This is a genomic window from Methylocella tundrae (assembly GCF_901905185.1).
Classification (GTDB): Bacteria; Pseudomonadota; Alphaproteobacteria; order Rhizobiales; family Beijerinckiaceae; genus Methylocapsa; species Methylocapsa tundrae.
On the sequence record NZ_CABFMQ020000001.1, the window covers coordinates 1 to 115,343 of the forward strand.

General features: G+C 62.7%; 93 protein-coding genes and 1 pseudogene (1 of these 94 running past the window's edge). 41 read left to right on the forward strand and 53 right to left on the reverse strand.

All coding sequences use genetic code 11. The features are described 5' to 3' along the window. Positions 1–257 precede the first annotated feature (257 nt). Entirely contained in the window at positions 258–668 is a 411-nt protein-coding gene (locus MPC4_RS00005; protein ID WP_174510716.1) for a dihydrofolate reductase, read from the forward strand. Here MPC4_RS00005 and MPC4_RS00010 read toward each other — a convergent pair whose 3' ends face one another. From MPC4_RS00010 to MPC4_RS21440, 7 genes are all read right to left on the reverse strand, one after another. Then, positions 669–1,361 (reverse strand): response regulator, encoded by a 693-nt coding sequence (locus MPC4_RS00010; protein ID WP_174510717.1) that lies wholly within the window; start codon positions 1,359–1,361, stop codon positions 669–671. It lies immediately after the preceding gene. Beyond that, entirely contained in the window at positions 1,358–4,060 is a 2,703-nt protein-coding gene (locus MPC4_RS00015) for a sensor histidine kinase (RefSeq protein WP_174510718.1), read from the reverse strand. Before MPC4_RS00015 ends, MPC4_RS00010 begins: the two co-directional genes overlap by 4 nt. A gap of 85 nt (positions 4,061–4,145) precedes the next feature. Then, positions 4,146–4,751 (reverse strand): potassium-transporting ATPase subunit KdpC, encoded by a 606-nt coding sequence (kdpC, locus tag MPC4_RS00020; RefSeq protein ID WP_174510719.1) that lies wholly within the window; start codon positions 4,749–4,751, stop codon positions 4,146–4,148. Between the two features lie 200 nt (positions 4,752–4,951). Further along, positions 4,952–7,006: a potassium-transporting ATPase subunit KdpB gene (kdpB, locus tag MPC4_RS00025; protein ID WP_174510720.1), complete on the reverse strand. Its 2,055-nt coding sequence runs from the start codon at positions 7,004–7,006 to the stop codon at positions 4,952–4,954. 106 nt (positions 7,007–7,112) lie between these two features. Further along, positions 7,113–8,822, reverse strand: a complete 1,710-nt coding sequence (gene kdpA, locus MPC4_RS00030; RefSeq protein ID WP_174510721.1) for a potassium-transporting ATPase subunit KdpA — start codon at positions 8,820–8,822, stop codon at positions 7,113–7,115. A 72-nt stretch (positions 8,823–8,894) separates the two neighbouring features. Continuing rightward, on the reverse strand, positions 8,895–8,993 hold the full coding sequence (gene kdpF / locus MPC4_RS00035; protein WP_197731985.1) for a K(+)-transporting ATPase subunit F: 99 nt from the start codon (positions 8,991–8,993) through the stop codon (positions 8,895–8,897). Next, on the reverse strand, positions 8,993–9,118 hold the full coding sequence (locus tag MPC4_RS21440; RefSeq protein ID WP_280178172.1) for a hypothetical protein: 126 nt from the start codon (positions 9,116–9,118) through the stop codon (positions 8,993–8,995). The genes kdpF and MPC4_RS21440 overlap by 1 nt, the downstream gene beginning before the upstream one ends. A 149-nt stretch (positions 9,119–9,267) precedes the next feature. On the opposite strand from MPC4_RS21440, the gene MPC4_RS00040 reads away from it, so the two are divergent. Both MPC4_RS00040 and MPC4_RS00045 read left to right on the forward strand, forming a co-directional pair. Continuing rightward, on the forward strand, positions 9,268–9,975 hold the full coding sequence (locus MPC4_RS00040) for an SDR family NAD(P)-dependent oxidoreductase (RefSeq protein ID WP_174510722.1): 708 nt from the start codon (positions 9,268–9,270) through the stop codon (positions 9,973–9,975). Positions 9,976–10,102: 127 nt separating this feature from the next. After that, a complete protein-coding gene (locus MPC4_RS00045; protein ID WP_174510723.1) occupies positions 10,103–10,315 on the forward strand; it encodes a hypothetical protein in 213 nt (70 codons plus the stop codon). A 77-nt stretch (positions 10,316–10,392) separates the two neighbouring features. Here the strand turns inward: MPC4_RS00045 and MPC4_RS00050 are convergent, their stop codons facing one another. Genes MPC4_RS00050 through MPC4_RS00060 form a run of 3 tightly spaced genes read right to left on the reverse strand, consistent with a single transcriptional unit; the run spans position 10,393 to position 12,996 of the window. Then, entirely contained in the window at positions 10,393–10,542 is a 150-nt protein-coding gene (locus MPC4_RS00050) for a DUF2474 domain-containing protein (RefSeq protein ID WP_174510724.1), read from the reverse strand. Further along, positions 10,529–11,536 carry a cytochrome d ubiquinol oxidase subunit II gene (cydB, locus tag MPC4_RS00055; protein ID WP_174510725.1) on the reverse strand — a complete coding sequence of 336 codons (1,008 nt, stop codon included), beginning with the start codon at positions 11,534–11,536 and terminating at the stop codon, positions 10,529–10,531. Before cydB ends, MPC4_RS00050 begins: the two co-directional genes overlap by 14 nt. A 38-nt stretch (positions 11,537–11,574) precedes the next feature. Then, positions 11,575–12,996 (reverse strand): cytochrome ubiquinol oxidase subunit I, encoded by a 1,422-nt coding sequence (locus MPC4_RS00060; RefSeq protein ID WP_174510726.1) that lies wholly within the window; start codon positions 12,994–12,996, stop codon positions 11,575–11,577. Positions 12,997–13,518: 522 nt separating this feature from the next. Here MPC4_RS00060 and MPC4_RS00065 point away from each other — a divergent pair. From MPC4_RS00065 to MPC4_RS00080, 4 genes are all read left to right on the forward strand, one after another. Next, the gene (locus MPC4_RS00065) at positions 13,519–14,070 is read left to right on the forward strand and encodes a 5' nucleotidase, NT5C type (RefSeq protein WP_174510727.1); all 552 of its coding nucleotides are present in this window, start codon (positions 13,519–13,521) and stop codon (positions 14,068–14,070) included. Positions 14,071–14,193: 123 nt separating this feature from the next. Further along, a complete protein-coding gene (locus MPC4_RS00070) occupies positions 14,194–15,324 on the forward strand; it encodes an FUSC family protein (protein ID WP_244628763.1) in 1,131 nt (376 codons plus the stop codon). 240 nt (positions 15,325–15,564) lie between these two features. Next, the gene (locus MPC4_RS00075) at positions 15,565–16,026 is read left to right on the forward strand and encodes a (2Fe-2S)-binding protein (protein WP_134490146.1); all 462 of its coding nucleotides are present in this window, start codon (positions 15,565–15,567) and stop codon (positions 16,024–16,026) included. Between the two features lie 4 nt (positions 16,027–16,030). Beyond that, the gene (locus MPC4_RS00080; RefSeq protein ID WP_174510728.1) at positions 16,031–18,208 is read left to right on the forward strand and encodes a xanthine dehydrogenase family protein molybdopterin-binding subunit; all 2,178 of its coding nucleotides are present in this window, start codon (positions 16,031–16,033) and stop codon (positions 18,206–18,208) included. A 133-nt stretch (positions 18,209–18,341) separates the two neighbouring features. Here MPC4_RS00080 and MPC4_RS00085 read toward each other — a convergent pair whose 3' ends face one another. The 3 genes from MPC4_RS00085 to MPC4_RS00095 form a co-directional block, all read right to left on the reverse strand. Beyond that, positions 18,342–20,018, reverse strand: coding sequence for a response regulator (locus MPC4_RS00085; protein ID WP_174510729.1), 1,677 nt, complete (start codon positions 20,016–20,018; stop codon positions 18,342–18,344). 14 nt (positions 20,019–20,032) lie between these two features. Then, positions 20,033–25,375, reverse strand: coding sequence for a HAMP domain-containing protein (locus tag MPC4_RS00090; RefSeq protein ID WP_244628790.1), 5,343 nt, complete (start codon positions 25,373–25,375; stop codon positions 20,033–20,035). 456 nt (positions 25,376–25,831) lie between these two features. Next, positions 25,832–27,289 carry a catalase gene (locus tag MPC4_RS00095; protein WP_174510730.1) on the reverse strand — a complete coding sequence of 486 codons (1,458 nt, stop codon included), beginning with the start codon at positions 27,287–27,289 and terminating at the stop codon, positions 25,832–25,834. A gap of 488 nt (positions 27,290–27,777) precedes the next feature. Between MPC4_RS00095 and MPC4_RS00100 the strand changes: the two genes are divergently transcribed. The 5 genes from MPC4_RS00100 to MPC4_RS00120 all read left to right on the forward strand — a co-directional run bounded on the left by MPC4_RS00100 (position 27,778) and on the right by MPC4_RS00120 (position 35,976). Then, positions 27,778–28,965: an efflux RND transporter periplasmic adaptor subunit gene (locus tag MPC4_RS00100; protein ID WP_174510731.1), complete on the forward strand. Its 1,188-nt coding sequence runs from the start codon at positions 27,778–27,780 to the stop codon at positions 28,963–28,965. Between the two features lie 136 nt (positions 28,966–29,101). Further along, complete coding sequence (locus MPC4_RS00105; protein WP_174510732.1) at positions 29,102–32,347, forward strand: efflux RND transporter permease subunit; 3,246 nt, start codon at positions 29,102–29,104, stop codon at positions 32,345–32,347. Positions 32,348–32,684: 337 nt separating this feature from the next. After that, a complete protein-coding gene (locus MPC4_RS00110; RefSeq protein ID WP_174510733.1) occupies positions 32,685–33,161 on the forward strand; it encodes a (2Fe-2S)-binding protein in 477 nt (158 codons plus the stop codon). A gap of 3 nt (positions 33,162–33,164) precedes the next feature. Beyond that, positions 33,165–35,366: a xanthine dehydrogenase family protein molybdopterin-binding subunit gene (locus tag MPC4_RS00115; protein ID WP_174510734.1), complete on the forward strand. Its 2,202-nt coding sequence runs from the start codon at positions 33,165–33,167 to the stop codon at positions 35,364–35,366. 94 nt (positions 35,367–35,460) lie between these two features. Further along, positions 35,461–35,976 (forward strand): winged helix-turn-helix transcriptional regulator, encoded by a 516-nt coding sequence (locus MPC4_RS00120; protein WP_174510735.1) that lies wholly within the window; start codon positions 35,461–35,463, stop codon positions 35,974–35,976. 34 nt (positions 35,977–36,010) lie between these two features. Here the strand turns inward: MPC4_RS00120 and MPC4_RS00125 are convergent, their stop codons facing one another. Beyond that, positions 36,011–39,241, reverse strand: a complete 3,231-nt coding sequence (locus MPC4_RS00125; RefSeq protein WP_174510736.1) for a GH36-type glycosyl hydrolase domain-containing protein — start codon at positions 39,239–39,241, stop codon at positions 36,011–36,013. A gap of 197 nt (positions 39,242–39,438) precedes the next feature. Here MPC4_RS00125 and MPC4_RS00130 point away from each other — a divergent pair, with 197 nt between their 5' ends. Then, positions 39,439–39,651 (forward strand): dodecin, encoded by a 213-nt coding sequence (locus MPC4_RS00130; protein WP_134492532.1) that lies wholly within the window; start codon positions 39,439–39,441, stop codon positions 39,649–39,651. A gap of 52 nt (positions 39,652–39,703) precedes the next feature. Here MPC4_RS00130 and MPC4_RS00135 read toward each other — a convergent pair whose 3' ends face one another. From MPC4_RS00135 to MPC4_RS00155, 5 genes and pseudogenes are all read right to left on the reverse strand, one after another. Next, positions 39,704–40,180 (reverse strand): glutathione peroxidase, encoded by a 477-nt coding sequence (locus MPC4_RS00135; RefSeq protein WP_174510737.1) that lies wholly within the window; start codon positions 40,178–40,180, stop codon positions 39,704–39,706. A 92-nt stretch (positions 40,181–40,272) separates the two neighbouring features. Further along, positions 40,273–40,746: pseudogene (locus MPC4_RS00140) on the reverse strand (glutathione peroxidase); the annotation flags it as partial. A 110-nt stretch (positions 40,747–40,856) separates the two neighbouring features. Next, the gene (locus MPC4_RS00145) at positions 40,857–41,864 is read right to left on the reverse strand and encodes an aldo/keto reductase (protein ID WP_174510739.1); all 1,008 of its coding nucleotides are present in this window, start codon (positions 41,862–41,864) and stop codon (positions 40,857–40,859) included. A 78-nt stretch (positions 41,865–41,942) separates the two neighbouring features. After that, a complete protein-coding gene (locus MPC4_RS00150; protein WP_174510740.1) occupies positions 41,943–43,208 on the reverse strand; it encodes an efflux RND transporter periplasmic adaptor subunit in 1,266 nt (421 codons plus the stop codon). After that, on the reverse strand, positions 43,205–46,390 hold the full coding sequence (locus MPC4_RS00155) for an efflux RND transporter permease subunit (protein WP_174510741.1): 3,186 nt from the start codon (positions 46,388–46,390) through the stop codon (positions 43,205–43,207). Before MPC4_RS00155 ends, MPC4_RS00150 begins: the two co-directional genes overlap by 4 nt. 83 nt (positions 46,391–46,473) lie before the next feature. Between MPC4_RS00155 and MPC4_RS00160 the strand changes: the two genes are divergently transcribed. Further along, on the forward strand, positions 46,474–47,133 hold the full coding sequence (locus tag MPC4_RS00160) for a TetR/AcrR family transcriptional regulator (RefSeq protein WP_174510742.1): 660 nt from the start codon (positions 46,474–46,476) through the stop codon (positions 47,131–47,133). Between the two features lie 6 nt (positions 47,134–47,139). On the opposite strand, the gene MPC4_RS00165 is transcribed toward MPC4_RS00160, so the two are convergent. Then, positions 47,140–48,153 carry a zinc-binding alcohol dehydrogenase family protein gene (locus tag MPC4_RS00165; protein WP_174510743.1) on the reverse strand — a complete coding sequence of 338 codons (1,014 nt, stop codon included), beginning with the start codon at positions 48,151–48,153 and terminating at the stop codon, positions 47,140–47,142. Between the two features lie 348 nt (positions 48,154–48,501). Between MPC4_RS00165 and MPC4_RS00170 the strand changes: the two genes are divergently transcribed. From MPC4_RS00170 to MPC4_RS00180, 3 genes are all read left to right on the forward strand, one after another. Then, a complete protein-coding gene (locus MPC4_RS00170; protein WP_174510744.1) occupies positions 48,502–48,909 on the forward strand; it encodes a GlcG/HbpS family heme-binding protein in 408 nt (135 codons plus the stop codon). A gap of 210 nt (positions 48,910–49,119) precedes the next feature. After that, on the forward strand, positions 49,120–49,476 hold the full coding sequence (locus tag MPC4_RS00175; protein WP_134490117.1) for a hypothetical protein: 357 nt from the start codon (positions 49,120–49,122) through the stop codon (positions 49,474–49,476). Positions 49,477–49,544: 68 nt separating this feature from the next. Beyond that, positions 49,545–51,104: a cyclic nucleotide-binding domain-containing protein gene (locus tag MPC4_RS00180; RefSeq protein ID WP_174510745.1), complete on the forward strand. Its 1,560-nt coding sequence runs from the start codon at positions 49,545–49,547 to the stop codon at positions 51,102–51,104. A 28-nt stretch (positions 51,105–51,132) separates the two neighbouring features. On the opposite strand, the gene MPC4_RS00185 is transcribed toward MPC4_RS00180, so the two are convergent. After that, the gene (locus tag MPC4_RS00185; RefSeq protein ID WP_134490113.1) at positions 51,133–51,474 is read right to left on the reverse strand and encodes a DUF5335 domain-containing protein; all 342 of its coding nucleotides are present in this window, start codon (positions 51,472–51,474) and stop codon (positions 51,133–51,135) included. A gap of 259 nt (positions 51,475–51,733) precedes the next feature. Between MPC4_RS00185 and MPC4_RS00190 the strand changes: the two genes are divergently transcribed. Both MPC4_RS00190 and MPC4_RS00195 read left to right on the forward strand, forming a co-directional pair. Beyond that, positions 51,734–52,732 carry a zinc-dependent alcohol dehydrogenase family protein gene (locus MPC4_RS00190; protein ID WP_174510746.1) on the forward strand — a complete coding sequence of 333 codons (999 nt, stop codon included), beginning with the start codon at positions 51,734–51,736 and terminating at the stop codon, positions 52,730–52,732. Positions 52,733–52,741: 9 nt separating this feature from the next. Further along, complete coding sequence (locus MPC4_RS00195) at positions 52,742–53,248, forward strand: DUF6790 family protein (protein WP_174510747.1); 507 nt, start codon at positions 52,742–52,744, stop codon at positions 53,246–53,248. 3 nt (positions 53,249–53,251) lie between these two features. On the opposite strand, the gene MPC4_RS00200 is transcribed toward MPC4_RS00195, so the two are convergent. Beyond that, positions 53,252–53,914 (reverse strand): histidine phosphatase family protein, encoded by a 663-nt coding sequence (locus tag MPC4_RS00200; RefSeq protein ID WP_174510748.1) that lies wholly within the window; start codon positions 53,912–53,914, stop codon positions 53,252–53,254. 152 nt (positions 53,915–54,066) lie between these two features. On the opposite strand from MPC4_RS00200, the gene MPC4_RS00205 reads away from it, so the two are divergent. Beyond that, positions 54,067–54,489, forward strand: a complete 423-nt coding sequence (locus MPC4_RS00205) for a hypothetical protein (protein WP_174510749.1) — start codon at positions 54,067–54,069, stop codon at positions 54,487–54,489. A 69-nt stretch (positions 54,490–54,558) separates the two neighbouring features. Here MPC4_RS00205 and MPC4_RS00210 read toward each other — a convergent pair whose 3' ends face one another. The 3 genes from MPC4_RS00210 to MPC4_RS00220 all read right to left on the reverse strand — a co-directional run bounded on the left by MPC4_RS00210 (position 54,559) and on the right by MPC4_RS00220 (position 59,093). Continuing rightward, positions 54,559–56,079: an efflux transporter outer membrane subunit gene (locus MPC4_RS00210; protein ID WP_174510750.1), complete on the reverse strand. Its 1,521-nt coding sequence runs from the start codon at positions 56,077–56,079 to the stop codon at positions 54,559–54,561. Between the two features lie 174 nt (positions 56,080–56,253). Next, complete coding sequence (locus MPC4_RS00215; protein ID WP_174510751.1) at positions 56,254–57,921, reverse strand: DHA2 family efflux MFS transporter permease subunit; 1,668 nt, start codon at positions 57,919–57,921, stop codon at positions 56,254–56,256. Next, positions 57,918–59,093, reverse strand: coding sequence for an HlyD family secretion protein (locus MPC4_RS00220; RefSeq protein ID WP_174510752.1), 1,176 nt, complete (start codon positions 59,091–59,093; stop codon positions 57,918–57,920). The genes MPC4_RS00215 and MPC4_RS00220 overlap by 4 nt, the downstream gene beginning before the upstream one ends. Positions 59,094–59,224: 131 nt before the next feature. On the opposite strand from MPC4_RS00220, the gene MPC4_RS00225 reads away from it, so the two are divergent. Beyond that, entirely contained in the window at positions 59,225–59,842 is a 618-nt protein-coding gene (locus MPC4_RS00225) for a TetR/AcrR family transcriptional regulator (protein ID WP_174510753.1), read from the forward strand. On the opposite strand, the gene MPC4_RS00230 is transcribed toward MPC4_RS00225, so the two are convergent. The 4 genes from MPC4_RS00230 to MPC4_RS00245 all read right to left on the reverse strand — a co-directional run bounded on the left by MPC4_RS00230 (position 59,830) and on the right by MPC4_RS00245 (position 64,381). Next, positions 59,830–60,501 (reverse strand): LutC/YkgG family protein, encoded by a 672-nt coding sequence (locus MPC4_RS00230; protein ID WP_174510754.1) that lies wholly within the window; start codon positions 60,499–60,501, stop codon positions 59,830–59,832. The two genes, MPC4_RS00225 and MPC4_RS00230, sit on opposite strands and share 13 nt — an antisense overlap. Then, a complete protein-coding gene (locus MPC4_RS00235; protein WP_174510755.1) occupies positions 60,498–61,928 on the reverse strand; it encodes a LutB/LldF family L-lactate oxidation iron-sulfur protein in 1,431 nt (476 codons plus the stop codon). Before MPC4_RS00235 ends, MPC4_RS00230 begins: the two co-directional genes overlap by 4 nt. 3 nt (positions 61,929–61,931) lie before the next feature. Continuing rightward, positions 61,932–62,684 carry a (Fe-S)-binding protein gene (locus tag MPC4_RS00240; protein WP_174510756.1) on the reverse strand — a complete coding sequence of 251 codons (753 nt, stop codon included), beginning with the start codon at positions 62,682–62,684 and terminating at the stop codon, positions 61,932–61,934. 65 nt (positions 62,685–62,749) lie between these two features. Further along, positions 62,750–64,381, reverse strand: coding sequence for an L-lactate permease (locus tag MPC4_RS00245; protein WP_174510757.1), 1,632 nt, complete (start codon positions 64,379–64,381; stop codon positions 62,750–62,752). A 708-nt stretch (positions 64,382–65,089) separates the two neighbouring features. Between MPC4_RS00245 and MPC4_RS00250 the strand changes: the two genes are divergently transcribed. Both MPC4_RS00250 and cysI read left to right on the forward strand, forming a co-directional pair. Beyond that, positions 65,090–66,946: an assimilatory sulfite reductase (NADPH) flavoprotein subunit gene (locus tag MPC4_RS00250; RefSeq protein ID WP_174510758.1), complete on the forward strand. Its 1,857-nt coding sequence runs from the start codon at positions 65,090–65,092 to the stop codon at positions 66,944–66,946. A gap of 10 nt (positions 66,947–66,956) precedes the next feature. Then, positions 66,957–68,693: an assimilatory sulfite reductase (NADPH) hemoprotein subunit gene (gene cysI / locus MPC4_RS00255; RefSeq protein ID WP_174510759.1), complete on the forward strand. Its 1,737-nt coding sequence runs from the start codon at positions 66,957–66,959 to the stop codon at positions 68,691–68,693. Positions 68,694–68,768: 75 nt separating this feature from the next. Here the strand turns inward: cysI and MPC4_RS00260 are convergent, their stop codons facing one another. From MPC4_RS00260 to MPC4_RS00280, 5 genes are all read right to left on the reverse strand, one after another. Next, complete coding sequence (locus MPC4_RS00260; protein ID WP_174510760.1) at positions 68,769–69,704, reverse strand: AEC family transporter; 936 nt, start codon at positions 69,702–69,704, stop codon at positions 68,769–68,771. Between the two features lie 87 nt (positions 69,705–69,791). Further along, entirely contained in the window at positions 69,792–70,829 is a 1,038-nt protein-coding gene (locus tag MPC4_RS00265; protein ID WP_174510761.1) for a hypothetical protein, read from the reverse strand. A 144-nt stretch (positions 70,830–70,973) separates the two neighbouring features. Beyond that, entirely contained in the window at positions 70,974–71,918 is a 945-nt protein-coding gene (gene epsC / locus MPC4_RS00270; RefSeq protein ID WP_174510762.1) for a serine O-acetyltransferase EpsC, read from the reverse strand. Between the two features lie 110 nt (positions 71,919–72,028). Beyond that, positions 72,029–73,282: an MFS transporter gene (locus MPC4_RS00275; protein ID WP_174510763.1), complete on the reverse strand. Its 1,254-nt coding sequence runs from the start codon at positions 73,280–73,282 to the stop codon at positions 72,029–72,031. 483 nt (positions 73,283–73,765) lie between these two features. Beyond that, positions 73,766–75,361 (reverse strand): hypothetical protein, encoded by a 1,596-nt coding sequence (locus MPC4_RS00280; protein WP_174510764.1) that lies wholly within the window; start codon positions 75,359–75,361, stop codon positions 73,766–73,768. A 342-nt stretch (positions 75,362–75,703) separates the two neighbouring features. Here MPC4_RS00280 and MPC4_RS00285 point away from each other — a divergent pair, with 342 nt between their 5' ends. The 6 genes from MPC4_RS00285 to MPC4_RS00310 all read left to right on the forward strand — a co-directional run bounded on the left by MPC4_RS00285 (position 75,704) and on the right by MPC4_RS00310 (position 83,494). Next, a complete protein-coding gene (locus MPC4_RS00285) occupies positions 75,704–77,377 on the forward strand; it encodes an FAD-dependent oxidoreductase (RefSeq protein WP_174510765.1) in 1,674 nt (557 codons plus the stop codon). 50 nt (positions 77,378–77,427) lie between these two features. After that, positions 77,428–77,892, forward strand: coding sequence for a host attachment protein (locus MPC4_RS00290; RefSeq protein ID WP_174510766.1), 465 nt, complete (start codon positions 77,428–77,430; stop codon positions 77,890–77,892). 367 nt (positions 77,893–78,259) lie between these two features. After that, positions 78,260–79,690: an ethanolamine permease gene (eat, locus tag MPC4_RS00295; protein ID WP_134490073.1), complete on the forward strand. Its 1,431-nt coding sequence runs from the start codon at positions 78,260–78,262 to the stop codon at positions 79,688–79,690. Between the two features lie 21 nt (positions 79,691–79,711). Beyond that, complete coding sequence (locus tag MPC4_RS00300; protein ID WP_174510767.1) at positions 79,712–81,100, forward strand: ethanolamine ammonia-lyase subunit EutB; 1,389 nt, start codon at positions 79,712–79,714, stop codon at positions 81,098–81,100. A gap of 17 nt (positions 81,101–81,117) precedes the next feature. Continuing rightward, positions 81,118–81,951, forward strand: a complete 834-nt coding sequence (eutC, locus tag MPC4_RS00305; RefSeq protein WP_174510768.1) for an ethanolamine ammonia-lyase subunit EutC — start codon at positions 81,118–81,120, stop codon at positions 81,949–81,951. A gap of 181 nt (positions 81,952–82,132) precedes the next feature. Beyond that, positions 82,133–83,494, forward strand: coding sequence for an Nramp family divalent metal transporter (locus MPC4_RS00310; RefSeq protein WP_244628764.1), 1,362 nt, complete (start codon positions 82,133–82,135; stop codon positions 83,492–83,494). Between the two features lie 7 nt (positions 83,495–83,501). On the opposite strand, the gene clcA is transcribed toward MPC4_RS00310, so the two are convergent. Further along, positions 83,502–84,824: a H(+)/Cl(-) exchange transporter ClcA gene (gene clcA, locus MPC4_RS00315; RefSeq protein ID WP_174510769.1), complete on the reverse strand. Its 1,323-nt coding sequence runs from the start codon at positions 84,822–84,824 to the stop codon at positions 83,502–83,504. 29 nt (positions 84,825–84,853) lie between these two features. Then, positions 84,854–85,456 (reverse strand): 5-formyltetrahydrofolate cyclo-ligase, encoded by a 603-nt coding sequence (locus MPC4_RS00320; protein ID WP_174510770.1) that lies wholly within the window; start codon positions 85,454–85,456, stop codon positions 84,854–84,856. Positions 85,457–85,614: 158 nt separating this feature from the next. On the opposite strand from MPC4_RS00320, the gene MPC4_RS00325 reads away from it, so the two are divergent. Continuing rightward, complete coding sequence (locus tag MPC4_RS00325) at positions 85,615–86,058, forward strand: RrF2 family transcriptional regulator (protein WP_174510771.1); 444 nt, start codon at positions 85,615–85,617, stop codon at positions 86,056–86,058. A 109-nt stretch (positions 86,059–86,167) separates the two neighbouring features. Beyond that, on the forward strand, positions 86,168–87,391 hold the full coding sequence (gene hmpA, locus MPC4_RS00330) for an NO-inducible flavohemoprotein (RefSeq protein ID WP_174510772.1): 1,224 nt from the start codon (positions 86,168–86,170) through the stop codon (positions 87,389–87,391). Positions 87,392–87,408: 17 nt separating this feature from the next. On the opposite strand, the gene MPC4_RS00335 is transcribed toward hmpA, so the two are convergent. From MPC4_RS00335 to pncA, 3 genes are read right to left on the reverse strand one after another with little or no spacing between them, the layout of a single operon-like run. Next, complete coding sequence (locus MPC4_RS00335; protein WP_134490058.1) at positions 87,409–88,170, reverse strand: ABC transporter permease; 762 nt, start codon at positions 88,168–88,170, stop codon at positions 87,409–87,411. Then, complete coding sequence (locus MPC4_RS00340) at positions 88,167–89,093, reverse strand: ABC transporter ATP-binding protein (protein WP_210253567.1); 927 nt, start codon at positions 89,091–89,093, stop codon at positions 88,167–88,169. Before MPC4_RS00340 ends, MPC4_RS00335 begins: the two co-directional genes overlap by 4 nt. Positions 89,094–89,119: 26 nt before the next feature. Beyond that, complete coding sequence (pncA, locus tag MPC4_RS00345; protein ID WP_174510774.1) at positions 89,120–89,755, reverse strand: bifunctional nicotinamidase/pyrazinamidase; 636 nt, start codon at positions 89,753–89,755, stop codon at positions 89,120–89,122. Positions 89,756–89,954: 199 nt separating this feature from the next. Between pncA and MPC4_RS00350 the strand changes: the two genes are divergently transcribed. Then, entirely contained in the window at positions 89,955–90,395 is a 441-nt protein-coding gene (locus MPC4_RS00350) for a 4a-hydroxytetrahydrobiopterin dehydratase (protein WP_174511076.1), read from the forward strand. A gap of 513 nt (positions 90,396–90,908) precedes the next feature. Here the strand turns inward: MPC4_RS00350 and MPC4_RS00355 are convergent. From MPC4_RS00355 to MPC4_RS00370, 4 genes are read right to left on the reverse strand one after another with little or no spacing between them, the layout of a single operon-like run. Next, positions 90,909–91,712 carry a formylmethanofuran dehydrogenase subunit C gene (locus tag MPC4_RS00355; RefSeq protein WP_174510775.1) on the reverse strand — a complete coding sequence of 268 codons (804 nt, stop codon included), beginning with the start codon at positions 91,710–91,712 and terminating at the stop codon, positions 90,909–90,911. Continuing rightward, positions 91,709–92,617 (reverse strand): formylmethanofuran--tetrahydromethanopterin N-formyltransferase, encoded by a 909-nt coding sequence (gene fhcD / locus MPC4_RS00360; protein WP_174510776.1) that lies wholly within the window; start codon positions 92,615–92,617, stop codon positions 91,709–91,711. The genes MPC4_RS00355 and fhcD overlap by 4 nt, the downstream gene beginning before the upstream one ends. Next, positions 92,605–94,233, reverse strand: coding sequence for a formylmethanofuran dehydrogenase subunit A (locus MPC4_RS00365; RefSeq protein WP_174510777.1), 1,629 nt, complete (start codon positions 94,231–94,233; stop codon positions 92,605–92,607). Before MPC4_RS00365 ends, fhcD begins: the two co-directional genes overlap by 13 nt. Further along, entirely contained in the window at positions 94,234–95,322 is a 1,089-nt protein-coding gene (locus MPC4_RS00370) for a molybdopterin-binding domain-containing protein (protein WP_174510778.1), read from the reverse strand. Between the two features lie 578 nt (positions 95,323–95,900). On the opposite strand from MPC4_RS00370, the gene MPC4_RS00375 reads away from it, so the two are divergent. The 7 genes from MPC4_RS00375 (at position 95,901) to MPC4_RS00405 (ending at position 102,528) form a co-directional block, all read left to right on the forward strand. Beyond that, positions 95,901–96,146 (forward strand): hypothetical protein, encoded by a 246-nt coding sequence (locus MPC4_RS00375; RefSeq protein WP_174510779.1) that lies wholly within the window; start codon positions 95,901–95,903, stop codon positions 96,144–96,146. A gap of 244 nt (positions 96,147–96,390) precedes the next feature. Beyond that, the gene (gene pabB, locus MPC4_RS00380; RefSeq protein WP_174510780.1) at positions 96,391–97,755 is read left to right on the forward strand and encodes an aminodeoxychorismate synthase component I; all 1,365 of its coding nucleotides are present in this window, start codon (positions 96,391–96,393) and stop codon (positions 97,753–97,755) included. Further along, positions 97,752–98,351: an anthranilate synthase component II gene (locus MPC4_RS00385; RefSeq protein ID WP_174510781.1), complete on the forward strand. Its 600-nt coding sequence runs from the start codon at positions 97,752–97,754 to the stop codon at positions 98,349–98,351. The genes pabB and MPC4_RS00385 overlap by 4 nt, the downstream gene beginning before the upstream one ends. A 279-nt stretch (positions 98,352–98,630) precedes the next feature. Then, positions 98,631–99,815 (forward strand): (5-formylfuran-3-yl)methyl phosphate synthase, encoded by a 1,185-nt coding sequence (locus MPC4_RS00390; RefSeq protein ID WP_174510782.1) that lies wholly within the window; start codon positions 98,631–98,633, stop codon positions 99,813–99,815. After that, positions 99,812–100,450: an amino acid kinase family protein gene (locus tag MPC4_RS00395; protein WP_174510783.1), complete on the forward strand. Its 639-nt coding sequence runs from the start codon at positions 99,812–99,814 to the stop codon at positions 100,448–100,450. Before MPC4_RS00390 ends, MPC4_RS00395 begins: the two co-directional genes overlap by 4 nt. A 45-nt stretch (positions 100,451–100,495) precedes the next feature. Further along, complete coding sequence (locus tag MPC4_RS00400; RefSeq protein ID WP_174510784.1) at positions 100,496–101,884, forward strand: DUF6513 domain-containing protein; 1,389 nt, start codon at positions 100,496–100,498, stop codon at positions 101,882–101,884. Between the two features lie 80 nt (positions 101,885–101,964). Beyond that, entirely contained in the window at positions 101,965–102,528 is a 564-nt protein-coding gene (locus MPC4_RS00405) for a DUF447 domain-containing protein (RefSeq protein ID WP_174510785.1), read from the forward strand. Here MPC4_RS00405 and MPC4_RS00410 read toward each other — a convergent pair. Then, the gene (locus MPC4_RS00410; protein WP_174510786.1) at positions 102,513–103,550 is read right to left on the reverse strand and encodes a hydantoinase/oxoprolinase family protein; all 1,038 of its coding nucleotides are present in this window, start codon (positions 103,548–103,550) and stop codon (positions 102,513–102,515) included. The two genes, MPC4_RS00405 and MPC4_RS00410, sit on opposite strands and share 16 nt — an antisense overlap. 230 nt (positions 103,551–103,780) lie before the next feature. Here MPC4_RS00410 and MPC4_RS00415 point away from each other — a divergent pair, with 230 nt between their 5' ends. Next, a complete protein-coding gene (locus tag MPC4_RS00415) occupies positions 103,781–104,518 on the forward strand; it encodes a HisA/HisF-related TIM barrel protein (protein ID WP_174510787.1) in 738 nt (245 codons plus the stop codon). A 140-nt stretch (positions 104,519–104,658) separates the two neighbouring features. Here MPC4_RS00415 and fae read toward each other — a convergent pair whose 3' ends face one another. From fae to MPC4_RS00460, 9 genes are all read right to left on the reverse strand, one after another. Then, on the reverse strand, positions 104,659–105,168 hold the full coding sequence (gene fae, locus MPC4_RS00420) for a formaldehyde-activating enzyme (RefSeq protein WP_134490033.1): 510 nt from the start codon (positions 105,166–105,168) through the stop codon (positions 104,659–104,661). 171 nt (positions 105,169–105,339) lie between these two features. Further along, positions 105,340–106,224 (reverse strand): triphosphoribosyl-dephospho-CoA synthase, encoded by an 885-nt coding sequence (locus MPC4_RS00425; protein ID WP_174510788.1) that lies wholly within the window; start codon positions 106,222–106,224, stop codon positions 105,340–105,342. Then, positions 106,221–107,189 (reverse strand): RimK family alpha-L-glutamate ligase, encoded by a 969-nt coding sequence (locus MPC4_RS00430; RefSeq protein ID WP_174510789.1) that lies wholly within the window; start codon positions 107,187–107,189, stop codon positions 106,221–106,223. Before MPC4_RS00430 ends, MPC4_RS00425 begins: the two co-directional genes overlap by 4 nt. Further along, complete coding sequence (gene mch, locus MPC4_RS00435; RefSeq protein WP_244628791.1) at positions 107,173–108,087, reverse strand: methenyltetrahydromethanopterin cyclohydrolase; 915 nt, start codon at positions 108,085–108,087, stop codon at positions 107,173–107,175. Before mch ends, MPC4_RS00430 begins: the two co-directional genes overlap by 17 nt. Positions 108,088–108,137: 50 nt before the next feature. Beyond that, on the reverse strand, positions 108,138–109,286 hold the full coding sequence (locus tag MPC4_RS00440; protein WP_174510790.1) for an ATP-grasp domain-containing protein: 1,149 nt from the start codon (positions 109,284–109,286) through the stop codon (positions 108,138–108,140). Then, entirely contained in the window at positions 109,279–110,166 is an 888-nt protein-coding gene (locus MPC4_RS00445) for an NAD(P)-dependent methylenetetrahydromethanopterin dehydrogenase (protein ID WP_174510791.1), read from the reverse strand. The genes MPC4_RS00440 and MPC4_RS00445 overlap by 8 nt, the downstream gene beginning before the upstream one ends. An 11-nt stretch (positions 110,167–110,177) precedes the next feature. Beyond that, a complete protein-coding gene (locus MPC4_RS00450; protein ID WP_174510792.1) occupies positions 110,178–111,149 on the reverse strand; it encodes a beta-ribofuranosylaminobenzene 5'-phosphate synthase family protein in 972 nt (323 codons plus the stop codon). A 161-nt stretch (positions 111,150–111,310) separates the two neighbouring features. Continuing rightward, positions 111,311–112,027 carry a glutathione S-transferase gene (locus MPC4_RS00455; protein WP_174510793.1) on the reverse strand — a complete coding sequence of 239 codons (717 nt, stop codon included), beginning with the start codon at positions 112,025–112,027 and terminating at the stop codon, positions 111,311–111,313. A gap of 59 nt (positions 112,028–112,086) precedes the next feature. Next, positions 112,087–114,426, reverse strand: a complete 2,340-nt coding sequence (locus tag MPC4_RS00460; RefSeq protein ID WP_174510794.1) for a tetratricopeptide repeat protein — start codon at positions 114,424–114,426, stop codon at positions 112,087–112,089. 240 nt (positions 114,427–114,666) lie between these two features. On the opposite strand from MPC4_RS00460, the gene MPC4_RS00465 reads away from it, so the two are divergent. Next, positions 114,667–115,343: the start of an autotransporter outer membrane beta-barrel domain-containing protein gene (locus MPC4_RS00465; RefSeq protein WP_174510795.1), read on the forward strand. Its footprint extends 850 nt past the window's final position; 677 of the gene's 1,527 nt are visible here — the first part of the coding sequence; it begins with the start codon at positions 114,667–114,669; its stop codon lies off the right edge, out of view.

Here is a 115,343-nt window from a genome sequence, read left to right on the forward strand (position 1 = left end):
CACAACCGCCGGAGAAGCCTATGAATGCGCCGTCGCCAGAAGCTTCGCCGCAAGCCTCTACAGCGCACTCATCCAAGCCAGCCAGCAATACGCCCTTTGGGTTCAGCTCAAAGACGAGGCTTGAAGCGAAATCACCCCAGGCCATGAGAGCGCCGCCGGTTGCGCGCTCCCGCCATTGCCCTTAGAGACTGTCCCCTTCGATCAACGCTCAGGCGGGTTTTTCGTCCGCGTGGCCGGCATTCTTCTTGGAGACAATGATGGGCGAAGTTCGCGTGATTTGCGCCATCGGACAGCGGGGACAACTCGGCCTCAACGGCGCCCTGCCCTGGGAGGGCAATCCCGGCCGTGAGTATAGGGCCGACGTCGCGCGATTTTTCGAGCTGACCAAGGGCCATGTGCTGATCGCGGGCCCATGCACGATCGGCTCTTTTCCCGACTGGGCGCGACCCGGACGGACGCTCGTCGTGGTGCGGTCGACCGACGATCCAAAGTCGGTTCTGGAGCGCTTCAGCGACCGGCTCGTTTTCATCGGAGGGGGACCGCCCGTGTGGCGGGCGTATGCGCCCTTTGTCCAGCATTGGGACGTGACGAGGCTCCCTTATGATGGCGAGGCCGATCGCTATTTCGATCCCGCCTGGCTGACTGCGGCCGCATCGCGGGCTGACTAGTCAGAGGTCGCCGCCGACGAATCTGTAGCCGATCGAGGGCTCGGTCTGGATGACGCGGGGATTGGCGGGATCGGCTTCGATCTTGCCCCGCAGCTGGCCGATGAAAACGCGCAGATATTGCGTGTCCTCGACGTGCGCCGGACCCCACACCGAGCCGAGCAGCTGGCGATGAGTGACGACGCGTCCGGCGTGACGCACGAGAATGGCGAGGAGGTCATATTCGGTCGGCGTCAGCCGCACCGGCTCGCCATTTCGGGTGACGATGCGCCTCAGCGTGTCGACCTTGAGCCCGTCCACTTCGACGTGCAAGCTTTCGCCGGCGTCATGGGCCTTATGGCGAAGCGCGGCGCGGATGCGGGCGATGAGTTCGCCGACGCCAAAAGGCTTTTCGACGTAATCGTCGGCGCCGAGATCGAGCGCCGCGATCTTTTCGCTCTCGCGGTCGCGCGCCGACAGGACGATGATCGGCGCCTGAGACCAGGCGCGAACCTCCTTGATGATCTCCTTGCCGTCCATGTCAGGCAGGCCAAGATCGAGGATGATCACGTCAGGCGCGGAGACGGCGATCGCCTTCAGCGCCTTTGCTCCCGTATCGGCGCTCAGAACTTCATAGCCCGCGGCCTTCAGCGCGGGCATCAGAAACCTTTGGATCTGCGGCTCGTCGTCGACGACGAGAATGCGATCGAGGTTCACGGCGGGCTCCTTTCGCCGACATTGGCGTCGGCGGCGGGCAGGCGAATGACGATGCGCGTCCCGCGCTTGCGAACAGCCGGGCTCTCCGCCTTGATCGAGCCGCCCATGGCTTCGATAAAGCCGCGGCTGATCGAAAGTCCGAGCCCTGTCCCGGCGACGCGGCCATCCACCTTGCCGCGGCGAACGAATTTGTCGAAGATTCTCTCAAGATCGGCCGGGGGCACTCCTTTGCCGAGATCCGTGACGCTGATCACGACATCGCCCCCGTCGCGCCGGGCGAATATCGAGGTCGGCGCATCGGCGCCGCCATATTTATTAGCGTTGTCGATCAGATTGAACAGCACCTGTTGCAGCAGCGCCCCGTCTCCCCGCACGAGAGGCAGATCAAGGGCGAGGCTAACCTCGATCGCGCGTTCGGGAAAGGCCTTTCGGCCGCGATCGGCCGCCGCCCGGATCACATCGCAGACATCGACCCAGTCGCGCTTCGGCCTGAGCGCGCCGCCTTCGAGACGGGTCATGTCCAAAAGATTGGAGACGAAGCGCGAAAGGCGCCCCGCTTCTTCCTCGATTGAGGCGAGAAGATCATCGTGGCTGGCGGCGCTCATTTTTTCGCCAAGCTGGCGCAAGGTGGTGACGGCGCCGATGATCGAGGACAGGGGCGTGCGCAGATCATGCGAGAGCGAGGACAAAAGCGCGGAATTCAGCTTCTCGCTCTGCTTCAGCGCCGCCGTTTTGGCGCTCTCCCGCGTCAACAGGGCGCGGTCGAGCGCAATCGCGGTCTGATCGAGCAAAGCGGCGAGTTCGCGCTCCTCTCCCGCCTCGAGCGGCGGCGTCGCCTTGCCTTGCCGGAAGCCGCAGACGCCAATGACGCCGCGCGGCGTCAAAAGGGGGCGGAACTGGAACGCGAGATTCGGCAGCGTTCCGCTGCCGCGGCCGGCGGGCTCCGCTTTGTCCAGCGCCCAGCGCGCCGCCGTCATTTCCGTGCCGTCGAGCGTGACGTCCGGCGGCCAGCTGAGCTTGACCTGAAGCTCGCCGTCCTCCGGCAAGAGCAGCACGACGTCGGCCTTCAGCGCGTTGCGCAAATGCGAGGCGCTCGCCCAGAGAACGTCGTCGAGCTTGACCGCGCCCGAAAGTTTTCGCGAAAATTCGTAGAGCGCCTGCGTGCTGGCGGAGCGCTTGCGCACGGTCTCCGCCTGGTCGTGGATGCGTCCGGCGAGTCCGCCGGCGAGAACGGCGACGATCAGGAAAAGGATGAGCGCGAAAAATTCATGCGGCTCGGCTATCGTCAAGGTATAGACCGGCGGAATGAAAAAGAAATTATAGGCGAAGAAAGAGAGAGCGGCCGCGCTGATGGCGTACCAGCGCCCGAAATAGATGGCGCAAAGCAGGACGGCCATCATGAACAGCATCGAAACATTGGGCAGTTTGACGATCAGCTGAAGACCGAGCCCGATCAGAACCGCGCCGGCGACAGAGCCGGCGGTGGCGAGCGCGGCGATCGAGCCGAACTTGAAGGCCGGCAGGCGCCACCGTGGCGCGCTGCTTGGCTCAACCTCCTCATCGGCGATGATATGCACGCCAATATCGCTCGCCTGACGCATGATGGCGTCGCTGAGGCATTTGCCGCGCAGGTGCGACCACCAGCCGGCGGCCGATCGGCCAAGCACGATCTGCGTGACGTTCTCGCGCCGCGCGATGCGCAAGATCTCAGTGGCGAAGTCAGACGCGCTGACGCGCATGGTCTCCGCGCCAAGCCGCTCGGCGAGGCGCAAGGTCTCGTCGATGCGGGCGTTATCGGCGCGGGGATTGAGCTCTTCGCCCGCGCGTTCGAGATGCACCGCGGTCCAGGGCGCATTGAGCCCGTCGGCGAGCCGGCTCGCGGCGCGCACCAGCTTTTCCGATGAGCTTTGAGGACCGACGCAGACGAGCAGGCGCTCGGCGGTCGCCCAAGGGCCTTCGATGACGTTCTGGCGCAGGAAGTCGACCATCTGGTCGTCGACGCGGTCCGCCGTGCGGCGCAGCGCCAGTTCGCGCAGGGCGGTGAGCGTTCCCGGCTTGAAGAAGCCGTCGATCGCGCGGCGCGCATTGTCCGGCACATAAACCTTGCCGTCCTTGAGGCGCTGGATCAGTTCCGCCGGCGTGATGTCGACGACGATGACTTCGTCGGCGAGCTTCAGCACGCTGTCCGGCACGGTTTCGCGCACGGCGACGCCGGTGATGCGGGCGACGACGTCGGAGAGGCCTTCAAGATGCTGGATGTTCATCGCCGTCCAGACGTCGATGCCGGCGCGGATCAGCTCCTCGACGTCCTGGTAGCGCTTCGGATGACGGCTTTCGGGCGCGTTGGTGTGCGCCAGCTCGTCGACGATGATAATGCCGGGTTTGCGCGCCAGCGCCGCGTCAATGTCGAATTCCTCGATCGTCTGGCCCCGATAGGGGACAGTGCGGCGCGGCAGGACCTCGAGCCCTTCGAGCAGTCCCGCCGTTTCGGCGCGGCCATGGGTCTCGACAAGGCCGACGACGATGTCGGAGGCGGCCTTGAGGCTCTGCGCGCGGGCCAGCATGGCGAAGGTCTTGCCGACGCCGGGCGCGGCGCCGAGAAAGACGGTGAGCTTGCCCCGCGCCTCCTTGCTCGCCAGCGCCAGAAGCGCATCGGGGTCGGGCCGCTGCTTTTCACCCTTGCGTTCAGAGCCCGCCATTTCCCAATCCAGCTTTGCGCCATCTCCAGGCTGATCCCGGCGACGTTGCGATCAGCGGCGCGCGTCAGGATCAGCCCAATTTTTGCTAGCTGCCCTTCATGCCGTCGAGCGCCAGATTCAGCTCCAGAACATTGACGCGCGGCTCGCCGATAACGCCAAGGAGGCGCCCTGATGTGGTGGCGTCGACGAGCGCGGCGACCTTGGCTTCCGGCAGGTTACGCGCCTTGGCGACGCGCGCAACCTGCGCTTTCGCATAGGCCGGCGAAATATCGGGATCAAGGCCGGAGCCGGACGTCGTCACCGCATCGGCCGGGATGGGGCCGGCAAGACCCTGGCCGCGCAGTGTTTCTATATCGGCCTTGACGCGGTCGATCAGCTTGGCCGAGGTCGGGCCAAGGTTTGAGCCAGAGGAGTTATCGGCGTTATAGGGCGCGTCGATCGTCTTCGTCGAATCATTCGGGTCGGCTGCGCTGGTCGCCGATGGGCGGCTATGGAAATAGACGTCTTTCGTAAAGTTTTGCCCGATGAGGCTCGATCCGACGATGACGTCGCCGTTTTTGACAAGGCTGCCATTGGCGGTGCCGGGAAGGGCGATCGCTGCGAAGCCTGTGAGAGCGAAGGGATAAATGACGCCGGTCAGGACCGTGAACAGCGCCAGCATGACAAGGGCCGGTCGAAGATGTTGCAACATTTGTCTCTCCTTTAAGGATGGCGATCCCAAACGCGGCCAACCATCCTGTGTAGTCCGTTTATTCAGAGCATGACGATCGTCGTGATCTAGAGCGCTTTCCGATCGAATGGGGTCATTCGATCGATCAGAAATCGCTCCAGATTCAAAAGCTTGAGCATATTCTTGCCGATCAGATCGAACCGATCTAATCGGAATATGCTCTAGGCCAGATGCGCCGCCGAGACGATGAGATCTATCAGTTTGATGCCCATGAAGGGCGCGATGAGGCCGCCGACGCCGTAGACCAGGAGATTGCGGCGCAGCAGCGCGGCGGCGCCGACGGGCTTATATTCGACGCCCTTGAGCGCCAGCGGAATCAGGGCGACGATGATCAGCGCGTTGAAGATCACCGCCGAGAGAATCGCCGACTTCGGCGAGGCGAGATGCATGATGTTGAGGGCGCTGAGCTCCGGATAGGTCGCAACGAACAGGGCAGGCAGAATGGCGAAATATTTGGCGACGTCGTTCGCGACCGAAAAGGTCGTCAGCGATCCGCGCGTCATCAGAAGCTGCTTGCCGATGCCGACGATCTCGATGAGCTTCGTCGGATTGCTGTCGAGATCGACCATATTGCCGGCCTCGCGCGCCGCCTGCGTGCCGGTCTGCATGGCGACGCCAACGTCGGCCTGGGCGAGAGCCGGCGCGTCATTGGCGCCGTCGCCGCACATGGCGATGAGCCGGCCGCCCGTCTGCTCCTTGCGGATATAGGCGAGCTTGTCCTCTGGCGTCGCCTCGGCGATGAAATCATCGACGCCCGCCTCCGAGGCAATGGCCGCGGCGGTGATCGGATTATCGCCCGTCACCATCACGGTGCGGATGCCCATGGCGCGTAGTTCGGCGAAGCGCTCCTTGATGTCGGGCTTCACGACGTCCTTCAGATGAATGACGCCGAGCAGGATGCCGTTTTCGCTGACGCCGAGCGGCGTGCCGCCGGAGCGCGCGATCTTGTCGACCGCCTGGCGGAAAGCGAATGGCGGGGCATCCGTGCTGATTCCGGCGAGCTTCAAGATCGCGTCGACCGCGCCCTTGCGGATCGAGCGGCCGTCGAGATCAATGCCGGAGAGCCGGGTCTGCGCCGAGAAGGGGATGATCTTCGCGGGCCTCAAGGAAAGGTCCGGCTCCGCGACGCCATATTCCGTCTTGGCGAGGGCGACGATCGAGCGTCCTTCCGGCGTCTCGTCGGCAAGGCTTGCGAGCAGAATGGCTTCCGCCATGCGGCCGTCGTCGACGCCGGGAACGGTGAAGAATTCCGTCGCGAGGCGATTGCCATAGGTGATGGTGCCGGTCTTGTCGAGGAGAAGCGTGTCGACGTCGCCGGCGGCCTCCACCGCGCGGCCCGAAGTTGCGACGACATTGAAGCGGATCAGCCTGTCCATGCCGGCGATGCCGATCGCCGACAGAAGGCCGCCGATCGTCGTCGGGATCAGCGTGACGAGCAGCGCGACGAGCACGACGACCGAAAGCGCCGTCGCCGAATAATTGGCAAGGCCCCAGAGCGTGACGACTGCGATCAGGAAGATGAGCGTAAGCCCGGAGAGCAGGATCGACAGGGCGAGCTCATTCGGCGTTTTCTGGCGTTCGGCGCCCTCGACGAGAGCGATCATGCGGTCGATGAAGGAAGAGCCCGGCTCGCTTGTGATCTTCACCTTGATCCAGTCGGACAGCACCATCGTGCCGCCGGTCACGGCGGAGCGGTCGCCGCCGGATTCGCGAATAACCGGCGCCGATTCGCCGGTGATGGCGCTTTCATTGACGGAGGCGAGGCCCTCGACGATCGTGCCGTCGCCGGGGATCAGCTCGCCGGCCTCGACGACGACAATGTCGCCGAGCTTCAGCTGCGTCGCCGGGACGCTCTTGTAGGCCTGGATCGGGGAAGCGGCCGAGGGCAGCCGCTTGGCGACGAGATCCGACTTCGTGCGACGCAGGCTTTCCGCCTGCGCCTTGCCGCGCCCTTCCGCCACCGCCTCGGCGAAGGTCGCAAACAGCACGGTGAACCAAAGCCATGCGGCGATCTGCCCGGAGAAGAAGGGATCGTCGACATGAAGGACAAGATCCTTGATCCAAAGCACCGTCACCAGCGCGGCGACGGCTTCGGTGACGAAGATCACGGGATTGCGCAGCAATTGGCGCGGATCGAGCTTGATGAAGGCGTCTTTGAGCGCGGCCGCGAGGAGCGGCGCGTTGAACAATGACGTTGAACGGGTTTCAGTGGACATAGCGAAATTCCTTTAAGGCGCATCTCGAACCACGAGAGCTTGAGTATCGCGATCATCCTTTGAGGCGCCGCTTGCGCGGCTCCTCAGGATGAGGGGCCGCCTCGGGTTAAAAGGTCTTGCCGGCGAGCATCAGCACATGTTCGACGATTGGTCCCAGCGCCAGGGCCGGGAAATATTGCAGGCCGCCGACGATCAAGATGACGCCGACGAGAAGGCCGACGAACAGGACCGCGTCGGTCGGGAATGTGCCGGCGGACTCAGGCACTTTGACCTTGGCCGCCAGCGATCCGGCAATCGCCATCACGGGAACGACATAGCCGAACCGGCCTGCCATCATGGCGATCCCGAGAGTCGTGTTGAACCAGGGCGTGTTGGCGTTGAGGCCGGCGAAGGCTGAACCGTTGTTGCCGACGGCTGACGAGTAGGCGTAGAGGATTTCGGTGAGGCCATGGGGCCCCGCATTGGCGAGGCTCGCGAGCGCTACCGGCAGCATCGCCGAGATGGCGGTGAAGGAGAGGATCGCGAGCGGCAGGATCAGCACCGCGAGCATGGCGAATTTCATTTCGCGCGTCTCGATCTTCTTGCCGAGAAATTCCGGCGTGCGGCCGACCATGAGACCGGCGATGAAGACGGTGAGGATGGCGAAGACGAGAATGCCGTAAAGCCCCGACCCGACGCCGCCCGGCAGCACTTCGCCGAGCTGGATGAGGAACAGGGGCGCAAGGCCGCCGAGCGGGGTCAGCGAGGCGTGCATGGCGTTGACGGCGCCGCAGGAAAGTCCTGTCGTCACGGCGACGAACAGCGCCGTCATGGCCTGCCCGAAGCGCATTTCCTTGCCTTCGAGATTGCCCGCCGAAGGATCGACTCCGAGCGCCGTCAGAAGCGGATTGCCATAGGTCTCCGCCGCATAGACGAGGACGACGCCGGCGATCAGCAAGACGCCCATGGCGGCGAGCAGAGCGTAGCCTTGACGGGCCTTTCCGACCATCTGGCCAAAGGCGATGACCAGCGCCGAGGAGATCGCCAGCATGCTGAAGATTTGCAGGAAGTTCGAAAGCGCGTTGGGGTTCTCGAATGGGTGCGCGGAATTGACGTTGAGGAATCCGCCGCCGTTGGTGCCGAGCTGCTTGATCGCTTCCTGGCTCGCCATCGGACCCATGGCGAGGGTCTGTTTGGCGCCTTCGAGAGTTGTGGCGTCGACCGCGCCGGTCAAGGTTTGCGGCACGCCGAGCGCGAGAAAACAAAGCGCGACGACGATCGCCAGCGGCAGCAGAACGTAAAGCGTCGTGCGCGTCAGATCGACCCAGAAATTGCCGAGCGTTGCAACGCCCGACCGGGCGAAGGCGCGGGTTAGGGCGAGGGCGAGAGCGATGCCGGTGGCGGCCGAGAGGAAATTATGAACCGTGAGGCCGACCATCTGGCTGAAGTTGCTCATGGTCGTCTCGCCGCCATAGGCCTGCCAGTTGGTGTTGGTGAGAAAGCTCACCGCCGTGTTGAAGGCGAGATCGGGGGTGAGATTGTCGAAGTTCTGCGGATTTAGCGGCAGATAGACCTGCAGGCGCAAAATCGCGTAGAGGGAGGCGAAACCCGCGGCGCTGAAAATCAGCATCGCGAAGGTATAGGCGAGCCAGCCTTGCTCCTTTGTCGGATCGACGCCGGCGGCTTTGTAAAAGACGCGCTCGAGCGGGCCGAGCACGGGAGACAGAAACGTTTTATCGCCGGAAAAGACGTGGGCCATATAGAGCCCGAGCGGCTTCAGCGAGATGAGCAGAACGGCGATGAGAAGGCCGATCTGAAGCCAGCCATTGAGGGACATATTGTAAAACTCCGGACTTGCGGGGGCGCCATAACGCCATTGGCTGATCGTGAGCGTCGCTCAGTTCGGCCTTTAGAAGCGCTCCGGCTTCAGAAGCGTGATGAGCAGATAGACGCCGAGCGCAACCGCGACGGCGAGGCCAAGGAGCGGCTCGAACATGAAGCCCTCCATCAGATGCGGTTGAGAGCGCGCGCGTAGACGCACAGCAATGCGATGGAGCCGAAGCCCAAAGCGAGGAAGATGACGTCGAACATGAAAAACCTCCATCCATTCGGCGCGCCGTCCGGCTGCGCCAATTCAAAGGATCACGAGGCAACATGGCGCTCGACGCCTCAAGAGTCGATCGGGAAGGCGCGCGCCGAGTCTAAGGATCTCGTAAAGATCGGCGTGGGTGCGTTTGATCCCCGAGCGCTCTATTGATCTCTCTCCAACGAAGGAGCTTGCCATGCCAAAATCGTCCAAAACCTTGCCCACGGCGCTGATCGTCGGCGCCTCGCGCGGCCTTGGCTTCGCGATCGCGCAGACCTACCTCGAGCGTGGCTGGCGCGTGATCGCCACCGTGCGCGGAAAGGCGCGCACGGCGTTGCATGATCTGGCGGCGAAGGCCGAAGGCCTGCTTGAAGTCGAAACCCTGGACATCGCCGTTCCGGCCGAGGTCGCCGCGCTGCGCAAGCGGCTGGCCGGGCGAAGGCTCGATCTTTTGTTCGTCAACGCCGGGGTGCTCGATGAGCCGGTCAAAACCATCGCGGACATATCGACGGAGGAATTCAACCGCATCATGGTGACGAACGCCCTCAGCCCGCTTCGCGTCATCGAGGCGCTGGAGGAATTGGTCCCGCCAGCCGGAACGATCGGCGTCATGTCGTCTGGGCTTGGCAGCGTCGCCAATAATACGAATGGAGGCTATGAAACCTACCGCGCCAGCAAGGCGGCGCTGAACACGCTGATGCGGTCTTTCGCCGCCCGACATGCGCGCGATCCGCGCGCGCTTTTGATCATGGATCCGGGCTGGGTGCGCACCGACATGGGCGGCCCTGACGCTCAATTGAGCGTCGAGGAGAGCATTCCGAGCCTCGTCGACGTCATCACCGCGCAATCCGGCAAGAAGGGCTTGCAATATCTCGATTATCGCGGCCGGACCGTCGCGTGGTGAGCGCTCCAGGTCGATCCTCGCCTATCGATCTGCCCATCGAAACATGTTAACGATCGATCGGCTCTAAGGAGCAAAAGTGCTTGCGCTTCGGCCGTCGGCGATTTCTCAACGTGAAACGGAGACTTCGATGAGTGATTCCTCGCCCATACATGCTCTCAGGGCCAATCTTGAAGCCGCGCGCCTTCAGGCTGTGGAAGAATTGGCGGCAAAAGGCGCGTCGCTTAGCCCCGATGGACTGCAAAAACTTGCGAGCCTGCAATTGGCTTTGACGGCCGTTCGCGAAGAAATCGAGGCGCATGATGTCAAGATCGGCGGCGGCGGCGAAGTGCCCCTGAAATAGCAAGGGACCCGGGCCGAGGACTTGGGAGCGCGGTAGCCTGAAGCGGCCGCGCTTTTTTCATGAGGCTTTGATTGTTGTCAGGCGCGCAGGCCCGCCGCGGTGAGGATGGCGCGAAGGATCAGAGCCACGATTGCGAGCGCGCCGACGCTCAGCGCCCAGATAAGGACGAACCAGCCGACGCGGCGAAGCCAGCCTTTGCCGCTTGCCCGCGGCTCAATGATAGCCATCTCCGACTTTCACCTTGCCGCGGAACACATAGTACGACCATGCCGTGTAGGTGAGGATGATCGGCACGATGAACAAGGCGCCGACAAGGGCGAAGCCGAGGCTTTGCGGCGGCCCGGCGGCGGCCCTGATCGAGACATCGGGCGGAATGATGTTCGGCCACATGCTGATGCCGAGCCCGCTATAGCCGAGGAAAAGAAGCGCCAGCGCGAGAAGAAATGGCGTCGAATGAGTCTCGCGCTTCAGGAAATGCAGAATGCCAAGGCTCGCCGCCAGCACGAGAATGGGGACGGGCGAGAAAAAGATGAGGTTCGGAAATGTGAACCAGCGCGCCGCCACATCGGCGTGGGTGAGCGGCGTCCAGATGCTGACGACGACGATCACGCCGAGCAGCGTCAGCGTGATCGGCCGGGCGAGTTCGATCATGCGCCGCTGAAGGTCTCCTTCGGTCTTCATGATCAGCCAGGTGCTGCCAAGCAGTGCATAAGCGACTAGTAGTCCAAGGCCGGTAAACAGGCTGAATGGCGTCAGCCAGTCGAAGGCGCCGCCGATGTAGGACGGCCCTTCGACCTTGAATCCGTTGATGACGGCGCCAAGCGCGACGCCCTGGAAGAAGGTCGCGATATAGGAGCCCCACGCAAAGGCGTGGTCCCAGAACCATTTGTGCTCTTCATCCGCCTTGAAGCGGAACTCGAAGGCGACGCCGCGCCAGATCAGCCCAGCGAGCATCAGAACGAGCGGCAGATAAAGCGCGCTGAGCAGGAAGGAATAGGCGAGCGGAAAGGCGGCGAGAAGGCCGGCGCCGCCGAGCACGAGCCAGGTTTCATTGCCGTCCCAGACGGGGGCGACGGTGTTCACCATGCAATCGCGATCGTTCCTGTCCTTGACGAAGGGGAACAGGATGCCGATGCCGAGGTCGAAGCCGTCCATGACGACATACATCATGAGGCCGAAGGCGATGATGACCGCCCAGATGATCGGAAGATCAATTCCCATGCGAGATCTCCTGGAGCAAAGTCAATACGCGGCGGACGTCATGGGGATGCGTCCGGCGCGGCAGAAAAGGGGCGCGAGGGACGCGCATTCAGTGGCGTGTCGGCGCTGAGATCGATCGCGGGAGCGGGACTTTCCGGGCCGAGATCCTGCGGGCCGGCGGCGACGAGTCTCAGCATGTAGAAAAGGCCGGTGCCGAAGACGATGAAATACATCACGATGAAGACGCCAAGCGTCAGGCTCAGCGCCAGCACGGAATGGTTCGAGACGCCGTCCCTGGTGTGCATGACGCCATAGACGACCCAGGGTTGCCGTCCGATCTCCGTCGTCAGCCAGCCGGCGAGAATGGCGAGGATGCCGCTTGGACCCATCAACACCGCAAAGCGCAGAAACCATCGCGTGTCGTAGAGATCGCCCTTGATGCGAAGCCAGAGACTCGCAAGGCCAAGCAGCAGCATCAGCACGCCAAGGCCGACCATGATGCGGAAAGTCCAGAACACGACGGTCGAATCGGGCCGGTCTTCGGCGGGAAAATCGGCGAGACCGCGAAACTGATCGTCCCACGTATGGGTGAGGATGAGGCTTCCAAGATGAGGAATTTCGAGCGCATATTTGGTCGTCTCGGACTTCATGTCCGGCCAGCCAAAGAGAATCAGCGGCACGGCCTCGCCAGGCTTGTTGCGCCAATGGCCCTCAATCGCGGCGATCTTCGCGGGCTGATATTTCAGCGTGTTGAGCCCATGCTGATCGCCGGCCTCGATCTGGATCGGCGCCACGATCAGCGCCATCCACATCGCCATCGACAGCATTTTTCGCACGCGAGCGGTGTCGTTGCCCTTCAACAGGTGCCAGGCGCCCGCCGCGCCGACGAACAGCGCCGTCGCGAGGTAGGCCGCGATCGTCATGTGGACGAGGCGATAGGGGAAGGACGGATTGAAGATGACGTCCAGCCAGTCGGTCGGAACGACGCGGCCGGCCTCGATGACGAAGCCTTGCGGCGTCTGCATCCAGCTGTTCGACGCCAAAATCCAGGTCGCCGAGACGAGCGTGCCGGCGGCCACCATCAGGGTCGCGAAAAAATGCAGGCCCGGACCCACCTTGTTCCAGCCAAAGAGCGCGACGCCCAGAAAGCCGGCTTCGAGAAAGAAGGCGGTCAGCACCTCATAGGCGAGAAGGGGACCCGTGACGCCGCCCGCGAAAGCAGAAAAATAGCTCCAGTTGGTGCCGAACTGATAGGCCATGACGAGCCCTGAGACGACGCCCATGGCGAAGTTCACAGCGAAGATTTTAGACCAGAAGTGATAGAGATCGCGGTAGACGCGGTCTTTCTTCCAGAGCCACAGCCCTTCGAGAACGGCGAGATAGCTGGCGAGGCCGATGGTGATCGCTGGGAAGATGATGTGAAAGGAAACCGTGAAGCCGAACTGGATCCGAGCAAGATCGAGGGCGTCTAGGCCAAGCATTGCAGATCTCTTTCGTTCATGCGCCGCCGCGCGCCGCCGTCTATTTGCTGGAGCGCCAACCTGCGCCGCGAATTTTGGGACGAAGTAGACGCCGATTTCGTGAACAAAATGCGAAAGGGCGACAAAATAGAGCCATGTTCCGATTCCGCGAATCGGACGATGCTTTGCGCATCTACTGTAACCGAGTTTCGCGCCATTGTATCGGCGCAGAGTTGGAAAATAGTCGCCCCTCGACGGGCGGTGACCCTTTCGAGCATGTTTTTGCCGTAGAATTCAATTCAAAATCCCGTTTCGGCTGTTTTGAGGACGCGGCTTGAAGTCGCGGCCCGGCGCTTGCGCGGCTCAGGGGTTTGATTTTGTCCGATCTCGTGGCGATGAGCGCGCGAAAAAGCCGCGATCCTTCCGGCAGCGGGTTCAAATCTTAAGTCGATCGGGTGGTTGTCTTTGCGGCGATGTCATGATCCTGATCGATGATCTGCGCCATAGAAGGCGGCGACAAACCTTGTGAAATCCGGGAAGCTTATGAACACCATCGCCCTCGATCTCGACGATACGCTGGTCGACACCATCGCCACCTTGCTCGACTGGATCGAGGAGGCGCGCGGCTATCGCGTCGACGAAGCGCGGCTTGCGACCTATCAGCTTGGCGCCGACGAAAAGCAGACGGCCGAGATCGTCGATGCGTTCTATGACGCGGCGGCGCATCATAAAATCAACGCCATAACCGGCGCCGCCGAGGGCTGCCGGACTTTGAAGGAGGCAGGGTTCAACCTCGTCGTCGTGACCGCGCGCAAGCTTGAGGCGGCGCCGGTGACGAATGCATTAGTGGACCGGCTTTTTCCCGGCGTTTTCGCGGATGTTCATTCCGTCGGGCATCACCCGGACAAGGTGAAGGCGCTGCGCGCCGCCGGGGCAAAGCTGCTGATCGATGATAATGCGCGCCAGATCCGGCGCGCGGCGGACGCCGGCATTCCGACAATCCTCTTTGGCAGCCTGCCCTGGAATCGCGATGTCGCCTGGCCCCGTCGCGCGCGCGACTGGGTCGACCTCGTCGCCATGTCAGGGGCGTTTTGACGCCTTATGTGATCGCGCCGGCGCGAAATCGGAGATTGACAGCGCGCGGCTTTGTCAGATTTTTAGCTGCGGCCTCGGTCCCGCCGTCGGCGCGGCCGCGCGCCCTTCTCCGCGGCCGGTGAAATGAACGCCATCATTACATCTTTCTCGAACTCTCTCTCTAAGCCCTGGCGTTGGTTGACCGCCGCGATGCTCTCCCGCCGGGTGGAGCTTCGCCTCGCGGTTCGGGTTACGGTCGCGACACTGTTGACCTATGCGTTGTCGCTGCTGCTGCATGTTCCGCAGGTTCTGTGGACGGTGCTCACGGCTGTCGTGATGTCGCAGCTCAGTCTCGGCAAGTCGCTGAAAACCACGGTCGATTACTTCATCGGCACGCTTGGCGGCGCCGTCTATAGCGGGCTCATCGCCGCCTTCACGCCGCATGATGCAGAACTCGAATTTATGACCGTGCTCGCCGTCTCGATCGGGCCGCTGGCTTTTCTGGCGGCGGTCAAGCCGCAATTCAGCGCCGCGCCATTTACCGCGGTGATGGTTCTCCTCGCGCCGACGATCACGCATGTCCCGCCGCTCGAGTCGGCTTTTTTTCGGGTCATCGAAGTGGCGCTCGGCGGCGCCGTCGCGCTTTTTGTCTCATTTTTTGTGCTGCCCTCCCGCGCCCATCATTTAGGCATCGAGGCCGCGGCCAATATGCTCCGGCTCATGGCGGGCGCGCTGCGCCGATTGCTCGCCGGCTGCGCCGAGCCGCTCGACGTCGCGACGGTCGGTAAGATCCAGGGCGATATCGGACCGGCCATGTCGCGGCTCGAAATCATCGCCGATGAGGCGCGGCGCGAGCGCGTGGCCTATTTTTCGTCGGAGCCCGATCTGAAGCCTCTGCTGCGCCTGCTGCTGCGCGTGCGTCATGACCTCGTCATTATCGGACGCGCGGCCGTTGCGCCGCTCCCCGATGGCTTTCGCGCAAGGCTGGCGCCCTCCATCGCGCGCATCGCCGAAAGCGCCGCGCGATTCCTTGAAGAGAGCGGCGACGCTTTGCTGAGGCGTCCGGCCCCCTCGCTCGTCGAATTTGAGGCGGCCCTCAACGCCTATGAGGCCGAGATCGCCGCCTTGCGTCAGGAAGGATTGACGCGAAGCCTGCCCATCGAGGCTCTGGAGCGTTTGTTCGGCCTCGCCTTCGCATTGGAGCAACTGCATCAGGACCTGAAGGAGCTGGCGCGATGGTCGGCGGATTTCGCGCAGGCCCAGGCGAGACGATGACCCGCCACGGGCCTCGCGCCCTCCGGTCGGACTGAAGGCGCATCAACCGACCGTGAAGCGGCGCGGCTGGCGCACGGGGCGGGGATTGGTTAAGCTGGACGCGCTGTCGCGCTCGGGCGGATTATGCCGCCAGGGCCCAGCGGGTCGGGCTCGCGCTTCTGCGCGCGGCGCGAGTTGGGGCGACGAGATCTCCTCGAACCCTTCCAATCCTTTGTTTCTTCACGCTCCGGAGACAGGTTCATGACCGTGTCATTCTTTCTCAACGACAAAGAGATCGCGCTCGACGCCGATCCAAACATGCCGCTGTTGTGGGCGATCCGCGAAGTCGCTGGCCTGCATGGCACGAAATTCGGCTGCGGCATGGCCCAATGCGGCGCCTGTACCGTGCAGATCGAGGGTCAGGCGCAGCGCTCCTGCGTGACGCCGCTCGAATCCGTGAAAGGCCAGCATGTGCGCACCATAGAGGGGCTCGAAAGCAAGCAGGCCAAAGCCGTGCAAGCGGCCTGGGTCGATCTGCAGGTGCCGCAGTGCGGCTATTGCCAGTCAGGCCAGATCATGTCCGCGACGGCTTTGCTCGAGCAGAACGCCAAGCCGACCGACGCCGACATTAACGACGCGATGCGCGGCAATATCTGCCGGTGCTCGACCTATGTTCGCATCAGGGCCGCGATCCACGCCGCCGCTCACGCGCTGGAGGGCTGAGCCCATGAACGCCATCACAGATGATTTGGCCTCGATGAACCGGCGCGGCGTGCTGAAAGGCGCGGCCTGGACCGGGCTCATCATCGCCTTCAACGTTGCTCTGCCGCAACGGCGCGCCTTCGCGGCGGCTGGATCCGCCGCCGAATTTGCGCCCAACGCTTTCTTGCGCATAGCCCCCGACAACAGCGTCACCGTCATCTCGAAGCATGTCGAATTGGGGCAAGGCGTCTATACCGGGCTCGCCACCATCCTCGCCGAAGAGCTCGGCGCCGACTGGAGCCAGATCAAGGTGGAGAGCGCGCCCGCGGACACGAAGCTCTACGCCAATCTCGCCTTCAAGATGCAAGGCACCGGCGGCAGCACCGCGATCGCTAATTCCTGGATGCAATTGCGTGAGGCGGGCGCTACGGCGCGCGCGATGCTGATCGCCGCCGCCGCCGCTGAATGGGGCGTCCCGGCCGGACAGATAAGCGTCGAGCGCGGCGTCGTCCGCCACGGCCCGAGCAAGCGTGAGGCGTCCTTCGGCGCTCTCGCGGCGCATGCGGCGAATGTTCCGGCGCCGGAGAAGGTCGCGCTGAAGAACCCCAAAGACTTCACGTTGATCGGGACCAGGCTCGCGCGCGTCGACGTGCCGCCGAAAACCAACGGCACGGCGCAATTCACGATCGACGTCGCTATGCCGGGAATGCTGGTGGCGCTCATTAAACGGCCGCCGCTTTTTGGCGCGCGCGTCGCCTCGTTCGATGCGGCTTCGGCCAAAGCCATCCCGGGCGTCGTCGAAGTTCTCGAAGTGCCGGCGGGCGTCGCCGTTGTCGGCAAGAGCTTTTGGGCGGCAAAGCAAGGCCGCGACGCACTGAAGATCGCCTGGGATGACGCCAAAGCGGAAAAGCGCGGCTCCGCGGAGATCCTCGCCGAATATCGCGCGCTGGCGGAACGGCCGGGTAAGCCCGCGCGCGCCGAGGGCGATGCCGGCGGAGCCCTCAAGCACGCGGCGAAGACGGTCGCCGCGACCTTCGAGTTTCCCTATCTCGCCCATGCGCCAATGGAGACGCTCGACGCCGTCGTGCAACTCGGGGCGAATGGCTGCGAGATCTGGGCCGGCGACCAGTTCCAGACGATCGACCAGATGAATGCCGCGGGCGTCGCGGGCCTCAAGCCGGAGGACGTCAAGATCAATACGCTGTTCGCCGGGGGAAGCTTCGGCCGGCGCGCCAACGCCGCGTCCGATTACATCGTCGAAGCGGTTTCGGTCGCCAAGGCGCTCGGCGCGAATGGGGTTCCGGTCAAGCTCCAATGGACGCGCGAGGACGACATCCAGGGCGGCCGCTACCGGCCAGCCTATGTGCATAAGCTCGAAGCCGCGCTCGACAAGAGCGGCGAACTCGTGGGCTGGCGGCACCGCATCGTCGGCCAGTCGATCATGGCGGGCACGCCTTTTGAGGCCTTCATGGTCAAGGACGGCGTTGACGGAACCTCGGTCGAAGGCGCCGCCAATCTGCCCTATGCGATCCCCAATCTGTCGGTCGAACTGACGACTACAAAGACCGGCGTGCCGGTGCTTTGGTGGCGCGTCGTCGGCAGTTCGCACACGGCTTACGCGGTCGAGGCGTTCATCGACGAGGTGGCCGCCGCCGCGGGAAAAGATCCCTTCGCCTTCCGGCAGGCGCTGCTCAGCCACAGCCCGCGCCACAAGGCGGTTCTCGAACTCGCCGCGAAGGCGGCCGGCTGGGGCGATCCGCTGCCGAAGGGCAGGGGCCGCGGCATCGCCGTCGCCGTCGCCTTCGGCACCTATGTCGCGCAGGTCGCGGAAGTGACGGTGGCGGACGGAAAGGTCAAGGTCGATCGCGTCGTCTGCGCCGTCGATTGCGGCGTGCCGGTCAATCCCGACATCATCGCCGCGCAAATGGAGGGCGGCATCGGCTTTGGCCTCGGGGCGGCGCTGTATGGAGCGATCACCCTGAAGGATGGCGCCGTCGAGCAGAGCAACTTCGACGGCTATCAGGTGCTGCGCATCGACGCCATGCCGAAGGTCGAGGTGCATATCGTCCCCTCCGCTGAAGCGCCGACGGGCGTCGGTGAACCGGGCGTTGCGCCGATCGGTCCCGCCGTCGCCAACGCCGTTTTCGCGGCGACCGGCAAGCGCATCCGCGTTCTGCCGTTCGGAGACCTTGGCTCGGCCTGATCGTCGAGATCGCCTGCGGGCCGCCTTATGCGGCTCGCAGAGGGCATGATCCACTGAACAGGATCATGCGTCAAAATAACGGGATAAGGAGCGTGATCGGCTGCATTTTGGAGCCATCATGCTCCAGCCGCCCTCATCGCGACGACGCCTCAGCCATCGCCGCGACAAGTTCATCCTGGCGGAAGGGCTTGGCGAGGCGCGGCAGAGCCTCGCCACCCATAGCAGGCAGCGGAAGCTCGGCGTAGCCGCTCGCCAGCAGAATGGGAACGTCGGGATATTTTTCGCGGACCGAGCGCGCGAGCTCCAGTCCCGTCATGCCGGGCATCGCGTAATCGGTGATGATGAGATCGGGCGAAGCTCCTGACTGCAGGATGCGCAGCGCCTCGGCGCCCGAATGCGCCACGATGACCGAATGGCCGAGATCCTCGAGGATCGACGCGGTTCCGGCGCTGACCAGAACGTCGTCGTCCACCAGCAAGACCGTGCAAGGCGCAAGCCGCAATTCGGGAGCCTTGCGCCCGTCTCCGCCAAAGCGTCTTTGCGTGCCGGGCTCAGCCTGCGGCAGCCAGAGGTCGACTGTCGTGCCGACCCCCACCTCGCTCGAGATCTCGATGGCGCCCCCGGACTGCGCCGCGAGGCCCTGAACCATCGAGAGGCCAAGGCCTGTTCCTTTGGTCGGCCCCTTGGTCGTAAAGAACGGGTCCGCCGCTTTTACGAGCGTCTCCGTATCCATGCCAAAGCCGGCATCGATGACGCTGATGCGGACATAAACCCCAGGGCTCATGCCTTTGCGCGCATTCTGAGCCGTGATGACTTCATTGGACGCGGCGATCATGATGGCGCCGCCGGAGGGCATCGCGTCGCGCGCATTGACCACGAGATTTAATAAAGCCAGCTCGAGCTGGTTGCCGTCGACCCTCGCCAGTTTGAGGTCCGGCGGCAGGCGCTTTTCGATCTGTACGCCGGGCCCCAACGCCCGCGTCAAAAGCTCCTCCATGCCGTGAATGAGCTGCGCGACATCGACGGCTTCCGGCTTCAGCTCCTGCCGCCGGGAGAAGGCAAGCAGACGCTGCGTCAGAGCCGCGCCGCGCTCGGCGCCTTGCATAGCGGTGTCGACGAGGCGTTTCATGCGCGCATCGTCAGGCAGCCTCTTCTTCAGAAGTTCGAGGCTTCCCATCACGGCGGTGAGCAGATTGTTGAAATCATGCGCGACGCCGCCCGTGAGCTGCCCGATGGCGTCCATCTTCTGCGCCTCGAACAATTGCGCCAGCGCCCGCTCACGTTCATGCGTCCGCTCCTCGATGCGCTGCTCGAGGTCCTGATTGAGCCGTTTCAATTGCGCCGTCGAACGCTCGAGCGCGGCCGTGCGCTCCGCGACCCGTGCTTCGAGTTCTGCGTTCAGCCGCTCGAGCTGCCGCGTCTTTTGATGCAGTTCGGCGAAGACTTTGACCTTTGCGCGCAAGACCTCCGGAATGACGGGCACCGGCACATAGTCGACGGCGCCGGCCTCATAGCCGCGCAAAAGGTCCGGATCGGCAATCTGCACCGCCGACACGAAAATAATGGCGACGCGCTGAAACCTTGGATGTTCGCGGATCATGGCGGCGAGCTCGAAGCCGTTGAGTTCGGGCATGCACACGTCGATCAGAATCACCGCGATATCGGTCTTGAGAAGATGCTCGAACGCCTCCCGGGCTGAACCCGCCTTCACCAGATTCTCGTCGAGCTCGCCGAGGATCGCCTCATAGCTCAGAAGCTTTCCCGGCTGGTCGTCGACGAGAAGAATATTCACTTTTTCCTTGGCGTCCATCGCGCTTCTTCCGCCTATCGATGCAGCCACATGCGCAGAACAGCGAGCAACTGTTCGGTGTCGACGGGTTTGGCGAGATAATCCGACGCGCCGGCGTCAAGGCATTTCTCGCGATCGCCCTTCATCGCTCTCGCGGTCAGGGCGACGATCGGAAGACGCCGATGAGCGGCGTCGGCCCGCACGCGCTGGATCGTCTCATAGCCATCCATGTCGGGCATCATAATGTCCATCAGCACGATCGCGATGCCGGGTGTTGATTCGATAATCGAAATCGCCTCGCTCCCATTGGTGGCGGTCAGAACCGTCATGCCTCGCCGCTCAAGAACGCCGCTCAAGGCGAAGATGTTGCGCGCGTCGTCGTCGACCAGCAAGACCGTTCGGCCGATAAGATCCTCATCCGAATCATGCAGCCGTTCAATCAGCGCCTGCTTCGCCGCCGGCAGGCGGGAGACGGCGCGATGCAGGAAAAGCGCCGTCTCATCCAGCAGCCTTTCCGGAGATTCCACACCTTTCACCATGATGCTTCGCGCGATGGAACGCAGCGCCGCATCGTCTTCAATCGAAAGTTCCCGGCCGGTCGAGACGATGACCGGAACGCGCGAGAGAGCCATATCATCGCGCATCTCCTCCAGCACAGCAAAACCCGGCATGTCGGGCAGGGTCAGGTCGAGCACGACGCAATCAATCGTCTGCTCCCGCAACATCGACAAGGCGTCGGCGCCGCTGCCCGTCGTCAGCATTTCGACATCGTCGCCACCGAGCAGTTCGGCCAGCGCAAGCTGCTCCGCCTCATTGGCCGCGACGATCAGAAGTGTTTTCCGCGGCCTGTCCGCGTAATCCTTCAGCCGCGCCATAGCGGCTTCAAGATCGTCAATGTCAAAAGGCTTTCTGACAAAGCCGAAGGCGCCGCGAGAGAGGCTGTGATGACGGTCGTCATCGGCCGTGATGATCTCGACCGGTATGTGGCGTGTGGCGAGGCTTTGCTTCAATTGTCTTAGAACGCTCCAGCCGAGCATGTCAGGCAGAAACACGTCGAGGACGATGGCGGACGGTTGGTGCTGCTCCGCCAGCGCCAGCGCCTCCGCGCCGCGCGCGGCGATGACGGCCTTGAAGCCGCGCTCATGTGCCAATTCCGTCAGGATGCGCGCGTTATGCGCCTCGTTTTCAATAATCAGCAAGACGGCGTCGCCGGGATCGATGCTGTTGCGGTCGTCGGCGGCTTGATCGGAGACGCTATCGGCGCGCGTTGGGGTCTCCGGCGAACTCGATTGAGCCGAGTCCGGACCGTCGAACCGCGAGGACACTTGCGGCGCGGCATAGGCCAACGGCAGATAGAGCGTAAAGACGCTGCCCTCGCCGGGGTTGCTGCGCAGTTGAATCTCTCCGCCGAGCAGATGCGCGAGATCGCGACTGATTGCAAGCCCCAGTCCGGTGCCGCCATATTTGCGGCTGGTTCCTGCGTCGGCCTGCTGAAACGCCTCAAATATGATCCTCTGCTTTTCCGGCGGGATGCCGATCCCCGTGTCCGAAACTTCAAAGGCGACGACGCCTTGCGCATGCTGCAGCGAGACGTTGTCCGCGCTCCAGCCTTGCGTCGCCGGGACGACCGTCAGCTTGACTCCGCCCGAGCCCGTAAATTTGAAAGCGTTGGAAAGCAGATTTTTCAAAATCTGCCGCAAACGCTTGACGTCGGTCACGATGCTGCGGCCGAGCCCCTGCGCGGTCTCGACCTCGAACGCCAGCTCCCGGCTTTCCGCCTCGTGCCGGAACGGCCGCGCGATCGTCTGAAGCAGATGCGCGAAGGAAATCTCTTCCGCATCGACAGAGACCGTTCCTGATTCGATTTTCGAGAGGTCGAGAATGTCGCTGATCAGGTTTAGGAGATCGGTGCCGGCGGCGTGGATCGTTCGGGCGTATTCGACCTGCTTTGCAGATAGATTGCCGTCGGCGTTGTCGCTGAGCTGCTGCCCAAGGATCAGTATGCTGTTGAGAGGGGTGCGCAGCTCGTGGCTCATGTTCGCCAGAAACTCCGACTTGTATTTCGAGGTGAGCGCGAGTTCGCCGGCCTTTTCCTCCAGCGCGCGGCGGGCCTGCTCGATCTGTTGATTCTTCGCCTCGACCTCGATATTGCGCTCCTCGAGCTGTTGCGCCTTCAACTCCAGCTGCTCGTTGGTCTGTTGCAATTCGGTTTGTTGCGACAACAATTCTGAGGCCAGCTGCTGCGATTGCTTCAACAGGCCTTCCGTCTGCATCGTCGCTTCGATGCTGTTCAGCACGATTCCGATGCCGCTCGTCAGTTGGTCGAGAAACGAAATCTGAAGCCCGGTAAAGGCGCTGAGGGAGGCGAGTTCGATGACCGCCTTGACCTGCCCTTCGAACAGAATGGGCAGCACGATGGCGTTTTTGGGCGCCGCCCGAAAAAGCCCCGACCGGATCGGAATCACATTATCGGGCAAATCGGAAAGCAACAAGCGGCGCGCATCCTTGGCGCATTGACCGATCAGCCCCTCGCCAAACTGAAGCCCGCGCGGATAATCGCCGCTTCCCTCGTCGGCATAGGCCGCAAGGAGCGTCAGCCAAGGCGCGCTTTCCCCGTCGACCTGATAGATCACGCCGTGCTGCGCGTCGATCAGCGAGGCGAGCTCGGACAACAGGAGCCGACCCACAGTGGTGAGATCGCGCTGGCCTTGCAGCAGGCTCGTGAAGCGCGCCAGATTTGTTTTCAGCCAGTCCTGCTCTGTGTTGCGGTCGGTTGTCAGCCGCAGGTTGCGGATCATCGTATTGATGTTGTCTTTGAGTTCCGACACCTCGCCGCGCGCATCGACCTGGATGCTGCGCGTAAGATCGCCCTTCGTCACGGCGGTCGCGACTTCCGCGATGGCGCGCACCTGTGTCGTCAAATTCGCCGCGAGAAGGTTGACGTTGCCGGTCAGATCCTTCCAGGTTCCCGCCGCGCCCGGCACATTGGCCTGGCCGCCGAGCCGGCCCTCAACGCCGACCTCGCGCGCGACGCTCGTCACCTGATCGGCGAAAGTCGCCAGCGTATGCGTCATATTGTTGATCGTCTCGGCGAGCGCGGCGACCTCTCCCTTGGAGGCGACGGTGAGATTCTGCTTCAGATCGCCGTTTGCGACCGCCGTCACTACCTTGACGATGCCGCGCACCTGCTCGGTGAGGTTCGCGGCCATGACGTTCACGGTGTCGGTCAGGTCCTTCCAGGTCCCGGCGACGCCCGGCACCTGCGCTTGCCCGCCGAGCTTGCCCTCGGTGCCGACTTCGCGCGCGACGCGCGTCACTTCGCCGGCGAAGGCGTTGAGCTGATCGACCATCGTATTGATGGTGTTCTTGAGCTCGAGGATTTCCCCCTTCACGTCGACGGTGATCTTGCGCGACAGGTCGCCGCGCGCGACGGCGGTCGTCACCTCCGCTATGTTGCGCACCTGAGTCGTAAGGTTGGCCGCGAGTAGATTGACGTTGTCGGTCAGATCTTTCCATGTGCCAGCGACGCCGGGCACGACGGCCTGCCCGCCGAGCCGCCCGTCCGTGCCGACCTCGCGCGCGACGCGCGTCACTTCGCCCGCGAAGGAGCGGAGCTGGTCCACCATCGTGTTCAGCGTTTCCTTCAGCAGCAGGATTTCGCCGCGCACGTCGACGGTGATCTTGCGCGACAGATCGCCGTTGGCAATCGCGGTCGCGACGCCAGCGATATTGCGCACCTGATCCGTCAGATTGCCGGCCATTGAATTCACGTTGTCGGTGAGATCCTTCCAGGTTCCGGCGACGCCCGGCACCTGCGCCTGACCGCCGAGTTTGCCTTCCGTGCCTACTTCGCGCGCGACGCGCGTCACTTCCCCTGCAAATCCGTTGAGCTGATCGACCATGGTGTTGATGGTGTTCTTCAGCTCCAGAATTTCGCCTTTGACGTCGACCGTGATCTTGCGCGAGAGATCGCCGCGGGCGACAGCGGTCGTGACTTCCGCGACATTGCGCACCTGCGCCGTCAGATTCGACGCCATGGAGTTGACGTTCTCGGTCAAGTCCTTCCAGGTTCCGGCGACGCCCGGCACCTGCGCCTGTCCGCCGAGCTTGCCCTCGGTGCCGACTTCGCGCGCGACGCGCGTCACTTCGCCGGCGAAGCCGTTGAGCTGATCGACCATCGTGTTGATCGTCTCTTTCAGCTCCAGAATTTCGCCGCTGACATTGACGGTGATTTTTTTCGACAGGTCGCCGCTGGCCATGGCCATCGACACCGCCGCGATATTGCGGACCTGCGCCGTCAGGTTCGAGGCCATCGAGTTCACATTGTCGGTGAGGTCTTTCCAGGTTCCGGCCACTCCCGGCACCTGCGCCTGTCCGCCGAGGCGCCCTTCGGTGCCGACCTCGCGCGCGACGCGCGTCACTTCGCCGGCAAATCCATTGAGCTGATCGACCATTGTGTTCATGGTCTCTTTCAGCGCAAGGATTTCGCCGGAGACGTCCACCGTAATCTTGCGCGAAAGATCGCCGCGGGCGACAGCCGTCGTGACCTCTGCGATATTGCGCACTTGGGCCGTCAGATTGCCGCACATGGCGTTGACGGAGTCAGTCAGGTCCTTCCACGTTCCAGCGACGCCCGGAACGAGAGCCTGGCCGCCGAGCTTGCCCTCCGTGCCGACTTCCCTGGCGACGCGCGTCACCTCCGATGCGAACGAGCGCAACTGATCGACCATGGTGTTGATCGCTTCTTTCAGCTGCAGGATTTCGCCCCGGACATCGACCGTGATCTTTTTGGACAGGTCGCCATTTGCGACGGCGATGGTCACTTCAGCGATATTACGCACCTGCGCGGTCAGGTTCGAGGCCATTGAGTTGACGCTTTCGGTCAGATCCTTCCAGACGCCGGTCACCTCGCGAACCTGCGCCTGGCCGCCGAGCTTTCCGTCGGTGCCGACTTCGCGCGCGACGCGCGTCACTTCGGAGGTGAAGACGCTGAGCTGCGCGATCATGGCGTTGACGATCGTCGCCGAGCGCAGGAACTCGCCTTGGAGGGGGCGGCCTTTGACGTCGAGGGGCATCGACTGGAGCAAGTCGCCCTTGGCGATCGCGGTGATGGTTTGCGTGACCGCCGTCGTTGGCCACAAGAGATCGTCGATCAGCGTATTGACCGAGCCTTCCATGTCGGACCAGGCGCCATCGCTCAGGCCAAAGCGAACGCGGGTCTCGGTGCGGCCTTCGCGGCCGACGGCTTGGCCGACGCGTTCGAGCTGCCGCGCTATCCGCTCATTGGCTCCGACGATATCGTTGAAGGCGTCGGCGATCTTGCCTTTGATGCCGGTTTCGTTGCGCGGCAGGCGCACGGAAAAATCGCCGCTTCGCATGGTCTGGAGCGCTTCGAGCAATTGATCCAGAACGACGGAGCAGGCCGAAGCATCAAGATCCGCGCTCTTTCCAGTCAATTGTCCGGATTTAGCCTTGGCGTCCTCTTTTGAAAACATCCTCGACATGGTGGCGCTCCCGTCGTCTGCCAGCAATGGCTCAGCAGCGTCAAAGTCTTGACTGTCCGAATATCGCCATTGTGTCGCAGCTTTCCGAGGTCAGCAAGGCGCTTATGACCGCTCGCGCTCGCGCTCGGGGAGGGGAAAAATCGGGGTTCGGCCGCGGCAGCGCTCGCAAGCGCGAGGATGACGCTCGTCATGTGTCTGCCGCCGGCGCGGGATGAAGATGGCGCGTCACTCCGCCCCGCGCAGCTCGGGCTGAGCGGGAGGCGCAAAAATAGCGGCGCAAAAAGAGCGGCGAATGTCGCCGCTCTGTTCACCTATCAGGCTTTTGTCGAATCACTCCGCCGCGAGCTGAACCCCCTGCTTGGCCAAAGCGGAGCGGACGCCGTCGCCATAGGCTTTGTCCGCCTTGTCGAAATGCGCAAGCTGGCGGTCGATGATGAATGTCGGCACGCCGGCCATCGCCTCGGCGATGTTCTGGAAAAGCTGCGCTTTCTGCGAATCCGACATCAGGCGGAAGAGATTGCCGGGCTGCGTATAATCATCATTGCCTTCGCGATGATTGTAGCGCGCGGCGTCGCCCGAGATCGGCAGCGGCGGCTCTTCGGCGACATTGGTCTGAACCGGACCGTTGAAGGAGTTCGGCTCGTAATAAGCGTCGGGATTGTCTGAATAGTCGGACCGCATCGGACCGTCGAGGTGATAGGTGTTGACGGCGTTCTTCGGACGGTTGACCGGCAGCGATTCGTAATGGGTGCCGATCCGATAGCGATGCGCGTCGGCATAGGAGAATATGCGCGCCTGCAGCATTTTGTCGGGCGAGAAGCTGACGCCCGGCACGACATTGGAGGGCGAGAACGAGGATTGCTCGATTTCGGCGAAATAATTTTCCGGGTTCCGGTTGAGCTCGAGCACGCCGACCTCGATCAGCGGGAAATCCCCGTGCGGCCACACTTTTGTCAGGTCGAAAGGATTGAATGGCGTTCTATCGGCCTCCGCTTCCGTCATGATCTGAACGTAAAACCGCCATTTCGGGAAATCGCGCCGCTCGATCGACTCGAAAAGGTCGCGCTGCGCGCTTTCGCGGTCGGTGGCGACCACGGCTTCAGCCTCGCGATTGGTCCAGTTCTTGATGCCTTGCATCGATTTGAAGTGGAATTTAACCCAGTGTCGCTCATTTTGCGCGTTGATGAATGAGTAGGTATGCGATCCAAAGCCATGCATGTGGCGCATGCCCTGAGGAAGGCCGCGATCCGACATCAAAATGGTGACCTGATGCAGGCTTTCCGGGCTCAGCGACCAGAAATCCCACATCGCAGCCGGCGAGCGCATGTTGGTCTTCGGATGGCGCTTTTGCGTATGGATGAAGTCAGGAAATTTCAAGGGATCGCGGACGAAAAATACCGGGGTGTTGTTGCCGACGAGGTCCCAATTGCCTTCTTCGGTATAGAATTTCAGCGCAAAACCGCGCACGTCGCGCTCGGCGTCGGCCGCGCCGCGCTCGCCGGCGACGGTCGAGAAACGCGCCAGCATCTCCGTCTTCTTGCCAATTTCGGAGAACAGCCTGGCCTTGGTATAGCGCGTGATGTCATGCGTGACCGTCAGCGCGCCAAACGCGCCGACGCCCTTGGCGTGCACGGTGCGTTCGGGAATGCGTTCGCGATTTTGATGGGCGAGCTTTTCGAGAAGCTTGTAATCTTCCATCAGCACAGGGCCGCGCGGTCCTGCGGTGATGGAATTCTGATTGTCGGAGACCGGCGCGCCGCCGGTCGTGGTCAGGATCTTGTCGCTCACAGGCTAACTCCTCAGTTGATGGAAACTAGGCTATAGAGGACGGCTCTCGGCGTCGAAGTGGTTGTCTCGATAGTCTTCATTGCCGCGGTCTATGGTCCGCGCCGCCGTGTAGACGGCGGTCCTTGCATGGAGCGGCAATGCGCGCCGCCCCTTTCCGGGCTCTCCGGCAAGGGTCAAGATAGTCCCTCGGTCTGCTGCATATTGTCGCGTTGGACGGCTTCCGGCAAGCACGATTGCAGCGCCCCGCGCATAGCCCCAGCTCCGGAAATGGTTGAACTTGCATATTGCAATCAACTGCATAATTTGCTTTGTTGGCGTTCAAACTGGCGCTTTCGACGCGAGGGCCAGAAGCCGGACCGCGATGCAACCGGCTGAGATCTGCGCCGCCAACGCCACGTCTTTCAAACCGCCGTGAATAAGCTTAATGGCGCCGCTCTTGCCAGATAGGCTGGCGCCGCTCGTTCATGACAGGGTCCTTGGAGTTTCACATGCGGGGCATTCGGTTTTCAGTTTCTCCTTTTGCGCGCGCGATCATCGTCTGCGGCGTCATCGCGGGGGCTCTCGCGGTCCCGCGAGGAGCCTTCGCAGAGGGACCGCCGCCGCCAGCCGTCACGGTCGCGCATCCGCTGGCCAAATCGGTGCCGCGCTGGGACGAATATACCGGCCGGTTCGAGCCGCTTCAGCAGGTCGAGGTGCGCCCGCGCGTATCGGGGGCGGTCGATACGATCAACTTCGTCGACGGCCAGATCGTCAAGACGGGAGATCTGCTTTTCGTCATCGACCCGAGGCCCTATCAGATCGCCGTCGATAGCGCGAAAGCCGACGTCGCCAAAGCGCAGGCGCAAGTCGAAGTCGCCGCCAATGACGTGACGCGGGCGCAGCAGCTGGCCGAGACCCGGGCGATCACCTTGCGCGACGTCGATCAGCGCAAAGCCACTCTCGATGTCGCCCGGGCTCAGCAGCTCAGCGCGGAAGCCGCGCTGCACAACGCCGAACTCAATCTCGAATGGACGCAGGTGCGCGCGCCGATACCCGGCCGCGTCTCTGACCATAAGATCGACATCGGCAATCTGGTGCAGGGCGGCCAGTCGGGGGCGACCCTGCTCACGACCATCGTGACGCTCGACCCGATCCATTTCGTGTTCGACGCGTCGGAGGCTGACTACATCCGCTATGCCCGCCTCGCCACTGCGAAGGAGAGGCCTTCGTCGCGGCAATTCAAAAATCCCGTCATGGTCCGCCTCGCCGATGAAGCCGACTGGAGCCATAGCCACGCGGGCGTCATGGACTTCGTCGACAATCAGCTCAACGCCCGCGCCGGCATCATTCGCGGCCGCGCCATCTTTGAAAACAAGGATCTGTTCCTCCTGCCCGGCACCTTCGGGCGGCTGCGGCTGTTCGGCGGCAACATCAATGCGCTGCTGATTCCCGATTCGACGATAGCGTCGGATCAGGCGAGCAAGATCGTTTTGACGGTCAACGCCGACAACAAGGTCGTGCCAAAAACGGTGACGCTCGGCGCCATGTATCAGGGTTTGCGCGTCATTCTCGCCGGGCTCTCCGAGAACGACCGCGTCGTCATCGAAGGCATCGCCAACCCCTTTGTGCGGCCGGGGGCGGTGGTCGCTCCGAAGGAGGGCGCGATCACCCTTCCGGCGGAGGCGGCCTCGAACTGATGATCGAGTCTTGGTGATCGAGGCCTGACGAAGCGAAGCGCATGGCGGCTCGCTTCGGAGGAAATGCGGCAACATTGAAGGACGAGAGCATTTTTCCGACCGGAGAAGGCTCTGGCGTCAGCGGGCAAGGACGACCATGCGTTTCTCTCATTTCTTCATCGACCGGCCGATCTTCGCCGCGGTGCTTTCGATCATTTTGACGATCGCCGGCGCGATCGCGCAAAGGTCGCTGCCCGTTTCCGAATATCCGGAAATCGCGCCGCCGACGGTGAACATCACGACAATTTACCCAGGCGCCTCCGCCGAGGTTATCGCGGCGACCGTCGCGACGCCGATCGAGCAGCAGGTCAACGGCGTCGACGACATGCTCTACATCACCTCGCAATCGACGGGCGACGGGAAGCTCTCGATCAACGTCGTTTTCAAGCCGGGAACCAACGTCGATCAGGCGCAGGTGCTGGTGCAAAACCGCGTCGCGATCGCCACCCCGCGGCTGCCTCAGGAAGTCATCCGGCAGGGCGTGACCGTGCAGAAGTCCTCGCCCGACCTCATGATGGTCGTCCATATGATCTCGCCCGACGGCTCGCGCGATCAGAAATATATCTCGAACTATGCGACGCTCCATCTCAAGGACCAGCTCGCGCGGGTCGACGGCGTGGGCGACGTCCAGATTTTTGGCGCGCGCGACTATTCGATGCGCGTCTGGCTCGATCCGGGCAAAGTCGCGGCGCGCGGCCTCACCGCCGGCGAGGTCGTCGCCGCGCTGCAGGCCGCCAATCTTCAGGTCGCCGCCGGCGCCATTAACCAGCCGCCGGTGTCTTCGCCGGCAGCCTTTCAGCTGGCCGTTCAAACGCTCGGGCGCCTCAGCGATCCAGCGCAGTTCGGAGACATTGTGCTCAGATCGGACGGCGATGGTTACGTGCGGCTGCGCGACGTCGCCCGCATCGAGCTTGGGGCGCAGGACTATACGGTCAACGCCTATCTCGACCGTGACGTCGCAACGGCGATGGTGGTCTTCCAGCGGCCGGGGTCGAATGCTCTGGCGACCGCGGCGCTGGTCAAGGCCGCCATGGAGACGGCGAAAAAGGATTTCCCGCCGGGCATCGACTATACGGTCGTCTATAATCCGACGGAGTTTATTCAGCAGTCGGTCGATGAAGTCGTGCACACGCTTTTTGAGGCGGTCGGGCTCGTCGTCATCGTCGTCGTCGTGTTCCTGCAGACGTGGCGCGCCGCGATCATTCCGGTGATCGCCATTCCGGTTTCGCTGATCGGCTGTTTCCTGTTCATGAGCGGCGTTGGACTAACTTTCAACACGCTATCCCTCTTTGGTCTTGTGCTGGCGATCGGCATTGTCGTCGATGATGCAATCGTCGTCGTCGAAAATGTCGAGCGCTACCTTGAACATGGCATGGACCCGAAGGACGCGGCGCATAAGACAATGGACGAGGTCGGCGGCGCATTGCTCGCGATCGCCCTTGTGCTTTGCGCGGTGTTCATCCCGACGGCCTTCATTACCGGCCTGCAGGGCGCTTTCTACAAGCAGTTCGCGATCACCATCGCCAGCGCGACCCTGATTTCCGCCTTCGTCTCCCTGACCTTGTCTCCGGCCCTCGCCGCCATTCTGCTCAAGCGGCGCGAAGGGGCGCCGAAGACATCGGGGCTGATCTACTGGCTCTCGACGCCCCTGCGCTGGTTTTTCGCAGCCTTCAACTGGGCGTTCGAAAAGCTCAGCAATGGCTATGGCGCGTTGACGGCGAGGCTCATCAGGGTCGGCTTCGTGTCGCTGATTATCTACGGCGGCCTCATCTATTTCGCCTTCGACCTTCTGAACAAGACTCCGACGGGACTCATTCCGCCGCTCGATCGCGGCTATCTCATCGCCGCGTTCCAGCTGCCGCCCGGCTCTTCGCTCGACCGCACCGACAAAGTGCTGCGCGACGCGACCGACATCATCCTGCACCGGGAGGGCGTTGAGCACGCCGTTGTTTTCGCCGGCTTCGACGGAGCGACCTTCACCAACGCCACCAACACTGGCGTTATCTTCGTCGCGTTGCAGCCCTTCGAGGAGCGCGTCAAGAAAGGTCTGACGGCGGCGAAAATCCTCGCTGACGTGCGCCAGCACATCGGCGTGCTCACAGACGCCTTCGCTTTCGTGCTGGAGCCACCATCCGTTCCCGGCATCGGCACCGGCGGCGGCCTCAAGGGTTATGTTCAAGATCGCGCCGGCCGCGGCCTGCCGGCGCTGGAAAACGCGACCTGGGGCCTTGTCGGCGCGATCGCCGCCAATCCCGGCTTCGCTCAACCCTTTACGCTGTTCAATACGAAAACGCCGCAGATCTACGCCGACATCGACCGCACCAAGGCGGAGTTGCTCGGCGTTCCGATTTCGCGCGTCTTCGAAGCCCTGTCCGTCTATATGGGATCGGCCTATATCAACGACTTCAACATTCTGGGGCGCACCTATCAGGTCACCGCGCAGGCTGACAACCCGTTCCGGCTGACGACGCGGGACGTCGCGAATCTCAAGACCCGCAACGCCAGCTGCGATATGGTGCCGATCGGCTCGGTCGCGACGCTGAACGACACCACCGGACCGTTCCGCGTGACGCGTTACAATCTTTTCCCGGCGGCGGAAGTCCAGGTCAGCCTCGCCCGCGGCTTCTCTTCGGGTCAGGGCATTGCGGCTGTCGAGGCTCTCGCGAAAGAGAAGTTGCCGCAAGGTTTCGGCTTCGAATGGACAGAGATCGCGCTGCAGGAAAAGCTTGCCGGCAATACGGCGATCCTCGCTTTCGGCCTCGCCGTCGTCTTCGTCTTTCTCCTGCTCGCCGCGCTGTATGAAAGCTGGCTGCTGCCGTTCGCCGTCATCCTCATCGTGCCCATGTGCATTCTTGCGGCCATGCTTGGCGTCACCTATCGAGACCTCGACCGCAATATTCTGGTCGATATCGGCCTCGTCGTTCTTGTCGGTCTCGCGGCGAAGAACGCCATCCTGATCGTCGAATTCGCCAAGCAGGCCGAGGAGGAAGGCCATACGCGGTTTGAAGCCGCCGTCAGCGCCGCGCGGACGCGGCTGCGTCCGATCCTGATGACCTCCTTCGCGTTCATCTTCGGCGTGTTGCCGCTCGCCCGCGCCGAGGGCGCTGGCGCCGAGATGCGCCAATCGCTCGGCACCGCGGTCTTTGCCGGCATGTTGGGCGTGACTCTGTTCGGACTTTTGTTCACGCCGACCTTCTATGTCGTCGTGCGCGGCTTCGGGGCGTGGCTTGGCCGTTTCAGGAAAAAGCCGACGCCGGATGCGGGGGCGCGCGAGCGCTCCGCGCGGGGGGACGGTCATGGCAAAGCAAAGCAGGCGCCGACGGATGAAGTTCTGCCGGGGTAGACTTCGGAGACGCCGGCTCGTTCAACCAGCGCCGCCGATCGAAGCCGCCGACGCGCGCGGCCTCGCGCGGCGCGGCATTTCACCTTTTTTGCCCAACTGCGATTGTTCGTTCTCAAACGGCCAAATCGTAACTATCATGATGGAGGTGACTTAGACCGGCGGGAGCGAAGGGCTTCAGGAAACGCCTGTTCAACGGTTCGGAGGATGCTCTCGGCCAATGCCCCGCGTTTCCAGACGCCGGCGGTCTTCGTGACGCAGATCCGCCTCCGTCCCACGGCCCCGCACGATCGCTTGCAACGGAAGCTATCACTTGCAACGGAAGCTTCGGGAGATGCCCATGGCCTACACAATCAAAGTCAATGGAGTGGAACGCACCGCCGATGTCGATGGAGACACCCCCCTTCTTTGGGTTCTGCGCGATGTTTTTGGAATGACCGGCACCAAATTCGGCTGCGGCGCTTCGCTCTGCGGCGCATGCACAGTGCATCAGGACGGAAACGCCATTCGATCCTGCATCACCTCGATCGACAGCATCGGCGGTTCGTCGATCACGACGATCGAAGCCATCGGCGATACGCCGTCCGGCGCGAAAATTCAGAAAGCCTGGCTCGATCTTGAGGCGCCGCAATGCGGTTACTGTCAGTCGGGCCAGATCATGTCCGCCGCCGCGCTTCTCGCGGGCAACGCACATCCAAGCGATAACGATATCGATGAGGCGATGTCCGGCAATATATGCCGATGCGGCACATATTCGCGCATTCGGGAAGCGATCAAACTCGCGGCCGGCGAGAACGCCGTCAAGCAGGGAGGCTGACCCATGTTGCTCGATCATGTCATTATTGATGGCGGGGACGCCGGCTCCGCTCCATCCTCAAGCGGCCATTCGCGCCGGAACTTTCTGAAAATCGGCGCAGCGGCGGGCGGCGGCCTGCTCCTTGGCTTCCGTCTGTCAGGCTTTAGCGGCGCGGCCGCGGCGGCGGACTCTGAAGATTTCGCGCCCAACGCCTATATTCGCATCGGTCGCGACAATGAGGTGACGCTGATTGTCGCGCAGGTCGAGATGGGCCAGGGCACGTTCACCTCCATGCCCATGCTGATCGCCGAGGAATTGGAGGTTGATCTCGGCCAGGTGCGCGTCGAACCGGCGCCTGCAAACGATAAGCTTTACGCCAATCCGTTGCTCGGCTTCCAGGCCACCGGCGGTTCGACTTCGGTGCGTGCGCTCTGGAAGCCGCTGCTGCAAGCAGGCGCGGCGGCGCGCGTCCTGCTGATCAAGGCGGCTGCCGAAACTTGGAATGTCGATCCGGCTTCCTTGCGCGCCGAGAAAGGCGAAGTCATCGACGCCGCGTCGAGCCGCAAGCTCTCTTATGGCGCGCTGGCCGACAAGGCGGCGACCTACCCTGTCCCGGACGCGCCCGCGCTGAAAGATCCAAAGGATTATAAGCTCATCGGGACGCCGGCGAAACGGGTCGACACGCCGAGCAAGCTGAACGGATCGGCGAAATACGGTATAGACGCGATGCTTCCCGGCATGAAATTCGCCGCCGTCGCCGCCTGTCCGACCTTCGGCGGCAAGCTCAAAAGCGTCGACGACAGCAAGGCGATGGCGGTGAAGGGTGTGCGCCAGATCGTCAGACTCGACGACGCGGTCGCGGTGATCGCCGACCACAATGGCGCGGCGCGCAAAGGTCTCGCCGCTCTCGTTATCGCCTGGAACGACGGTCCGAACGCCCATGTGTCCCAGGCCGATCTCATCGAACAACTGAGGGAAGCCGCGAAGACGGACGGGGTCGTCGCTTCCAGGATCGGCGACGCGCAAAAGGCGATCAGCGGCGCCGCAAAAAAAATCGAGGCCGTCTATCAGCAGCCGTTCCTCGCCCATGCCGCCATGGAGCCGATGAATTGCACGCTCGACCTTCGCGAGGACGGGTGCGACGTCTTTGTCGGCACGCAAGTGATCACGAGAGCGCAAGCCGCCGTCGCCAAGGCGACCGGGCTGCCGCTGAACAAGGTGAAGGTGCACAATCATTTGATCGGCGGCGGTTTCGGGCGCCGGCTTGATGAAGACGGGATCTATCAGGCCGCAAGGATCGCCAAAGAGGTCGACGGCCCCGTGAAAGTGGTCTGGTCGCGCGAAGAAGACACCCAGCACGACGTCTACCGGCCCTATTATTATGATGTGCTCGCCGCGGGGCTCGACGAGAGCGGCGCCCCCATCGCTTTCAGCCATCGCGTCGTGGGCTCCTCCATCTTGGCGCGCTGGGCGCCGCCACTGTTCAAGGGCGGCCTCGATTTCGACGCCGTCGAAGGCGCGGCGGGTCCATACAGCTTTCCCAATGTTCTCGTCGACTATGTGCGTCACGAGCCGCCGCCGGGCATGACGACGGGCTGGTGGCGCGGCGTCGGCATGACCCATAACGCCTTCATGGTCGAAGGCTTTATCGATGAGCTGGCCGCGGCCGCGAAGAAAGATCCGGTCGAATTTCGCCGCGCGCTGCTCGGCAAATCCCCGCGCGCGAAAGCGGTGCTCGATCTCGCGGCGGAGAAATCCGGCTGGGGCTCGCCCCTGCCGGCAGGGCGCGGCCGCGGCGTCTCGGTCATCTTCGGTTTTGGAAGCTATCTGGCCCAGGTCGCCGAGGTCGCGGTCGACAAGGACGGAACGGTGCGCGTCGAACGCATCGTCGCCGCCTTCGATTGCGGCCGGCAGGTCAATCCGGACACTTTGAAGGCGCAGATTGAGGGCGGGTCCATCTTTGGCGTCACCGCCGCGCTCTACGGCGAGATCACGCTCAGGGACGGGCGCGTCGAACAGGGTAATTTTGACACCTACCAATTGCTCCGGATCAATGAGGCTCCCAAAATAGAAGTCTATCTGGTGGACAGTCAGGAGGCGCCGGGAGGCGCTGGCGAGCCGGGGACGGCCGGAATCGCTCCCGCTATCGTCAATGCGATCTTCGCGGCCACCGGCAAGCGGTTGCGAAAACTGCCGATCGACGCAAATGCGCTGAGATCGGCGTAAAGGGATGCGGCGCCCCGAAAATTAGCGCGTTGCGCTACCCGCGAAGGCCGCGCGGCCCTGTGGCGGGGGAAAAGCATCGCTTTGTGAGAGAATCATGCGCCGTAAGAGCTTCGAGACCATGGAATGCCCCATCGCCCGCAGTCTCGAAAGAGTCGGCGAATGGTGGAGCATTCTCATCCTGCGCGACGCTCTCAGCGGCATCACGCGGTTCGACGCCTTCGAGGCCAATCTCAAGATCGCGCCGAACATGCTGACGCGGCGTCTCAACGCCCTCGTCGAGGACGGCCTCCTGGAGCGCCGGCTCTATCATGAGCGTCCGAAGCGCTATGAATATGTACTGACCGCAAGGGGGCGCGATTTCCTGCCGGTCCTTTTCGCTCTGGTCGATTATGGCAATCGCCAGTTCACGACGGAAGGCGAAAAGGTTCAAATCGTCGATCTGGAGACAGGCCGCATCATTGATCCTGTGCTGGTCGACCGCGCGACCGGCGCGCCCCTGACGGGAGCATCGCGCTTCGGGTTCATCAAAAGCGCCCCTGATGGCGCTCCGCAAGCCTGTGAACGTGATGCCGCCACCCCGCTCCGGGCTTCGTCGCGAGGTAGAGCATGACGCCGGAAAGTTGCGGACTTTTCGACATCTTGCTTTAAGCCCGTTCGTCGATGTCCCAGGTTGCGATCAGGCCCCGATAGGCGGGCTCCGGCGCGCGCTCGCCAAACAGCCGGCGTTTGCCGAGGCCGTAACGAATGAGCAGATTGGCGAACAGGCCCGGTCCGCTCGAGTAAATGCGCCAGCCCCCTTCGAGGCCGATCTCTCCCCTCCGGACGCGATCCCATTGCGCGCTGGCGCTTAAGCGATCGGCGAAGGCCGCGTCGCTGCTGCTGAAAAAAGCATTGCGCTGGCGCGGCAACGCTTGCGCCAGCCTGTTTCCGACCGAGACCGGATTGACGATTTCGAGCGCCTCGAAAAGCGCGTCGAGATCGCCGAGCACAGCCACGGCCTCGCCATAGCGCAGATGCGAATGCGTATACATGAGGCCGATCTCGCGGCCGAAGAAAGAGGATGATTCGGCGCGCCGAAAGATCGTCTGTGGGCCGCCGCTATAATGGACCGGCCGGTCCATCAGCCTTGCTCCATCGGGAAAGATGAGATGATCACGGATAAGGCGCAGATGATGGCGCGTCTGTTCCGGCGTAAATAGACCGCCGATGATGCTGCGCGTCATCGGCAGCAGCGAATAGCGCAGGCCCGTGCGGGAATCGCTCGGATGCAGCAGCAGTTCGGGTTGGGAGCGTCCCGGGCCGAAAACGCCGTAACCCGCGACCGTCTCGTCGCGAATGAGATAGGCGTTGAAATCCGCCCGCATGGCCTCCGCGAGTTTGTCCAGCGGGTCGGCCTCCCACGCGCGGCTCGCCTCGCGCAGAACGCCAGCGTAGCGGCGCAGCTGCTGAAACAGGAGAGCGGCCGTCCAGCTCGAGACCATCCAGTCCCGCATCAGAGGGTCAACGGGCTGAAGCGAATCGTTCCAGTCGCCTTCGCCATAGCGCATGAGATGCATGCCGGGAATGAAGCGCAGCCGAACGGCCGAGATCAGCTTTTCAATATGCGCCGCGACGGTGTCCACGCGCTCCGTGCGTTCAAGCGTATCCTCGCGCCGCCATGCGATCTTCTCATCGAGAAAAGCGAAGTCTCCGGTCGCCTCGATATAATCATTCAGCGCCTTTAGGGGCCAGACGATGATGTCGCCATGGCTGACGCGGTCCTGGACGATCGCGTAAGGGTCGAGCATGAACCATTGCGGCCAGTCCCCGCTCGACTGATATTGCTGAGCGAAGACGAGGCGCAGAATCTCTTTGACGGGTTCGTCATGCTCCAGCGCGAGCAGAAACTCGACGGGTCCCTGACAGACGTCGCGCGCGCCCCAGGCGGCGCCGGTATATTGTTCGAGGCCATGCGGCGCGGTGAGATGGATCATGGCGTTCTGCGCCAGCCAGGGAAACAGGCAGTCGAGCGCGCTGTTTCCCTCGATGCGCAAACCGCGTGTGACCGAACGCCAGAAGCGCTCGGCTGGCGCCAGCAGATCCTCATCCGCGACGCCCCGCTCGAATTTTTGGGCGAGCGCGTCGGCCTCGGCCGCATCGGTCATGGAGCCGGCGACGGCGAAAGAGAAGTCGCGCGTCGGCCTCGTGCGGAGCGCCACGTAAGCGCCGCCACGGAAACGGCCGTCCGTATAAAGCAGCTCATCGCCGCCGATCGCCTCGATGGCGTCAGGGGCGCCGCTGACGAGATGATAGACCGCATTCGGGTAGCGCTGGCCCCAGAGCCAGTTCGGATCGGGGCGCAGGGAAGCGCGCTTCGTCTCCGCGTTTACCTCGATCCGGCTTTCGTGGTCGAATTCGCGCTCGCCCAACGCCAGATGGCCGAAGATGAGAAAGCGGCAGGGATCGCCTTCGACTTCGATGCGCCATTGCATCGCGGGATTTTGACCCGAAGCAATGGCGCTGATGGTGATCGTGCGGTTGCCCAGCGCATAGATCCAGCGGCAATGGGAGAGGCCGATCTCGAAGGCGGACGGGATCGCCAGCATCCGCCAGCCTTCGCCAAGGTCGGCCATGATCCGTAAACCGCTGGCGCGGGAGACGTTGTAAGGATCGCGCGAGACCGAAAACAGCTTGTGAAACGAGGTGTTGCCGATCGTGAGCTGGGCCCCGAAAACGCCATGCATCCAGGCGGTTGCGCAAAGCGTCGCATCATCCGGCAGCATCGCGGCGCCAGAGCGCAGAAGCGCGCCATGACGGCGCGTTAATATCCGCTCCTTGTCGCGCAAGACGATATGAGAATTGTGCGGCGCATTCGGAGTAAAAAACGAAAGCAGGCGGCCGTCGGCCCGCTCCTCGTGCAGGCGGTCGGGGAAGCGTCTGGCGATCTCGTCTTCCGGGAGGAGCGCCGCTTTGGCGGGCGCCGCGCCCTGGACGAGGCTGCGGACGGGCGTCGTCAGGGGCGGCGCTTCCAGCGCGACATCCCTCCACGCGATCGCGTCGATGCGCGCGAGATCCGCGTCGCCCGACGCGCGGGGCTGATCCGGCTCATAGAGGCCGAAGAAGCGCCAGGCGGCGCTTTGCCCAGGCGCCAGCGCGATGGGCGCGGACTGGATCGCGACGCAGGCCATCTCATGCTGCAGCCGCGCATCCGGCAGGTCGACGCCGAAAGGAAAGCTGAAAGCGTTGTCATCACGAAAGGCGGGACCAAAAAGCTGCTTGCCGTCGGTCGCATAGCTTATCGCGCCATCGAGGCAGCCATGCATCACGAAGGGGCAGCGGCCCTCTTGCGCCAGATTCTGGCGGCTCATCACGACGGGGCCGAAGCGCTCATGCTTCGCGGCGAAATGGTCGATATATTGCGAGACATAGGCTTCATTGTTCATAAGGAAGCCGCGCGGCCCAAGCCCGATGTCCTGAATCAGAATCGCATCCATGGCGCGAACGGCGCCGCGATTCTCGACGTCGAGCCGCCAGATCCAGGCGGCTTGGTGCGGCTGCGCAAAAAGCGTGACGCGATGGCGCACGCCCTGTGTTTCGCCCTCAAAGACGAAGCACTCTCGCCCGGCGCCGAAACGAATGTCGGCGTTTGGCCCGACGACCTCGATCGGCGGCGCTCCCTCAAGGCGCAGATAGATGCGCCCGACGCCGCCGTCGATCGGCGACCCTAGCAGCTGATTGATCAGGATCGGGGCGGCGCCGTCGCGATGATGTTCGATCGAGAAGACGCATCCGTTCGGCAGCGCGCTGATTTTAAGGCCGCCGCCGTTCTCGATCCGGCTGAGACCGAGGGCGCCGTCGCGCGGCGTAGTCCAATTGCGCGCCTTGAGGCCGGTCATCTTTTGTTCGCCCTCAATTGCGTGCAAGGAGCGCCGCCGCATGGCGCCGCAGGGGCGGCAACATAAAAGATGGTGCGCGCCGCCGCAAATCAGCCGGTCGGGATCCACCAAGCCCTTGCCGGCGTTGCGCGGGCGCGTTTCACTGCATGTGTTTCGCCACTAAACAAATCGCCCTGGCTGCGATGGAAGGGTTTGCGATGTCAGATCACGTTTATAAAGTCGTTGAGCTTGTCGGCTCGTCGCCCACGTCGATTGAGGACGCCATCAAAGGAGCGATCGAGCGCGCCAGTCAGACGCTCAGGAACATTCGCTGGTTCGAGGTGATAGAGACGCGCGGCCACGTCGAGGATGGCAAGGTCCATCACTTCCAGGTGATGCTGAAAGTCGGCTTTACCCTCGACGCCGAGTGACGCCTGTGGTTTCCGCCGACAGGTCGACTTTCGTGGCCGGGACGCGATCGGTTCAGGCAAGCGCCTTTTCGATTGCGTCAACGACTTCCGGCGCGTCGGGGACGGTGCGTGATCCGAACGTCCCCGCGATCGCGCCTTTTTTGTCGATCAGATATTTATGGAAATTCCACTTTGGCGTCGCGGCCTCGCCGAGTTCGCTCACGACCCATTGATAAAAAGGATGCGCGTCGGGCCCGATGACGACTTCTTTCGACGTCATCGGAAAGTCTATGTGGAATTTCACCGTGCAAAACTGCTTGATCTCGGCTTCCGTCCCCGGCTCCTGCTTGCCGAAATCATTGGCCGGAACACCGAGCACGACGAGGCCGGCGCCCTGATATTTCCGGTAGAGGGCTTCGAGCGCCTCATATTGCGGGGTGAGGCCGCAGGCCGAGGCCGTGTTGACGACAAGCACGGCCTTGCCTTTGAACGTCGAGAGGGGCAGGGCTTCGCCGTCGATGGTCTTGAACGAATAATCATAGGCGCTCATCTCGTTCTCTCTCCTGTTTATTCCGGCCGCCTCGCGGCGTTTCCTGCCTCGCCCATGTCGCCTTGGGCGTCGCCGCCTTCAGCGTATCGCGCGAGCGCGTTCTGGATGGAGCCTTCGATCTTCTTCGGAGGAGTCAGGGGCGCGAAGCGGCGCAGAGGCGTCCCATCCATTCCAATCAGAAATTTAGTAAAATTCCATTTGACGCTGCGCCCGAGCAGCCCCGGGAGCTTGGCGGTCAGCCAGGAAAAAAGCGGATGCGCGCGCTGCCCTTTCACGTCGATCTTCTCGAAGATCGGGAAGCTCACGCCGTAATTGACGAGACAGCCGTCCGCGATCGCGGCGCTGTCGCCCGGCTCCTGATTGCCGAACTGGTTGCAGGGGAATCCTAAAACGACAAGTCCGCGGCTCGCATAGGCGCGGTGCAATTGCTCAAGCCCCGCATATTGGGGCGTAAAGCCGCATTTGCTCGCCGTGTTGACGACGAGAACCACTTGACCCGCATAGCGCGAGAATTGAATTTTTTCGCCGCGCAAGGTGTTGGCGGAGAATTGGTAAAACGCGCTCATGCTCGATGCTCCGATCGCAGTCGGGAGACGAAACTCTCAGGTCAGCACGACAGCGGCCCGCCAAAAAGCGCGGCGCTTCCCGGGCGGTCAACCCGGCGCGCGGCTCAAGATCATGATCGCGCCGGAGGCGCCATGAATTCCGGACCGACCGGGTCCTTGATCTCCTCGCGCAGAATGCGATCGATTTCGGCTTTGGCGGAGGCGTCGAGCGACCAGCCGAAAACGTCGTCGATGGGCTCCAACTGGCCTGGATGGCGCGCGCCCCATAGCGCCGAGGTAATGCCCTGGTCGAGCGCCCAGCGCACGGCGAGGTCGATGACTTTTTTGCCGAAACGCTCCTTCGCCAACTGCTCGAGGCGCGCGACGGCGGAAAGATACTGCCCGAAGCGGGGCTGCTGGAACTTCGGATCTTTGCGGCGCAGATCGTCTCCCTCGAAGACGGTGTCCGTCTTCATCCGGCCAGACAGAAGCCCGCGGCAGAGCGCGCCATAGCCGAAGGTCGCGATCTCATTCTTCAGGCAATAGGGCAGAATTTCCGCCTCGATCTCGCGCTCGAACAGATTGTAGGGGGGCTGCAGCACATGCAGCGGCGCGACCTTGCGGAACCGCTCCATCTGTTCGACCGAGAAGTTGCTGACGCCGATGGCGCGGATCTTGCCCTGATCGAAGAGCGCCTTCATCGCCTCCGCGGTTTCCTCGACGGGGACGCTCGGGTCTGGCCAATGCACCTGATAGATGTCGATATGGTCCGTCTTGAGCCGCGCGAGGGAGTCCTCGATCTCGCGGTTGATGCGCTCGCGGCTGGCGTTGCGGAAGACTTTTCCATCCTTCCAGTCGAGCCCGACCTTGGTCGCGATCAGGACGCGCTCGCGCAGCCCGCCTTCGAGAGCCTTGCCGACGACTTCCTCTGAATGGCCAAATCCGTAGACGGGCGCGGTGTCGATCAGCGTGACGCCATGATCGAGAGCGGCGCGCAGCGTCGCGATCGACTGCGCGTCATCGCTGCCGCCCCACATCCAGCCGCCGATGGCCCAGGTTCCAAGCGCCACCCGCGAGACTTTCAGCGGCGTTCCTTTGATTTCGGCGAACTCGCCTTTGTCCGGCGCGAGAGCGGTCATTGGCTGGCTCCTTTGAAAATAAAATTGCGACCTGGCTTGTTGCGACCTGGCTCGTTGCGATCTGGCTTCGCGCCGCGCTCAGGCTGAGGCCACCGTAACTTTCATGCCGTCCACCGCATTGGCGGGCGGACTGAGGATGATCTGATCGCCGGGCTTCAGCCCCGATTTTACTTCGACCGTTGCGCCGTTGTCCAATTCGAGAACGATTTTGCGCATCTCAACCTTGCCGTCGCTGACGACGGCGACGCGCAGTCCGTCCTGGCCAAAAACCACCGCTTGCGAGGGAACGATAATGACCGGATTGATCCGCCGCGATTGCAGATGAATGACGCTGTAAAGACCCGCCGCCAGCTTGCCCTCCCGATTGTCGATATCCACTTCCATCAGCAGGGTGCGCGTCCCCGCGGCGAGGGCGCTGGCGTTGCGCGCGACCTTGCCGTGGAACACCTGGCCCGGCAGTTCCGATACCGTCGCGGTCGCGGGATCGCCATCCTTGAGGCCGAAGGTGAAAGCCTGCGGCACGAAGACCTGCACCCGCAGGACGTCGGTTCTTGCAACGGCGAACAGGGGCGTGCCCGAACTTGCGTCGGCTGTGACAAGATCGCCGACATCGACCAGCCGGCTGGTGACGACGCCGTCATAGGGCGCCTTGATCTGCTCAAATTCGGTCAATTGCTGAAGCCGGTTCACCGCCGCCTGCTGCGCCACGACATTGGCTTTGGCGACTGCGACCGCCGCCACGCGCGAGGCAAAAGTCAGCCGGTCCGTGTCGCCTTGCTGTGCGCTTGACCAGCCTTGCGCAACAAGACGCGAGGTTCGCTGGTCGGTGACGCGGCCAAGATCGGCGTCCGCTTCCGCCTGCTGCACCGCGGCCTGGAACTGCACGAGCTGCCCCTTTGCCTGGGCGAGCTGCTGATCGAGATCAGGCGCGGCGATCACGGCGAGAACGTCGCCTTTCTTCAGCTTGGTTCCGATGTCGGCGTTGCGGACGCTGATATAGCCGGTGGCGCGCGCAAACAGCGTCGCGGCGTCGAACGCCGCCATATTGCCTGTGAGTTCGATCGTGCGCGGGGAACTCTCCTCCTTGGCCAGCATGGTGCGCACCGTCGGCGCGGCGTTTTCTCGCGCCTCGACTTCCGCCTCAGCCTCGGCATTGCGGCTGGTGTGCGTCCACATGCCAAAACTAACGAGACCCGCGAGGACCGCGAGCGCGGCGAAGCCGGTCAGCCGCGCGGCGCTCCGCCGTTCGCCGTCGCCAGGTTTCGGATTCTGTGGCTCTCCACGCTCGTCCGGCGCCCGAAGATTTTGCGTTCTGAACGAAGGGTCTGGAGGAATGCTGTTCATGACGGCGATCCTTGATGGGTCACGCTCTCCGGGGTTTCGGCTTCGATGCGCTCAAACCGGCCGATGACGGAATAGAGGAAAGGCACGAAAAGCAAAGTCGTCATCGTGCCGACGATGACGCCGCCAAGCACGGCGCGCGCCAGCACCGCGTTCTGCTCCTCGCCAGGGCCGCCGATCGCCATTGGAATCATGCCGACGATCATCGCCGCGGCGGTCATCAGAACGGGCCGCAATCGCGTCGTGCCGGCCGACAGCGCGGCGTCGAAGGCGCTCATCCCCGCCTCGCGCTGTTCTCTGGCGAAGGTGACGAGCAGGATCGAATTCGCCGAGGCGACGCCGATCGCCATGATGGCGCCCATCAGCGAGGGCACGCTCAAGGTCGTGCCGGTGACAAATAGCACCAACAGAATGCCTGCCCCCGCGCCCGGCAGCGCGAGGATGACGGCGAGCGGATCGAGGAAGCTCTGGTAGTTGACGACCATCAGCATGTAGACGAACACCGCCGCGAACAGCAATCCGAGCGTCAAATTCTGAAACGCCGACTCCATGCTGTCGATCTGGCCGCGGACGACGATGCGATTGCCGGGTTTCAGCTGCGGCTCGACTTCGGCGACGATCTTGCGGATTGCTGACGCCACTGCGCCGAGATCCTTGTTCTGGGTGCTGCCATAGACGTCATAGACGGCCTGAATGTTAGAGTGGTTGTACACGGATTGTACGCCGATGCGTTTCGACGTGGCGATGTTTCCGAGCACCGTCGGGATCGGCGTGCCGCTCGGATCTATGCCGCTGGTCAGGGGCGTATTGTCCAGCTGGTTCTTGCTGGCGATGCGATATTCGGGCGTTTGCACGGCCATGAAATAGGGGATGCCGCTTTTCGGATCGGTCCAGAAGTTCGGCGAGACCTGCTCCGACGAACTGAGGCTGATGTTCAGATTATTGGCGACGTCCTGCATCTTCAGCTGAAGCTGCTGGGCGCGCGTGCGGTCGACCACGTAATACATTTCCGGCGCGTCCAGCTCCTGCTGGATATGGGCGTCGACGACGCCTGGAACCTTGCTCATCTTCTGCTGCAGGAGAGCTGCGACCTTCTTGTTGTTTTCGCGGTCGCGACCTTGAATTTGGACGTCGATCTGGGTCGGAACGCCAAAGTTCAGCACCTGCGTCACGAGATCGGCGGGCTGGAAATAGAACAGGACGTCGGGAAAGGCGGCGGCCAGCTCGGCGCGCAGCTTCTTGATGATTTGCGCGGTCGGCTGGTGATCCTCGCTCAGCTCGATCTGGATGACGCCGTCGTTCACTCCGATCGCGCTGCCATCCGTAAAGGCGAGATTATAGAGCCGCTGCGGCAGGCCGATATTGTCGATGACGAGCTTTAGATCCTTGGCCGGGACCGAAGCGCGGATTTTGTCTTCGACCGCCTGAAAGATCTGTTCGGTCCGCTCGATGCGGGTGCGCGCAGGCGCCCGCACATGCAGCTGGATGAGGCCCGCGTCGACGCTTGGAAAAAAGTCCGATCCGACATGGAGCGACAGAACGCCGGCGCCGGCGATGACGAGCAGAGCGACCGTCGGCGTCAGGATCTTGCGCCGGAGAATCCCGGCGAGCAGCCAGCCATAGAAGTCGCGGAAACGATCGAAGCGGGCGTTGAAGCCGGCGTGAAACCGCGCGAACCAGCCCGTCGCTTCGCCGTGCTGCTCATGTTCCTTACGGATCAGAAGCGAGATCATGATTGGGGTCAGCGTGCGCGAGATGCCATAGGAGGCGAGCATGGCGAACACGACGGCCATGGCGAGCGGCGTGAACAGATAGCGCGCGGCGCCCTGCAGGAAGAACACCGAAACGAACACGCAACAGATGGCGAGCGTCGAAATCAGGGTCGGCACTGCGATGCCGGCGGCGCCCTCGAGCACCGCTTTGTCGAAGGGCTCTCCTTCTTCCAGCAGGCGATGGGTGTTTTCGATCGTCACCGTACTGTCGTCGACGAGAATGCCGACCGCCAGCGCCAGGCCGCCGAGCGTCATCGTGTTGATCGTCTGGCCGAGCGCCGACAGCACCGCGATCGAGGTCAGGATCGACAGCGGAATCGACACCATAACAACGATCGTCGAACGCCACGAGCCGAGGAAAATGAGGATCATGAGGGCGGTCAGTCCGGCCGCGATCGCGCCTTCGTGCAGCACGCTCTGGATGGCGTTCTGCACGAACACCGACTGATCGAAGAGCAGCTCGATGTTCATGCCGGGCGGCGCCGCCCTCTTGATCTCGGGAAGCGCCGCCTTGACCCGGTTGACAACGTCGAGAGTCGAGGCGTTGCCGTTCTTGATGATGGTCAGCAAGACGGACCGCCGGCCTTCCGCGCGCACGATGTTCTGCTGCACCGCCCAGCCGTCGCGCACATGGGCGACGTCGGAGAGAAAGACGGTTGCGCCGCCAACCTGTTTGATCGGCACGTGATTGAGGTCTTCGATCGAGGGGGCGAGGCTGTTGACCTTCACGATGAACTGCTTGTCGCCCATCTTGACGTCGCCGGAAGGCAAGGTCAGGCTTTGGGCGTTGACCGCGTTGACGATGTCGTTCGGCGAGATGCCGCGCGCCCGCAGAGCGTCCGGGTCGAGATCGATCATCACCTGGCGGTATTTGCCGCCATAAGGGGTCGGCAGCGTGATGCCCGGGATCGGCGCCAGCGCCTGGCGCATCTGATAGATGCCGTAATCATAGAGCTGCTGTTCGTTCAGCCGGTCCGAGCTCAAGCTCAACTGAAGCACCGGGACCGACGACGCGCTGTACTGGATGATGATCGGCGGCTGGATGCCCGCCGGCATGAGGGCGCGGATGGAATTTGAGCCCGAGACGATCTGGGCGATCGCGAGGTCAATGCTCACATTGGGCTGGAAATAGATCTTTTCGACGGCGATGCCGGAGAGCGTCTGGCTCTCAATGTTGCGCACGTCGCTCACGCTGGAGCTGATCGAATATTCGCTATAGGTGGTGACGCGCTGTTCCATTTCATCCGGCGTCAGGCCTGTATATTGCCAGATCACCGTGACGACCGGGATGTTGATGTTCGGAAAAATGTCCTTCGGCGTCGTGAAGATCGCCGCGCCGCCAAGGAAAAGCATCATAAAGGCCAGCACGTAAAACGTGTGGCGATACCGCAGCGCGAAGCCGACAATGCCCATAATGCTCTCCGGGGATTTCTCCTTGACGTATTGTATCGTACAGTACATATCAAGTGCATTATGCAAGTCTCACCTGCTTTTGAATGAAAACAGCCGCTGTAAAGGTTGACTTTTCTCAGGTTCCGGCAGGAAGCCGCCTCGCTGCGCGGCGGGCCGCCTTCCTGTCCGCGGCCCGGACGGTGTTCCAGGAGAAGGGCTTCGCCGAAGCGACGCTTGACGATGTGATCGCGCTATCGGGCGGATCGCGGCAGACGCTTTATTTGCTTTTTGGCGGCAAGAAGGGCCTTCTCGAGGCGCTCATCACCGAGACCGCCGAGACGATTTTCCGCGGCCTCACCCCTGAGAAACTGGCGCCGCAGCCGCCTGAACAGGTTTTGACCGAATTCGGCGTCCGCTACCTTGAGATCGTGACCTCTCCGGCGGCCTTGAGCATCAATCGCCTGATCATCGCCGAGGCCGCGCGCCTTCCAGACATCGCCGAACGCTACTGGCAATTGGGTCCTGGCCGCAGCCGGGATTTCCTCACCGATTTTTTCGACAGGCAAATCGAACGCGGGCGGCTCCAAATGCCCGATAGCCGCAGGGCGGCGGATCATTTTCTCGAAATGCTGTCCGGGACGCTGCGATTCCAGTGCCTGATCGGCGTGCGGACCTCCCCGGACAAATCGGAAATCGAGGAGATCGCAGCGGCGGCCGTGGCCCAGTTCTTCGTCGGCTGCGCCGCCGCGACGGCGCCGGGCTGAGACTCCTCAAAATCCCTCGAGTACGATTTTTCCTCTGGCTTTGCCGCTCTCGATCAGCGCATGCGCCTTCCGGAGGTTCGCGGCGCTGATCGGCCCAAGGTTTTGCGCCAGCGTCGTGCGAAGGACGCCGGCGTCGAGGAGGCCCGCGACCTCCTCAAGGAGATGGTGCTGGGCGATCATGTCGGGCGTCTCGAACAGCGATCGCGTGAACATGGACTCCCAGTGCGTCGAAACCGCCTTCTGTTTCAGGAGGCGGACGTCGATGGCGGCGGGATCGTCGATCAGGCCGAACCTGCCTTGAGGCCTGATCGCCTCGACGATCGCCGGAAAATGCTGATCCGTCGCGGTGAGGCTTGCGATATAGTCGACGGGGCCGAGCCCGAGCGCGCGCAACTGCTCGACGAAGGGTTTCGTGTGATCGATGACATGATGGGCGCCGAGCTCCAGGCACCAGTCGCGGCTCTCCGGCCGCGATGCGGTGGCAATGACGGCGAGGCCCGTCAGGCGGCGCGCGAGCTGGATCAGGATCGAGCCAACCCCGCCCGCACCGCCGATGATCAGAAGGCTGGAGCCGACTGATCCTTCGCCGCGGCTGACGCCGAGACGGTCAAACAGCAATTCCCAGGCGGTTATCGCGGTGAGAGGCAGGGCGGCGCCCTCGGCGTCGCTCAGCGTCTTTGGCTTGTGGCCGACGATGCGCTCATCGACAAGGTGAAGCTCGGCGTTGGTTCCCTGACGGACGATGGAGCCCGCGTAGAACACCGCTTCGCCCGGTTTGAACAAGGTGACCTCCGCGCCGATGGCTTCGACTGTGCCGACGGCGTCCCAACCAAGAATTTTAACCGCTCCCGGCTCCGGCGCGCTGCGCTTGCGCACCTTTGTGTCGACCGGGTTGACCGACACCGCCTTCACCGCGACGAGGAGGTCGCGCGGCCCGGGCGCCGGCGCGGCAATGTCGAGGTCAAGCAGCGCATCGTCTGCTTCAACGGGAAGGGACGTCCGGTAGCCGACAGCTTTCATCGGTTTCTTCTCCGCTGGCGCATGATTGCAGTCGCGAGGGCGTGCAAATTGTGTGGATCACGCTCGACCAAGCAAAATTCGCGGGCGCGATCGATTCAAATTCCCGTCATCCTGGATCCGATGAAACGCAAATCCGCCTTGCGCCGAACAGCGCCGTCGCCGCGCCTGGCGCTGATCAGTCGCAGCCGATAAATGAAACGCCGGCGCGAGGGGCGCTTGTGGAAGCGCGTCGGGGCGCGTTAAAACCGGCCGAAGCTCGGCCGCGCGGCGCGGGGACAATATCCGATCTCGCGAGACGGATGAAGGCGCAAGGACCGCCATCGAGCCGACACGAAGGGAAGAAAAGCCATGTTCACGAAAAAGAGCCTGACCCTTGCCGACGCCAAGGCGATCGCGGCGGCGGCGGAAGCCGAAGCGCTGAAAAACAACTGGAACGTCACGATTTCCATCGTCGATGATGGCGGCAACCTCATTTATTTGCAGCGTCTCGACGACGCAGGCATTGGCTCCGTCGCCGTGTCGCAGGAGAAGGCGCGCACCGCCTTCCTGTTCAAGCGGTCGACGAAAAGCATCGAAGAGGCTGTCGCCGGCGGCCGCGCGGTGATGCTGACGCTTCCGGGGGCCACGCCGATCCAGGGCGGCCTGCCTTTGCTCAACGAGGGCCGAGTCGTCGGCGCCATCGGCATTTCGGGAGTGCAATCCTCGGAGGACGAGCAGATTGCGCGGGCCGGGGTCGAGGTCGCGGCAAAGCTGTGACGTCAAGGCCCCTCGATCGGTAAGGCGCCGCTCCTCGCATCCATTTCATGGCCGCGGCGTTTCACTGGCTTCAACGTGTCTTTGGCCGGACGGAAATTGACAAACCGATTGGGGTCATCCACGACTTGCTTTCATAACAGAAGTCAAACGAGAACGTCGCTCGCAAGGGACAAAGGACCGCCGCGGCGACCGCATTGATCGGAGATGTAAATGGGTGAGGCGGATACCGGGCTGGCGGCAGCCAATCCATCAGTAAGAGCGGCGCGGGCGAAACGCGGCGGCCTGCTTGGCGTGATCTTCGCTTTTTCGGCTTCGGCCGCCTGCGCGCAGGGACTTGAGGGAACCCCTGAGGAGCGCGAGGCCTGCACGCCAGACGCGCTGAATTTGTGTCAGGCCTATATTCCGGACGCGGAGCGCATCAAAGAATGTTTGATCCAGCATGTCAGCGATCTCAGTCCTGCCTGTCGTGAAGTCTTCGAACCGAAGCAAAAGAAATCCGGACTGGAGTATTTTACGGTTGCGCCGAACCGGAAAATTTCTCTAGCCTCTTATCCGATCCTGTTCTGACCAGGCGGCCCGGCGTCCCCTCGCATGAAAAGGCGCTGAGGCGGAGGCGGCCCGCGGTTGCGGGATAAATGCGATCTGAGCCGCTGGCCGGAGAAAGTCAAAGACACGTGCCGCCCTGGCCGCCGGTGATCGCCAACCATCCGCAGATCGCTGTCGCGATCGCAGCTCTTTTCGTCGCGGCGCTTTCCCTGCTCATATTATCCTTCCGGCGCGACGCAATGTGGCGGCTTGCCGGGAGGATCGGGCTTTTTATTGCGCTTACCGCCGTTCTCGTCAGTCAGGGAATCGAGCCTTATCTGCCAAGCGGCGAGCCCGCGCCAGGCGCGACGGGCCAGACCGGCGTTTATCTCCTCGAGATTTTATGGTGGGTCGCGCTGGCGCGAAGTCTCGTCGGCATCGTCGACGCCTTTGTAATCTTTGAGCGAAGGCCGCACGAGAGCCGGCTGTTCCAGCAGCTGATCGCCGGCCTGATTTACCTCGGCGTTCTTTTGGCGATTGTCGGTAACGTCTTCAATGTTCCCGTCGGCGCGCTTTTCGCGACGTCGGGCGCCGTCGCCATCATCGCAGGTCTTGCCCTTCAGAGCACCCTCGCGGACGTTTTTTCAGGCATTGCGATCAATCTTGGACGATCGTATCGCATCGGCGACTGGATCATCATCGACGGCGGAATCGAGGGCAAGATCGTCGAAGCCAATTGGCAGGCCGTTCATTTCCTGACCGCAAGCCATGATCTTGCGATCATACCGAACAGCGTTCTCGCCAAAGCCAAGCTCATCAACGTCAGCTATCCCGACGAGGCGCATGTCGTCACAACCGCCGTGCGGCTCGAGCCGACCATTCCGCCCTCGCATTTCGTCGATATCGCCCTCGAGGTGCTGGCGAGTTGCAACGTCATCCTGCATGATCCCGCCCCTAACGTCGCGATCAAGTCGCTCAGCGCGTCCGCGATCGAGCTGGAGCTGAGATATCGCATTCCCAACCGGTCGGTTGTCGACGACGCGCGAAATGAAGTTCTGGATCGCGTTTTCCGGCACGCCGCGGCGGCTGGACTGAAGTTTGCTCCGGCCCAGGGGGACGTCTTGCCGCCTGCGGCGGGCGCGGAGGCGACGCAGCCAATGCGGACGCCCGAGCGAATCATCAAGAATCTGCCGTTGTTCTCCTCGCTCGGCAATGAGCACATGACCTTGCTCGCCGAAAAGATGAAACGTACGGAATACGCGGCCGGCGAGGCTGTGATCGAGCGCGGCGCCGTGTCGCAAACGCTCGCCATCCTGCAGTCGGGCGCGCTTGCGCTTTATCATGAAGTGAACGGGCGCGAACATGAATTGGTGCGGCTCGCGCCCGGCGATTATTTCGGTGAAGGCGGTCTTTTGCTCGGAGAGCCGCAGCACGGCACGATCAGGGCGCTGACCCACGCGGTCGTCTACGAAATCAAGGCGGACGATCTTGCTCCCGTTCTGCGTGAGCGCCTGACCCTTTCGCAGGAGCTGGGGCAGGCCCTGGCCCGCCGCCGCGCCATGCAGGCGGCGGACGAAGCCGCCGGGTCAGGCCGCGCCGAGCATTCCGCAAAGCGCCTGGCGGATCGCATCAGAGAATTGTTCCAGCTCGACCTGTCCTCCTCACGCTGAGGATGACGAGAGAAGCCTGCGCTGCCGATTACCTTGCCGGCGGCGGCAAGGCGAGCGGCTGCCGGAACCTGACGATCTGCCGGTTATCGTCTCCATCGACGATTTCGACGCTTGCCAGCGCTTCCTCTCCGGCGTCGACAAAAACATCGCGGGGCTTGGCGATCAGATGATCGATCCCATCGAGCGCGACTTCGATGATGTTATCCTTAGGGTCGTAGACGAGGCCGATGAGCGGCAGCCACGAGGCTTCAACCTGGTCGCCGAGCTTTAGGGATGCGACTTCGATCTCCGCCTGCGCGCCTTTCAGCGTCTTGCTCAGATGGTCGAAATATGGACCCCATTCGGCTTTTTCGAGTTTTTTCGCGGTCATGACAATCTCCCTGCCTGAATTATTCGAGGCGTTCGATCCGAAGAACTTTTCGAAGTGTAGCGCCCCAAGCTCGCCCGCGTTTGCGATAAGACAAACCGGGACGCAGACTAGCGCGCCAAACCGAGGCTGGCCAGCACAGGCTTGAGGTCGACGCCGCGTCATAGAAGGGGAAAAATGAAGGATTGGGATTTGAGACGCTCGCGCTCGGGGCGATAGTTGGCGCCGCCATGAGTCTTGGGTGAAAACGGATGTTGCGCCGATGAAAGCGATGATTTTTGAAGGTCCCGGCAAACCCCTCTCTCTGAAGGAGGTTGCGCCGCCGCGGCCGGACGAGCATCAACTGCTGATCAAGGTGCGCGCCTGCGCCGTGTGCCGCACGGACCTCCATATCATCGACGGGGAACTGACGCGGCCGAAACTGCCGCTCATTCCTGGACACGAGATTACCGGCGTGGTGGCGGGCCTCGGCGCGAAAGTGACGCGCTTCAAGCTCGGCGATCGCGTCGGCGTGCCCTGGCTTGGCTGGACCTGCGGCGTTTGCGATTTCTGCCGGTCCGGCCGTGAAAACCTATGCGACAAGGCGCGTTTTACCGGTTACGACATCGACGGCGGCTTTGCGCAATTCACCGTCGCCGACGAGCGCTTCAGTTTTTTGCTGCCAGACGCTTATTCCGACGTCGCGGCGTCGCCGCTGATGTGCGCAGGGCTGATCGGCTACCGGTCTTTGCGGCTTGCCGGCGAAGGACGTCGCCTTGGCATTTACGGCTTCGGCGCCGCAGCGCATATCATCACGCAGGTCGCAAAGCATCAGGGCTGGGAGATCTATGCCTTCACCCGGCCGGGTGATGAGGGGGCCGAGGCTTTTGCCCGTGAATGCGGCGCAGTCTGGGCCGGCGGCTCCTTGACGGCGCCGCCCGCGCCTCTCGACGCCGCGCTGATTTTCGCTCCCGTCGGGGCGCTGGTTCCGGCCGCGCTGCGCGCGCTGGCGAAGGGCGGAACCGTCGTTTGCGGCGGCATTCACATGAGCGACATACCGGCCTTTCCCTATGCCGATCTCTGGGAGGAGCGGATGATCCGCTCCGTCGCAAATCTGACGCGGCGGGACGCTGAGGAGTTTCTCGCCCTCGCCCCGGAGGTTCCGGTCAAAACCTCGACCACCCTCTATCCGCTGGAGCGCGCCAACGAGGCGCTCGAGGATCTGCGCCATGGCCGCATTTCTGGCGCCGCCGTGCTCGCGCCGCCAGACATTTCCACGTGAGACGTGAGCATGGATCAGTCAATCATTGGCAGTCTCATTCGTCTCGTTCTGGTGAATTTCTCGAGCGTTCTCTTCATTGCAGCGCTGGCCTGCGCGGCATTGGATCGCAAAGGTCCGGCGGCGGAGCGCACGCTCTCCTGGCTGCTGCTTCTGCCGATCGGGATCGGCGGCTTGTGGAGCGCCTTCTTCCATCTCGCCTACCCCGAGATGACCGCCCGATTCATTGGCTGGGAGAACAGCCCCTTTCAGTTCGAGGTCGGCATGGCTGACCTTGCGTTCGGCGTCGCCGGCTGCGCCGCTTTTCGCGCCAGCTTCGGCTTTCGGGCCGCGACCGTGCTGGTCAATGCTATCTTTCTCCTCGGCGACGCCGCCGGGCATGTGCGGCAGATGATCGCCGCGGGAAATTTTGCTCCCGGCAACGCCGGCCCGGTCTTCTATCTCGACATTATCCTCCCGCTCGCCAGCATAGCGCTTCTTCTCATGTCGCGCCCGCGCCGTCCCGCCAAAGGGCGATAAAGCTCAGCTTGCGTCGACGCGGTCCGCCATCGCGTCGAAAATCTCGTCGCGCGCGGCCTCAAGATGGGCGGTCTCTCCCCAGCTTACCAAAAGCCAGCGGCCGTCCCGTCTCTCGATCCAGTTCAGCGCGGCGTTGAGCAGCGGGAAATCGCGTTTCGCCTGAAGCCCCTGGCCCGTCGCGAGCCGGCGCACGACGTCAAGCACGCCGCCATGCGTCACGACAAGCACCGTCTCGCCGCGCCGCTGGTCAGCAGCGCTCGTCAAAGCCGCCTCGATGCGCGCTGAAAAATCGCGCAGGCTCTCGCCGCCGCCGGGCGGAGCGTGGTCCGGTTCACGTGCGCGAAATCGGGCGTAATCGGATGGGTAGCGCGCTTGCGCCTCCGCGTGCGTCAGCCCTTGAAACACCCCAAGACAGCGTTCCCGCAAGGCCGGCGTCGCCACGATATCGAGGCCAAGGCCCGGCGAAGCGTCCGTCGCCGTCTGCAAGGCGCGCGCAAGGTCGCTGCTGTAGATTGCATTAAAGCTCAGCGTCGCGAGCGTCCTTGCCGCCGCTTTCGCCTGCGCTCGTCCGACGTGGTTCAAGGGGATGTCCACATGGCCTTGCAACCTGCCGGCCGCGTTCCAAGCGGTTTCACCGTGGCGGATCAGGCAAAATCTGGTCGGCATCTAAAATTCCGTCTGACAATGCTGTTGGATGGAGAAGGGCGTGTGTGAATTTGACTTTTCGCCAAATGAACTTTGGCTGAGAGGATCCGTTAATGCTATGCTAGCTGCGTGTCGCTTCAATGGCCAATGCTCTAGCTGGAGCCGGGACGATCATGCTGATATTCGACTTTGCCCCGATCGGCGGTGAGATCAGAATAGGCGAGGAAGAGCCTCTCCGGCTGCGCGAATTGATCGCCGGCTTGCGGTCCGGGTCGCTGCCTGCGACGCTCATTCTTGATCGGGTTGAGCCGGACCTTTCCGATGAAATCCGCGCCGTTGCAGCGCATAGAGGCGTCTCCGCCGAGAGTTTTATTGTCAACGCGCTGGTGAATTTCGCCTTGGACGCCGCTGATCAAGCCTGGCGGCGGATGTCGCGGCGAACCGCCCATTCCGAGGCCGATGGCGAAGCTGAGGCGTTGAGCAATCTCCTTTCGGAAGCTTTGCGCCGGATTCTTGTTCGAGACCTTCGGATCGGGTCCGAGTGGCCTGCCGAGAAATCGGCCGCAACGCTCGGGCGTCGCGTCGGAACCGCCTGAGGCTGCTCCGCCAGCCGCCGAATCTGATCGTCGCGAGCTATCGTCCCCTTGCGATGAAGGGAGCCGCTGTCATTCCAGCGAGAGCGCGGCCTCGGCGGGATGCGGCGGCTCATTCGGGAATGTCGACTCCCAGCCGCCGCCGAGCGCTTTGTAGAGCTGGATGAGATTGGTCGAGACGTTGGTCGTGCTTTGCGCAAGCTGCTGCTGCGCCTGAAGGAGAGTGCGCTCCGCGTCAAGTACGGTGATGAAGTCCGCGACGCCATTGTTGTAACGTGTGCGCGACAGCGCCAGCGCTTCGCGCGAATGATCGACCTCCGCCTTCAGGCTGTCGCGCCGCCGTTGTTCGGCGCCGTAAGCGTTGAATGCATTGATGACGTCATGCCAGGCCTGAAGCACGGTCTTGTGATAGTTGATGGCGGCTTCCTGTTCCTGGCTGGTGCGCAGCTGGAGGGTGGATTTCAGCCGGCCGCCCTCAAAAATCGGCAGCTCGACGGCTGGTCCAGCCATATATTGCAGCGAACTGCCTTTCCAGAGCGTTTTGAGGGAAAGCGCATTGAGTTCGATATTGCCGTTCAATTTGACGCTCGGATAGAAATCGGCGACGGCGACGCCGATATTCGCGGTCGCCGCATGCAGCTGCGCCTCCGCCGCCCTGATGTCAGGGCGCCTCCGCGCCAGCTCCGAGGGAATCCCGAGCGGAGCTCGCGGCGGGGTCGGCGCCGCCGGCTTCACGCGCGCGAGTTCGCCCTTCAACGCGCCCGGCTGTTCGTCGAGGATCAGGCTGATCGCGTTGATATCGACGTCGACCTCGTTTTCGAGGCTGGGCAACTGCGCGCGGATGCTCTCAACGAGCGCGGCGGCGTTTTCGACATCGAGGCCGCTCGTCAATCCTTTGGCGGCGCGTGTGCGCGTCAGCGCCAGAATTTCGCTGGCGCTCTTCAGATTGTCGTTGGCGATGGCGATCTGCGCCTGCGCGCCGCGCAGCGCCACATAATCGCGCGCGACTTCGGCGAAGGCTGAAACGAGCACGTCCCGGCGCTGATATTCCGCCATCTCCACCTGCGCATCGGCCGCCTCCACCTGACGTCTGACATGGCCCCAGATGTCGAGCTCCCACGAGGCGTCAAAGCCGGTCTGCCAGACGCTAACGGGCGGTATGTTCAGATTGGGTCCGGCCAGGCTCAGGACGCCGTTCTTGCTGTAGAGTTCGCGCTGGTAGGAGCCGTTGCCGTTGATCGAGGGCAGCGCCGCCGAGGCGGCGACGCCGCGCTGGTCGCGGCTCTCGCCGAGCCGCAGCGTCGCCGTCGCGACGTCAAGATTGGCGTCCGCGACGCGGTTGACGAGCGAGGTCAGGGTCGGATCATGAAACGCCTTCCACCAGGCGGCGTCGGCGGGGGCGCGAGCGGCGTCGGCCGTCGCCGCGTCCGCCGCTCTCTCCTCCTGGCTGCGCGCCACGGGCTTGCCGAAAAAGGAGGCGCGCGGCAGCAATGGATCGGGCGGCGTGAAATCCGGTCCGACGGAATAGCAGCCGCTCGTCAAAAGAGAAGCCAGCGTCGCCGCCGCCAACCCTATGCCGTGTCTCTTGATCATAAAAGTCCCGATCATAAGGGTTCTGACGCGGTCCGCGCAGAAATCAAGTCCCGCCCGCATTTCTCTGCACTCAGAATGTCATTCATCATATCAAGAACGCGGTTTCGAAAAAGGGCGGCTTTGCCGCATTATCACAGCGATCAAAATGAACTTCATTGTTGAAGCCGTCATAGTCTAGTGGACCGCGGCGGCCGGACCGCCGCCAGCCTTTTTGTTGGTCAGGAAGAAACAGAAGGGCACGACGCAGAAGGCGACGACGCCCACGTAAAGGAACACATCGGAATAGGCGAGGATCTGCGCCTGGGCGCGGAAGGCCTGATAGACCATTCCGACCGCGAGGTCGTGCGCGGCGCCTGCCGCGTGTCCCATTCCGACAAGCGTTCTTTGGTAACTTGCGACCAGCTCGTTATAGGGTTGATGGAAGGGCGTCGCCCATTTCGAAAGCTGCGCCTGATGCGCTTGCGTCCGCTCGGTGATCATCGCCGTCGCGAGTGAGATTCCGACCGAGCCGAACACGTTGCGGAACATGGTGAACAGCGCCGTCGCATCGCCGTTCAGGCGCCGCGGCAAGGTGATATAGGCGATCGTGCTGATCGGAACGAACAGAAAAGCAAGTCCCGCGGTCTGCGCCGCGCGCATCGTCACCAGCGTGAAGAAATCGATGTTCGGCGTCAGGCGGCTCGAATAGAAAAACGCCGCCCCCATGACGAAGAATCCGGTCGCGATGATGAGGCGGGTCTGAACGAAGCGCATCGCCACGCCGATGATCGGGATCAGCAGGATGATCGCTATGCCGCCTGGAGAGAGAATGAGGCCCGACCAGGTCGCGTTATAGTTGATCACCGTTTGGGCGAATTGGGGAATGACGACGGCGCCTGCGTAAAGAGTGGCGCCGACGGCGGAGATGCAGACGCACCCCATCGCAAAATTCTTGTCTTTGAAGACGTCGAGATTGACGATTGGATGCTTTGCGACCTTGAGCCAGACGATCGCGCCAATGATGCCGAAAATGGCGAGGCCCGCCATCACCTGGATGAAGGATGAGCTGAACCAATCTTCATCCTCGCCACGGTCCATCATCACCTGCAGGCAGCCGAGGCCGAGCGTAATCAGAGCGAGGCCGATGACATCGATGCGCCGCGACATCCGTTTTGCCCAGGGCGGGTCCTCGACCAGAACGGAGACGAAGAACACGGTGATCAGGCCAACCGGCAGATTGGCGAAGAAAATCCAGCGCCAGTTGTAAGTGTCGGTAATGAGGCCGCCAAGGGTCGGTCCGAGCACGGGGGCGACGATGGTTGCAATCGCCGTCACGCCGAACGCTGCGCCGCGTTTTTCGGGCGGAAATGTGTCGAGGATGATCGCCTGCTGGCTCGGCTGCATGCCGCCGCCGAAAAAGCCCTGCAGCAGGCGGAAGGCGACGAGCTGCGGCAGGCTGTCCGCGATGCCGCAGAGAAACGAGCACACGGTGAACATCGAGATGCAGATGATGAAATAGCGCTTGCGGCCGATGACCGAGCTGAGCCAGCCTGAAATCGTCAGAACGATGCCGTTGGCGACGAGATAAGAGGTGAGAGCCCAGGTCGCCTCATCGTTGCTCGATGAGAGGCTGCCGGCGATATGCGGCAGCGCGACATTGACGATCGTCGTGTCGAGGATTTCCATGAACGCCGCCAAGGTGACGACGACGGCGATCGCCCATGGATTGTGTCCCGGCTTCCATGCGGCCTCCGCCTCATGTCCGTGCGAATGGGCTGCCGCACGGGACTTTGAGCCCTTTGCGCCAGCCTCGCGCGATCTTGCCCCGGGCGAGCCGGCGGCCCGCGCAACGGCCGCGCTCATTTCAGCTTCACCGTCGGCACGACGGAGACGCCGAGGGGAAGCGGCAGTTTTGGATCGAGGCCGCTGTCGATGACGATTTTGACCGGCACGCGCTGAACGATCTTCACGAAATTACCGGTCGCATTCTCTGGCGGGAAGGCCGTGAATTTCGATCCCGATCCCAGCTGAATGCTGTCGACGTGGCCCTTCAGATCAAGATGGGGATAGGCGTCGACTTCAATGTCGACCGGCTGGCCCGGACGAATGCGGTCGAGCTGGGTTTCCTTGAAATTGGCCGTCACCCAGACATCCGGCGAGACGATCGAGAAGATCGACTGGCCGGGCGTCACATAATTGCCGACCTCGACGTTGCGTTTGGTGATCCAGCCGTCCTGCGGCGCCCGCACGACAGTCCACTCGAGGTTCAAATTCGCCTGATCGAGTTTTGCCTGAGCCTGTTCGACCTGGCCATGGAGCTGGCCGACTTCCGCGTCGGCCTGGCCGATCCGTTGCGGCACGGGCTCTGCCTGCGCCACCTGCGCTTCGGCGAGCGCCACCTGAGCTTCGGCCTGGCGCAGCGCCGCGGTGGCGGCGTCGACTTCCTGCTGAGTTGTCGCCGGCTTCGGCAGGCTGCGCTGGCGTTGATAATCGGCTTGCGCCCTCGCGGCGGCGGCCTGCGCGGAGGCAAGCTGCGCCTGCGCCTGCTTCAATTGCGCCGGGAAATTCTTCCGCGCCACTTCCGCGCCGAGTTTGAGGCCAGCGAGCTGCGCCTTGGCGAGATCAAGCGCGCCCTGGGCGGAATCGCGATTCTGGATATATTGCCTCGGATCAATATGGATCAGCGCCTCGCCCTTGCGCACGAACTGATTGTCGCTGACATCAAGCGAGACGACGAGTCCCGAGATCTGCGGCGCAATCGTCACTGCGCGGCCGTCGGTATAGGCGTCGTCCGTTGATTGAATATCGCGCGTCGACAAATAGAGATAAGCGCCGCCCGCGACGAGCGCCGCGATGACAAGGAAACCGACAAGCAGGAAGGAGCGCTTCTTCTTGGGAGGCTGCGCCGTGTCTTCAGATGGGGTGTCGTCCTCTTCCCCTGTCGGACGATCCTCCTCCGCCAGTTCGGGGGCGTCGGCCTCGGGGGCCTTCTCACCGTATTCGCGCAACAGCTCAGTCTCTGATTGTCGATCCATCTTGCAATCCGTCGAACCTGGGGGATGCTGCTCAAACCAATAAGGCTTGCGCGAAGGGCCTATTCCGGTGCATAGCATCTATCAACCGAACTCTTTGGTACGGTTACAGCGTGAAAGCATGCAAGTCAACGATGTCCATTCTCTCTCAAGCAAAGCGGGTGCCGCGCGGCGACAAACGCCGTGACGAGATCGCCGCTGTTGCTGAGGATGTGTTTCTTGAGCGCGGTTATGCTGAGACGACGATGCAGATCATTGCCGCGCGCGCGGGCGCCTCAAAGGAAACGCTCTACAGGCACTTTGGCTCCAAAGAAGCGATGTTTTCCGAGGTCGTGCGGCGCCGCTCTTTGCGCATCACAGGCGGCGAGGAGAGCGAATTATCTGGTCGGCCCGAGAAAGTTCTCCTCGATTTGGCGCTGAACCTCCTGCGCTTCCTCAGCAGCGCGGATTCGCTTTGTCTCTATAGGGTCGTTGTGGCGGAGGCGCCGAGGGAGCCAGACCTTGGCCGCATTTTCTATGCGCAGGGTCCAGGCCGCGTCCTTAATCGGATCACGGGCTATCTCGAGGCGGCGACCAAACGCGGGGAGCTGCGTTGCGCCGATGCCGATCTGGCCGCGAGGCTCTTTCTCGGCGCCGTCATCGCCCATCACCAATGTCTGAGCCTGGTTGGGGGGGCAGTGTTTTCCGACACGCAGCGGTCGAGCCACGCAAAAGAGGCCGTCGCTCTGTTTATGGCGCGCTATGGCGTCTGAATCGAGGCCCGCGCATCTATGATGATCGCGTGAAGAAACTTGGGGCCATGCGCGCCTCTGACGAGCGTCCCCTCGATGTCAGCCGTGCCGCTCGCGCCGGTGATGAGATTCACATTGCGAGGCGCCCCGGCGCCCTTTTCGGCCAGCGCATAATCTTCGAGGTAGAGAAGGATCCGCTCGCGTTCGATAACGCAGATGTGATGCAGCGGCAGGAAGGACAGTAAGGTCGCAGACGTGGGTCCCGAGTGGAACACGAAGGTTCCAGTCTCTGCGATGGCCCAGCGCGCCTTTGCGACGGCGAGCCTTTCATCGCCGGCGATCGCCGTCTTGAGGGTAAAGCCGCTCCAGTCGAGCCGCCGCAAATCCGGATCGGGCTGCAACGCCAGCGCATGTTCGAGGCCGTGAGCGTCACAATAGCGGGCGACCGCGGCCGGTGTGTCTTCAAGCTTGCCGATGCGATCGACGCTGGCGCCGACGACCTTGGCTGAGACAAGCCGCGCGGCGAAGGCGTCCACGACATCGCCGCCGGGAAGGCGGGGGCGGCTCTCGTTCGATTCCAGCGCCAGCGCAGCGGCCTGCGCCGCGATCTCGGCCGGGTCATTTGCTTCGCGGCGCAGGTTGCGCCGGATCGCGGCCAGAATTTCCTCCCTTACGCTCAAGAGGGAGTCTTTCGGTTGTGCGCGCGGTAGTCCTCAAAAAAGCTGCGCGCGGGCGGCTTGGGGAAATCGCGATAGCGGGTCCAGCCGGAAGCCAGGGGCAGTTTGCTGATCCAGCCTTCCTTGGCAAAGAGCCGGATCGCCCGGATCGCGAGCCGCGTTCCGATGCGGTAAAGGAACGGATAGGTGGCGGCGAACGCCCATAATCCGAGAAAGCTGCGCTGCGTCTTCGGCTCCAGCCCTTCGGCCCAGCTTTTTTCGCGCCATCCCCGCAACATCGTCGGCAATGGAATGTCGACCGGACAGACTTCCTGACAGCGGCCGTTGAGGGTGCAGGCATTCGGCAAATCGCGCGACTTCGCCAGGCCGTCGAGAACCGGAGTCAGCACCGAGCCCATCGGTCCCGGATAGACGCCGCCATAGGCATGGCCGCCGATTTCATTGTAGACGACGCAATGGTTCATGCAGGCCCCGCAGCGCACGCAGCGCAGCATCGCGGCAAGGCCCTGCGCCAGCATACGCGTGCGGCCGTTGTCGACGAGAACGATATGGAATTCGCGCGGTCCGTCGAGGTCGCCGGACTGCTTTGGGCCGCAATGGAAGGTCGTATATTGGGTAATGTCGGCGCCCGTCGCCGAGCGCACCAGCAAACGCAAAAGCACGAAAGCGTGGGAGAGGCTCGGCACGAGCTTTTCGATGCCCGCCGTCACGATATGGACGCGCGGGATGGTCGTCGTCAGCTCGGCATTGCCTTCATTCGTGACGGTGCAGACGGCGCCGCTGTCGGCGATGAGAAAGTTCGCGCCGCTGATCCCCACATCCGCGCCGAGAAAGCTGCCGCGTAATTCGCGCCTTGCGCTTTCGACCATGGAGCCGACGTCGTCGCCGTTGAGAGGCATGTGGTGATGCTCGCGAAACAGCGCGGCGATGTCTTCGCGCTTGTGATGCAGGGCGGGCCAGATGATGTGCGAGGGCCGGTCATGGGCAAGCTGGACGATGTGCTCGGCAAGATCGGTCTCGACGCGCGTCAAGCCGGCTTCGTCCATCGCATGGGGCAGCCCAATCTCTTCGCCCAGCATCGACTTGGAGCGCGTCACCGTCTGCGCCTTTGCGTCCCGGCAAATGCCGATGACGATGCGGCAGGCCTCGTCCGCGGTCGCGGCATAATGCACGACGGCGCCGGAGGCGCGGGCGTTGCGCTCGAACTCGATCAGATAATGATCGAGGTTTTCGATCACGTGATCCTTGATGCGGCGGCCGAGATCGCGGGCTTTTGCAAAACCCGGCCAATCGGCGACGGCGGCCTCGCGCTTTTGCCGCGCCGTGCGCGTCGTGCGGTCGATCGCGATCTTGAGATTGGGGTCTGCGAGCGCGGCGTCGGCGCGCGCCTTGAAGGAATCGACGGATGCCGCGTGCGCTGGAGCTGACATTGCTTAGGCTTCCTCGCCGATCGCCGGACCATTGCCCATGCCGGCAAGGATTTCGGCGACGTGAAAAGCGCGGACGCGGGAGCCGCGCCGGTGCAGTTTACCGGCCATGTTCATGAGGCAGCCGAGATCGCCGCCAAGAAGCAGGTCGGCCTGCGTCGATTCGATGTTTTTTGCCTTCGCTTCGACGATCGCATTCGAGATCGACGGATATTTGACGCAGAATGTGCCGCCGAAGCCGCAGCAGGATTGAACCTCGGGCAGCGGCGTCAGGATCAAGCCTTCGACGTCGGCGAGAAGAGCGCGCGGCTGCCGTTCGACTTTGAGTTCGCGCAGGCCGGAACAGGTATCATGGTAAGTGGCGCTCGCCCGCAGCTTCACGCCCTCGGGGCGATAGCGGCAAATGTCGACGAGGAAGCTGATCAGCTCATATCCCTTGGCCGCCAGATTTTCCGCGCGCGGGCGCCACAGAGGATCGTCTGCGAAAAGCTCCGGATAATGCAGCTTGATCATGCCCATGCAGGAGCCTGAAGGCGCCACGACATAATCGAAATCCTCGAAGGCGGCGATGACCTTTTTGGCGATTTTGCGCGCGTCGGCCGAATCTCCCGAATTAAAGGCCGGCTGGCCGCAGCAGGTCTGAAGGCGTGGCGCAATCACCTCGCATCCGGCGCGCTCCAGAAGGGCGAGCGCGGCGAACGCCATGCGCGGCCGGAACATATCGGCAAGGCATGTGACGAAAAGTCCGACCTTGAGCATGGGCTTAATGCAGCATCATCCACGTGAATCATAGGCCTGCGGCGTTGCGAGGCAAGTTTTCTCGCTTAATGAACCGGAATCATCCACGGCGTGACATACTGCTGCACCAACACGATGAGCCCAAGCAGCAGGGTCAGCACAATGCTGTGCTTGAAAGTGCGCGCGAAGACCACGCCCTCCTGCCCTTTAAGATCGGTCACCGAAGCGCCGGTCGAAATGTTCTGCGGCGAGATCATCTTGCCCATCACCCCGCCCGAGGAGTTGGTGGCCGCGATGAGCACGGGATTGAGGCCAAGCTGATTGGCCGCCACGACCTGCAAGTTGCCAAACAGCGCGTTGCCTGATGTGTCGCTGCCGGAGAGGAACACCGCGATCCAGCCGAGGAACGGCGAGACAAGCGGAAAGATGAACCCCATTGAGGCGACGCCAAGGCCCAGCGTGTAATTCAGCCCTGAGTAGTTCATCAGATAGGCGAGCCCCACGATCAGGGCGACGGTCAGAATGGCGAGTCGACTCTGCCGCCAGGTAGTGCCAATGCACCCGATGAACCGGCGAGGGCCGACGCCGACGAGGGCGGCGGTGAGGATCGTGGACAGCAGGATCGCGGTGCCTGTCGCCAGTGGCTGGAACACCCAGTTCGCGGCGTAAGGCTTGTTATTGTAGAGAGTGATAAGCACCTCATTGTGCAGGCCGGGCCATGGAATCGACTGCTGGCCGATCGTGAACACCTTGAGATGGGTCCAAACGATCACGACCGCCGAGACAATGAGCCAGGGCAGCCATCCCTGCCACGCGGACATCTGACTTCCATGCGCTTTCGGGGCGAGATCGGCGCCGCCTGTTTGAACGGTCCGGAGCGAAACCGAAAACTCCGGGTCGGGCGCGGGCTTCCAGACGCGGAGGAAAGCCAGCGTCGCGATCAACGCGGTGAGCGATGAGAGCACATCGGTCAGCGCATAGTCGAGATAGTTCGAGGAGACGAACTGGCCGAACGCAAAGCTGCCTCCCGCGACGGCCAGCACGGGCCACAAGGCGCGCACCGAGCGCATCCCGCCGTAGATCGCCATGACGTAGAACGGCAGCAGCATCGCTATAAACGGCAGCTGCCGCCCGATCATGGCGCCGAGCGTCACCGGCGAGAGGCCTGTGACCTGGCCAAGCACCGTGACGGGCGCGCCGAGCGCGCCGAACGCGACGGGCGCCGTGTTGAAAATCAGCGTGAAGGTGAGCGCCTCGAGCGCCGGAAAGCCGACGAGGATCAGCAAGGCGCTGGTGATCGCGACCGGCGTGCCGAAGCCGGAGATGCCTTCGAGGAGACAGCCGAAACAGAAGCCGATGACAACCAGCACGATTCGGCGGTCATTCGGCAGGTGGTTCAGAACCCAATCGCGGAACGCATCAAAACGGCCGGATATGACCGAAATATTATAGAGCAACAGCGCGTTAAAGACGATCCACATCACCGGCCATAGAGCGAACACCGCGCCCGCGACAATGCTGTTGAGGGCGAGCGGGACCGGAAATCGCCAGACGAGGACAGCGATGAAAAAGGCGACGACGAGTCCGCCCAGCGAGGCCTGCCATGCCGGGCGGCGCAACACGCCGAGCATGACCAGCACGACGACGATCGGCACAGCCGCGACCACAAAGGACAAGGCCAGGTTGCCCGCAACCGGCGTCAGCAATTGATGGAACATATTTCCTCCCCGTTTTATTTCTTGTCGATCGTCTTGTTACGTGCGCGGAACAGTTCGGCAATTACGCGCGGTGCGGCGGCTCGCCGCGTCGAGTCGCGCGCGAGACAGGCAGCGTCGCTCATGGGCGCTTCAAAACCCATTCCTGATGACATTATCAAGACAGAGCCAGCGTGTGCGCTGGTTTTGGCGAAGGAGAGTGACCGACCCGAGGAGAGAAAGGAATGGCGGCTTGGCGAGGGAGAAGCGACGCTACGGGGGCGCCAAACGGATCACAGACCTGCCGCCACATTCGTGTTTTCTCCGCCAGGGCGATAAGTTTCGACCCTTCGCCAGTTTCAGAAGCCGCCTAAGAACGGCCTCCCGCATCGTTTGTTCGCGCATCCCCGCAGGGCGCCTTTTGTGCGCGGCGCGCACACGAAAGCAGCGTCAATTCTGCCGAAAGGATTCGCAGATAACTGAACCAGCGTGCATTTGTGGCAGGGGCGCGCGGCATGCGACGGTTTCAAGGTTATCGAAGGGAAGGTTGCTTGGCAAGACGCGCACTCGCCTCGTCGCGAGGCGCTATTTTTCGATCAGTCTGAAAGCGGATTTGGCCGCCAACGAATAATCATCTTGCCCTTGGATAGCCGCATCGGATAGAAACAGACAGAATAAATCCGAGAATTAAAGTATATATCTGGATTTTTATGTGAAATCAGGACGGCGAATTTGCAACGCGTTGACCCCTCGAAGTTCCTAGGCCCCGGGCTGCTGAGCGCGCAGCAATGGGAGCAGCTCAATGCGCTCTCGGCGACTTTAAGCCCACGCCAGGCGCTTTGGCTCAGCGGCTATTTCGCCGGGATAGAAGCGGCCCGCGCCGAAACTTCGACGGCGCTCCCTGACGCGCCAGCGGCCTCGGTCACGCCGCCCCCGGAAATGGCGCCTTCGACGGCCGCCGCCGCGCGCACGCTGACAATCCTTTTCGGTTCGGAAACAGGCAACAGCGCCGCTCTCGCGCGGACCGCCGCCGCTGAAGCAAAGGCCCTCGGCCTTGAGGCGAGCGTCGTCGACATGGGCGACTATAAGCCGCGCCGCCTCAAGGAAGAGCAGGATCTTCTCATCATCGCAAGCACTTACGGCGAGGGCGACCCGCCGCAGCCGGCAATGGCGTTCTTTGAATTTCTCGAAGGACGCAAGGCGCCGACGCTGGAGGGCGTGCGTTTCGGCGTGCTGGCGCTCGGCGATTCAACCTACGAGAAATATTGCGAGGCCGGCAAGCGGCTCGACCGCCGCTTTGAAGAGCTTGGCGCGGAGCGGCTTATCCCGCGCGTCGACTGCGACGTCGATTACGATGATCCGGCGGCCGCCTGGATCGCCGACGCGCTGGCGCGGCTTGCGCTGAGCGAGGGCAAATCGGCGCAGCACGCGATCGCCGCCGCCCTGACGAGCGCAAGGCCGGCGCCGGCCGTCTTCGACAAGCGCAACCCTTTCGCGGCGACGATCAATGACAATCTGATATTGACCAGCCGCGGCTCGACCAAGGAAACGCGTCATATCGAAGTTTCGTTGATGGGCTCGGGCCTCACTTATGAGCCAGGCGACGCGCTCGGGGTTTTTCCTCGCAACGATCCGGCCCTTGTCGAGAAGATCGGGGGCGTCCTCGGCCTTGATCTTTCGGCGCCGCTTGCGTTGAAGGACGGCGAGGCGCCGCTCGCCGAGGCGCTCGCGGCAAAATTTGAAATCACCGCCGCGACGCCGCGGTTCATCGAACATTGGGCCGAGATTTCCGGCGCAACCGAGCTGAGCAAGCTCGCCGGCGACGATCACGCCGAAGCGCGCGCCGCCTATCTGCGCGAAAATCATATTATCGACGTCATCCGCGCCTTTCCGGCTCCCGGCGTTTCAGCCGAAGCTTTTTTGGCGGGCCTGAGGCCGCTGCAGCCGCGCCTTTATTCGATCGCGTCGAGCCTTGCAGCCAATCCCGGCGAAGCGCATCTCACGGTTTCCTCCGTGCGTTATATGCTGCACGGCGAGCCCCGCGCCGGCGTGGCGTCCGGCCATCTCGCCGATCGCGCCGCGCCGGACACGACGGCGCCGGTCTACATCCAGTCCAATCCGCATTTTCGCCTGCCGGCCGACGACGTTCCGATCATCATGATCGGCGCCGGCACGGGCGTCGCGCCCTACCGGTCCTTCATGCAGGAGCGCGAAGCGCGCGGCGCCACAGGACGCTCGTGGCTATTCTTCGGCGAGCGTAATTTCCGCACCGACTTTCTGTATCAGCTCGAGTGGCAGGCCTATCTCAAGGACAAGGTTTTGTCGCGCATGGACGTCGCCTTCTCGCGTGATCGGACCAACAAGGCATATGTGCAGCATCGGCTCGTCGAGGGCGGGCGCGAGGTCTTCGCATGGCTGGAGGAGGGCGCGCACGTCTACGTCTGCGGCGACGCGGCGAAGCTCGCGCCCGATGTGCACGCCGCTCTGATTTCCGTCGTCGAGACGCATGGCAAACGATCGCATGACGCGGCCGAGCACTATATGCGCGGCTTGCTGAGCGATCATCGCTATCAGCGCGACGTCTATTGAGGATTTTGCGATGACGAAGAGCCTGCCCCATCCGGACCGCAGCCGCGATATCTCCCAGCCGCTCGACAGGCTCAGCCCCGACGAGCGGATGAAGGTCAGAAGCGATTATCTGCGCGGCACGATCAAAGAGGGACTTCTCGACGCGATCACCGGCGCCGTCAGCGGCGAGGACAACGCCAAGCTCATGAAGTTCCACGGCATTTACGTGCAGGACGATCGCGACCTGCGCGACGAGAGGCGCCGCCAGAAGCTCGAACCAGCCTATTCCTTTCTGATCCGCCTGCGGCTTCCCGGCGGCGTCTGCACGCCCGCGCAATGGCGAAAGCTCGACGAACTCGCGCGGGCCTATGGCAATGGCTCGCTGCGCGTGACGACCCGCCAGACGTTCCAGTTTCACTGGGTGTTGAAGAACGACCTCAAGGACACGATACGCGGCCTGCACGAGGTTCTGATCGACACCATCGCCGCCTGCGGCGACGTCGTGCGCGGCGTCATGGCCTCCGTCAATCCGGGCCTGTCTTCGCTGCACGCGGAGGTTTACGACGCGGCGAAGCGGCTCAGCGAACACGCCATGCCCAATATGCGCGCCTATCATGAGATCTGGTACGGCGAGGAGCGCGTTGCGACGTCGGAGCCCGAAGAGCCCTTCCTCGGCAAGCAATATCTGCCGAGAAAATTCAAGATCGGCTTCGTCATTCCGCCGATCAACGACATCGACGTCTATACGCAGGACCTCGGCTTCATCGCCATAGCCGAAAACGGCCGGCTTCAAGGCTTCAACATCACCATCGGCGGCGGCATGGGCCGCACCGATCAGGCGCCTGAAACCTATCCGCGGCTTGGCGACGTCATCGGATTCATTCCCAAGGACAGGCTGCTCGCGGCGACGGACGCGGTGATCGGCGTCCAGCGCGATCATGGCGATCGCGTGACGCGCGCCCATGCCCGCTTCAAATATACGATCGACGATCTCGGGCTGGATTGGGTGAAGGCGGAGATTGAGCGGCGCATGGGCTTCGCGCTGGCGCCGGCGCGCCCCTTCGCCTTGACAACCAATGGCGACGCCTATGGCTGGGCCAAGGGCGAGGATGGCCGCCATCATTTCACGCTCTTCGTCGAGAACGGGCGGATCGTCAACCGCGAGAATCTCGCGCTTCTCGATGGTTTACGCGCCATTGCCGAGGTTCATCAGGGAACGTTCCGGCTGACGCCCAACCAGAATGTCGTGATCGCCGATATTCCGGAGAAGGAGAAATCGAAGATCGCCGCACTGTTGAAGGCGTATGGGCTGGATCATCGCAATGACCAGAGCCTCTTGCGCCTCAACTCCATGGCCTGCGTCGCCCTGCCGACCTGCGGCCTCGCCATGGCCGAAAGCGAGCGCTATCTGCCCGCGTTGGTGACCAGGATCGAAAAAATCCTCGCGGCGAATGGGCTGGAGCAAGAACCGATCACCATCCGTATGACCGGCTGCCCCAACGGCTGCGCAAGGCCGTATGTCGCCGAAATCGCCCTCACCGGCCGCGCGCCCGGAAAATACAACCTTTATTTCGGCGGCGGCTTCTTTGGCCAGCGCCTCAACAAGATGTATCTCGAAAACGTCGGCGAAGAGGCGATCCTCGCCGCGATCAGCGAGATCGCCGCTCATTATGCGCGCGACCGCACGCCCGGAGAACATTTCGGCGATTTCACCATCCGCGCCGGCTATGTGAAAGAGGTGCGCGCGGGGCGGGAGTTCAATGATTGAGGGCTGCGTTTGGCGCGCCAGGAGCTCTCATCCTGTACTACCCGCGTTGATGAGCAGGGCGGCGCCCTCCGCCTATCAACCCCCGAACGCCAGATAAGCCGAAATCGTCAGCAAGGATGCAATCGTCGAAAAGAGGATGACGGCGGAGGTGACGTCGGCCTCCCGCCGGTAATATTCGGCGAGCATGAAAGCGCCGGTGCCGGTCGGCAGCGCCGCCATCAGTACGGCCGTCCTGGCGGCGATCGGCGACAGGGCGAAGACGTATCGAGCCAGCAGCCAGGCAAGCGCGGGCTGGCCGACGAGTTTCAGGACGATGAGAAGGCCGACGGCGCCGTCATCGCGTTTTTTTGGCGCGCTCTTGCCGGCGAAAAACAATCCGAGCGCGACGAGCGCGCAAGGAGAGGCCGCGCCGCCGAGCAGCTTGAAGAATATTTCCGCGTGATCTGGAATTGCAAAGCCGGAAGCGGCGACGAGGGAGCCGAGCGCCGGCGCGATCACAAGCGGATTGCGCGCCAATGATCTGGCCACCTTCAGCGCCAGAGGCCCAACGCGTTTTTCGGCCTGCAGACCAATTTCAACCAGAATGATCGCGCCGCCGAAGAGGACGCAGGCGGTGAAGATCGTCGCGATGACGGCCCCGGTCTGGCTGGCCGGCCCGAGGGCGACAAGGCAGAGCGGAATGCCGATATAGCCGGTGTTGCCGTAAGCGGCGTTCAGCCCGTCGATGCTGGCGTCGGCGAGAGGCCGTCGCGCGCGCAGTCGAAGAGCGACGGTCACCGCGAAAGCGGCGGTACAGCTGAAGCCAAAGACGGCGATGAAGCCGGGCTGATACACAGCCGCCCAACTCGCATGGGCCATGATGTCAAATAGCAGCGCGGGCAGCGCCAGAAAAACAACGAAGCGGTTCAGTTCGCGCGAGGCGTCCGGCCCGAGCGCGCCGAGCCGCCGGCTGAGATAGCCGGTGAGGATCAGCGCGAAAATCGGGAAGACGACGCCGAAGGTAGAGAGCATGTTGCGCCTGGTCGGGAGCGAGGAGCCGCGGCAAGGCTTAGCCGCTGCGGCGCAACAATCCAACGGCGATCAGTGGCGGGAGCCGGATCAAATTCCGGCGCCGTCGTGGAAGTCTTCACATTCACCGGGATAGGCACCCGAGTCGGCCATCTCTGCAAGATCAGAGGGGCTAGGAGCACGATAGCCCGCCGCTCGACAATGCTCAAAAAGCGAATCCCGTGTCTTCATGACAAAATTACGCAAATGGGGTTCAGCGTAGAGAGGCTCCACACTGTCCCACCAAAGAATGACGAGAGCAGAGATCCTTCTGTCCATGTTTCGGAGATATGCGGGATCGGTCGGTATGATGCTTGCAAAAATGTGCTCCACGATACAGTGGATGTAGACGAGGAGATAAGGCAGGCGGCTATAGAGATAGCGCCACTGTGTCAGCATGCTGCCCGCATCCGAGAAGATAAAGTTAATGTTCAGCGGCTCGGTACGGATAGCTTTATGAGTCGCAAATAGGTGCATAGCCTTGTTGCAAACACCATCGAATCCATCCCGTGCTTCCTTGTCGTATCGAAGTCGAGCAAGGTATTCAGCATTGAAACGGTGGTCTTCCTCCAACGCACTAAGAACCTTCTTGATCCTCTCATTATGGACATTTATGCCTCCTGCTGCTTGGCTGTAAAGCTTCGCCGGGTCTGAGGTCAATTTTTGAGCGAAGTCGTGTTGATTAGCTATGATACACTCAAGAAGGAACACACTCTCTTGGAGAGGCTTACGCACCAACATGAAAGTGATGTTCAGCTTTCCTTTTCGCGACGCCTCTAAAGCCTCGTAGAAGCAGTGGAGCATGTCGCCAAGCACAGCTGGGAAGACGATGGTAGTAAGAAGGTTAGCGCGCTCATCCACACGGCTAGACTGCTCCAGCCAGACGAAGATGTCGTCCGCTTTCTCCAAATCCGAGCGATCCGCTTCATCGCGGAACTGGATAACCGATTTGAAAGCTGAAGCTTTTTGACCGGAGATAAGTAACTGTGTCAGCACGTCATGTACAGTGAAGCACAGCTGATGCGCCACCATATGGACGACCGGCAGGCGTGTGTTTGCCCTATTCGCTAACGATGAATATTGCCGCATTTTATCTCAGGATGATTAGCGTGGCAGTCTGATCATAGCTGAAATGGCGATTAGTGGCCATCTCACAGGTTAGGGCGATAAGCTTCAGCCAGCCTTCACTGCTGCCACGCAGCAATCCAGCGGCGATCAGTGGCGGGAGCCGGATCAAATTCCGGCGCCGTCGTGGAAATCTTCGCTGCGCACCTGCGCCTGGGAGATCGTGCTGCCGGGAGGCACGCTGCGGGTCAGCCAGACATTGCCGCCGATCGACGAGCCCCGGCCGATGGTGACGCGGCCGAGAATGGTCGCGCCGGCGTAGACGACGACATCGTCCTCGACGATCGGGTGACGCGCCCCGCCCTTGACGAGCGCGCCATGCTCGTCCGTCGGGAAGCGCTTCGCGCCCAGCGTCACGGCCTGATAGAGCCGCACATTCTTGCCGATGATGGTCGTTTCTCCGATGACGACGCCGGTGCCGTGGTCGATAAAAAAGCTCTCGCCGATCTCGGCGCCCGGATGAATGTCGATGCCGGTCGATGAATGCGCGATTTCGGCGATCATCCGCGCCAGCAGCGGCGCGCCGAGCTTGTACAGAACATGCGCGAGCCGATGATGCAGGATCGCGGTGACGCCAGGATAGCAGATCAGCACTTCGTCGATGCTGCGCGCAGCGGGATCGCCGTCATAGGCGGCGCGGATATCGGTGTCGAGCAGCGCGCGGGCTTTCGGCAGCTCTTTTGCGAAAGCGGATACGACGGCGGCCGCGAGGTCGGATGGCGAGTCGATGATCAGGGCGGCGCCGGACGTGAACTCGAATTCGAGCCGAAGCTGCTCCAGCAATTCCGTCAGATTGACGTCGAGTGTATGGCCGACATAGAAATCGACCCCCTCGCAAGTGATCCTGCACGTGCCGAGGCGGTTCGGAAACAGCGCGGCGGCGAGGCCTTCCATAATGCGTACCAGTATCTTGCGTGAGGGCAGCTTGGCCGGCCCCTCGCGCGTTTCGTGATCCTTGATCCGTATGTCGCGCAGCTCCGCGACGATCGCCTCGATGTTCCACGTGGGGCGATCGATCTCGCGAGCGCGCCTTTTTTTGATTTCCGGGTTCATCCTGCGACCCTCATTGTACGAAGTCCAACCGAATGCCTTGTTCGCGTTAAGCGCTTTTTAGGGCAGACAGTGAAGCTAGTCGATGGAATAAACGTATCGTTCGGCGTCTCTCATTCAAGCCGGTCGGCGCGCCGTAACTCCGGAAAGCGCCAGGCCCAGAAGGCGACGACCAGAAGGGCGCCGACGCCGCCGAAGATCGCCGCCCCGGCGGCGCCGAGAAAGACCGCGGCGACGCTCGACTCGAAATCGCCAAGCTGATTGGAGGCTCCGATAAACACATGATTGATGGCGCTGACGCGCCCTCGCATGGCTTCCGGCGTGCCGAGCTGGATCATGGTCTGGCGGATCACCATGCTGATCATGTCGAACCCGCCGAAGGCGATCATCGCCGCGACCGAAAGCCATATCGAGGTTGAAAATGCAAACACGATCGTCGCGACGCCATAGGCCGCGACGGACCATAGCATGATGGCGCCGACGCTCCGCCGCAGCGGATGGCGGGCGAGGATCAATCCGACGATGACGGCGCCCATAGCCGGGCCGCTGCGCAGGAGGCCAAGTCCCGCCGGGCCGACCTGAAGGATGTCGCGCGCGAAAATCGGCAAAAGCGCGGTGACGCCGCCAAACAGCACGGCGAAAAGATCGAGTGAAATCGCGCCGAGAAGAAAGCGATTGCCGCGCAGATAGGAAAACCCCGCCAGCAGGCGCTTGAGGCCCGTCGCCTCGTTCGGGTCGCGCCGCGCCGGCCGCGCTGTAACGCCCGCGATCAACGGCGCTGCGATGGCGTTGAGCGTCGCGGCGAGGCAGAACAGGGCGACGCCGTTCCAGGCGAGAAGCAGGCCGCCGACCGCCGGACCGATGATGGTGGCGGCCTGCAGCGAAGAGGTCGAAAGGGCGACCGCGCGCGGAAAAGCGTCCAGAGAGACGATGTCGGGCAGCAGCGCGGCCAGCGCCGGCTGGGAGAAAGATCGCGCGGAGCCGAGAGCGAAGACGATGGCGTAGATCGGCCAGACCTTTGGCGAGGCGCTGAAAATAACCGGCAAAAGGGCGATCGAAGCCAGAGCCTGCGCCACGAGGCAGATGATGACGACGTGGCGGCGATCGAACCGGTCGGCGGCGTGGCCGGTCGCCAGGATGAAAAGGATCGCCGGGAGGAACTGGGCAAGGCCGACTAGGCCGAGGCTCAAAGGGTCGTTCGTCAGCGCATAGACATACCAGCCGATGGCGACATTCTGCATCTGCATGGCGAAGGTCATCGCCATGCGGGCGCTGACGAAAAGCCGCAGATTTTGCCGCCGCAGAATCGGCGCTCCGGCCTGCAAAGGCGCGCTGGCTTGCGGAGTTTCAGCCGAGGCTTGCGTCATGTCGTCTCTTTAGGCGGTGGCGCGTGGCCATACGCGCCGAAGCGGCTTGGCCTTGAATATGGAGAAGCTGCGCCGATTGCTCAACGCAGGCCCCAAAGCGGGTCGAGCAGGCTGAACTACGCGGCGCCGCGCCGCTGTCTCCTCACGCCCGCGCTCGCCGAGCGGAGAACCGCTTGAAGCGCGTCCCATCCGCCGGCTGGTCCCTGATAAGGACTGATGCCGGCAAGCTCTTTTTTCGACATTCTTGAAACTCCTGCACGGGCTCAGCCCGCGCGGCCAAGTGGCGGCCAAGTGGCGGCGTAGCGGCCATTTTCGGAAAGTTGCTTCTCTTATGCAAGGAACAGGGGTGCAATGCAGTGTGGTCTTTCGCCGCCGCCATCGTTTTTGCATTCGTCGGGCAAAACAAAAAAAAAGCATGATCGCGCCAATGCAGCGATCATGCTTGCCGGATTCGAACGGGCCTGCGCCTCCGGCGCCGACCGATCAGTTGCGGGCGCCGGTCGCGGTCCGTCCCCAGTTCAGGATGTTGTTCGTCGCGCCGGTAATCGAACTGACCGCCGTGTCGACGAGGGCGAGCGGTCCGGTAGCCGCCGGGGAAGGCTTTTGCGGCGGCGGCTCGGCAGCTGGCGCCGCTTGCGCCAACTGTGGCTCAGGCAAGCTTGCTGGCGCGCTTGTCTCGGCGACCCCGGCGGGGTTCGCAGCCTTGGTTTTGACGCCATTGTGGCTCGCGAGAGCCTTTGCGTGAGTTTCGGATTCAACAGCGGCGGTCTTCGGCGCTCCGGCATGGGGCGCCTTCGCGGCGGTCTTTCCGATCACGTTCGGACGCGGCGGAGGAAGAGCCGCCGTTTTCACCGGGGTTTTCGGCGAGCCATCCTTGGCGAGCGCCGGTTTGCCATGCGCGGGCTTCCCCACCGCAGGCTGTGCAGGGGAGGACGGAGTTGTCGCAGGCTGGGCGACGGCCTCCTGAGGCTGAGTTTCCTGAGGCGCGGGGGGCGCGTCAATGAGCGCCGCGTCCTTCTTGATGAGACTGCCGTCCGGCCGCACGGCCGCCGTCTTCACCTTTTTTGCTTCGGGCGCGAGCGGCGCAGGCGGGCTGGCGAGCGCTTGGCCGACAGCGGCGCCGCCCATGAGGGGAGGCGGAGCCAGAATATCCGGCGTGGCGCTCGCCGGGGCCTGTGGCGGCGCGGCATTGGCGGGATTGACGGCTTCGCTCAGCGAAATCACGCGGGGCGACGGTTCGTGCGCGGGCGCTGCGCCCGCCGCGTCCTCGGCGCTGGCCGAGGCCTGTTGCTGCGGCGCGGGCGCGGGGCTTGCGGTCTCCGCACTGGCCGTTGCGTTGGGCTTCGCGGCGGGCGTGGTTTCCTCGCTCTGCGCAACCGGGGTCTTCGAAGCCGCTTGCGAAGCTTCGGAAGCGCCATCGTGCCTGAAGCTGAAGCTTGCGCCTATGCCGGCGATGCCGGCGAAGACGACCGCCGCCATGAGATAGAGCGGGCGCCGGGATCTCTTTTCTTCGTCGGCCAGGGCGGCCTCGCCGGAGACGGCTGCGTCATCGACATAAACAAACCTGTCCAATTCCGCGCCCGCGCTCTCCAAAACAGTTTCGTCCCGGGTCGCGGACAGCGCTGCGGGCAGACTTTGCGAAACGCCCGAAAATTCCTCTGCGATGGCGGAAAAATGGCTCTCGACATAATCGTCCGGCGTGTCTTCCTCGTCGCGCAAGGCGCGCAATTCGACCGCCGCCGCCGCTACGGGTTCCGGCAGTCCGTCGGTCTGCCTCGCCGCGCGCAGCAGCGCCGCCTCGATCTCGGCGAAATCGCCGCCAATGACCGGCTCTTGCGAGTTGGCGTCGGCCGGCTTGAAAGCAGTCGCGCTTGCGTCTGTTTCGTGCTCCGGCTCGAAGCCGACCGTCTGACGCCCATCCTCGGTTTCGGCGGCCTTCTCGTCCGGGGCGCCGATGAGGCGCATGAGTTCGACGATAGCGGCCTCGTCGCTCACATGCGGGCTATCGGGCCGACGCATCCGCCGCTCAAACTCGTCCAGATCGATCAATGGCTGCCGTCTTGTAACTGGCTCGCTCATGTTTCTGACCCCTCACACAGTCCATCTGGCGGAACGCCGATCCCAAAGACAGCCTAAGCTGTGCCATAATGGTTAACAGACATTAAGAAAGTGCAATTGTGGCTGATCTTTGCCGCCCGACGCATAAGTTTGAAGTGGCGCGAGTCCTTGGCCCAAGGAACGAACATCGACGCCACGCGCGAAACTAGATTACGTAGTTAAAATATTGGCGAAGATTTGGATTGATGCGGATTTTTCGTCTGACATGCTTAATGTCGAGAGAATCTGCGAACGGCCCAGCGTTCTTGCATAAAATGATCATTGAAGCGCGAAGTTCAGGGAGAGCGAGCGGGAGGGAGGGGCATGTCGACCTATGAGACGCGTCACGATCAGATGTTTCCGAAACTTCAGGCGGCGGAAATCGACCGGCTCCGGCGCTTCGCCGAACTCCGGCGCTTCGCGGCGGGCGAGCCATTGTTCAGCGTCGGCCAGCCGACGCCGGGCATGTTCGTTTTGCTCGAGGGCGTCGTCTCCGTCGCCTCGCGCGATGGTCTGGGTCACGTCATTCCGATCGAGGAGCTGGGACCTCGGCAGTTTCTCGGCGAAATCGCTCAATTGTCGGGCCGGCCATCGCTCGTCGACGCCGAAGCCAGGAGCGCAGTCGAGGCGCTTCTGATTTCGAGCGATAATTTGCGCGCGGTCGTGATCGCGGAGGCGGAGCTCGGGGAGAAAATCATGCGGGCGCTGATCCTGCGCCGCGTCGCCTTGATCGAAAATGGAGCCGGCGGCCCGCTCCTGATCGGCTCGGCCATGAGCCCCGACGTCATCCGGCTGCAAGGTTTTCTGGCGCGCAACGGCTATCCGCATCAGCTCTGCGACCCTGCTGAGGACCACGACGCGAAAGAGCTCGTCGATCGCTACGCCCCAGATCCGGCGGACCTGCCTCTGGCGGTCTGTCCAAACGGGGCCGTGCTCAAGAATCCGGACGAAGTTGATCTCGCGCATTGCCTTGGAATGACGCCGGCGGAGGATCGGAAGCGAACCTACGACGTCGCTGTTGTCGGCGCCGGTCCCGCGGGTCTCGCGACTGCGGTCTACGCCGCTTCCGAAGGACTATCCGTGATTGTTTTGGATGAGAGAGCTTTCGGCGGCCAGGCGGGAGCCAGCGCCCGTATCGAAAATTACCTTGGTTTTCCGACCGGCATTTCCGGGCAGGCCTTGGCGGGCAGGGCTTTTGTGCAGGCGCAAAAATTCGGCGCAGAGATCGCGATCCCCGTGGCGGCGACAAGACTCGATTGCGCCGTCACGCCTCTTGTCCTCGGCGTGGCGGAAGGCCCGGACGTCAAGGCGCGCGCCGTCGTCGTCGCGTCGGGAGCGCGCTACCGCCGCCCTGACATCGCCAATCTCAAACAGTTTGAAGGCCGCGGCGTGTGGTATTGGGCCTCCCCTATCGAAGCGCGCATGTGCCGCAACGATGAGGTCGTGCTCGTCGGCGGCGGCAATTCGGCGGGGCAGGCCGCCGTCTTTCTGTCCGGCTTCGCCGCCAAAATATGGATGCTTGTGCGCCGCGACGGGTTAGCCGCCACCATGTCCCGCTATCTGATCGATCGTATCGGGGCGACGGCGAACATCGAGCTCTTGACGGAGACGGAGATCGTCGCACTCGAAGGATCGACCGATGGCCGACTCGCCCGTGTCAGATGGCGCCATCTTCGCTCGGGGCTTGAAACGGAAAGGCCTGTCCGCAACATTTTCCTGTTCATCGGCGCCGACCCGGCGACGCTATGGCTTCGCGATTGTGGCGTCGCTCTCGATGGCAAAGGTTTTGTGCGGACCGGCCCCGAAGTTGCCCCCAGCGATGCAAACGACAAGGCCGCTCAGGCGCTGCCTTTGCAATCCAGCGTGCGCGGCGTCTTCGCCGTCGGCGACGTGCGCTCAGGATCAGTCAAGCGCGTTGGCGGCGCGATCGGCGAGGGCGCCGCGGTCGTCGCTCAATTGCATTTGTTTCTTTCCGGCGCTCAAAGCAGCGTCGCTTGACGCCTCCCCTAAGGCCGCGTTCAACGGCCGCAAACATGCGAGAAGCAGCAATGGTAAAACATATCAAATTATGGATCGTGGTCGCCGATGGCGAACATGCGCGCATCATCGCTCCGCGCGAGGATGGCGTTCTCGAAACCCATGATCGCATCAATTCGCAGAGCGCCCACCTGCGCTCCAAGGACCTTGGCAGCGACCGGCCCGGCCGGGTTCATGAAAGCGCGACGACGGCTCACCACAGCGCCGAGCCGCGCACCGATCCGCATGAGGCGGCGAAGGAGCGCTTCGGCAGGAACCTCGGGCACTGGCTGACAGAGCAGTCGAGACAGGGCGCGTTTGACGAACTCCTGCTCGTCGCGCCGAGCCATATTCTGACCGATCTGCGAGAGGAGCTCGATCGGCCGGCGGCGGAGAAGCTGCGCGGCGTTCTGGCCAAGGACCTGACAAAAACGCCGGACGACGAGCTGCAGCCCCATCTCAGCGAATGGGTGAGGCCGCCACAGCGCGTGCGATAGAGATCCGCGGAGCCTGCGACCGTACGAGGCTCTCTTTGAATCCTCTGTGACTCGCGCGCCGCCGCCGCAATCAACCCCTTGCGGCAGCGGCGTTAAAGGATCACAGTAATCGCCGCTTGCCGCGCTCTCCTCGCGCGGATTGTCTGAGATTCAAAGCCTGCGCGCTGACGCTTGTCCGCGCGGGCAGTCGCGAGCGCTCATGGGCTTGCGTGGCCGGACAAAGGAGACGATGCGGCGACGGCGCCAAAAATCACCCGGTCTCCATCTTGCATGGGCAATTCGCGGTTTCCTGACGGAGGCCTTTGGCTCAGCCTGACTGGACCCTGCATTTAATCCGACGTTGGAAACCAACTTGGGGGGATCGCGCATGCTGGAGGAAGAACACGGGCGCCATGTCGGCGTCGTCACCCACCACGAGCTGAAGCAAAGCTTGACGACCCTGCAGCTTTGGGCGATCGCCGTCGGCCTCGTCATTTCCGGTGAATATTTCGGGTGGAGCTATGGCTGGGCGAGCGCCGGCACGCTTGGCTTCACCGTTACGGCGCTGTTCGTCGCCGCGATGTATACGACCTTCATTTTCAGCTTTACGGAGCTGACGACATCCATTCCGCACGCGGGCGGACCCTTCGCTTACGCCCGCCATGCTTTTGGGCCGGCAGGCGGCTATTTCGCAGGCGCCGCCACGCTGATCGAATTTGTGTTCGCGCCGCCAGCGATCGCGCTCGCCATCGGCGCTTATCTCAATGTGCAATTTCCCTCGCTCGACCCCAAGGTCGCAGCGGTCGGGGCTTATATCATCTTCATGTCGCTGAACATCATCGGCGTCGAGATCGCGGCGACATTTGAGCTTGTCGTCACAGTCCTTGCGATCTTCGAACTTCTCGTCTTCATGGGCGTCGTCAGTCCCGGATTCTCGATGGCGAATTTCGTCAAGGGCGGCTGGTCCGGCGAGGATCATTTCAGCGTCGGTTCGATCGCCGGCATGTTCGCCGCCATTCCCTTCGCCATCTGGTTCTTCCTCGCGATCGAGGGCGTCGCCATGGCGGCGGAAGAGGCGAAGGATCCCAAGCGATCCATCCCCATCGCCTACATCACGGGCATTTTGACGCTTCTTGTGCTGGCGATCGGCGTGATGCTGTTCGCGGGCGCCGCGGGCGACTGGACGAAACTGTCGAACATCAATGATCCACTGCCGCAGGCGATGAAATTCATCGTCGGCGAAAAGAGCGGCTGGCTGCACATGCTGGTGGCGCTCGGCCTGTTTGGCCTCGTCGCCTCGTTCCACGGCATCATCATCGGCTACTCGCGGCAGATTTTTGCGCTGGCGCGCGCCGGCTATCTGCCTCTCGTTCTGGCCAAGGTGCATCCCCGCTTCAAGACGCCGTGGATTGCGATTCTCGCCGGCGGCGCGATCGGCATCCTCGCGATCTTCAGCGACAATCTCATCGTGATCGGCGGCCAGCCGCTGACCGCGAACATCGTCACAATGTCGGTGTTCGGCGCGATCTTGATGTACATCATCAGCATGGCCGCCCTGTTCAGGCTGCGTCGATCGGAGCCTAGGATGCAGCGGCCATTCGTCGCGCCGCTCTACCCTTATTTTCCGGCTTTCGCTCTCTTCGCCGCAGTGATCTGCATGATCGCGATGATCTATTACAACTTTTTGATTTTTGTGATCTTCGTCGTCATGCTGGCGTTGGGCTTCGGCTATTTCCTGACGACCGAGCGGCGGCGCGAGGCGGCGCCGATTGACGATTTGATCGAGTCGACCGAAGAACTGAAGGCCGAAGGGGTCTGAAGGAAGCATAGAGGCGAAGCAATGGCCTACGCGCACAGTGTAGGGGGGCGGACCTACCGCTTCCCCGATCTCAGGACGCTGCTCGCCAAGGCGAGTCCCGCGCGCTCCGGCGACTATCTCGCCGGACTCGCCGCGGAAGATGATTCCGAACGCGCGGCGGCCCAGATGACTTTGGCGGACGCGCCGCTGAAGGTTTTCCTCAATGAAGCGCTGATCCCGTATGAGGATGACGAAGTCACGCGGCTGATCATAGATGAGCACGACGCCGGCGCTTTCGCGCCTGTCAGCGGTCTGACCGTCGGCGATTTTCGCAACTGGCTGCTGGGGCCCGACGCCGACGAACAGGCGCTGACCAAACTCGCGCCCGGCCTGACGCCGGAAATGGTCGCGGCGGTCTCGAAGCTGATGCGCGTGCAGGATCTCATTCTGGTCGCGCGCAAGTGCCGCGTCGTCACCCGCTTTCGCAACACAATAGGTCTTGCCGGCCGGCTCTCGACGCGGCTGCAGCCTAACCACCCGACGGATGATCCGACCGGCATCGCCGCCAGCATTCTCGACGGCCTGCTTTACGGCAGTGGCGACGCCGTCATCGGCATCAATCCGGCCACCGACAGCACCGCCGCAGTATGCGCTCTGCTCGCAATGCTCGACGATGTGATTCACACCTATGAGATACCGACGCAGGCCTGCGTGCTCACTCACGTCACGACGTCGATCGAGGCGATCAATCGCGGCGTGCCGGTCGATCTGGTGTTCCAGTCGGTCGCCGGGACCGAAGCCGCAAATCGCAGTTTTGGCGTCGACCTCGCCCTGCTGCGGGAAGGGCGCGAAGCGGGTTTGGCGCTGAAGCGCGGCACGGTCGGCGATAATGTCATGTATTTCGAAACGGGGCAGGGTTCGGCCCTATCGGCCAACGCGCATCATGGCGTCGACCAGCAGACCTGCGAGGCGCGCGCCTACGCCGTCGCGCGGAAGTTCAAGCCGCTGCTGGTCAACACGGTCGTCGGCTTCATCGGGCCGGAGTATCTTTACAACGGCAAGCAGATTATCCGCGCCGGCCTCGAGGATCATTTCTGCGGCAAGCTGCTGGGCCTGCCGATGGGCTGTGACATCTGTTACACCAACCATGCCGAGGCCGATCAGGACGACATGGACATGCTGCTGACCCTGCTTCCCGCGGCAGGCTGCAATTTCATCATGGGCATTCCGGGATCCGACGACGTCATGCTGAATTATCAGACGACGTCGTTCCACGACGCGCTCTACGCGCGAGAGGTGCTGGGGCTGCGCATGGCCCCCGAGTTCGAGGACTGGCTGATCCGCGCGGGCGTTTTCGAGGGCGCAAAGAATTTGCATCCGCGCGAAGCCCTGTCGGCGCTGTTCCGCCCGGCGCTGGCGCGCATCGCCTGAAAGCTTAGAGCATCTTCATGAGCAATCTCGTCATCGTCAATCCCTGGGAGAGCCTGCGACGTTTCACGCAGGCCCGCATCGCGCTTGGCCGCGCGGGCGTCAGCATACCAACGAAGCCGCAGCTCGACTTTCAGCTGGCGCATGCGCGCGCGCGCGACGCGGTGCATCTGCCGATGGACCGCGAAGGCGTCTGCGCGCAATTGGAAGCGGCCGGCTATCCGGTGATCGAACTGCACAGCGCCGCCATCGACCGGACGACCTATCTGCAGCGTCCCGACCTCGGACGCAAACTGGACGACGCCTCACGCGAAAAGCTCGGCAAGCTTACGAAGAAGGGGGCTCACGGCTTCGACGTCGCTTTCGTCATCGCCGACGGTCTTTCCGCCTTCGCCGTCAATCAACACGCGCTGTCGATGCTGGAAGCCATACGCCCCAAGCTCAACGAGGCTGGCTGGCGCATGGCGCCCGTCGGTCTCGTCGAGCAGGGACGGGTCGCGATCGGCGACGAGATCGGCGAGATTTTCGGCGCTGAAATCGTGGTCATCCTGATCGGCGAGCGGCCGGGGCTGAGCGCGCCCGATAGCCTTGGGCTCTATCTGACCTACGGACCCCGCGCAGGCCTCACAGACGCGGCGCGCAATTGCATCTCGAACGTGCGGCCGGAAGGTCAGAGCTTCGCCGCCGCCGCGCACCGGTTGATGTATCTTTTGAGCGAGGCGCGGCGCCGCAAACTGTCCGGCGTCGATCTGAAGGACGAGGCCGAGATGCCGATTGCGCCAGCGCAGACGTCCATCTCACAGACCAATTTCCTCGTCAGCGGCGGCGCGTCCGTGCTCGAATCGCCGCGTTAGGGCAGGCGGCTTCTTCGCTCACCAAAAAATGAAGGCCAGCCGCGCGGCTGGCCGCGATACGCGGCGTTTGCCGCAAATCCGGCGAAGCTCCAATTTAACCGATGCCTTTTCCGCCCTGTTGCGTTATGGCGTCGCCTGCCGGCAATCTCGCGCGCGCAGCAAAGCTTTGGCGCTTTTTCGAATGGACGGCTTGTCCGGCGTCGCCCTGGCTCTCCTCAAGGTTGTCTACACGATGGCAGTTCGAGAAAAACCGATGACCGATCGCGCCGACGCCGCGCTCGTCGAAGTCCACCAGGTGGGCCTCCTCGGCCGAATCGCAAGGGCGCTCGGACCCGGCCTCGTCACGGGCGCCGCGGACGACGATCCGAGCGGCATCGCGACCTATAGTCAGGTCGGCGCGCAATTCGGCTATCAGCTGTCATGGATCATGCTGTTCAGCTATCCGCTGATGGCGGTGACGCAGGCGATCGCGGCCCGCATTGGCCTCGTCACAGGGCGCGGCATTGCGCAGAATCTGCGCCGGCATTATCCGCGCTGGCTGCTGCGCGTGGTCGTGTTGTTGCTGCTCGTCGCCAATGTCGCCAACCTCGGCGCGGATCTTGGCGCCATGGGCTCGGCTGTCCAGCTACTCGCCGGCGGCCCCGCCCTTGTCTATACGATCATGCTCGCCGGGCTCTGCGTTCTGCTCGAAGTTTTTATGAGCTACGCCACTTACGCCTCCGTGCTCAAATGGCTGACGCTGACGCTGTTCTCCTATGTCGTCGTCGTGGTCGCCGTCGATGTGCCCTGGGGCGCGGCCCTCAAGGCTACATTCGTGCCGGAAATCGTGTTCGATTCCCAGCACGCCATGGCCGTGGTGGCGGTGCTCGGCACCACCATCAGCCCCTATCTCTTCTTCTGGCAGGCCGCACAGGAAGTCGAGGAACAGGTGCGGCGCGCGACCTTGCCGCTCTATGTCATGCCGAGCGAAGCCGGGCTTGAAATGAAACGCATGAGCGTCGACACCTGGGTCGGCATGGGCATCTCCAACCTCATCTCCTTATTCATCATCATCGCGACGGCGGCCACTCTTCATGCCCACGGGATCACGGAGATCCAGACCTCCTCTCAGGCCGCCGAGGCGCTGCGTCCGATCGCGGGGCCTCTGACCTTCTTCATCTTCGCGCTCGGCATCATAGGCACCGGATTGCTGGCGGTTCCGGTTCTTGCCGGCTCCGCCGCCTATGCCGTGTGCGAGACGTTCGACTGGGTCGAGGGTCTCGATCACAAGGTGAAGGACGCGCGCGCTTTCTATGGCGTCATCGCGCTTGCGACCTTTGTCGGGCTTTGCCTCAACTTCATCGGCATTGATCCGATCAAGGCGCTTTATTGGAGCGCGGTGCTGAACGGGGTTTTGGCGGCGCCCATCATGGCGTCGATGCTGCTGATCGCGGACAATAAAAAAATCATGGGCGATTTCGTGCTGCCCTGGCAGATGAGGGCCGGCGGCTGGTTCGCGACGCTCGTCATGGCGGTCGCCAGCATCGCCTTTATCGTGCTTTGAATTTGCGTCAATGTGACGCCGCCTCCGGTTTGGGCGGCTTCTTGCCGGCGAGGCGCAGGGTGCGCACTTTGAGCGAATCATAGATCGGCCTGCTGCCGAGCATGGTGGCCAGCGCCATCGCGGAAAAGCAAGCGGCGAGCATCGGCAGCAGCGCGATCGAGCTTCCGGTCATCTCCGTCACGAGGATGATCCCGGTCAGCGGCGCCCGCACGACGGCGGTGAACAAGGCCGCCATGCCGACGACCGCGAACAAAATGGCGTGCGCATTCGGCCCAGTGAGATCCGGGTGAGCGAGCGCGCCGAAGAAAAAGCCCATCTGCGCGCCGAGCACCAACAGCGGCGCGAATAACCCGCCGGGAGTTCCCGCCGCATATGACGCGCAGCTGAGAAACAGGCGGATGACAAAGAGCAACGGCAGCAGCGAGAAAGGCGTCGCGCCGTTGAGAAGGCTCTGCGTCAGGCCGTCGCCGCCGCCGACGAGAGAGGGCGCAAACCACGCCAGCGCCCCGATCACCGCTCCGATGAGCCCGGCGCGCAGTTCGACCGGCGTCCGCTTCATGCGGTCGGCGATATCGAGAGCGTCGAGCAGGAGATAATTATAGAGTGCCCCGAGCACGCCGACGAAAAGACCGAGGCCGATGCAGAGAAGATTGTCCCGCGCGTCGGGATAGGGGAGAGCGGCGACCGCGAAATCGGGCTCGGCGCCCGTGAACAGGCGCGCCACGACGATGGCGCTCATGGAGGCGCCGAGAGCTGCGACCGCATTGCGCATTTCAAAACGACGCAGCAATTCTTCCAGCACGAAGGCGGCTCCGGCGAGCGGAGCGTTGAAGGCGGCGGCAAGACCCGCGCCCGCACCCGCCGCCAGCAACGCCTGCCTGTCCGGCCAATCGCGGCGGAACAGAACGCCGACGAGATGAGCGAGCGTCGCCCCCATCTGGACGCAGGGACCCTCGCGTCCGAGCGCAAGGCCGGACCCCATGGCGAGAACGCCGCCGATGAACTTGACCGGCAACAGAGCGAATGGCGCCGGCGGCAGCTCGACCTCGATCACAGCCTCCACATGGGGGATGCCGCTTCCCGCTGCGTCCGGCGACATGCGGCGCACCATGAAGGCGGCAAAGGCTGTCGCCACGGCGGCGATCCCGATCATCAGGAGACAGCCGTATACCGGATTGCCGCTCCACGCCGTTGGCAAAGCCGTGCGCAGGGCGCGGACCATATCGAGGGCAACGCGGAACAGGCCGCAGATCAACCCCGCGCCGGCGCCGGCGACGACGGACAGCAGCGCCAGGGGCAATAGGCCCAAACGGCCGCGAAGGATCTGCATGCGCGTCCCTTACAGGTAGCTGCCGCAAGCTACACCTTATCGAGCGCCGAGCAAACCTTCCGGCCCCGGACGATCAAGTCAGCCTCGGTTGCAATAGCGTCGAGAGGGATATCATGCGCTTCATCGGGGACGGCCTCGATTTCCTGACAGGCGAATGCGACGCCGAGCGCGAAGACGGCGTGCATGGCGCGAAGCGCTGGGAGCGTGCGATCGTAAAATCCTGCTCCATAGCCGATCCGATAGCAGCGCCGGTCAAAGGCGACCGGCGGCGCAATGACGATATCAGGAACCACTTCGCTTGCGTCCGGCGCCGGTTCAGGAATGTTCATGCGTCCCTTTACAAGCGGATCGCCCGGCGCCCAGGCGCGAAAGGTCAGCGGGCGCCCCCAGTGCGGCGTCGCGGGCAGCGCAAGCGCCCGGCCCTCGGCGGCTAGACGATCGATGAGCTGGCCAGGATGCAGTTCGTCGCCAAATGCGGCGTAAAGCCCAATGATGCCGGGCCTTTTCCGCAATTCCTCAAAAGCGCGCTCGGCCACGGCCAATGTCGCGCGCCTGCGATCTTCGCCGCGCAGAGCATGGCGCGCCGCGGCGGCGATATCGCGCAAGGCTTTTTTCTGTGGCGTCGTCGGCACGGTCGCTCCCTTTCCGCCTGATGCGGGCGCCGGAGTCGCGACAGCGCGCCGCCGCCGTGGGCTCCCGGCGCATGCTCATAAGAGTCAGCCGCGATGCATCTTAGAGATTGGCTCCTTCCCCACCAGGCCATATATACCTCACCAGGAGGCCTCCCGCCATGCGGCTCACTCGCTATTCAGACTATTCCCTGCGCGTTCTCATATATCTCGCGCTGAAGCCGGACCGGCTGAGCTCCATCCGAGAAATCGCTGAAAGCTACGACATATCGGAGACCCACCTCATGAAAGTCGTGCAGGGTCTTGGACATCTTGGCTATGTGACTACTCTGCGCGGTCGCGGCGGCGGCCTAAAATTGGCGCGGGCCCCGGACGATATCCGTGTCGGAGACGTCGTCCGGCAAACAGAGGAGGACATGGCGCTGGTCGATTGTTTCATCGAAGGATCGGCTTGCGCGATCACGGCGCCGTGCCGGCTGCGTCATGTGTTGAGGCAGGCGCTTGAGGCCTTTCTCGCCGTGCTCGACCAATATACCCTGGCTGACCTTCTCCGGTCGAAATCGAAGGCGTTGAAGGCGAGTCTTGGACTGACCTTGGCGGAGTAAGGAGCGGCGCGGCGCTTTTGGGCAATGGGCTCTATAAGATGTATGTTGACTGAATCTTATACGCGGCCGTATATAAGATGCATATGAAATGCATCAAATGAGGTTCCCAGTGGCCGCTGCTCTTTCCGCGAAGACGATTGCGATCGTCAAATCCACCGTTCCCGCTCTTCGGACGCATGGGCTTGACATCACGCGGCGGATGTATGAGCGGCTCTTCCAGGACGCCCCAATTCGCGCCCTCTTCAATCAGTCGCATCAAGGAACGGCGGCGTCGCAACCCGTCGCCCTCGCCAACGCCGTGCTCGCTTATGCCGAAAATATCGAAAATCTCGGCGCGCTGGCGCCGGCCGTCGAGCGCATCGCGCAAAAGCATGTCGCATTGCGCATTTTGCCGGAACATTATCCTTTTGTCGCGGCCGCGCTGCTGGGGGCCATTAAAGACGTGCTTGGCGCGGCGGCGACCGAAGAGGTGATCTCGGCATGGGGCGAGGCGTATTGGTTCCTCGCCGATGTGTTGATCGGCAGAGAGACGGTGATCAGCGCAGATCTTGCGGCGGCGCCTGGCGGCTGGACCGGCTGGCGCGACTTCGTCGTCGATCGGGTCGAACGCGAAAGCGACGTCATCAAATCCTTCTACTTGCGTCCGGCGGACGGCCGAGCGGTCTTGCGCCACCGGCCCGGACAATATCTGACATTCGAAGCCGATATTCCAGGCAGTGGTTTGGTGAAGCGGAACTACAGTATTTCCTCCGCCCCTGACGATCGGCATTATCGCGTGACGATCAAGCGGGAAGCGGCGCCTGGAGCGCCGGCAGGTCTCGTTTCAAACTGGTTCCACGACTATGTCGGCATTGGCGACGCGCTGAAAATCGCGCCTCCGGCCGGCGATTTCGCGCTTGACGTCGCGGACGATCGGCCCGTCGTTTTACTCAGCGGAGGCGTCGGATTGACGCCGATGGTCAGCATGCTCGAGACGATTGCGCGCGATTGTCCCGACCGGCGCGCCTGGTATGTACACGGAGCGCTGAATGGCGCCGTCCATGCGATGGGATCGCACGTCAAATCGCTGGCGAAATCTTTCGGCGGCGCAGTGACGACATTCTACGCCGAACCTGCCACTACCGACGTGCGCGGGGTGCATTTCGACGAGCATGGCATGATCAATGTCGATTGGCTTAAGACCAATACGCCGATCGCGGAGGCCGTCTATTATCTGTGCGGGCCGAGGCCGTTCTTGCGTTCTCTTGTGCGCGAGCTGTATGCCCTCGGTCTGCCGGCGGACCGCGTGCGCTATGAGTTCTTTGGACCGGCAGAAGAGCTCTTGACGGCGTGAACGCCGCAAACCCTCGCTCAGGCTCTCAGCCGGTATCCCGTGCGGAAAATCCATGAAACGATGATGAGGCAGAGGATCAGAAACACGACCGTCATGCCAAGGCTGACGCCGACGCCGACGTCCGAAGCGCCAAAGAAGCTCCAGCGAAATCCGCTGACAAGATAGACGACCGGATTGGCAAGGGTGACTGTCCGCCAGAACGGCGGCAGCATGTCGATTGAATAGAAGGTCCCTCCGAGGAAGGTCAGCGGCGTGACGATCAGCAACGGCACGAGCTGCAGCTTTTCGAAGCCGTCGGCCCATATGCCGAGGATGAAGCCGAACAGGCTGAAAGCGAACGAAGTGAGGATCAGAAAGCTTGCCATCCATACCGGGTGGGCGATGTCGAATGCGACGAAAAAGCGGGCGGTGACAAGTATTATGACGCCGATCATGATCGACTTGCTCGCGGCGGCGCCGACATAGCCGCAGACGATCTCGAAAGGTGAGGCTGGCGCCGAGAGAATCTCGTAGATGGTGCCCGCGAATCTTGGAAAATAAATGCCGAAAGATGCGTTGGCGACGCTGAGCGTGAGCAGCGACAGCATGATCAATCCCGGCACGATGAAGGCGCCATAGCTGACGCCGTTGATCGCGTTCATATGCGGGCCGACCGCTCCCCCGAACACAATGAAATAGAGCGACGTTGAAATCACCGGCGCAACGATGCTTTGCAGCAACGTGCGCCATGTGCGCGACATCTCGAAAACATAGATTGCGCGAATGGCGTAAAGATTCATGGCTGCTTCCTTACGAGGCTAACGAAAATTTCTTCGAGAGAGCTCTCCTTCGTATTCAAATCGTTGAAGGCGATTTCGAGCTCTCCGAGCTTTTTCATCAATGCTGCAATTCCGGTCCCCTCGATTCCCGAATGGAACGAATAGACAAGGTTGCGTCCATCCCCAGAGAGATCGAGATTGAACGCTTTGAGTTCGTCCGGAATGCCCTTGAGCGGGTTTTGCAGGCAGAGCGTCAGCTGCTTTTTGCCGAGTTTGCGTATGAGCGCATCCTTATCCTCGACGAGGATGATCTCGCCTTGCCGGATGACGCCAACGCGGTCGGCCATCTCCTCGGCCTCTTCGATATAATGGGTCGTCAAAATGATGGTGACGCCTTTTTCGCGCAGTGATCGCACCATCTCCCACATGTCGCGCCGCAGCTCGACGTCGACTCCGGCCGTCGGCTCGTCGAGAAAGAGGATTTTGGGCTCATGGGACAGCGCCTTGGCGATCATCACGCGGCGCTTCATGCCTCCTGACAGGGTCATGATCTTGTTGTCTTTTTTCTCCCATAAAGACAAATCGCGCAAAATTTTCTCGATATAGGCCGCGTTCTTCGGTTTGCCGAACAGGCCGCGGCTGAAGCTGACGGTTGCAATAACAGTCTCGAATGCGTCCGTTGAAAGCTCCTGCGGCACGAGCCCGATCCGCGACCGCGCGGCGCGGTAATCTTTAAGAATGTCATGGCCGTCAGCGAGAACGACGCCGCTCGTTGGATTGACGATGCCGCAGACGATGTTGATGAGCGTCGTCTTGCCGGCGCCGTTTGGACCGAGCAGGGCGAATATTTCTCCCGCGCGAATCTCGAGGTTGATCCTCTTTAGCGCCGTAAAGCCGGACGCATATGTCTTTGTCAGATCAGAAATGGCGATGATTGGAGTCACGCGCGCCTCATTTGAAATTATCATGTTCAGGCAAAGGCTTCGGTCATGAGCGTTTCAATGCGCCCTTCGGCGAAGCTTTTGCGCGTCGCTTCAGTAGAGCCTCCGACGTCGATGGCCCGGCAGGCGTCCTCGATCACGACGGCCGAGAATCCATGCGCCTTTGCGTCCTCCGCCGAATAGCGCACGCAAAAGTCGAAAGCGAGGCCTGCGATGAAGATACGGCTAAATCCGCGTTCGCGCAGATATCCGGCAAGGCCTGTCGGCGTCATTCGGTCGTTCTCGAAGAACGCGGAGTAGGAATCGATTCCGCGCCGGAAGCCTTTGCGCAAAATGAGTTCTGCATGGGGAATATGCAGGTTCTTGTGGAGGGCGGCGCCGGGCGTATCCTGAACGCAATGGTCCGGCCATAGAATTTGAGGACCATAAGACGCCTCGATCATCTCGAAAGGCGCGCGGCCATGCGTCGACGCGAAGGAGAGATGCCCGCGCGGATGCCAGTCCTGCGTCAGGACAACATGTTCAAAGCGCGCGGCGAGCCTGTTGATCAGCGCGACTGCCTCGTCGCCGTGCGGAACCGCAAGCCGCCCGCCAGGACAAAAATCATTTTGAAGGTCGACCACGAGAAGAACGTCGCCGGCGGATGGTTGGATGCTGGGCCTCATAGCGCGAGAATCTCCGGGCTTGCCATCGCGGGTGCTTTCCGACTCGTTTAGGCCGAGCGTGATCGCTGGTTTTGCGCCCATTATCCCACGTCCCCGCCGAAACGCGGGCTGAGCGGAAGGAAGCGAGCGTCACATTATCCGCAACTCGAATTTGGAACAAACCGGCCGAAAGAGGTTATGCTCAGAGCGTTATATGCGCATGATCGCCGCGACCGAGGCGGCGCGGAATTGGCTGCTGACCATTGGAGAATCCGCCGTGACGGATGACAAAAAAGAACGCACCTATTCGGATGAGGAAGTCGAAGCCAGGCTGAAGAGCGAATTGCCGCATTGGCGTCTGGAGGACGGCTGGATCCGCCGTAAATACAAGACGCATAGCTGGAAGGGCACGCTGATGGTGATCAATACGGTCGGCCATCTTGCGGAAGCAGCCTGGCACCATCCGGACATTACCGCCTCTTACGCCTGGGTCGAGGTGAGGCTCAAGAATCACAATGCGAGGGGCATCACCGACAAGGACTTTGAATTGGCGAAAAAGATCGAGGAAGTGGTGTCCTGGCAGCCGGGGAAAGCCGGCGGCGCGCTCGAAGGAACGCCGGAGAAAGACCCGCGCTTCGCCTATTTGAAATATGAAGATTAAAGCATGATCCCAAAAAGTTGCAGACTTTTTGGACGAGATCATGCGGTGAGGCGGGGATGATCCCAAAAAGTTGCAGACTTTTTGGACGAGATCATGCGGTGAGGCGGGGATGATCCCAAAAAGTTGCAGACTTTTTGGACGAGATCATGCGGTGAGGCGGGGATGATCCCAAAAAGTTGCAGACTTTTTGGATGAGATCATGCGTTGAGGCGGGGATGATCCCAAAAAGTTGCAGACTTTTTGGACGAGATCATGCGGTGAGGCGGGGATGATCCCAAAAAGTTGCAGACTTTTTGGACGAGATCATGCGGTGAGGCGGGGATGATCCCAAAAAGTTGCAGACTTTTTGGATGAGATCATGCGTTGAGGCAGGGGATGATCCCAAAAAGTTGCAGACTTTTTGGATGAGATCATGCGTTGAGGCGGGGATGATCCCAAAAAGTTGCAGACTTTTTTGGGATCAGATCGCAAGGGCGGGGCGGACCCACCGCCCTTCAACTCGAAGATCGCGCCTTAAGCAGGAAAGAAAACTTCGCCCTTGCCAAGCACGGCTGTGTCTCCGGCGAACCGGCGAAGGCGTTTTGCAAAAAGCTCGGCGGCGCCTTTGCTTTCCTTTCGAAGGAAACGGGAAAAGACGCCCGCGAAGCTTAACTCGTGAGCGCCGCAATCGACGAATGTCGGAGCGAGCGCAGGGGTTGCGCCGACGAGGATTGTCCCCCGGCGCATGAGATAGCCGGGGAGCAATCCGGCGCCGCCAACGGCGATCAGCGTTCCGGCGATGATGCGGCTGCCGAGATAGTCGCCGGCGGCGCCCTCGATGACGATCGTTCCGCGGCGCAGGCGGTCGCCGGCGCGATGACCGGCTTTTCCGCGCACGACCAACAATCCGCCGGTCATGCCTTCCATTTCGCCGTCGAGGGGCGCGCCGAGAAAATCGCCCGCGTTGCCCTTGATCTCGAGGCTTCCGCCTGACAGGGCTGATCCCGCGAAGGGGCCGGCGTCGCCATTGATGACGAGGCGTCCGCCGCTCATCGCGCGCCCGGCCGCATGGCCGCAGTCACCCTCAAGAATGATCTCGCCGCTCTTCAGGCCGTGGCCAAGATGATCGAATCGCGTGGAGCCGCCTTCGAAACGGATCGTCTCGACGCCGCCCGGCGTGATGTCGAAAATATCGCCGACGGTGCGTTTTTCGCGAGTCGTCTGCAATTCGATGGCTGCGATTTCGCTCGCCGATTTGCCGTCCAGCCCATGCGGCGAGAGAGGCGAAAGATCGAGCCGCTGATCGGGCTCCTGTTTCAGCGCGAGAACGAGAGTCACGGCAAAAGATCCTTCAAATGGAAGTGGAAGGGGCCGAGTTTGCCGCCATAATTGCCGGCGCCGACGCGCACCGCGCCGTCTTTGGGCCCGAGCTTCACAATGGCTGCGAGCCCGGCGCGCATCGCCTCGGCGACGGCGGCCTCGGTCAGGCCGTCGATGACGATTTCGAGGACGCAGCCGATGTCTTCATCAAGGGCGCTTTTCGTGATTCCGCGCAGCGTCGGGCAATAGGCGTCATTGGTCGAGGCCGGCACGCCGGCATATTTGGAGCCGACCTTTGAGCCCGATCGCACAATGCCGCCGGGGAAGGGCATGATTGCGCCATCAACGCCATTCATTGCCTCGATCGCATGTTCCGCGGCGTTGAGCGTCGTTGTGAAATTGGCGCCCATGATCAATAGATTGCCGCCGCCGACGGCCTTTTTGGTGAGGCCGGTCGTAGCTTCGCATAGAAACTCGCCGTCCATGCAGGGGATTCGCCAGAAGTGGCGATCGAGAAACTTCTTCGAGATCTGCCAGCCGTCGCCGAAGTAGCGCAGCGAATCGCCGATCGCCAGCCTGTCGGGACCTTCAAGATCGGCGAAGCAGGCGGAGCCCGGCGAGGTCAGAACGCATTGCCCAGCGCGATTGACCAGCTGCGTCTGTAGCATGTCGGTCGACATAGAAAATAATAAAACGCGAACGCCGGGCCGGCCGTCCGGCGTTTGGTCGGCGGGGATCTCGCGATCGATTCCAGCCTCGACGCCGCAGCCGATGACGGAGGTGGCGAAGCCTGTCATCGTTGTCGCCGCCTGCCGCGCCCACTTCAAGTTTGGAGCGGTGAGGATAATCGCCGTGCCGCGCATCGGAAACGCTTCGGCGAAGGTCTCGTCGATGCGGACGCCATTACTTATCATTGGGCGCATGCGACCTCCTTGAACGGATCTGTGCGCGGAAGAATATGGGCGGGAACCGCGAACATATTATGCGAGATGCCGTAGTGGCGCTCATAATAGGCGCTGAGGCGCCGGTTGATCGCCTTGTCGTAGCCCGGGTTGACCTTCAGCGTCTTGCCCCAGCGATAATGGCTGACGCGTCCGTCGCGCACCACGAGATCGCCGTCCTTGAACACGAGATGCGCATGACGGAACATTTTCGCGATGTCGTCATTCGGGGAGTAGACGGCCACATCCGCGACGGCGCCCTCGCCAAGTTGGCCGCGATCCTTGAAGCCGAACAATTTCGCCGGCGCCGCGCGCGTCATGGTCGCGATTTCATTGACGTCATATTCGCGCGTGAGCGATGGCAGGGTCGTATAGGCGAGAACGTCCTGCGGAATCCGCGAGAGAACTTCCGCCCGGCGTTCCTTGCTCATCAAAAGGGCGAAGATATCCGGATAGGTGGTGAACGGCGCGCCGTTCGGGTGGTCGGTGGTGAAGAAAATCCGGTATGGATCGTTGATCAGCAGGAAAAGCTCGAGGCCAACGGCCCACTGAATCGCGTTGATGAAATCGCCTTCGCGGTAAAGGTAAGGGACGATGCCGAAGCCATTGGCGTCGCCATCGAGGATCACCGATTTTTTCGGCTTGGCGCTACCGGCGGCGCCAAACTGGCGCAGCACATCGGCGGAAATCGTGACGGTCTGACCAAACATCACCTGACCAATATCGACGGTGACGTTCGGCGTCGCATTGACCTTGGCGGCGAGCGTCGCCGCGGCTGACGAGAAGCCGTGTTCTCCTTCCGAGCCATAACCGTAGAACTGCATATGCGCGAGATGCAGCGGAAGCCCGCGGGACGCCTCGATCGTCGCGAGAGCGGTTGCGACATTTCCGGGGACGCCGAGATTATTCGAGTGGAGGTGCAGCGGATGCGGAACCTTGAGGTCTGTCAGCGCCTGCTGCAAGCCTTCGACGATTTTGCGTGAGGAGACGCCGTAAAAAGGCACCACATCGTCGAGGCTGAATGTCCGGGCATTATATTTGAAGGCCTCGGCGCCGCCCGCGTTGATGCATTTCAGGCCGAGGCTGTGCGTCGCCGTCAGGGTCGCCGCGACATAATCCGCGATCGCCGCCGGGCTTTCGCCGTCGCGCAGAAGGCTCAGGAGAAAATCATCATTGCCGAGGATCGTCAGAGTCGCCTTGTCGATGATCGGAATGTCTGACAGTTCGAGATGCGCCTGCAAGGCCTGATGCGGCGCGACCGCCGGCTCGACGACCGTCGTAAAGCCCATGCCCGCGTAAATGGTTCCGGTCTCATAGGTTGACCATTTCGCCGTGCCGAGCGGCAGCATCGGAGCCGCCCGCGCGCGATGCAGTTCCGGCAGAAGCAGGCGCGCGGTATTCACATTGCCGCCGGCGATGTGAGAATGAATGTCGATCGCGCCCGCCATGACGATTTTGCCCGAAACGTCATGCGTCTGGTCCGGCTGGCGGCCTTGCGGCGCTCTGATGACGCGACCGTCCTCGATCCAGAGGTCAGCGATCTCGTCGCGTTGATGATAGGGATCGACGATGCGGCCGCCCTTCAGAAGAATCAGCATTTAGGCGTCTCCACCGATCTGTTGGGCGATGCTGGCGATGAAGGAGGCGACGGAAACGGCGTTGCTTCGGCGCGACGCCTCCCGCGCGACGATGGCTCCGACCTCGCGCGCGAACTCAGCCGCGTCATAATCGACGCCTGGCTGTCCTACGTCCACTCGAACCGCGGGCTCTTTCGAAAATTGCGCGCCCGCGGGGACGAGGGCGATAACGGGAATCTCTCTTTTCCATGGCGGCGCCACGGCGCTATAGGCCGAGATCCAGAGAGCGGCGTCCGCCTCCCCGCTTTCGACCAGCCGGTCAGCGTCGAACCGCCAGCTGTCATGTTCGGGATAACCGCGGCCGAAGGAGGTCCGCACCGGGAACCCCGTCGACCAGCCGGACGTCTGCACCACCCCGAATGCATTGTCGCTCGTTCCGAGCGGCAGGCTCGTGAATCGCGTCGTCTTGTTGAGATCGAGGATAAGGCCAGTGACCATTTCGACGGACAGCCGGTCGAGTTGCCGCGGTCCCCAGACAGCGACGCCAAACCGCGCCTTGTTCAAGATTCCAGCGATCTCGTCGAGCTTCTGCTTCACCTCCTCGGGGGCGGCGATCGGCCGTCCCGCGACGCGCGCGCGCAACGCCGCCAGCGTCGTGTGAAGGTCGCTTGTTTCCACCGTCTCGATAGCGACGCCCTCGATCGCGACGCCGTGCGGCGGCGCGATCCAGATGACCTTTCTTGGGCCGCGTTCAAGATCCAGCAGCGGCGATTGCGCGGGAGCGAGGCGCTCGATCAGCTCCGGCCAGATGGCCGTCAGATCATCACCGATGAAGACAAGCACGTCTGCCTGCAAGCGCGCGACGCTTGGCGTCGTCAGCATCGCGCCAGCCTGTCGCACGACGTCGAGATCCGTGAAGATTTCGTGCGATCGCAAATGATCGTAAACGCCACGAATGCGCTCGGCGAGGAGGATCGAGACGCGAGCGCCTGCGATGTCGGCGCCAAGCCCGGCGATGACGGGGAGGCGCGCCCGCGAAAGAATCTCCGCCGACCGCTCAGCCGCCGCTTCAAGCGAAGCGGATTTTCCGTCTATCCGAGCGTCAACCATCGACCTTCCTCCAAGTGCTTGCCCGTGCGGCGCTTGACGCGCCCTTTTTGAGCGCGCGTTTTCCTGACGTCACGCGCTTTAGCGGCGTTGTCGAGAAATCGCCCCGCTGTCATCCTTGCGCGCGGCGGCGCGACCACCATGTCCGCGCAGCCCTAGCCCGCGAGCGCGCCGTTTTGGCGCCGCCGCGTCCCTGTGACAAGACGAAAAGACGTTCCTCCATGACTGGGGACCGGTCGATCCCGGCGATGAAGGGGTCATGATCCTATCGGCTGCAATCGTCGTTGGCGAGGGCGTTTCGCGGAATTCGGACGAGCGCGGCGATTGACGCTGCGGGCGCCCCGAAACGAAGCGGATGCTACGTGAGGGGCCTAGCTGGCGCAAGACGACGCCGGCGCTTTTTTTTTGGCGCGTTTGGCGGCGCCTCTTCGCCGGCTGGACTGGCGATTTGTCGCAAGCTGGCGATGAGAGTTGACGCCACGGGACATATTATGCATATGGAATTTTTGGACGTTCTCTCGGAAAGCGCGGTCTTGGCGACCCCTCCTGCTGAGCCGAAGGGAGTGCCGGAGGAAAAGTCCATGCTTCATCAAGCCGCAGCACCAAAGGATTCGATCTTCGGCGGGGCTTTTGCGCCGCACGCCGGCGGAGCGCCCTCCGTCTGGAGCTTCGAAGAAGCCGGCGGTCGTCGCATCCCGCTTCATGCCTACAAAGGCCGGCCGAGGCCGCCGGAGCCGCCGAAGGCTCCCGCCCCGGCTCCAAAAGAGGCGCCGAAACCGAAACAGGACGCGCCGCAGCCGTCTGAACCGCCAAAGACAGCCAAATAAGGCTCTCGAACACAAAGATTTTGCCGCGGCCCCGGCCTGCGTTATGCATTATCGGCGGCGATTTAACGCACATGCCCATCAGCTGAGTCTCGGCAGGCGTTCGGCTGTTTGTATGGCCGTGGGCTTTGCGCAGGGGTTGCAGGGCCAATAGAGCGGCGCCATGTGGCTTTCAGCTCCAGCGATCGGCCGGGCGAAGGGAAGCCGCGACAGGCCGCGGCTGGAATGAAGGTTCACGGGCACACTCATGCATGTCATCGAAATCGATTTCGGCGACCCTGTCGAGGCAGCCTGGGCGCTCGCGGATTTGCCGTTTTTAACCTTTTTCGACAGTGCGATGGTCGATGGGACGCTTGGCCGCTACAGTTTCATCGCAGCCGATCCCTTCGCGAGGATTCAAGGCAAGGAAGCCGATGCGGGCTGGACGCTCCGGCTGAAGTCGATTTTGACGGAATACTGGATGGACCCTGTGCCGGGCTTGCCTCCGTTTCAGGGCGGCGCCGCGGGGCTGTTTTCCTATGAACTCGGGCGCAGTCTCGAACGCCTCCCGGCGCCTTTGCGTGACGATCTCGCCTTTCCGGATCTGTCTCTCGGGCTTTACGACGTCGTTGTCGCCTTTGACGCCCTCGAGCGTCGCGCCTGGATCATCTCAACGGGCCTTCCTGAAAGCGATCCGGCGTCGCGCCAGAGGCGCGCGGTGGAACGCGCCTTCTGGTTTGAGGAAAAGCTAGCGCGCGTGCCGCGCGCGGGGTCCGCGGGGCATATCTCGCTTTCAGGCTGGACCAGCAACTTCACGCGGCAAACATATGAGAAGGCCGTTGCTGAAGTGATCGAGCGCATTCTCGCGGGCGATATTTTCCAGGCTAATCTTTCGCAGCGATTTGAAGCTCGGGTCCCGCCGGACTTCGATCATTTCGGCTTCTATCGCCGCCTGCGCCGGGTCAATCCGGCGCCTTTCGCCGCCTATCTCGACCACACGAACTTTATCATCGCATCGGCTTCGCCGGAGCGGTTTTTGCGCGTCGAGGGCGATCTCGTCGAGACGCGGCCGATCAAGGGCACGCGGCCGCGCTTCGCCGATGCGCTCGTCGACATGTTGCAGACTAAGGCGCTCGGTGAAAGCCGCAAGGATCGCGCCGAAAATGTCATGATCGTCGACCTGCTGCGCAATGATCTCTCGAAGGTTTGCAGGCCCGGCTCCGTGCAGGCGCCGCAACTTTGCGCTCTTGAATCCTATGCGACGGTTCATCATCTCGTCTCAACCGTGATCGGGCGCCTCGCTGACGGCTTTGGGCCCGTCGACGTTCTCGCCGCCGCCTTTCCCGGCGGATCGATCACCGGGGCGCCAAAATTGCGCGCGATGGAAATCATCACGGAACTCGAAGGCCATGCCCGAGGCCCCTATTGCGGCGCCATCGGCTATCTCGGCTTCAACGGAAGCATGGATTTGAACATCGTCATTCGCACCGCGAGCTTTCGCGCGGGCGCCTGCGTCGTGCAGGCTGGCGGCGGAATTGTTACGGCCTCCGACCCCGCTTCGGAATATATCGAGACGCTCGACAAGGCGAGGCGCATTTTCGAGGCATTCGGCGCCAAGGAATTTGCGCAATGATCCTCGTCGTCGATAATTACGATTCTTTCGTCCACACCGTTGCGAGCTACCTGCGCGAACTGGGCGAGACGCCGGTCGTGATCCGCAACGACGCCGCGCTGCCAGATGAGGCGCCGGAGGCGATCGTCATTTCGCCGGGACCTTGTACCCCCAACGAGGCTGGAATGTCGATGCAACTCGTCCGCGACTACTCCGGGCGCGTGCCCATTCTCGGCATTTGTCTTGGTCATCAAGCCATCGGGCAGGTCTTTGGCGGCCGCGTCACACGAGCGTTGCGGCCGATGCACGGCGAGGCGAGCGCGGTGCGTCATGGGGGGCGCGGCATACTTAAAGGCTTGCCTGACCCCCTCAACGTTGGACGCTATCATTCGCTGATCGTCGAACTCGAGGATCCGCGGGCGCCGCTGGAGGCGACGGCCTGGTCGCAGGAAAATGAGATCATGGCGCTACAGCACCGCGAGCACCCGACGTTTGGCGTGCAGTTTCATCCTGAATCGATCTTGACGGACAAGGGCCATTTGCTGTTGCGCAATTTTCTCGGCTTGATCGAGGGGCGATCGGATCGGGTCCCGGTAAGCTCAAGCTCAGCGGCGTAGGCGGCGCGATTGCCTTTCCGGCTCGGCGGCCTATATAGTTTTGCGGTCCCACATTGCTGCGTCGAAGTCCGTTCGCAAGCCTTGGGTCGGCGGAGCGGAGTTTCGCCTGATCCTGGCGTGTTCTGGTTTCGCCTCATCATTTCATGGTGTTCAATATATTAGAGCGCGACCGCACATTGAGCTCAGCCGCGGATGTCAGCGGCGGCGCCGCTCCAAATTGCGCCGGGAGCGCGCATTGCGCTTCAAGAGACCGCAAAACCCTGTCGGGGAGAGTGAACGATGACTTTGATGCTCGCGAGCGTAATCAACCGGGCCGAGGCGGAAGCGGCCCTGACGAGCGGCGTCGACATCATCGATCTCAAGGATCCGGCGAAAGGCGCCCTCGGCCCGCTTGATCTTGGCGCCGCGGCCGAGATTGTCGCGGCGGTAGGCAAACGAAAACAGATCAGCGCCGCGGCCGGGGATCATTTCGAGACGGCCGGCGAGGCGGTCAACGCCGCGCTCGATCTGGCGGCGACCGGAGTGGATTACGTCAAGGTCGGGCTTTCCTCCGATGCGGTGGGAGCGGATCGCATTCGCGCGCTCGGGGCGCTCGCCGGCAAAGTCAAACTCGTCGGAGTGCTTTTCGCCGATCGTCAGCCAGACCTCGATCTTCTTGATCTCATGGCCGCGCAGGGCTTCGTCGGCGCCATGCTCGACACCGCGGCGAAGGGCAAAGGCCGTCTGCTGAATTATATGGATGTGGCGGCGCTGGCCCCTTTCGTCGATCGCTGCCGCGGCGCCGGATTGATGTCGGGACTGGCGGGTTCGCTGGAGGCGCCAGACGTGCCGCGTCTTCTTCCGTTGCGGCCGGATTACCTTGGGTTTCGCGGAAGCCTTTGCAAGAGCGGCGATCGGGAGGCTTCGATCGACCCGGCGGCCGTCGCCATGATCCGCGATCTCATTCCCCATGTCGCCGACTCGCAAACTTCGGGAGGCGAAACCGACGTTGACTGGCGCCTTCTTGGGCGAGGCTATGTTCCGGTCAATGAGATCACCGAGACCGATCGCATCTTCGTCCATGATCTCGTCATGCCGTGTTATATCGGGGCTTATGAATTCGAGCGCGCGAAGAAGCAGGACGTGCGCTTCAATATCGACGTCGACGTCGCCAGAGCCCGCATGCATTCCGATGACATGCGCGATATTTTTTCCTATGACCTCATCGTCGATGCGATCAAGATCATCACGGGTCGCGGCCATATCGAACTGATCGAAACGCTCGTCAGGGAGATCGCGGATTCGGTGCTCAGTCATCCAAGCGTCGTCAGCGTCGTCGCGCGGGTCGAAAAGCTCGACGTCATTCGCGGCGCGGTGGGCGTCGAGATCAAACGCGAACGGGCGAAGGAGGCGGCCGCGCTCAATCGGCGCTTTGCGTCGGTCGACATGGCCGCGCCAAAACTGAGAGGCTCCAGAAGCCATTGAGCATTTTTGTCGCCAAGCTCGGCGGCAGCCTCGCCTTTTCGCCGCAGCGCGAAGCCTGGCTCGCCGCCCTCGCCGCCTCGGTGCGCCCGCTGATCCTCGTCGCGGGCGGCGGCCCTTTCGCAGAAGCCGTGCGGGCCGCGCAGCCGCGCATGGGATTCGACGATGTCGCCGCGCATCGGCTGGCGCTGCTCGCCATGGAGCAATTCGCCGTCATTCTCGCCAGCCATTCAGACAGATTTGTCCTGGCCTCATCGCGTGAAGACATCGAGGCCGCGCTCGAGACCGCGAGGATTCCGGTCTGGCTGCCCTCCGCGATGACGCTATCGGCCGCGCAGATTCCCGCAAGCTGGGATGCGACGTCGGATTCACTCGCCGCGTGGCTCGCGGGACTGATCGGCGCCCGGCGCCTGCTGCTGATCAAATCCTTCGATCTCGAGCGGCCGGCAAATGCGGCCGAGCTTGCGGAGCGTCAAATCGTCGATCCGCTCTTTCCGCGTTTTGCCGCGCAGAGCGGGGCTTTGGTTTCCGTCGCCGGGCCCGCCTCATTGCCTTTCGCCAGAGAGATCTTAAAAAGCGGCGGCGCGCCCGGCATGGTCGTCATGCGCGAGGCGGCCGACGTCCCGGCGCCGGCATGATCCTGTCCGGCTTTTGGCGCAGGCCCGCATCCGGCTGATCACGATATGAGCGAGCGTCTTCTCTTCGTCACCGGACACCTTGCCCATGCGCGGCTTGAGCGGCTGCTGCGGTCATTGGGGGAAACGCCCTTCGTCTGGGACATCTGCGACATCGGCGTCAAGGTCGCGGCCTTGATGACGGAGGCGATTCTTTTGCGCCGTCTGCCGCGTCCGCTGAATGTCGATCGCATTATTTTGCCCGGCCGTTTTCGCGGCAATGTCGAGGCCCTGTCCGCCGAACTGGGCGTCGCCGTGCTGCGCGGGCCGGATGAAATCAGCGACCTGCCGGCCTTTCTCGGACGCGGCGGCGAGGCTCCGGATCTTTCGCGCTTTGACATAAGGATCTTCGCCGAGATTATCGACGCGACGGCTTTGTCCGTCGAGGCGCTGCTGACGCGTGCGGAAAAGCTGCGCGGCGCCGGCGCCGATGTGATCGATCTCGGTTGCCTGCCCGATACGCCGTTCCCTCACCTTGAAGACTGCGTTGGCGCCCTAAAATCGGCGGGCTTCAGCGTCAGCATCGATTCCTTCAATCCAGACGAATTGAGGCGCGGCGCCAAGGCGGGCGCGGACTTTCTTTTGAGCCTCGACGAAAACAATCTCGACCTTGCGCAAGGTACGGCGGCGACGCCCGTTCTCGTCGGCTCGCCTGTGCATGATCTTGATTCGCTGGTGCGCGCCGCGCGCGTGGCGGAGCAACGCGGCATGCCTTACATCATCGACCCCATTCTCGATCCGATTCACTTTGGGTTTGCCGCGTCGCTGGTGCGATACGTCGAGGCGCGCCGGCGTCTTCCCGAAGCCGAAATGATGATGGGCACGGGCAATCTCACCGAGCTGACCGAAGTGGATTCAGGCGGCCTCACCGGCGTCCTCATCGGGATCTGTTCGGAGCTGAAGATCCGCAACGTGCTCACGGTTCAGGTCAGCGCGCATACGCGGCGAACGATCGAGGAGCATGACGCCGCGCGCCGTCTCATGTTCGCCGCCGCCGCCGATGGCGCGTTGCCGAAAGGCTATGACGCGGGGCTTTTGCAATTGCATGACAAAGCCCCTTTTCCGTCGACAGCGGAGGAGATCGCGGAGATGGCGGCTGATGTGCGAGACGCCAATTTTCGCATCGCGACGGCGCCGGACGGGATTCACATTTTCAATCGTGACGGTCATCATATCGCGTCCGACGCCTTCTCATTATACCCGAAGCTCGGAGTAGAGGCCGATGGCGCGCACGCCTTCTATCTTGGCGCCGAACTGACAAAGGCCGAGATCGCTTTCACGCTCGGCAAGCGCTATGCGCAGGATGAACTGCTCGACTGGGGCCGCGGCGCCGATCGCCCGGAGGAAGAGCGGGACCGTCTGCGCGAAGCCGGGCATACGCTGCGGCGGAAAGAGTGATCGCGCCATCTGTTGAGATGTCGTTGTTAGCCGGGTCCGCTTTGGCGTCGCGAAGAACGCCGTAACGAGGAGTTAGCAAGATGCCGATGATCCGTGAGGTCGTCGTCACCACGATGGACGCATCCGGCAATCCGCATATCGCGCCGCTGGGGCTTATCGAAGATGCGGGGAGCTGGATCATCGCCCCCTTTCGGCCGTCGACGACGCTCGACAATCTTTCGAGCGTTCCTTTTGCGACCGTCAATTATATCGACGATGCGCGCATCTTTGCCGGACTCGTCACCAAGCGTCGTGATTGGCCGCTGGCGCCAGCTCGCCAGGGGCGGCCGCCGCGCCTTCACGCGGCGCTCGCTCATGCCGAGCTGATCGTAAGCCATGTCGAGGATCATACTGAGCGGCCGCGATTTCACTGCAAGGTCGAGCGGGTCGAGACTCACGCGCCATTCGAAGGTTTCAATCGCGCGAAGAACGCAGTGCTCGAAGGCGCCATTCTGATCACGCGGCTAAAGCTTTTGCCGCGCGAAAAAATCGATCAGGAAATCGCCTATCTCTCCATCGCAATCGAGAAGACGGCGGGGCCGGAGGAGCGGGAGGCTTGGGGCTGGCTGATCAAGGCTCGGGATGATTTCTACGCTTTGAAGTGATGCGCGGCGATCAGCGCCACGGCTGACGCCGGCGCGCAATCGCAAGCCTTTTCATGCGCGTTCGGCGCCGCTTCGATCAGCTCGTCGAAGGCGACATATGGGCGCCCCATTCGCGTCGCGAGATCGGAGACCACACCGCGCCCGATGCCGGCGCCTATGATGGGCGCCTCATCATCAAGGACGCCGCGGGAGAGGATAAGAGCCGCCGCGTCCATGATCTCACGCAGCTGCGCTTCGGCGAAGAACCGCGCGAGCCTTGTCCAAGCGGCGTCCGATGCTTCATGCGCATCGCGTCCGATCATGCGAGCGAGCCGCGCGATGGAGGCGGCGGCGGTTTTCTCCCGTCCGTCCGAGGTATCCATCATGTCTGACCCCGGCGGCAATTGTCCGAGAATGCGATGCACGTCAGCCATGTCGGCGAACCATTCATTCATCAGCGCCGTCCATTGTCCGGCGAAGGGGACCTGCTTCGGGCCGGCCATTAAAAAAGTGCGCACGAGGCCGGTGTAGACGAGTTCGCCATGCGTCAGCCGGGCGGCGTCGGTATAGCCGCTGCTCGCCGGCGCGCCGCCGGCTACGGGGATGATGTCCGTCGTCGTGGAGCCCATGTCGATCAGCAGGGCCTCTCGCAGCTTGACGCCAGCGAGCGCGGCGCTGGCGTGCCAATTGGCCGAGCCTATGTCGGTCGCATGGGCGCTCGCATCGGAGCCGTCGACAAAGCCGGAGCGCGCGGCGTAAAACACGGCGCGATCCGGCGAGAGGAGGCGCTCGGCGATGGCGGCGACGCCTGCGACGCCCTCTGCTCGCGTGGCGAAGGCGTCGGACAATTCCCCGGTCATGGTGATGGCGTTCAGTGGCGCGGCGCCAATCGTCGCGCGCGCCTCACCGAAAGCGCGCTCGAGTTCAAGAAGCCCGAGCCACAAAGGGCAGGCGATCTGTATGGCGTCCTTGATGATTCCGTTTTCCGCGCGCGCCGCTTTGAGATGCGCGCCGCCAATATCCCAGCCGATGATGTTTTGCATGTTGCAAAGCCTGAAGCGTTATTGAAAGGCGCCGCCGCCGGTAAGACGGAATGAGGCGCCGCCGCGTCGATCATGCTCGTTAGCTCATTGTCTCAATGCATGTTCTGATCCAAAAAGTCTGCAGCTTTTGGGATCATGCTTTATGCGCCCTTCGTCGCCGCCGCTGATTGTCCGAGCGGCGGATGCGGATGTTTGGCATAAGATCCCACATAGAAACAGGGGCGCGCTGAATGGAAGTCATTCCGGTCATCGATCTCAAGGGCGGAGTGGTGGTTCGCGCTCGTCTCGGGCGGCGCGATTCTTATGCCCCGCTCGACACGAAACTGGCGCCAACGAGCGCGCCGGGCGATGTTGTCGCGGGACTTTTGTCGCTGCATCCGTTTCAGACGATCTATATCGCCGACCTTGATGCGATCGAGTCCCGCGGCGATCATGCAGGGATAGTCAGCGCGCTCAGTGACGCCTTTCCACAGACGGCGTTCTGGGTCGATGCAGGCGTCGCCGACGCAGCCGGCGCGCGCGCATGGTTATCGCGTCATGGGCGCGAAACCCTCGTTCTCGGTAGCGAGTCGCTGACCGGCCCGGCCGCGCTTCAAGAATTGGTCGGGATAGAAAGGCTCGTTCTCTCGCTCGACTTTCGCGGGGATTGCTTTGTCGGCCCGCAGACGCTCCTTGCAGCGCAGCATTGGTGGCCTTCACGCGTCATCGTCATGACGCTTGCGCGGGTCGGCAGCCAGGCCGGACCCGATCTCGATCGCCTGAAATCAATCGTTGACCTTAGGGCGTCCTCACCGGACGATTTTGGCGGATCGTCTGTTCAGCCCCGCGTCTACGCAGCCGGCGGCGTTCGCGGCCCTGAGGATCTCGCCTCTCTGGCGAAGGCGGGCGTCGAGGGCGTTCTCGTTGCTTCTGCGTTGCACGACGGCCAGTTGACCAGCGCCGATCTCGACGCCGCCCGGACAATTTAAAAAGGGGGCCGGAGCCCCCTTTTCGATTTTGTCGTTTCGAGACGCTTAGAGCATGACCGCGATCAAGTGGTCATGCTCTTATCTCTTTGTTTAACCAGATGATCTCGTCCGAAAAGCCGGAAGCTTTCCGAAAATCATGCTCAGTTCGGCGCGAAAGGATGCTTCGCGGTGTTGCGCTCGGCGACGACGGTTTCGGGCGTCGGGTCGCCGTTGATGGCGCGAGCGATGGCTTCCTTGGTGGCCTGGTAGTTGTAGTCCTGGATCTTCTGATCGTCCTTGGCTTCCCAATGAATGAAAACGCCGACGGAGATGAAGATGTCGTTGGCTTCCTTGATCGGAATGACGCCATCGGCGACGCTGTCAGCGACTGCCTTGGCGACACCGCGCTGCGCCGGACCGAACATCTGCACGGCCTGGGTGGCGTTCTTGATCGTCACTTTGTTGAAAAGGACGGTCGCGGGCTTGACCAGCAGGTTCGGAGCGACGACGGCGAGGAGGGTGGTGAAGCCGTCCTTGTTATTCGTCAGCGCATTGGCGAAGGCCGCTTCGGCGGCGCTGCCGCGCGGCCCAATGAGGAGGTCGATGTGAGCGACTTCGTTGCCTTCGCCGACGAGCGATTCGCCAACCAGCAATTTGTTGATCTTGGTCACGTTAAAAAATCCTCCCATGAGAAAACCCTTCGCAGACAGCTATCGAAGAAGTTAGACGGATATGAAGGTTCGATCCTTGTTGTCAGCACCCATCTTTTCGCCGGGTCGGTTAGCCGGATGAAAGCGGCGCTCGTCCGCTGGCGCGCACTCAACCATTATTGCGGCGGCGGATCAAGACAGGATTAGCCGATCCGCGAAAAGCGTTGCGACGGTGAGGTCGGCGCTGGTTCCGGGGTTCAGCCCCGTCGCCTTGAGGCGGCGATCGAAATCCAGAAGATCGCCCAGCGAATCGGCTGGATCCGTCTGCGCCATAAATCTTTCGCGAATGTCGATCGCCGCATTCTGGACGACCAACGCGGCGTCAAGGCCGTTCTTGCGCGTAATATGACTGTCAAAAATTCCTGCGAGGAAACTGAGATAGACGGCGACGACCGGCCACGGCGCCGGCCACGCTTTTTCGCGCGCGGCGGCCAGCGCGTTTGCGCCGATGGTGAATACGTCGGAAAAATCGCTGGCATATTGATAGGCGATCCGGTCCCGGCTGGCCGCCTCTTTCATCGCATCGAGAAGGGTCGTCTCGGCCGGCGCGCGGACGTCATGGCGACCGGATTGTCCAAGCCCTGCCGGCGCCGCGCGAACGATCGCGTCGAAGGCCGATTGCGCGTCCTCGCGCGTCAACCCGCCCAAGAGCTTTTTCAAGGATTGCCGAAACTCATCCTCTTGGTTTCCTTGTCCCGGCGCCCGCTCTGCGGGCGAAGCCGCTTTGAAATCAGCGGCCGCCGCCAGCGGCGCGCAGAGGAGAATAATGCCGAGATTGGTGTTGAGGCCGACGCTCAATGCCGTCGCCTCGACAGCGCCGAGAATGCGGTCCCCGATGGTCGAAAAGGGACGGCACAAGGGTTCGGCGGCGACCTCCGCGCTGCGCAGGAAATGGTCGACCGTCATGCCATGCCCGTCGGCGAAAATATGCACATTGCCGGGTTTTGGCGCCTCGATCTCATCCCGGCAGGACGCGATGAAGGCTTTCGCGATCTCGTTAGGCTCAGCCTCGCTCATGCGACGGGCTCGGCCGCGGGATGGATAGCCTCTCGCGCGGGAGCCAGTCCGCTGCGCGTCAGAAAATCGCGCGCGAGGCGATCGGCGATCGAAAAAGGCGCGACTTTCTGCAAGCCGCGCCAGCCCGGCATGCTGTTGACTTCGAGCACCTGCGGCGCGCCGTGGGCGTCTAAGATCACGTCGACGCCGGCGAATTCCGCGCCGACCGCCGCCGCCGCGCGCAAGGCGAGGTCGATCATCGCGGCGTCCGGCTCCAGCCATTCCGGCCGCGCGCCAAGCTTTACATTGGTGATCCAATGCGCGGCGCGGCGCGTCATGGCGGCGATGACTCGTCCTTGCGAGACAAAAAACCGCATATCGGCGAAGCCGTCGCGGTCCACGCCGACGAAGCGCTGGAGATAATAAACGCCCTCGACGGCTTCGATGGGAGGAAGGTCGTCTTCGCTGGTAATCAGCTTCAGGCCAAAGCCCTGCGCGCCAAAAAGCGGCTTAAGCACAAGCGGACCGCGCGGCGTCTCGCGGCGGATTATTTTCCGCGCCGCTTCGCTTGATTGCACGGTCCATGTCGGCGGCGTCGGAATGTCGGCCTGCGCGAGAGCGAAACTCGTCGCCGCCTTGTCGACGCAGATTTCTATGGCGCGCGCCGAATTGACGACAGGAACGCCGATATCGCCAAGGCCATGCAGCACGCTCAGCCGAAGCGTGACGCTTTCGAAGGCGCCGGATCCGATGGCGCGCACGAATACGGCGTCCGGCAGATCCGCGCCAAAACCATGAATGACGAGCCCGCTTTTGCGCTTTGTGTCGAAACCGCATTGCGCCAGCCGGATCGGCGTCGCAATGGCGCCTGCGCGCGTGAAGGCGGCCGCCAAATCCCGCGCATGCCAATCATAAAGATCGACTGCTATCGCGATTTTCGGTTGCGCGGGGACGGCTGGCGCGGCCCGCTTAGGAGAAACAGGCATCGAGACGAGCGTTGTCGATTCTGCCGGCGCGGAACGTTTCCCCCGTTTCAACAGCCGTGACGATGGCTTGCGCGGGGCTGAACAGCATCGGGTCGATCGCATAAAAATCGCCCTTGTACTTCTTGAATATCTCCGCGAAGGGCTGTCCGTGGTCGCGCGACGTCGTGCTCGGTAATTGCTCCGCCAGAGCCTTGGCCTCATCCGCCGGTCCGGTCACAAACAGATGAGCCTGACCCGCATAAATGATCGCGTCATTGGTGCGGCCCATCGCCTGGATAAAGTCCGGATGAGGCGGCGACAGCGGCGCCGCCGCGACGCCGTCAATGATGCGCTCGAGCGGAAATTTCAATTCGTGCGCCTTGTGCAAAACCACCTCAAGAACGCGCGAAACCACTTGAACGCCGCCGGCAAGGCTCTGCGTCGGCGCGAAGATGAAGGCGAGATTTTCAGGGCTTACGCCACAGGCGGCGGCAACCTTGTCGGTGACTTCCGGCGGCGGCGCGCGATCACTCTCCAGCACCAGCGTCGCCCGGCTCGCGTGGTCATGATAGGCGAGATCGTTGAACAGGGGCTCCTTGCGCGCAAGCGCGCGGCCAGGACCGGAGCCGAGCGCAAAAAACGCGCCCTTTCCTTCGCCGTGCGAGAGAGCCCAGCCGGCATATTGGCTGGCAAGACATGCGATGACGGGATCGGTGGCCCGGACCGAAATCTCGAACGGCCATTTGGGGTTGGAGCCGGTCGGTCCCAGTTCCACGGTTCCAAGTCCGCCGAGGCAGATCTCTGCGATGCGCAAACCGGCGTCAATGCCGCCACGCGCCGCTTTGCCGGCGTCGATGATCGTCTCGCCGCGTTCTCCCTTTGACACGGCAATGCGCAATTTGGCCGCGTCGGCGACCATGCGGTCAACAAGATGCCCAGCCAGCGTGTTGATGCTCAGTGCCGTCTCGCTCAAGATGTCGCCTCCGTCTCGATATGGTCTATTCCGTCGAGAATCGAAGCGGTCCGTTCTTTTACGAGCTCACGCGCCCTCGAGGGATCCGCAGCGTTCGCTTTAATGGTACAGAGAGGATCATTCAAGCCCAGCGCGCTCTTTGGCTTTTGCCGGTCGGCGGCCCATTCCGGCCAGTCGAGCGCCGGCATGGCTGCGATCCGCCTGCGCGCATAGGCGATTCCCGCCGCCGCCGCGCGGGGAAATTCCAGCGGGAGCGCCGGCAAGCGGCCAAGAGATGCGTCAATATGCGCGGCGAAGATGAGGCCGTGGCGATCCTCGAAAATGTCGAGCGTTGCGCCAGGGCGCGGATTGATCTCGATGAGAACGAAAGCGTCGCCGTCGAGCAGGAAATCAAAGCTGTTGAGGCCGCTAAGGCCAAGTTCGACGGATAACGAGCTGGCGGCGTCGTTCAGCCGTGTTTCGACGTCCGGGGGCAAAGCGGCGGGCCGCGCGCATCCGCCGAAGCGGAACGGTTCGTCCCCGGTCGGGGCGGCCCATTGCCGGCTTGCTCCGAGCGCCATCATTCCGGCGCCATCGCCGAGGCCGAGGATCGAGACAGGTTCGCCCGGCGCGACGCGCTGGAAATAAATATCCTCGCCCTGCGCCCGCAACGCACCGGCTGGGGCGACATGGCTGCCGCCGGCGGCGCCGACGCTTTTGACCAGCCAGCCTTCGGCATTCGCCGGAGGCGTCAGGCTAATGTCCGGATGAGGAACGCCGAGGGACCGGCAAAGCTGCGCTAAAGCTGCCGGATTTTTCGCCCGCCGAACCGTCTCCGGGCGATTGCCGAAGAGGGTCCAGCGCTCCGCGAGCTCATCGAGAAGCTCGACGCGATCTTCAAAACCCGCGCCGTAGACGATCCCGATAGGCGCGCAGCCATCGGCAAGGGCGTTCAGCGCGGCGATCAAGGCCTCGCCGTCGAATCCCGTTTGCGGATCGCCGACGAGACAGTTTGCCACGCAGAGCGCGCGCGTGTCCTCGTCATCGAAAAGGTCCGCGACGAGGGGCCGGTAACCGGCGCGCCGCGCCGCGGCGGCAAGAGCGCGTCCCGCCGCCGCCGCGATGAGAATCGCGGGCCCGTCTTTGAGTGTCTCTGCTTCAGACAAGCTCCCGCGCCAGCGCGAAAGCGTCGCGGAAGTCGATGGCGAGCGCCTTGCTCGACGTCGCCATGCGCTGGAACAGGCCGGATTCGGTCTTGTATTTAATGTCGCCGATGGCGAGCGGCCCGACGCCGAGGGCGCCCCCGGTCAATTCGGCCCCGTTGGCATGGAGATCGAGCCCCTCGATGCCAGCCGGCGGCACGGCGTTGACGTCGGCGGCGACGAGCAGCGACTTCGCGGCGGCGAGCGACTGCTTGGACAGAACCTGCACGCCGGCGGCGGCGGCGCACAAGACGACCTCGACGCCCTGCAGCGCCTCGAGTTTCTTCTCCTCGGTGCTGCCGTCGACGGCGCGAACCTCGACGCCGAAGCGTTTCTTGATGTCGTCGGCTTTCTGCTGTACGCGGGTCGGGCCGTCATAGCCGGCGAGCGCCACATCGGCGCCTTCCAGCGCGGCGATGACGCCTGCGGCGTAGCCGACGACGCCGGTGGCGCCGAAGATCAAAATCTTCGTCTTGTCGAGGCTCTTGCCCTTTTTGTCCTTCAGCAGCTTTTCGACGCAGGCGACCATCGCGGCGGCGGTGGTGAACGAACCCGCGGGATCGGCGAAAGCTGAAATCTCGAATGGTTTCAAAAGGGTGGCGCGGAAGCGCTCGAGCATGTCGAGCGCGAGCCCGGCGTCCTTGCCGGCGATGAATACGCCGGTGCGCACGGCGTCTCTCGGGGAGCGCGAAAACATCGCGTCCTGCACCAGAGCCGTCACCTCGTCGAGCGTGACGCCGGTGTAAGGCGTGACGGAATCATAGCCGGCGTCGAGAGCCATATTCACGTCGAAAGGGCTCATGTGCTTCAACGGGCTGAACATGTGCAATATATTCTTGGCCAAGCGGTTTCCCCCTATGTGTCGATTGTTGAAGGTTGACCCTTCACGATGGCGCCGTGATTGAGTCCTTTGCAGATCATGATGTCTACACCCAAAGCGGCGATTTTTGCGCGCAAAAGGTCGCAGAGGCGCTGGGCTTCATCCGGATTGGCGGCGAAAGCAAAGCCGGTCGGCCCCCAGGAGGACTGTCCGATTCCCTTCGCGCCGTGATTCTGCAGTTCGCGCAGGGCTTCAGCCACGGCGGCGCTGGTATAGGACGAGCCGCCTTGCGCCGGAGCAAAATAAGTTCCGACAATTTGCTGTATTCGCGAAATCGCCGCGCCGAAAGCGTCAATATCCTCTTCAGCCAGAGCCGGAAGCGCCTTGATCAGAACGAGGCGGCAGATTTCCGCGGCGGCGTCGGCCTCAAAAGACCCGAGCGCGGCGAAGGACGCGGTTTCCTGCGGCCCGTGAATGCCTTTCATGCGCGGGTCGAGCACGAGAATGACCCGCCAGGCTCTGGGGAAATCAAGGCGCGCAATGATCGGGGGCGTCACTGTATGTTCGCCTCGCCCGCCATCGACGACGACGCCGCCGCGTTGGAACAGCCCGGCTCCGACGCCAGAACGCATGGTGCGTCGCAACAAAAGCGCGTCGTCCGCGAGATCGGGCTCGATGCCTTCAAGGCTCCGCAGGGCGCTCGCGAGGGCGAGGGCGAGTTGCGTTCCTGAGCCAAGGCCGACGTGATCGGGAATGGCCTCGTCGATGGTGACGCGATAGGCCGAGGCGAGGCCAAAACGTTCGGTCAAGGCGCCGAGATAGGTTCTGACGCGCGTTTCCTCGGCGCCTTGGACAATGGTTCTTTCGGCGCGCGAGATCGTCAGCCTGGTCGCCGGGTGGTCGATCGCCAGTCCGATGCTGCCAAAGCGCCGGCCAAGCCCGCCATTGATGTCGAGAAACCCAAGATGGAGCCGGGCTGGGGCTATGGCGGTGACGCTTTCGAACATCGGGCTTCTTTCGCAGGATTTTTCCGCGCGGCCCGCGTCAAGGCCATTCCGCGCTTTCCTGATGACTAAAGAGCTCTGGCGGGCGCCACGAGCCGGCGTGCTCCTCAAAGGAGTCGGGTTTTAATACTCAGCCCGGCCTTGGAGTTCAAGGACCGGCTGCTTTATCCGTCGAGTTCGCTATAATGGCGGAAAATGCCGGCTTCGTTGAATGGGATCCGGCGATCGCTCGCAAGATAGGCCCGGATGCGCGGCCGCTTCGCCACCGCGTCATGCAGTCCGGCGACGAGAGGCGTCTTTGCAAGCGCCCGTTTCATGCCGCGCGGAAAAGCATAGCTCAAGCCTTCGACGATCTGGAAAAGGGAGAGGTCCGCGTAAGTGACGCCGCTGCCGACGAGATGGCTGTCGCTTTTCGGATTGCGCGCCAGAATGGTTTCGAACCAGGCGAGATATTTGGGAATTCGAGCCTCCCGAAACGTCTTGGCCCGGCGCAGCGCTTCCGGCTGCTGCTCTTCATAATAGAGATCGACGCTGATCGGATGGTGCGAATCATGCGCCTCGCCCACGATATCGGCGATGGTCAATTGAATCTGGTGGACCCACAGGCGCCCCGCTTCATCCCTCGGCGCAAGTCCGAGACGCTCGCCGAGATAGAATAAAATCGCGGCGGTCTGACCAATCACGACGTCGCCGTCCTTCAGGAACGGCGGCGCGAAAGGCGGCCGTGCGACCTCGTCTCCATCCAGCACGGCCGTGAGGGCGTCCATGCCCTCGGGCTGGCGCGCGACGTCGACATAATCGGCGCCGGCCTCTTCGAGCGCCAGGCGGATGAATTCGCCGCGCCCTTGAATGCCGGGCCAGTAATAGAGTTCGTAAGCCATCCGCCGATTTCCTCCCGCGGCTTGCGCCGCCATGAGCCATCAATGCTCACGTTCATCGCTCATTTGGCGACAAAGTAGAAGCTTTCTCCCGGCAGAGAGCCATAGGTGAAGGGCTCCTGCCGGTCGTTGGTCGCGGCCCTCACCTCGTCGCGGACCTGACGGAAAAGCATATTGATCTCGAGCTGCGGCCGGACGATGTTGCGCAGGAGAGCCTGCGTGAACGGACTGTGGGCGCCGTCGCCATCCTGCGCGACCTGTCCGTCGCGCGCCGAATAGGCGACGAGCGTGCCGCCCTCAGGCTCGACCCGTGCGAAGCCCCGGCCGATCGAGCGCGACGCCATGGTGCGCTGCATGCGCGCCAGGAACGGATTGTTGCGGCATGCGTCAAGGATGACGAGACGGAGTTTTTTCGCCCGTTCCGTCGCCAGAAGAACGCGGTCGAGCGTGATCGCTTCATCCTGAACGTCGCGATCGGCCCTGAGTTTGGCGTCGACGGGAATCAGATAATTGACGCCGCCGATCTCGATTCCGTGCCCGGCGTAATAGACGACGGCCCAGTCGGCGTTCTCAGCCTTGTCCTCGAAGGCCCGCAGCGCGGCGAGAAACTTCTCGCGGGTCAGATCGCGCTCGGCGAAGACCGTCTGAAAGCCGATTTTGCGAAAGGCGGCGGCGACGGCTTCGGCGTCGCGTTCCGGATTGGGAAGCGTTGCGACCTCGCGATAATTGGAATTGCCGATGACGAGCGCGACGCGGTTGCCAGGCGGCGGAATCAGTGCGGCGGATTTCGCCTGCGCCGCCTCGACGACGGCTTTCGCCCGCGCCTCGACCTCCGCCTTCACCCGGGCCTCGAATTCAGCCTTCGCCCGCGCTTCGAATTCGGATTTCGCCTTGGCGTCGGCGTCCGCTCGGGCGCGCGCGTCAGCCGCCGCCTGCGTCTCGAGGCGAGCCTTGAAGGCGTCGGCCGCCGCCTTGGTGCGGGCCTCGACTTCGGCTTTGACCCGCGCCTCTATGGCCGCCGCTTCTTTCTCGGCGTCGGCTTTGGCGCGCGCGTCCGCTTCGGCCTTCGCTCTTGCGTTCGTCGCTTCGGTGACGGCGACGCCGGCCGCCATCTTGGCGTGCGTCGCCTCGGCCTCGGCCAGCGCCGCGAGCCGCGCCCGCGCCAATTGCTGCGCCGGCCGCGCTAATGCGACGTCGGCCTCGCCCGGCAGGCTGATCGCTTTTTCATAATCGGTTTTGGCTTTCGCGTCCGCGCCGGTTTTTTCATAGGCCTGGCCGCGGCCGGCGTAAGCCGCCACAAAGTCGGGCTGGATGCGCAGCGCCTCGTTGAAATCGGCGATGGCGTGATTGGCGTCGTCTCCGGCCAGATAGGCGTCGCCGCGGAAATCGAGCGCAATCGCGGAGCGCGGATTGAGGGCGGTCGCCTTGTTGAGATCGGTCAAGGCGGCGGCGATATCTCCGCTCTGCCTGCGCAGCCTGCCGCGATTGGCGTAGGCAAGGTCATATTTGGGCCTCAGCAGAATGGCTTCGTCGCAATCGGCGATCGCCAGATCGAGCTTGCCCTGGTCGGCAAGCGCAAGCGCGCGATTGACATAGGCTTCGGCGGTCGCGTTGAGTTCGATCGCCTTGTTCTGATCGGCGAGAGATTTTTCAAGATCGCCCTGCAGCCGGCGCGCCTCTCCGCGATGACTGTAGGCTTCGCCGTTGGCGCCGTCGACACGGATCGCCGCGTCATAATCGCGGATGGCGCCATCGACGTCGGCCTTGGCGAGCCGGGCGTCGGCGCGCTGGATGTAGCCTTTGGGATCATTGGGGGCGAGACTGATGAATTGGTCGAAATCGGCGATGGCTCGAACGAACTGGCGCTTCAGATAGAGCGCCTGCCCGCGATTATAGAAAGCCTTGGCGAAACGCGCGTTGAGTCTGATCGCCTTGTCGTAATCGGCGATGGCGCGATCATATTCCTCTTTGTTGAGCAGCGCCGTTCCGCGGGCGTTGAAGAGATCGGGCGATTTGCCGTCGAGCCGGATCGCCTGGTTATAGTCCGCGATGGCGCCGTCGTAATCGCCCTCGATCTGGCGGGCGAGGCCGCGGTTCTTGTAGGCGTCGATCGAGTTCGGATTGCGGTCGAGCGCGCTTGTGAAGTCCTTGATGGCGCTGTCGAGATCGCCTTTGCGCACCTTGGCGACGCCGCGGTTGTTGTAAAGGCCCGGCGCGTTGGGGTCGTCCCTCTCGCTGTCGATCAGGCGCGTGCATGCCGGAATGCCGGCGTCCGGATCGTTCAGGGAATGGTTGCAAAGGTCTACGTCGCTGTCGGCGGCGCGAACCGGGCTGAGGGATCCGAGCAGCTGGGTCGCCAGCATCAAGCCCAGACTTAAAATGATGTGTCGGCCAACGACCATGTCCATGCTCCCCAACGGAAGACGGGCCGCGCGACAAGCGGTTAGGCCTCGCCGGCCGACCATGTAGCGGCGCCGCTTTCCGGTTTTCGAAGCTAAACACGGGCGGTGAATAAAACTGTGCGCCGCTGCACCAGACAGAAGGGATGCAACCGGTAAACATTAATTCATGATTGTTGCACATACAACACAGATCACAAGTTCGTTATAGGCTATCCTTCGGCGCAAACGAGGGGGATTGCCATGCGGAATTCAAATCTGGCCGCGTTGAAGGGAGTGGCGTTTGGCGTAGTCGCAGGCGCGCTTTGGCTGGGCAATTCGCCTCGCGCCGAGGCTTCGCCGTTTTGCCCCTCGATCGCGACGCAGACGATTTCCGTCGATGGCGAGCCGGTCCTGAAAGATTTTCCCGGGGTTCGTTTGCAGAATGGCGCCTGCACGAACAATGGCATCGGGCCCGACCCCGCGGCCCTGTCGGGCGCCGCCCTCGCCAGCCAGGCTCTGAGCGAGCTCTCGCAGTCGACGACGCAGGAGACGGCGCGAAGCGCGGAAAATTCGATCACCAATCGCCGCGATCAGGAAGAGCAGCGCTGCGCCGCCGGTTTTTCGAGAGTCAACGGAGAGTGCGAGCGCAACCCGCTTCCGGTCGCCGAGGAGACGGCGCCGCCCGAGCCGCCGCCAGCGCCCGAACGTCCTTCCAAAAAAACCAAGAAGGGTAAAGCCGGAGCGGTCGCGGCCAGGGAGACGAGGCCGGCTCCTCCCCATAAAGTCGTTTACGCCCGCAGGGAGCCGGTCGTGATCCCGCCGCCCGTGCCGGTGGAGGCGCCCTTCCGTTACGGCGTCTGGGGTCAGGTCTTCGGCGCATATGAGAAGCGGGACGCGACCGGGATGGTCGCGATCAGCGGCCCCGATTTCAACGCTGG

What these genes read in the sequence shown, in the direction of transcription:
- MPC4_RS00005 (WP_174510716.1), top strand. Translation starts at nt 258, where the DNA reads ATGGGCGAAGTTCGCGTGATTTGCGCCATCGGACAGCGGGGACAACTC.
- MPC4_RS00015 (WP_174510718.1), bottom strand. Translation starts at nt 4,060, where the DNA reads ATGGCGGGCTCTGAACGCAAGGGTGAAAAGCAGCGGCCCGACCCCGAT.
- kdpC (WP_174510719.1), bottom strand. Translation starts at nt 4,751, where the DNA reads ATGTTGCAACATCTTCGACCGGCCCTTGTCATGCTGGCGCTGTTCACG.
- kdpB (WP_174510720.1), bottom strand. Translation starts at nt 7,006, where the DNA reads ATGTCCACTGAAACCCGTTCAACGTCATTGTTCAACGCGCCGCTCCTC.
- kdpA (WP_174510721.1), bottom strand. Translation starts at nt 8,822, where the DNA reads ATGTCCCTCAATGGCTGGCTTCAGATCGGCCTTCTCATCGCCGTTCTG.
- kdpF (WP_197731985.1), bottom strand. Translation starts at nt 8,993, where the DNA reads ATGGAGGGCTTCATGTTCGAGCCGCTCCTTGGCCTCGCCGTCGCGGTT.
- MPC4_RS00040 (WP_174510722.1), top strand. Translation starts at nt 9,268, where the DNA reads ATGCCAAAATCGTCCAAAACCTTGCCCACGGCGCTGATCGTCGGCGCC.
- MPC4_RS00045 (WP_174510723.1), top strand. Translation starts at nt 10,103, where the DNA reads ATGAGTGATTCCTCGCCCATACATGCTCTCAGGGCCAATCTTGAAGCC.
- MPC4_RS00050 (WP_174510724.1), bottom strand. Translation starts at nt 10,542, where the DNA reads ATGGCTATCATTGAGCCGCGGGCAAGCGGCAAAGGCTGGCTTCGCCGC.
- cydB (WP_174510725.1), bottom strand. Translation starts at nt 11,536, where the DNA reads ATGGGAATTGATCTTCCGATCATCTGGGCGGTCATCATCGCCTTCGGC.
- MPC4_RS00060 (WP_174510726.1), bottom strand. Translation starts at nt 12,996, where the DNA reads ATGCTTGGCCTAGACGCCCTCGATCTTGCTCGGATCCAGTTCGGCTTC.
- MPC4_RS00065 (WP_174510727.1), top strand. Translation starts at nt 13,519, where the DNA reads ATGAACACCATCGCCCTCGATCTCGACGATACGCTGGTCGACACCATC.
- MPC4_RS00070 (WP_244628763.1), top strand. Translation starts at nt 14,194, where the DNA reads ATGAACGCCATCATTACATCTTTCTCGAACTCTCTCTCTAAGCCCTGG.
- MPC4_RS00075 (WP_134490146.1), top strand. Translation starts at nt 15,565, where the DNA reads ATGACCGTGTCATTCTTTCTCAACGACAAAGAGATCGCGCTCGACGCC.
- MPC4_RS00080 (WP_174510728.1), top strand. Translation starts at nt 16,031, where the DNA reads ATGAACGCCATCACAGATGATTTGGCCTCGATGAACCGGCGCGGCGTG.
- MPC4_RS00085 (WP_174510729.1), bottom strand. Translation starts at nt 20,018, where the DNA reads ATGGACGCCAAGGAAAAAGTGAATATTCTTCTCGTCGACGACCAGCCG.
- MPC4_RS00090 (WP_244628790.1), bottom strand. Translation starts at nt 25,375, where the DNA reads ATGCGAAGCGGCGATTTTTCCGTGCGCCTGCCGCGCAACGAAACCGGC.
- MPC4_RS00100 (WP_174510731.1), top strand. Translation starts at nt 27,778, where the DNA reads ATGCGGGGCATTCGGTTTTCAGTTTCTCCTTTTGCGCGCGCGATCATC.
- MPC4_RS00105 (WP_174510732.1), top strand. Translation starts at nt 29,102, where the DNA reads ATGCGTTTCTCTCATTTCTTCATCGACCGGCCGATCTTCGCCGCGGTG.
- MPC4_RS00110 (WP_174510733.1), top strand. Translation starts at nt 32,685, where the DNA reads ATGGCCTACACAATCAAAGTCAATGGAGTGGAACGCACCGCCGATGTC.
- MPC4_RS00115 (WP_174510734.1), top strand. Translation starts at nt 33,165, where the DNA reads ATGTTGCTCGATCATGTCATTATTGATGGCGGGGACGCCGGCTCCGCT.
- MPC4_RS00120 (WP_174510735.1), top strand. Translation starts at nt 35,461, where the DNA reads ATGCGCCGTAAGAGCTTCGAGACCATGGAATGCCCCATCGCCCGCAGT.
- MPC4_RS00125 (WP_174510736.1), bottom strand. Translation starts at nt 39,241, where the DNA reads ATGACCGGCCTCAAGGCGCGCAATTGGACTACGCCGCGCGACGGCGCC.
- MPC4_RS00130 (WP_134492532.1), top strand. Translation starts at nt 39,439, where the DNA reads ATGTCAGATCACGTTTATAAAGTCGTTGAGCTTGTCGGCTCGTCGCCC.
- MPC4_RS00135 (WP_174510737.1), bottom strand. Translation starts at nt 40,180, where the DNA reads ATGAGCGCCTATGATTATTCGTTCAAGACCATCGACGGCGAAGCCCTG.
- MPC4_RS00145 (WP_174510739.1), bottom strand. Translation starts at nt 41,864, where the DNA reads ATGACCGCTCTCGCGCCGGACAAAGGCGAGTTCGCCGAAATCAAAGGA.
- MPC4_RS00150 (WP_174510740.1), bottom strand. Translation starts at nt 43,208, where the DNA reads ATGAACAGCATTCCTCCAGACCCTTCGTTCAGAACGCAAAATCTTCGG.
- MPC4_RS00155 (WP_174510741.1), bottom strand. Translation starts at nt 46,390, where the DNA reads ATGGGCATTGTCGGCTTCGCGCTGCGGTATCGCCACACGTTTTACGTG.
- MPC4_RS00160 (WP_174510742.1), top strand. Translation starts at nt 46,474, where the DNA reads ATGAAAACAGCCGCTGTAAAGGTTGACTTTTCTCAGGTTCCGGCAGGA.
- MPC4_RS00165 (WP_174510743.1), bottom strand. Translation starts at nt 48,153, where the DNA reads ATGAAAGCTGTCGGCTACCGGACGTCCCTTCCCGTTGAAGCAGACGAT.
- MPC4_RS00170 (WP_174510744.1), top strand. Translation starts at nt 48,502, where the DNA reads ATGTTCACGAAAAAGAGCCTGACCCTTGCCGACGCCAAGGCGATCGCG.
- MPC4_RS00175 (WP_134490117.1), top strand. Translation starts at nt 49,120, where the DNA reads ATGGGTGAGGCGGATACCGGGCTGGCGGCAGCCAATCCATCAGTAAGA.
- MPC4_RS00180 (WP_174510745.1), top strand. Translation starts at nt 49,545, where the DNA reads ATGCGATCTGAGCCGCTGGCCGGAGAAAGTCAAAGACACGTGCCGCCC.
- MPC4_RS00185 (WP_134490113.1), bottom strand. Translation starts at nt 51,474, where the DNA reads ATGACCGCGAAAAAACTCGAAAAAGCCGAATGGGGTCCATATTTCGAC.
- MPC4_RS00190 (WP_174510746.1), top strand. Translation starts at nt 51,734, where the DNA reads ATGAAAGCGATGATTTTTGAAGGTCCCGGCAAACCCCTCTCTCTGAAG.
- MPC4_RS00195 (WP_174510747.1), top strand. Translation starts at nt 52,742, where the DNA reads ATGGATCAGTCAATCATTGGCAGTCTCATTCGTCTCGTTCTGGTGAAT.
- MPC4_RS00200 (WP_174510748.1), bottom strand. Translation starts at nt 53,914, where the DNA reads ATGCCGACCAGATTTTGCCTGATCCGCCACGGTGAAACCGCTTGGAAC.
- MPC4_RS00205 (WP_174510749.1), top strand. Translation starts at nt 54,067, where the DNA reads ATGCTGATATTCGACTTTGCCCCGATCGGCGGTGAGATCAGAATAGGC.
- MPC4_RS00210 (WP_174510750.1), bottom strand. Translation starts at nt 56,079, where the DNA reads ATGATCAAGAGACACGGCATAGGGTTGGCGGCGGCGACGCTGGCTTCT.
- MPC4_RS00215 (WP_174510751.1), bottom strand. Translation starts at nt 57,921, where the DNA reads ATGAGCGCGGCCGTTGCGCGGGCCGCCGGCTCGCCCGGGGCAAGATCG.
- MPC4_RS00220 (WP_174510752.1), bottom strand. Translation starts at nt 59,093, where the DNA reads ATGGATCGACAATCAGAGACTGAGCTGTTGCGCGAATACGGTGAGAAG.
- MPC4_RS00225 (WP_174510753.1), top strand. Translation starts at nt 59,225, where the DNA reads ATGTCCATTCTCTCTCAAGCAAAGCGGGTGCCGCGCGGCGACAAACGC.
- MPC4_RS00235 (WP_174510755.1), bottom strand. Translation starts at nt 61,928, where the DNA reads ATGTCAGCTCCAGCGCACGCGGCATCCGTCGATTCCTTCAAGGCGCGC.
- MPC4_RS00240 (WP_174510756.1), bottom strand. Translation starts at nt 62,684, where the DNA reads ATGCTCAAGGTCGGACTTTTCGTCACATGCCTTGCCGATATGTTCCGG.
- MPC4_RS00245 (WP_174510757.1), bottom strand. Translation starts at nt 64,381, where the DNA reads ATGTTCCATCAATTGCTGACGCCGGTTGCGGGCAACCTGGCCTTGTCC.
- cysI (WP_174510759.1), top strand. Translation starts at nt 66,957, where the DNA reads ATGACGAAGAGCCTGCCCCATCCGGACCGCAGCCGCGATATCTCCCAG.
- MPC4_RS00260 (WP_174510760.1), bottom strand. Translation starts at nt 69,704, where the DNA reads ATGCTCTCTACCTTCGGCGTCGTCTTCCCGATTTTCGCGCTGATCCTC.
- MPC4_RS00265 (WP_174510761.1), bottom strand. Translation starts at nt 70,829, where the DNA reads ATGCGGCAATATTCATCGTTAGCGAATAGGGCAAACACACGCCTGCCG.
- epsC (WP_174510762.1), bottom strand. Translation starts at nt 71,918, where the DNA reads ATGAACCCGGAAATCAAAAAAAGGCGCGCTCGCGAGATCGATCGCCCC.
- MPC4_RS00275 (WP_174510763.1), bottom strand. Translation starts at nt 73,282, where the DNA reads ATGACGCAAGCCTCGGCTGAAACTCCGCAAGCCAGCGCGCCTTTGCAG.
- MPC4_RS00280 (WP_174510764.1), bottom strand. Translation starts at nt 75,361, where the DNA reads ATGAGCGAGCCAGTTACAAGACGGCAGCCATTGATCGATCTGGACGAG.
- MPC4_RS00285 (WP_174510765.1), top strand. Translation starts at nt 75,704, where the DNA reads ATGTCGACCTATGAGACGCGTCACGATCAGATGTTTCCGAAACTTCAG.
- MPC4_RS00290 (WP_174510766.1), top strand. Translation starts at nt 77,428, where the DNA reads ATGGTAAAACATATCAAATTATGGATCGTGGTCGCCGATGGCGAACAT.
- eat (WP_134490073.1), top strand. Translation starts at nt 78,260, where the DNA reads ATGCTGGAGGAAGAACACGGGCGCCATGTCGGCGTCGTCACCCACCAC.
- MPC4_RS00300 (WP_174510767.1), top strand. Translation starts at nt 79,712, where the DNA reads ATGGCCTACGCGCACAGTGTAGGGGGGCGGACCTACCGCTTCCCCGAT.
- eutC (WP_174510768.1), top strand. Translation starts at nt 81,118, where the DNA reads ATGAGCAATCTCGTCATCGTCAATCCCTGGGAGAGCCTGCGACGTTTC.
- MPC4_RS00310 (WP_244628764.1), top strand. Translation starts at nt 82,133, where the DNA reads ATGGACGGCTTGTCCGGCGTCGCCCTGGCTCTCCTCAAGGTTGTCTAC.
- clcA (WP_174510769.1), bottom strand. Translation starts at nt 84,824, where the DNA reads ATGCAGATCCTTCGCGGCCGTTTGGGCCTATTGCCCCTGGCGCTGCTG.
- MPC4_RS00325 (WP_174510771.1), top strand. Translation starts at nt 85,615, where the DNA reads ATGCGGCTCACTCGCTATTCAGACTATTCCCTGCGCGTTCTCATATAT.
- MPC4_RS00335 (WP_134490058.1), bottom strand. Translation starts at nt 88,170, where the DNA reads ATGAATCTTTACGCCATTCGCGCAATCTATGTTTTCGAGATGTCGCGC.
- pncA (WP_174510774.1), bottom strand. Translation starts at nt 89,755, where the DNA reads ATGAGGCCCAGCATCCAACCATCCGCCGGCGACGTTCTTCTCGTGGTC.
- MPC4_RS00350 (WP_174511076.1), top strand. Translation starts at nt 89,955, where the DNA reads ATGATCGCCGCGACCGAGGCGGCGCGGAATTGGCTGCTGACCATTGGA.
- fhcD (WP_174510776.1), bottom strand. Translation starts at nt 92,617, where the DNA reads ATGCGCCCAATGATAAGTAATGGCGTCCGCATCGACGAGACCTTCGCC.
- MPC4_RS00365 (WP_174510777.1), bottom strand. Translation starts at nt 94,233, where the DNA reads ATGCTGATTCTTCTGAAGGGCGGCCGCATCGTCGATCCCTATCATCAA.
- MPC4_RS00370 (WP_174510778.1), bottom strand. Translation starts at nt 95,322, where the DNA reads ATGGTTGACGCTCGGATAGACGGAAAATCCGCTTCGCTTGAAGCGGCG.
- MPC4_RS00375 (WP_174510779.1), top strand. Translation starts at nt 95,901, where the DNA reads ATGCTTCATCAAGCCGCAGCACCAAAGGATTCGATCTTCGGCGGGGCT.
- pabB (WP_174510780.1), top strand. Translation starts at nt 96,391, where the DNA reads ATGCATGTCATCGAAATCGATTTCGGCGACCCTGTCGAGGCAGCCTGG.
- MPC4_RS00385 (WP_174510781.1), top strand. Translation starts at nt 97,752, where the DNA reads ATGATCCTCGTCGTCGATAATTACGATTCTTTCGTCCACACCGTTGCG.
- MPC4_RS00390 (WP_174510782.1), top strand. Translation starts at nt 98,631, where the DNA reads ATGACTTTGATGCTCGCGAGCGTAATCAACCGGGCCGAGGCGGAAGCG.
- MPC4_RS00400 (WP_174510784.1), top strand. Translation starts at nt 100,496, where the DNA reads ATGAGCGAGCGTCTTCTCTTCGTCACCGGACACCTTGCCCATGCGCGG.
- MPC4_RS00405 (WP_174510785.1), top strand. Translation starts at nt 101,965, where the DNA reads ATGCCGATGATCCGTGAGGTCGTCGTCACCACGATGGACGCATCCGGC.
- MPC4_RS00410 (WP_174510786.1), bottom strand. Translation starts at nt 103,550, where the DNA reads ATGCAAAACATCATCGGCTGGGATATTGGCGGCGCGCATCTCAAAGCG.
- MPC4_RS00415 (WP_174510787.1), top strand. Translation starts at nt 103,781, where the DNA reads ATGGAAGTCATTCCGGTCATCGATCTCAAGGGCGGAGTGGTGGTTCGC.
- MPC4_RS00425 (WP_174510788.1), bottom strand. Translation starts at nt 106,224, where the DNA reads ATGAGCGAGGCTGAGCCTAACGAGATCGCGAAAGCCTTCATCGCGTCC.
- MPC4_RS00430 (WP_174510789.1), bottom strand. Translation starts at nt 107,189, where the DNA reads ATGCCTGTTTCTCCTAAGCGGGCCGCGCCAGCCGTCCCCGCGCAACCG.
- mch (WP_244628791.1), bottom strand. Translation starts at nt 108,087, where the DNA reads ATGGTCGCCGACGCGGCCAAATTGCGCATTGCCGTGTCAAAGGGAGAA.
- MPC4_RS00450 (WP_174510792.1), bottom strand. Translation starts at nt 111,149, where the DNA reads ATGTTCGAAAGCGTCACCGCCATAGCCCCAGCCCGGCTCCATCTTGGG.
- MPC4_RS00455 (WP_174510793.1), bottom strand. Translation starts at nt 112,027, where the DNA reads ATGGCTTACGAACTCTATTACTGGCCCGGCATTCAAGGGCGCGGCGAA.
- MPC4_RS00460 (WP_174510794.1), bottom strand. Translation starts at nt 114,426, where the DNA reads ATGGTCGTTGGCCGACACATCATTTTAAGTCTGGGCTTGATGCTGGCG.